Source organism: Paenibacillus sp. GD4, from assembly GCF_030846225.1.
GTDB classification, from domain to species: Bacteria; Bacillota; Bacilli; order Paenibacillales; family NBRC-103111; genus Paenibacillus_G; species Paenibacillus_G silviterrae.
The window spans coordinates 288,358-401,943 of record NZ_JAVCYK010000001.1 but is presented as its reverse complement, the minus strand read 5'-3'; the positions used below and the strand labels follow the sequence as shown (position 1 = coordinate 401,943).

Sequence of the window (113,586 nt, the reverse complement as noted above, 5' to 3'; positions counted from 1 at the left end):
GTGCTTCTGTTACGGATAAGCAGCCGCCGTCACTGACGTCACGCAACCTGCTGCGCAAGGCGTCTTCTGATGAGCAGCTGAGCTTCACCATCGAATAGACGTATAAAACCGCCTCATTATGGGAATCCAGTGGAAATGACTTTGCTTTTTTATATAAGCTGCATTTCTACTTAGATAATGGAGGAGGAACGCCCATGCCGGAGCTTCCGGAGATGGAGAACTATCGCAGCCTGCTGAGCGGACGTATCGCAGGCAGAACGATTACCGGCACGGAGGTGGAGCGGGAGAAGTCCATCAATGTGAACCCTGCCGACTTTCATCGGCTTGTAACGGGGCAATCGATCCGTTTCATCGAGCGGAGAGCCAAGCATTTGCTGTTTCATCTGACGAACAGGTATGTGCTTCTTCTGCATCTGATGCTGGGCGGTTCCATGTTCTTCGGCAGGCTTGAGGAGAAGCCGGAACGTTCCGTACAGGTACGGTTAAGCTTTGGAGAAGAGCATTTGTTCTTTATCGGCTTGCGCCTTGGTTATTTGCACCTGCACGAAGAGCATGCGGTAAGGGAGCTGCTGTCCAAGCTGGGACCTGAGCCCTTCGATCCCGCACTGACGGTGGAGCGCTTCACAAAGCTGCTGCGCAGCCGTAAGGGAACGCTCAAGAGCAATTTGGTGGACCAAAGCTTCCTATCGGGCATTGGGAACTGTTATTCCGACGAAATCTGCTTCAGTGCAGGACTGCTGCCGGCAAGACGGACTGCAGCACTTACCGAAGAGGAGAGCGGCAGGCTGTTCGCTTCCATACATCAGGTGCTGCGGGAAGCTACCGGCCATGGCGGTTACATGGATATGCCGTTGTTTGAAGGCGATCGGCTGACCGGAGGCTTTGACAGCCTATGCCGGGTGTATGATCGGGAAGATGAGCCCTGCGTCCGCTGCGGCCATCCGATCGTTCGCCAGGATGTCTCCTCCAAGAAATCGTACTGCTGTACGAATTGCCAGCATTGACGGGGGGAGGGAGTACTCTATGAAGATCGGCTGTCATATCAGCATTCGGCACGGTTATTATGAGGCGGCTCGTACGGCGGTGGCTATTGGGGCCACCGCATTTCAGTATTTTCCGAAAAATCCCCGCAGCCTTACCGTAAAGTCCTTCAACGAGCACGATGCCCGTAAATGTTCGGATTTTTGCAAAGAGCACGGCTTGGCGTCCATCGCCCATACGCCTTACCCGACCAATCTTGCCGCAGACGAGGGACCGCTCCGGCAGGCAACCGTTGCCTCGCTGAAAAACGATCTGGAGATAGCCGACGCATGCGGCTCTCTAGGGATTGTGGTGCATTTTGGCAAATATAAGGGGGCAGACCCGTTACAAGGCTATAAAAATATTATACAATGTATCAATGAGGTGCTGGATGGATATGCGGGTCAGGCTCTGCTGCTCATCGAGAACCAAGCGGGAGAAGGCTCCAGAATGGGGACGACGCTGGAGGAGCTGGTTCAGATTCGCAGTTTGTGCGTAAGGCCGGAGCAGGTCGGGTTCTGTCTGGATACGTGCCATGCGTTCGCTGCCGGGTTATGGTCCGATGCACCGGACGGCTGGCAGCGGCTCGAGCAGCAGGCGGTATCTCTTGGCTATATGCAGCAGCTTCGGGCGATCCATCTGAACGACTCCGTCTATCCGAACGGCGCAGGCAAAGACAGGCATGCCATGATCGGCCGAGGGGAGATCGGGGTGCAGCGGTTTCGTACCATGCTTCGTTCCGCTCATGTCGCCAGGCTGCCTATGGTGCTCGAAACATCCGTTCCGGAAGGCGGCACGCATGCCGGAGAAATAAGCTATGTGAAGGAGCTGGCCGGAATATGATTCATGTCTATTTGGACGATTACCGTCCTTGTCCCCAAGGTTTTACCCTTGCTACGAATGCAGAAGAGTGTACCTTACTGCTTCAGGAATGCGAGGTCGATATCTTGTCCTTGGACTATGATCTCGGCTGGGGACAGGAGACCGGGATGGACGTTGTCCGCAGACTGATCGCTTCCGGACGTTATCCGAGACGCATCTATTTACATACCTCGAGTGTGAGCGGCAGGCTTCGAATGTTTGAAGCTCTCTATATGAACAAGCCTCCGCAGGTGGAGCTGACGAACGGGCCGATGCCCGTGGAATTAATCATGGAAATAGCCAAATACATGGAATAGGTAGTGGTAGCTAATGTCGCAAGTTGTGTCCTTATCGCAAATTTCGTTTATTCGTGAAAACCGCAGCATTTTATCCGAAGTGGAATGGAACGTGAAGCCTGGAGAGCATTGGGTCATTCTTGGGAAGAACGGCTCCGGGAAAACAACGATTCTTGAATTGATTACCGGGTATCAATTTCCAAGCCGCGGACGCGTGGAGGTACTGGGCAATATTTTTGGCCAGTGCGACGTGCGCGAGGTGCGCAAGCGGATCGGCTACGTCAGCCAATCGCTGTTTGAGAAGCTTGGACCGTCGGATTCGGTCTGGGAAGTGGTTGCTACAGGAGAGTACAGCTTCCTGCGTTTCTATGAGGAAATTCCGGAAGAGGTGAAGGAAAAGGCGCTGACGATGCTGGAGCGGGTTCGGATCCGCCACCTCGCCGGCCAGCCGCTTATCTCCTTATCGCAGGGAGAGCGGAAGAAGGTGCTTTTGGCGCGCGCTTTGATGACGGACCCGTCGATTCTCATCATGGACGAGCCGTGTGCAGGGTTGGACTTGTTCGAAAGAGAGCGTCTGCTGCAGGATATTAACGAGCTGGGCAGGCAGCAGCTGACCGTAGTGTACGTGACGCATCATATTGAAGAGATAGTGCCGATGTTCACTCATGTGATGCTCCTGAGCGACGGGCAAGTGATTGCGCAAGGAGAGAAGCAGCAGGTGCTTACGGAGGAAAATTTAGTAAAGGCGTATCAGGTGCCGATCCAGCTGGAATGGTTCCGAGAGCGCCCTTGGATTAAGGTGCTGTAATGAGCGAAAACGGAGCTGTATTCATAGGCACATCAAATCACGGCTTTGCTCAACAGGCTCAAGAGGAAATTCGCCGTTTGTTCGGAGGAGCGGTGAAGTACCAATGGCTCGTCCCCGGAGAGGTATTTCTGGCACGGCTTGAGGAGGCTTCCTGGGAAGAAACGGTACGGGTCGTGACGGAAAGCGAGCCTGTATTCTTAAGACATCTGCACCCCGTAAACGGGCAAGAAGCGTGGAACGGGAGCTTGGAAAGCTTGGTAGAGGCGCTTCGGGAAAAGCTGGTGCGGCACTCGGCTATCGCAGCGGGAGGAGAGCGGGTGGCCGTTCAAGTCCGAAAAACGGAGCACGCGGCACCCGGGGTTTCGCCCTCGTCGGTGAAGCACGCCTTGGACGAGGTGCTGACGGTGAAGCCTGGGATCGTTCCCGTCGTTAGGGAAGCGGAATGGATTATCTCGCTTTTTCTTACGGAGGACTTGATCTACTGGGGCATCTCGCGGCCTTCCGATAACTTGTCCGATTGGCCGGGGGGAGCCGTTCGGTATCGCAAGGAGGAAGGGCAGGTATCTCGCGCCAAGTTTAAGCTGCTGGAGGCGGAGCAGACGTTCGGGCTTGATTTTACCCAATATCGCGCCGCACTTGATGTAGGAGCAGCGCCCGGCGGCTGGACCTCTCTCCTGCTCGAAAGAGGGCTCGACGTTACCGCAATTGACCCGGCAAAGCTGGATCCGGGCGTTCTAAAGCATCCGAAGCTGACGTATTATCAGAAAAACGCAGGCGATGTTAAGCTGAAGCCGGACTCGTTCGATTTACTCGTGTGCGACATGAGCTGGAGTCCGCGTCAGATGATGAAGCTGATCCAAGGCCTGCTTTATTCGCTCAAGCCGGGCGGGACGGCGATTATTACGCTTAAGCTGATGCACGGTAAGGCGCTGCAGTCGCTGCGTGAGGCGACGGAAGACTTCGAACCGCAGCTGTCGCTCCAGAAGGCGAAGCAGCTGTTCCACAATCGCGAGGAGCTGACGCTCTTTCTCGTGAAGAATGGGTAGGGATCCCCAGGTGAATAGGGAGCATCGACCGGATAAGCAATTTTGGAACGACATTTATGTTCGCAGCAGCGTTCGCGCAGCGGCCTATGATTCATGGCTGGATAAGTACAGCGGCGAGCTGGAGCATACCCGAACGACGCCTGTTTTGGATTTGGGCTGCGGTGCAGGGAATAACACGCTGTACTTGAGTGAGAGAGGCTTTCCTGTTATCGCATGTGACTTTTCGGAAGAGGCGCTGCGCTGTGTTCGCACGATCGTTCCGGCTGTGGATACACTGCTGCTGGATTTGAGGGAACCGCTGCCTTTTCCCGACGAATCGGCTCAGCTGGCGATAGCTGATCTAAGCCTGCATTACTTTCCTTGGGAGCAGACAAAGCAGATTGTCAGTGAGATACGCCGTGTGCTTAAGCCCCGTGGGGTATTACTGTGCAGGGTGAACTCTACGAAGGATGTGGAATACGGCGCGGGACAGGGTGAGCTGCTGGAGCCGGGTTATTTTTTATGGGAGGGTCAGCGCAAGCGATTCTTCGACGGCGCTACGCTCGAAGAGCTGTTTCAAGACTGGCAGGTAAGCCGGATGGAGGAGCAAGTGCTTCACCGCTACGGTAAACCCAAATGGGTCTGGGAGCTCTGTGCATATACGAAGAAGTAGGGGAGAGGTTCCGATGGAAGAGTTAATTCGTCATTATGGAGAAGGCTATACCCGTTTATCAGCAGCTCTGGAGGGGGTCGGCGAGGAGCTGCTGAATTTCAAGCCTGCGCCGGACAAATGGAGCATCAAGGAAGTGGTGCTTCACCTATGTGATGCGGAGATCAACGCCATTTACCGAATGAAGAAGGTCATCTCTGAGGACAATCCGTTGCTGTTCAAATTCGATCCTGACGCTTGGGCAGTGCGTTTAAATTACGAGGGCATGGACTTGAATCTATCGTTGCAGCTGTTTCAAGTATTCCGCTTAAGTATGATTCCTGTGCTGAAGCAGCTGAAGGAGGAGGACTGGAGCCGCACCGGGGTTCACAATGTGACGGGGAAGCTGACGCTCAAGGATCTGGTTCAGCAATTTAGCGGTCATGTAGACCGTCATGTTCAGCAGATCGAGCGAAATAAGCAAGCATTTCAGGCTCAGGGGTAAGTGATGCTGCTGCGCCGGCTGCTAGTACCGTTCGTTCTGTTCCTGCTCATCTTAGGGATGGCTGCTGTTTTTTTGCCGGCGAAGGAAACCAATCTGGGCGTTGATTACCTTGTTGCAACGGCGGCTGCCGAGGAAAGCTTGGCTGTGCCGGAGCCGATTCCGGAAATGCTTGCGCCACCGCAAGCAACGGTAATTATCGATTGCCGCCGACCTTCGGTTCACGAAACGGGGATGAAACAGATTGCGGTATCCGTGGCAACTCTCTGGGCCGAACCGGGCGTCGCTCGACCGAAGGACGAGCTTTCCCTGCAGAATCCCGTGCTCTTAAGGGACTGGCTGGAGCCGCTGAGCACGAAGGAGAAGCTGTGGTTTGTCGGTAAGCTGGAAACACAGGCTCTTCTTGGAACGAATGTTCTTGTTTTGGAGGAAGGTGATGAGTGGGTAAAAATTTCCATTCCTGAGCAAAATACGCCGAAACGGGAAGAGGGCTACCCAGGCTGGATGCCGAAATCCCAGCTGGCTGATGTCGAGTTTTCATACGAAGCATGTCCGAAAGCAGTGGTATCCCTGCCTACCGCTTTTCTTCACGAGGCGCCGGATCCGTCCAGTCCATCCGTTGAAATCAGCTTTAACACCCTGCTCCCGGTTCTCGGGGAAGAGGAGACCTGGCTGGTCGTTGATGCTCCGCAAGGAACGCGTTATGTAGAAAAGGCGTCCGTCTTGATGGAAACCGACATCGAAGCCTCAAGGGAAAAGCTGGTAGAGACAGCTCAGTCCTTCCTTGGATTGCCTTATATTTGGAGCGGAGCTTCAGGCTTTGGCTTTGATTGCTCGGGCTTTACCTATTCGCTGTATCGCTCTATAGGAATTGCCATCCCGCGGGATGCGAAGGACCAGGCTAAGGCGGGGGAGCAAATTCCAAGCAGCGAGCTGCTCCCGGGGGATCTGCTCTTTTATGCTTATGACAGAGGAAAAGGGAAGGTACACCATGTGGCGATGTACATCGGAGAGGGTATGATGATTCATTCTCCGAAGACGGAGCGCCCGCTCGAAATCATTCCAATGAACACACCTGCCTACGCAGCCGAGTTTGCCGGAGCAAGGAGATTTTTTCCATAAGGGTTGATTCTTCCGAAGATTTTGCTATAATACTAATAAATCCCATACTACATTAGCGGAAGCACCGCTGTTTGAAGAACCATTGTTCTTTTTACAGCGCGTGCTTTTTTTGTGTTTGGGCGATCATTGACGGGAGGAGGTGGAGTATGACGAAGCTGAAGCTCGTGCTGCTGGATGAGGACGCATATTTTAGCGATATGCTGGCGGTGTTCATCCGAACAACCGATTACAGTGAAAGGTTTGCCGTGCAGCGATTTACTTCCAGGGAGTCGGCGATGCACTATGTCGCGCGGGAAAGGGAACCGTTCCTGCTGCTGGTCCACGAAGCCTTCCTGCCCCTTCCAGATCATGTATTTGAACTAAGGGCAGGAAGCATGATGGTGCTTAGTGAGGCGAATGGCAGCGGCGGAATTGTGGAATACCCGGTTCTATTCAAATACCAGCCCCTGGATCAGATGTTGTCCACGGTAAGCGGACATTACAACGAATTATGCGAGGCTGCACCCTTGCATGGCCAAAGAGCTTCCCAAATCATCGGATTGTACTCGGCTGTCGGCGGCACCGGCAAGACGGTCGCGGCTTCCCATCTGGCAAGGCATTGGGTGCAGCAAGGGGAGAAGGTTATGTGCGTGTCCCTGGAGCAGCAGCCCTCCTATGCTTGGTATCCCCAAGAGATGCTTGCCGGAGGCCTGTCGGGAGAGGATCCCTTTGCCGAGCTGCTCTACTACATCAGAGCCCAGCCTAAGCAGGTGCCTGCTAAGCTGGAGCAGGTGAAACGCAGACATCCGCGAGGCAGGTACGATTATCTCATCCCTTCTTCAAGCTGGAGGGAGCTGTTGGAATGGCAAGCGGAGGATGTAAGCGTACTGCTGGAATCGTTAGCGATTTTAGGGGGATATGATCGCATTGTTCTCGATTTGGACTCTTCCTTCCACCCCTCGAACCTGGAAGCAATACGAAGATGCGATGCCTTGTATTGGCTTTTGCTGGACGATGTGGTGCATTTGGACAAGGCTGCGCTCTGCCTCGAACGCATGGGAGCGCAGCTTGGCATACGGGAAGGAGCTTCGCTAGGGGAAGACGTCATCTTTGTACTCAATAAGAGCAGGGGTGTTGTTTTGAACGTTGGCTCGGTCCAAGGCTTTCGCCTTAGGGGAGAGCTCCCCTATATTCCCGAATGGAAGTCGGTTGATCGGGTGGAGGAGTTGTTTTCCGTTGCCTTGGCGGAAGCATGGGGACGAATTGTTTCACGGAAGGAGGGAATGGTCAAGTCGTATGTGGTCAATGGAAACGAAGCAAGAGCTGAAGGCCAGAATCCAGGAGCAGCTGGATCTCGGGCAGTCATTGACGGATGAGCAGCTGCTGGGACGGATCGAGCAGGAGGTGTTCGCTTACTCCAGGCTAAGCTTCTTAACCGCGGGTGAAAAGGTGCAGGGCGTGCGGGAGCTGTTTCACTCCTTTCGCGGGCTTGATGTACTGCAGCCGCTGGTGGAGGACAAGACCGTGACCGAGATTATGATCAATGCCCATGACCGAATCTTTATCGAACGTGCCGGGCATGTCATGGAAACCTCCCTCCGTTTCGAGAGCAGAGAGAAGCTGGAGGATGTCATTCAATCCATCGTGGCTAAGGTAAACCGGGTTGTGAATGAGTCTACTCCCATTGTGGATGCCCGTCTGGCGGACGGTTCCCGCGTGAATATCGTGCTTCCGCCGATCGCTCTCAAGGGCCCTGCCATGACGATCCGTAAATTTCCGGAAAAGCCGTTGACGCTGGAGGATTTGATCCGCAAGGACGCGCTTTCCGAGGAAGCGGCCCAGCTGCTAAGCACCCTTGTTCGGGCCAAATACAACGTATTTATAAGCGGGGGAACCGGCTCGGGAAAAACGACCTTTCTCGGCGCGCTTTCCCAATGCATCCCTTCAGATGAGCGAATTATTACGATTGAGGATTCGGCTGAGCTGCAAATTACGGGCATACCGAACCTGGTCAGTCTCGAGACTCGGAATGCCAATACGGAGGGCCGGGGCGAAATCTCGATCCGAGAACTGATTCGTTCCTCGCTGCGGATGAGGCCGAATCGAATCATTGTCGGGGAAGTCCGGGGGGCCGAGGCGCTGGATATGCTGCAGGCTATGAATACGGGGCATGACGGCTCGTTGTCGACGGGCCACTCGAACTCTACTGCAGATATGCTCAGCCGTTTGGAATCGATGGTGCTGAGCGGAGCACCTCTGCCGATTGAGGTCGTTCGAAGTCAGATTGCCTCCGCATTAGACATCATGGTCCACCTGTCAAGGCTCCGTGATAAATCGCGACGTGTGACCGAAATCAGTGAGGTTATCGGTCTAAACCAGGGAGCGATTGTGCTTCGCCCTCTGTATCGATTCGTTGAATCAGGCGCAGCAGTGGATGGACGAGTTCAGGGAGAGCTGCAGTGTACCGGTCAGAAGCTATTTCACACGGATAAGCTGGTGATGGCCGGCCTGCAGCTTCCAGAGGAAGGAGGTCTATCATGAGCTTGCAGCTTCCAGCTCGAGCTTCCGCGAAACCGGCAGCCGATGCGGCAGCAAGAGGCTCGCTGCCCGACTATCGACAGTACGCTTTGTCCACCCGGCAGCGTTTCCTATCAATGTTAATCGGGTGGGCGTGCATGGGAGTTACGGCCTGGATTTTCTACAAAAGCATCTGGATGGTTCTGCTGTTCATTGCGGCGGGCTCGCTTTTTCCGGAGTGGAGACGCAGACAGCTGCTCAAGAACCGCAGGGCGCAGCTGCAGCTGCAATTCCAGCAGCTCATGGCTTCCTTATCCTCCTCGCTTGGTGCGGGCAAATCCATCGAATCCGCTTTTGCCGAAGCACTGACCGATTTGAGGCTGCTCTATACCGGTACGGAAGCGATAATCATTCGGGAGCTGGAGATCATCCTGCGCCGGATGGAGAACGGGGAAACGATTGAGCGTGCCTTGGCGAGCTTCAGCGAACGGGCGCAGCTTGACGATATCCGGCAGTTCACGGAGGTGTTCATTACCTGCAAACGGACAGGAGGCAACCTCGGCCAGGTCATGCGCCGCACCTCAAGCATTATCCAGGACAAGCTCGCCATCCAACAGGATATCCAAGTGCTGCTGTCCCAGAAAAGATTTGAGTCAAGGGTGCTCTCGCTGGCCCCTGTAGTTATGATCGCCGTGCTGGGGATGACGACGCCGGATTACATGGAGCCCATGTACAGCGGTGTGACCGGTAGGCTGATCATGTCGTTTGCTCTGCTCGTCTTCGCAGCCTGCTTCGTTCTTACGAACAAAATTATGGACATTAGGGTGTGAATGGCATGATGATGTATCTTTTGTTCGCTGTACAGGTTGCGGGAGCTGCGGTCGTCTACGCAGCTGCTTCGAAACGCTACACCGGGTGGATACGTGACCATCCTCCGCATCCGAACCGGATTTGGCTCGCGCCGATCGGCTTATGGCTGCTTGACCTGATTCGTCCTGGAGACCGGCTTCCGGAGCAGGTGGGACGCGTACACCAGATCATGGTAGGTCTTAACGGTGCTAAGGCTGCGCCAGCGCAAACACGCTGGTTTTTGGCCAAATCGGCCGAGGGGATGACCATTGGGGTTATGGCCGCTACGCTGCTTGCTGCAGCTGCCGATAATTACGAGCTGTTGGCTTACGGAGCCCTGCTCAGCTTACTGCTCCCGATCGTACAGTACCAGCAGTGCAGCCGGGAGCTGAAACGAAGAAAGCTCGATATTCTGATTTCTCTGCCGGAGCTGCTGAATCAATTGATGCTGCTGACAGGAGCAGGAGAAACCGTGCCCCAGGCGCTCATCCGCATTGTGGAGGGTAGGCAGCAGGACAAGGATCCGCTCCTGCAGGAGCTGCTTCCCGTAGTGCAGGTGCTTCGAATGAACGGTTCCTTTGCCAAAGGCATGGAGGACTTCAGTAAGCGGTGCGGACTGCAGGAGGTTTCTCTGTTTACGACGACGCTGCTCTTGAATTATAAACGGGGCGGCGACGATCTGGTCATGTCGCTGCGCGAGCTTTCCGTTACCCTTTGGGAGAAGCGCAAGGCGGTCGCAAAGACGCTTGGGGAGGAAGCCTCGTCGAAGATGGTGTTTCCGATGGTTTTGATTTTTTTCATGGTGATGGTGGTTGTGGCCGCGCCCGCTATGCTGATGATGAATTTGACTAGTCCTTAGAGGAGGAATACAAATGCAGTGGATGCAATTAAGCTGGAAAAGGTTTTGGAAGGAAGAAGACGGATTAGGCACGTTAGAAATATTACTTATCGTAGCTGTTCTACTGATTATAGCGATCGCGTTTAGAAAATGGATCATGAAATGGGTGAAGGCATTGTTTGATTCGGCGGACGCGCAAGTGACGAATCAAACCGGTACGGTCGGCACGGACGCTACGTCGATCAGCCCTGGCACAACACCGTAAATGCGTCTGTGGCGCGAGGTCAAAGGGAGTATCACGCTGGAGGCCTCTCTTGTTCTCCCCGTCATCCTGTTGTCTTCTTGTACGCTGCTGCTGCTCTCGCTTTTCGTATACAAGCAGGCAGCCCTGCAGCAAAGGGCGGAGCTCGCGGCTGAGCGTACGGCTTATGCCTGGGATAACAGCAGAAAGGAGCTTGCAACGGGAAGTGTCGCGGCAGGTCAGCATGATAGCCTCTACTGGCGTCTTACCCAGGACAATGTGTTGAATTTATTTCAGTTTCTGCTGCCGACAGGAGCGGTAAAAATAGCGCTCCCTTCTTCAGTGGAACAAGGCATCGGTCAAGAGCCGAAAGGGAAGCTGTTGAAAACGGCCGATAGTCTGGAGGGCCATTGGTCCGGGGAATTGTCTTACCGGAACCTGGGACTGCTCCGCTCGGCCCAGGCTGTGCTCCGTTCCGGCTTCCATGCCCCCTTGGCCGGACCGCCGCGGCAGTTGGAGGCACTGGCCACCTCCTATGTGATCGATCCCGTGGAGACGATCCGGCTGGTTGACCTAACGCGGACATTCGTCCAGGAGATACAAGGAAAAATGAAGCCGAGGCGGGCACTACAGCTGATGACGGATCCTAAATCGGTGCCCGACGAGCCGGTGCGAATAACAAGCCATGCCCAAGCGGCAGCACATCTTAGAACGTTGGTTGGGGGTCAAGCGACGACGCTTCAGGTGAATCCGACCACCAAGCGGGAGGTGGATGCGCTCGATGCGCAGAGGGTTGCTCATCAAGCGTTTTACACCTTCAACGAGGCGCAGCTGAGGCAGAGCCAGATGCCCAAGGATGTGGAGCTTTTGAAGAGCGGTCAACAGGTTCAGGGAGTCGTTTGGCATTTTTTCAAGCTGTCGAAGCAGCAGAAGGTGAAGCTTTCCCAGGGACTAAAGCAACAACTGGAAAGACAAGGCATTGTAGTCATGATTCATGAATGAAGGGGGGCTGTATTTGCTCCGTAGTGTGCAGCGCTTCTGGAAAGGGCAGCAAGGCTCGGTTTCGGTTTATTTGGTTCTGATCATTGTGCCGATTTTGCTCTTCTGCGGCGTCCTGATTGACGTCATAAGGTACAAGACGGCGGCAAAGGAGGGAGAACAGGCGGTAAAGGCGGGATTGCGATCGTCCATGTCCGCCTTCTCGCCTCAGCTTCAAAGCTACGGTCTGTACGGACTACCTTCGGAGGAGGAGGGGGAAGCGGTAATTTTTCCGCGTGTAGTAAGCGCCAATCTATCGGATGCCGTCGACTCCAGCCGCTTCCGTTTTATCGACCATAGGCTGGAGGAGGGGACGGCGAAGACGACGCCGGTATACTCGCTTGCCAATCATCAGGTTCTGAAGCGGCAAATTCTTGAGGAAATGAAATATCGTGCGCCCATGATATACACGCTGGAAATAAGCGATAAATTCAAAAAATCAAGCTTGCCCGTTCAGCTGAATCAAGCGTCCGGCTTCGGAGAGAATGCTGCCAAGATCGAAAAGCTGCTGGAGGAAAGGGACCAGGAGCTGTCTTCCGCTTGGGAAGTGCTGGAGCAGCTGCAGCATAAATCGTCGGACATGCATCCTTTTTATAAAACTCAGCTTAGGGATTTGAATGAGCTCAGCGGGCGAATCGGGATTCATACGATCGAGGACGTTCGCGCCACTCTACAAACCGCTAAGCAGCAGGTGTCTGCACTGCAGGAGCAAATTCGGGGCATCGATCTGTCACTGATGTCGCTTGCCCAAGCGGGTCCTGCGGCCGTTCAGTCCATCATTGCCCTGAATGAGTCTAAAAACGCGCTTATGCAGCAGCTTTCGGAAGCAACGCAGCTGGTATCGCAGTATGAGCAGCTTCTGAGCGATTTGCTCCAATATGCGAAGCTGCTGGCCATGCTGAAGCTAAAGGCGGCTCAAGATCAGAAGGATCTTGCGGGACTGCACGAAGCGTTCAAAGAAGCTATGGGGCGGGCTAAGCAGGCTAACGATCAGTTGAATACCGAGCTGCGGCGCATTCAAGGAACTGCTGCGGGCTCATCGTATCCGTCGAATGCGGCATTTCAGAGCATCATGCTTGTAGAACGCTCCGAGCTTGAGATGTATGAAACCGATGTAGGAGCAGCAGTTGCCTTATTCTCCGGTTTGGAGGTGCAAATCGGGGACGGACTCATGTTTACGCAAGCAAAGTACAGCTCTACCGATTCGGCGCTGGAGTCGTTTCGACTGAAGCTGCACGAGGTTTACACAAGGGAGCAGGTCAAGGAGAACGAGCGGGCGTCAAGAAGCTCTGCGAATCAAAGCGCCAAACGGGAGCAGCGGAGACAAACGCAAGCGGTGCTGGATCAAGTGAAACGAAGCATGGGCGTTTGCAGCTTAACGGACAGCGTCGATCCCTACGGATCCAGCTATCAGGAGCTTCAGGGCGATCCGAGTCGCGGGACAAAGGGCTATTACCAAGCCTATTTGGCTCTTAATGCCGCATCGGGCGCTTTGCAGCCGGTGCCCGAGGTAGAGCTAAGCCATCCGGACCGAGCCGGCTTGGGAGCGTTGAAGCTGTTTACCGGCCTGGAGGAATTTTTTACTGACGTGCGCGATGAGTTTTATATCGATGAATTTGCCGTCAGCAAATTCAGCTACCGCACCCTGGGACTAGAGAAGGATACTCAGGGGAAGGTGAAGATATCCAAGGAGCTGTCAGCTCCTGAGCAGCACGTGCTCGCCAATCAGGAGCTGGAATATTTGCTCTATGGAGGCGGCTCCTGTGCGTCGAATTATACGATGGCCTATGCAGAGATGTTCGCGATACGCCTGGCGATCGGCACCACAGAAGCGCTGCTGGAGCCGCGTAATGAAGCATTGGCGGCCGGATCCCCGCTGTTGGTTTTTCTAGCCGCCTTGGCTGAAGGAGCCGTCCGAGCACAGCAGGATATGTTTAAGCTTCTCCAAGGGGAGGAGGTTCCCTTGTCACGTAAGCTCAGCGGAGCTATTACACTCAGCTACAAGGACTACTTGAGATTGTTTTTGCTGCTCCACAGCAAGGACAAGGTGATGCTATCCAGGCTGCAGGCGCTGGTTCAACTCAATACGGGGCAGGATCTTTCGAAGGCTGCAACGTACTTATCCGGAAGAGCAACGACATCCATCCGCTTATGGTTTTTACCGGAAGTCATGAAGCTGATCTCACGGACAGGGTTCTCGGGCTGCGATATGGATAGGAACCGCTGTAAGCTAACCAGCACAGCTGATTTTACTTACTAAGGGGAAAAGCGTATGCAAAAGCGGCAAGCGGAGGAGGGAAGCATGGTCGTAGAGGCGGCGCTGGTGATGCCCTTCTTTCTGACCTTAATCATGCTGCTTGTATCCTTCATTCAAATTTCATTGGCGGAAATGGCGCTTCAATCCGCCGTGTCGGAAACCTCCAAGGTCATCGCCTCCAATATGTATCCGGTTCGCCACCTATATTTGCAGGGGCAAGCCCGATGGCAGCAGAGCGCCGCCGGTGTATGGCTGGAGCAGATCGTCTCGCAGGTGCAGACTGCGAGACAAACGGTGACCGATGCGGAGGCATTTGCGGAGGACTATGCCCAGTGGATCCCTGAGCCATTGCTCATGGCGGTCAAGTGGGAGAAGGACCGGAGAGAGAAGCTGGAAGCCCTAGGGCAGGACGCAGCTCAAACAGTGAAAGACCGCGTCAACGAGGGACTTCGGGACGCAGCGACTCCCATTGTGGCGTCCTTTGCCGACGATCGCAGACTCCGGCGCGAGAAACTGAAGGTAACGAAGCTGGTTTTTCCAAGCTTTGAGAATATGGGGGAGGCCTATCTGGTGATCGAAGCGCAATACGAGCTTACTTTGCACATTCCCTTTTACCGCAAGACGATCTTATTGAAAAAACAAGCCATGGAACGAGCTTGGATCGGAGGTGCCGGATGATCGCTTATGGCGTGGCTGGGGCCCTCATCTTAATTGCCTTTTACAGCGATATCCGTACCCGTAAAATATCGAATGGACTCACGGTGACATGTTTCGTCTTTGGGCTGCTGGTGCATCTTTACCTTAGCGGGTCTAACGGGTTGTTGTTTTCCTTGCTTGGCGCCGCCGCCGGGTTTGTTCCCATGCTCATGCTGTATATGAGCCGCGCGGTGGGGGCAGGCGATGTCAAGCTGTTTGCCGCACTCGGCGCGCTGATTGGGACGGAGGTGACGCTGCAGCTCGTTTTTGCATCACTGATGGCTGCAGGTATAGTAGCGCTGCTTATTCTCCTATGGAGGAAGGAACTGGTTGTTCGTGGTCAGCGGCTTCTGTTTTCCATGTTTCGCATCGGCGTTTTGCATGACAGGGAGGAGCTCAGAGGCGTGGTCCGTGCTGATGGGTATCTGCGGTTTCCGTTTATGTGGGCGGTGCTGCCCGCGTCAATAGGTCTATATTTTCATATGACAGGATGAGGAGGCTCATGCGTGAAGGAGCAGCTGTACGGCTTGCAGGTTGATTTTACCAACGAACACGGACAATTTATGGTCTTATCCGATCGGGACGGGTTAGTACAAGAGCAGCTGAATTCGTTTCAAGTCAAAATGCTCACATGGAATCGGCTTCCGAGGCTATTGCCGCTCCAGCTTGACTCCAGAGACGGAAACATTCATCTGTATTATTCGATCGAGGGCAAGAGGATGCTGTCCGCATGGTTGAGGCAGGAGAGCTTAACCTTAAAGCAATTTTATCAAGTGCTTTATACACTCGCTGAGGTGCTGGACGACAGCAGAGCCTGCATGCTTCAGCCGGGAAGATATATCTTAAAGGAGGACTACATTTTTTGCGGGCACGGGCTGGATGATCTTTATTTGACCTATATCCCCAAGGAGCAGCTTGAAAATAAAGGCTCGATTTCATCCGATTTGCAGCATCTGGCTTCTCGCCTTGTTTACAGGGTGAAGGAGCTTACGGGCAGCGGATTTCAAGAGCTTATGAGCTATTTGCAGGAGGAATCGTTTTCGGTATCGGAATTGAAGAAATTGCTGCACAAGCATATTGCCCAACTGGAGGAACCGCACAACATTGTAAATCCCAACCCAAAGCCCCGGACATTCACCTCTCCGCAGCCTATGTATGAAGAGGAGCTGCACCGCCAAACACCTATAACGGCTTCACCTATGGGCGCGGTGACAGCAGAATCGTTTCTGCAAGAGGAGCGTGCGGACGATTCAAAGAATAAGATTAAAAGACAATGGCTTACCGCAGCCATGTTTGTATTGCTCCTTGCACTCATCTGGCGCTTGTATGCCGAGAATCCGACGGAGCTTTACCTGTATCTATGCTCAGGTATAAGCCTGATTTGTGTAGGATTGGCGTATGTTCTATTCAAAAAACTCTCCTCCTCTGCCGTATCGACGTTGCCGGATGAGCCGTTCGAGCCCTTTTTCTTCGACGATTCACACTCAAAAGCTGCAGCAATAGGTCACACGCCATCGATCCCCTTGGCTCAGGATGGCGCTCCGGACAGCTCTCAGCATACCGTGCTGCTGGCGCATTCCCAAGCCACCGTATTGTTATCCCCGTCCGACATAATAGTAGAGAGCTTGTACCCTCGGTTGGAATACATAAAGAACGGGAAGCAAGAGCAGGTGGAGCTTCGAAAATCAAATTTCGTCATCGGTCGCGCCGGTGTCGAGGTAGACTTTGTGCATGAGGACAAGGGGGTGTCTCGAATCCATGCGGAAATCATCCGCGAGAACGGCGTATACGCGGTGAAGGACTTGGGATCCCGCAACGGAACGATGCTGAATGGCACAGCTTTGGTGCCATACAGGGTGTATTCTTTGCAGGATGGTGATATAGTTAAGATCATACGAACTGATTTTACGTTTCGAATGGGGTCTTAACACGTGAAAACCAAAATTGCGGTTCACTGGCAATATGGAGCGGCCACTCATTCCGGCTGGTTCCGCACGACGAATGAGGACCGCTCCTTGCTGCGGATGGGTACTACGGCTGCCGGCATGCCTTATGCCGCCGCTGCCCTCGCGGATGGCATCGGCGGCGTAGGGGATGGCAGGACAGCCAGTGAAACGGCCATGCTGGCCGTGAAGCAATGGCTGGATGAGCGGCTTCCGCAGCTTCTGGAGGACAAGCACCCGATAGAGCGGGTGGAGTCATCCCTGCAGGGACTGTTCCGGGCAATTCATCGGCTGCTGCTTGAACGGGGAACGGAGACGGGAACAACGCTCGGGACTACGTTAACCGTGCTATTTTTGATGGACGAAACCTTTCTTATTGCGCATGTTGGGGATTGCCGCATTTATTATATTCCTTGGCGCGGAGGACTTAAGCGGCTGACGAAGGATCATTCATGGGTATCGGAGCAGATGCGAAGAGGGAGAATGACCCGCAGTCAAGCACGTACGCATCCCAAAAGACACGTGCTGGTTCAGACGCTTGGCGTGCGTGTGGAGCCTAGTGTTTATATCCGCCGCGGAATGTACACCCCGCGCTCCGTCTTTTTGTTCAGCAGCGACGGCTTCCACGACCGCTTCACCGATTTGAAGCTGTCGGAGCTGCTGAAGTCTGCAAGGGAACCGGACCGTGATCTTCAAGAGCTTGCGGATGAGCTGCTAGATAAGGCACTGGACAGACAAGCGGAGGACAACATCAGCCTTATGCTCATCAGCCCTATGACACGGACCTGTACGGATTGGGTACGCTGGACACGCCGTTTGATGAACGTCCACCGTCAAGTGAAAAAGTTATTGGAGCTTATTCCGGTCTACCTTCGAAAGTGATATAATAGAATTTCATTTACGTTACTATTGGATAGCCAGGCTGCCACGCCCAATAAGAAAGCCGCTCCTACAGGAGCGGCTTCATGATCATAAGCCAAAGCATGATGAAAAGGACGAACAAATAAATGTACATCGAACGGCTTAGCTTGACTACAAGAGCACTACGGTCGTGATCCGGCTCGCGGAGCCGCCGCAGCGTGGGTGAGAAGGCCCGAGCAAGAAAGAACAGGGAAGCGAATAGGACGACGAACGTTCCGAAGATCCACGGTGTCGTCCAAGGCCATTGACCGATCCACATAAGCAGCAAACCGGAGAAGACGAGGACATGTCCGGTATGCTTGGACAGTCTGACGACATATTGAAACGAGTCCAAATAAATCGGCAGCTGGGTATCGTCCGCCGTTCGCAGCTTGCGAAGCATGGGGATCAGCACAAGGAACGGCCCTACGGCTGCAAGAGCGCTTAATACATGAATGAAGACGAGCAGGGAGTAGATCATTGTCATGGTTACAATTGCCTCCGGAGAAGTGGATAGAAAAAAACAGTGTAGCGGCGCTGGCAACTACACTGTTTTTTGTGTCATGTTAGATCGCGCGGAATTCGTGAACCCAAACCTTCATCTGCGGCATCCAAGGCATGCCGGCATGCATCGATAAGATATAGTTTTTGTACTCTTCGAGGGAGCTGTAGCCTTCGGATTTAATGTTCTCATCGTTAAGCTCGCCCAGGGATTGCTGATACACGCTGGTAACCTCGAATTTCTTTCCTTGAAGCTCCATAATTTCGCCGATATCGGCATAACGGCCGTTTCTGCGTGTAGCGGTTTTCTCGCCGCTCAGTACCTTTTGGATGTCGGCATCAACAGTAATCATACGCTCGATCGAGCATGTTTTTGGCGGCAATGTTGTTTCAGACACAGGACTCATCCTCCTAGAACTTAATCACAAGTAGCTTACACGAAAAATGTCGACTATGCAAATGCTGGAACAGGTGGAATCCAGCCGGAAAGGATGATCCAAATGAGAGCGTTTCAAGACCGAATCAACAAGCCCTACGTACGGCAGCTTCTTGCGCAGCTGCTGAATACACCAAGCCCTAGCGGTTACTGCAGACAGATCATGTCTATGCTGAAAGAAGAAGCCGCCAAGCTGGGGTACCCAATGACGTTTACGCCAAAGGGCAACGGCATCATCACGGTACCGGGGCAGCAGGATTCCCGAGCGATCGGGTTATCCGCTCATGTCGACACGCTGGGGGCGATGGTCCGCTCGATCAAGCCGGACGGAAGAATCCGGTTCACCTTGATCGGCGGATACATGATGGGCTCCGTGGAGAACGAGTATTGTATCGTGCATACCCGGAACGGGCATACGTACGACGGGACCATCATGACGACCAAGCCGTCAGTGCATGTATTTCCTGACGCCAGGGATTTCAAGAGGGATGAGGAAGCCATGGAGATCCGTCTGGACGAACGGGTGACCTCGGCGGCCGAGGTGAAAGCGCTTGGAATCAATGTCGGAGACATCATCTCCTTCGATCCGCGTACCCAATTTAAACCGAATGGGTACATCAAATCCCGCCATTTGGACGATAAAGCGGGAGTTGCCGCTCTTTTCGGTCTGCTGGAGCTATTCCAACGAGAAGATATAAAGCCCGCATATTCGCTTCAGCTGCTAATCAGCACCTATGAAGAAGTAGGACATGGAGCAGCTTGGATACCTCATGAAATCGAAGAAATGATCGCAATCGATATGGGCGCGATGGGTGCGGATCTCACTTGTACCGAATACGATGTGTCCATTTGCGCTAAGGATTCCTCGGGTCCCTACGATTACGCAATGACTTCGAAGCTGATCGAGCTGGCTAAGCGCGACGGTCTGAGCTATGCCGTCGATATATATCCGCAATACGGCTCCGACGCCTCTGCGGCGCTTCGCGGGGGAAGCAACATCCGGGCGGCTTTGATCGGTCCCGGAGTTCATGCCTCTCATGCCATGGAGCGTACCCATGAGGAGGGCATCATGAATACGATTGCTTTGCTTGCAGCCTATGTAACAGAGCCCGCGGAGCCATACAAGATCTAATCGAACAGCTTCAAGGTGTGACTGAAAGGAGTGTAATGAACGTTGAACATCGTTACGGTAGAAAATTTATATAAAAGCTATGGCGAAAAGGTGTTGTTCGACAACATCCATTTCCAAATTAACGAGAAGGAACGCATCGGTTTGGTTGGTGTGAACGGGACGGGTAAATCGTCCTTACTTAAGGTGATAGCCGGGCTGGATTCGATTGAGAAGGGGAAGCTGATCCACTCGAATCATTTTCGGGTGGAATATCTTCCACAGCAGCCTGATTTTGATCAAGAGTCTACCGTGCTAGAACAAGTGTTTCATGGGGATACGCCGCTCATGCAGGCACTGAGAGAGTACGAATGGGCACTTGCCGAGCTGCAGCTGAAGCCGGAGGATGAAAAGCTGCAGTCCAAGCTGTTCAGAGTCCAGCAGCAAATGGACAACCTCAATGCTTGGGAAGCCGGTACTGTCGCAAAGACCGTTTTGACGAAGCTGGGCATTACAGACTTTTCCCAAAAGGTAGGTCAATTGTCGGGCGGGCAGCGCAAGCGGGTAGCTATGGCCCGTGTACTTATCCAGCCGGCCGACCTGCTGATCCTGGACGAGCCGACGAACCATATCGATCACGAAACGGTGGAGTGGCTGGAGGATTTCCTTAGCAAATGGAAGGGAGCGCTGCTGCTCGTTACCCACGACCGATATTTTCTGGACAGAGTAACGAACCGCATCTTCGAGCTCGACCGGGGCAAGCTGTACAGCTATGAGGGCAACTATGCGGCCTTCCTGGAGAAAAAGGCGGACCGTCTTGAGCGGGAGGCTGCGGAGGAGGATAAGCGTCAGAATCTGCTGCGCCGGGAGCTTGCCTGGCTGCGCCGCGGCGCCAAGGCGCGGACGACGAAGCAGAAGGCAAGGATCGACCGCGTCGTCGAGCTGAGGGACCGCAAGGTGGACGGTCCTGGTGAGAAGCTGGATATGGCGCTCGGGGCAAGCCGGCTCGGCAAGAAGGTGATCGAGCTCGATCACATCAGCAAAAGCTTCGGCTCCCGGCAGCTTGTCCGGGACTTCAGTTATATTGTCATGCCGGAAGACCGAATCGGCATTATCGGACCGAACGGAACGGGGAAGTCGACATTCCTGAATCTGCTAGCCGGACGAATGCAGCCGGACGGCGGCACGATGGAAGTAGGCACTACGGTCAAGCTATCGTATTATACGCAAGAGAATGTGGAGATGGACGAGAAGCAGCGCGTCATCGAGTATATTAAGGAAGCGGCCGAGGTCATCCGAACGGCGAACGGCGAGTCCATTACCGCTGCGCAAATGCTGGAGCGCTTCCTCTTCTCCCCGTCGCTGCAGTGGACGCCGATCGGCAAGCTGTCGGGTGGCGAGAAGCGAAGGCTGTATCTCCTGCGGACGCTGATGGGCGAGCCGAACGTGCTGCTGCTTGACGAGCCGACCAACGATCTTGACATTCAGACATTGACCATTCTGGAGGAATATTTGGACGATTTCCCCGGAGCCGTTATCACCGTTTCCCATGACCGGTATTTCCTCGATCGTACGGCGGATCATCTATTCGTATTCGAAGGAGACGGCCGCATTCGTCGTTATCACGGAAACTATACGGAATATATGGAAGCTCAGCAGCTCGAGAAACAGGCGGAAGAACAGGAACGGCGGAAGGCTGCGCAGCAGCAGCCGGCTCCAGGCAAGCAGGAAGAGGCCTCTGAGCGACGCGAATCCAGTCGGCCGAAGAAGCTGTCCTTCAAAGATCAGAAGGAATGGGATGAAATCGAAGGGAAGATCGCCGGCTTGGAAGCGAAGCTGGAGCAGATCAAAAACGGCATAGAGAATGCGGGCAGTGACTTCGGCAAGGTCCAGACCTTGTACCGGGAGGAGCAGGAGGTTTCGGCACAGCTGGAGCAGGCGATGGACCGCTGGGCGGAGCTTTCGGAGCTGGTGGAGCAGATTGCGCAAAACAAATAATTTTGCCGAGGTTTGGGAAGCTGCCCTAAAGTATGCTATAATATACGTTTGGAAGAACTAAACAACGGGATATGGATAGAAAGTGGGTTATCAAATATGATTACAGTAACGGGTGTTACCCTGCGATACGGCAAGCGGGCGTTGTTTGAAGATGTGAACATCAAGTTTACTCCGGGCAACTGCTACGGCTTGATCGGCGCGAACGGGGCGGGCAAATCGACCTTTCTCAAAATTTTGTCCGGGGAGATGGAGCCGAACAAAGGAGAAGTCAGCATCAATCCGGGCGAGCGGATGGCTGTTCTGAAGCAGAACCATTTCGAGTACGATGAGGTGGAGGTGCTTAAGACCGTTATCAAAGGCCACGCGCGTCTGTTCCAAATCATGGAGGAGAAGGATGCGCTGTACGCGAAGCCGGATTTCTCCGAAGAGGACGGCATGAAGGCCGCGGAGCTGGAAGGCGAATTCCAGGAGCTGGACGGCTGGCAGGCGGAATCCGATGCGGCTGAGCTGTTGATCGGACTCGGCATTCCCAAGGACTTGCACGATCTGAAGATGAAGGACCTTGACGGCAGCCAAAAGGTACGCGTGCTCTTAGCTCAAGCGTTGTTCGGCAACCCGAACATTCTGCTGCTTGACGAGCCGACGAACCATTTGAACATCGAATCCATCAACTGGCTGGAAAATTTCCTTGCGAAATTTGAAGGAACCGTTATCGTGGTATCTCACGATCGCCATTTCTTGAATCAAGTATGTACACACATCGCGGACATCGACTTCGGTAAAATCCAGATGTATGTCGGTAACTACGACTTCTGGTACCAGTCCAGCCAATTGGCGCTGCAGCTGACCCGCGAATCCAATAAGAAGGTAGAAGAGAAACGCAAGGAGCTGGAGGAATTTATCCGCCGCTTTAGCGCGAACGCTTCTAAATCCAAGCAGGCAACCTCCCGGAAGAAGCAGCTCGAGAAGCTGACGCTGGAGGATATCAAGCCTTCCACACGGAAATATCCGTTCATCAAGTTCCAGCCGGAGCGGGAAGCAGGCAAGCAGCTGCTGACCGTAGACCGCCTTTCCAAGTCGATTGACGGCGAGCTGGTGCTGAACAACATCAGCTTCACTGTAAACAAGGGCGACAAGATTGCTCTGGTCGGGCCGAATGAGCTGGCAAAGACGACCTTGTTCCAAGTGCTGATGGGCGAGCTGGAAGCTGACTCGGGCGAATATACTTGGGGGGTTACGACTACGCAAGCGTATTTCCCGAAGGAAAACTCCCAGTACTTTAACTCGGACCTGAATCTGGTTGATTGGCTGAGACAATATTCCAAGGAACAGGATGAGTCGTATTTGCGCGGCTTCCTTGGACGGATGCTGTTCTCCGGAGAAGAAGCGCTCAAGAAAGCCAGTGTTCTGTCCGGGGGAGAAAAGGTTCGCTGCATGCTCTCCAAAATGATGATGAGCGGCGCCAATGTGCTGCTGCTTGACGAGCCGACGAACCACTTGGATCTGGAATCGATCACGGCGCTAAACAACGGCTTGATCGATTTCGACGGTACGTTGCTGTTCGTATCGCATGACCATCAGTTCGTGCAAACGATCGCGAACCGGATCATCGAGATTACGCCGAACGGCATCATCGATAAGATCATCACTTATGACGAGTACCTCGAAAGTGAAGAAATAAAGAAGCAGCGCGAGGCGTTGTACGCATAAGCTTGCATGAGAAAAAGGATGAGCCGCTAACCGTACCCTTAAGGGGACGTGCGCTCATCCTTCTTTTCTTCAAGCTTTGTACTTGTCTTAGCTTCCGCCGGTACGTCTACGCTGATTGTTCGGCTTCTTGTTGTTCTGGCTGCGCATCACAGCGCTGTTGCCGCCGCGCAGCTGCTGTCCGCCGCCGCTTTGCTGGGCTTGTTTCTTCTGAGCAAGCTTGTTCTTAATCGCGTCGGCCAAGCTGACCTTTTTGGGCTCGGACCCGGCCTGCTGCTCTTGATTCTCATGATTTTCCGTCATTCTCAATACACCTACCTTGCTTGTCTATGCTCTTATTGTATTGATTTATGACGCCGGAAGCAATACGCAATCGAAAGAGAAATGAGGTATCCGCATGAGCCTTTCGGAATGGACGGAATCGGATCTCTTGAATCGGCTTCTAGGCAATCCGGCACCGCTGCGAACGTGGCATGTGCTCTTCTATACACCCATGTGCGGGACGTGCAAGGTGGCAAACCGCATGCTGGAGATTGTCCAGGCGATGGACCCGACCCAGGACATCGGTCGCTGCAATATTAACTTCAGTCCTAGGATGACGCAGGAGTGGAAAATCGAAAGCGTTCCCTGTATAGTGAAAGTTCAGAGGGGTCAGCCGCCAGTGAAGCGTTATCGCATGCAAGCGGTTGATGAGCTGTACCGCTTTATTCAAGAAGACGAAGTAACAAACCTATAATGATTCGCGTAAAGAGAGGAGCCTGTGAAGCGAACATGAACGACAATATGGCTGTATATCCGATCGGATCCCTTGTGACGGCTTCGTATAAAACCGGACAATATATCGGGGAAATCGTCGAGCAATCATCTCCCATGAAGGCTGCCGTGAAAATATTGGCGGTAGTCAAACATCCGACGCAGGGGGATCTCCATAATCCGATGGACCCGGACGTACCCTTCTTCCATCAGAGACGTGCCTTGGCTTACCAGGAAATCGCTCTTATGCCGGTTCAAACCATTCGTCCATATGAAGGCTTTGTTCCCGAGTATGCCGAATCCCTGAGCCGAGCGCTTGCGCAGGAGCTGCAGCAGCTGGACCGGGCTATTCGTTTCGCACAGCGCTGCCGCGAGGAGCTGGAGCAGCTTCAGCAAGAATATAAGCTGTAAAGGATGAGGCCCGATGCTTTTTGTACTGGTCGGTCTTTGGACGATCGGCTTCTTACTGCTCGTTACCGACCCGAAGCGGGCTACGACCCGCTGGGTGAGCAGCATTGCGTTTACCGGCGGCTCCGGGGGGCTGTCGGCAGTCATCGCTGACAATGTGAGACCTCACTTCCTGCTTCGCGGTTGGTTGACCGATTCCGTCAGTAATTTCCTTCTTCACGCGGAATATATAAGCTCACTGGTATGTTATTACGGATTGCCTTATACCTTTCTCATGTTTACTCTGGTTTATCATCCGTCTTATCCTTTTTGGAGAGGCAAGCGATGGGCTCCTTGGATCCTGCTGGTTCCGGTGCTCATCTCCCTGTTTATGGAAACTAAGCCTGCGGATCCGATCCCTTACGGCTATGTCGCCTTCTGGGCGACACCTTATATTTTAGGCGGAATCGCACTTTTGTTTATCTCCGCATGGAGGGAGCGCAATTCCTTCCTCCGGCGAAGCCGGATGCTCGTGACGACCGCTGCAGCGCCAACTTTATTTTTTGCTCTATTTACCTTATACTTGCTTCCGCTCTTCTTTGGCTTGTACGAATGGTGGCGCTACAATGCTTACGTTATCGCCTTTACACTCGCCGTCATCCTTGTTTCCAGCTTTCGCTACGGCTTCTTGGGTCTGCAAATTTCGATTCAAAATCAAAAGCTGGATTATACGCTCCGTGCGATCACATCAGGAACCTCCATTTTGAATCATGCCATCAAAAATGACGTGGGCAAAATCCGGCTATTCGGAGAAAAGATCCAGTCGGATGTGCAGGAGGAGGGCCCTATCGACAAGGAGGCCCTGGTTGCAGATATCCAAGTGATCATGAATGCCTCTCAGCATATCTATGATATGATTTACAGGATTCAAGGCCAAACTCAGGAGGTAGAGCTGGTGACGGAGGAGCTGCGTCCGGCGGAGCTGCTGCAGCAGTGTGTCCGTATGCTGGCCCCCGGCCTGGCGAGAGTCGAAGTGATAGAGCAGCTGCTGTATCAGGGGACGCTCTGGGGAGACAGGGCGCAGCTTACGGAGGTCGTAACGAATGTGATAACAAACGCGCTTGAGGCGATGCCCCAAGGAGGAGTTCTCACGCTGCGATTGACTGAAACCAAGCGTAACATCGTAATGGAAATCAAAGACACCGGCACTGGAATGGATAAAAGGCAGCAAAAACGGGTATTCGATCCGTTCTATACAACGAAAACCGGAAAAAAAATGAACTTCGGTTTAGGCTTATCCTACTGTTATAATATTGTGCAGAAGCATAAAGGCTCGATGAGCATTCATAGTGTGCCGGGGCGAGGCACTAGCGTATTTCTGCAATTTCCCAAGAAAAAAGCTCCGATAACAAGGAGGGAGTCGGTCTAGTATGGAACCAAACACAGCAAACACAAAAATACGTGTTGTCATTGTGGAGGATGACATGGATTGGCTGCGGGGGCTGCAGAGCTATTTGAACAAGCAGCCGGATATAGAGATCATTGGCCATGCGTCCTCCGGCGAAGCCGCGGTAGAGCTGCTCGAGAAGCTTGATGCCGACGTCGTGCTGATGGATATCATGATGTCCGATAGTCCCGAAGGGCTATGGGCGGCGGCCGAAATCGTAAAGTGCAGCGGAGCCCGCGTCGTGATGCTGTCCTCTATGGAGGAAAAGGAATTTATTTTTGAGGCGTTTAAAGCCGGTGCGGTCGATTATATGGTCAAGTCCAATTATACGGAAATCCCGGACGTCATTCGAAGCGCTTACGTCAACCGTAGCGCCATTCATCCGAGTGTCGCGGCCCAGATGAGGGAAGAGTTTCGCCGGCTGAAGCAGCTTGAGCACGAGGTTAGAGTGAAGGAGCTGCGCAATTTGTTGACGCCGACGGAGCTGCAGGTGCTGGATCTGATCGAGAAGGGACATACGCAAACCCAGATTGCCGATACGTTCGTCGTATCCATTCGTACCATCAAGGTGCATGTAGGGAATATATTAAAAAAGCTCGGCGGCAAAAGCAGCAAGGAAGCCGCACAGAAGGCGAAGGATATGGGCCTTCTGTAAACCTTAGTAGGAAAGGAAAGCGACATGAAGGGGGAAAGACAAATTTCCCTGCGGATGTCGCTTTTTTTGATAACGAACTTCGGGAAATTATGGTATAGTAGGTACAGTTTACTTACATAGCGATTATCAACTTTTATCGTACAAGGAGAGAAGGAAAATGAGTGCAAACGACAAGCTTCAGATCGGCGTCATCGGGGCCGGCAATATTGGAAACGTGCACATGAAAGAGTTCATCAAGCTGAATGATGCAGCTATTGCCGCAGTAACGGACGCTTACGCCCCGCTGGCCGAGCAGCGCGCGAAGGAATATGGCATTCCGAAGGTCTATTCAAGCTATGAAGCGTTACTGGCCGATGCTGAAATCGATGCCGTAATCGTCTGCGTTCCGAATGAAATGCATGCACCGATCTCCATCGCCGCGCTGCAGGCCGGCAAACATGTGCTGCTGGAGAAGCCGATGGCGGTTAATGCGGCTTCAGCCAAAGCGATCGTTAGAGCTCACCGGGAGTCGAACAAGGTGCTGATGATGGCTCATCAGATGCGCTGGGAGCCTCTGAATCTGCAGGTGAAGGAACAGGTAGAGAAGGGGGCCCTCGGCAAAATCTATAACGTGAAGACCGGCTGGCTTCGCCGCAAGGGGATTCCAGGCTGGGGAACGTGGTTTACCCAGATGGACAAAGCGGGCGGAGGGCCTCTCATTGATATCGGCGTACATATGCTGGACCTCTCTTTACATCTCATGGGAAGCCCGAAGCCGGTGTCCGTGTTTGGTACGACCTACGCAGAGTTCGGACCGAAGAAAAAAGGGATTGGCACATGGGGCAAGCCGGATTGGAATGGATCCTACGATGTAGAAGATTTGGCAACCGCCTTGATCAAAATGGAAGACGGCAGCACCTTGTCGCTGGATGTAAGCTGGGCGGCACATACCAGCTTTGTTGATAATGGGCCCTACATCTATCTGATGGGCTCCGACGGCGGTGCATCTTTATCGGGAGGTAAAGGCAAGCTGCATACCGAGCTCTTCGACCGGACGGCGGATGTCGAGCTTACAACACCGGCGAACGATGAAGGAGCGCGTCAACGGTTAAGCCGGCATTTTATCGAGTGCATTAAGGAAGGAAAGGAACCGATCACTTCGGCCATGTCGGGACTGACCAACAGTCTTGTCCTGGAAGCCATCTACGAGTCCTCTCGCAGCGGCGAGGTCGTAAAGCTGGATTGGAGCTTGTAAGCATAACATCATGGACAGCATGCTAGAATTAAATTTACAGATTTTCAGCATTATCGGAACGATTGCATTTGCAACCTCCGGTGCCGTTGTGGCGATGGAGGAAGAATACGATATTCTCGGCGTCTTTGTATTAGGCTTTGTCACCGCCTTTGGCGGCGGGGTCGTCCGTAATGTATTGATCGGGATCCCTGTCCCTACCTTGTGGAACCAAGGCTTTTATCTCAAGACGGCGCTGATTGCCGCTTTTATTGTTTTTATTTTTCCCGTGAACTGGATTCGAAGGTGGAAGTCGTGGGAGATTATCTTCGACGCGATAGGATTATCCGCCTTTTCCATCCAAGGGGCGCTTTATGCAACACAGATGAATGTGCCTCTGAGCGCTGTTATTGTTGCGGCCATGATGACAGGAATCGGCGGAGGTATCATTCGCGATGTGCTGGCCGGACGCAAACCGCTGGTGCTTCGGGATGAAATTTATGCGGTTTGGGGTATGCTGGCAGGTCTTGTTATCGGGCTGGGATGGTTTCAGGGGTCCTGGCCCTTGCTCGGCCTGTTCGCTCTCATCGTCATTCTCCGGCTCATGTCCGTGTATTTCAAGTGGCGTTTGCCGCGGCGCACCTTGCGGCTGCATGAGGAGCCGACACCTAAGAGAAACTAAGTCCCGACAGGAGGCTCAATGCGACAATGAGCGATTCGTTTAAGGAAATGACACGAGTGCCGTCAGAGCTGCTTCAGCAGAGGATATCCACCGTTCATGAGCTTCGTCAGGACGAGCTGGAGCTTTATGAAATATCGAAAGATTCCGATACCGGCGAGCATTATTTGCATTACGCCTATGTTCACAGAAATCTGGCAGCTATTGGACCGGGCGCAGGGGAGGAGGAAGTGTTCCACCACCTGATGCCTTTGGACAGCGATGCCGTGCTCGGTATGATGTTCGGAGAGCAGTCGTACTCATATCCCGACTTCTGGGATCATGCTTTTCTGCGCAACGGTCCGGAGGGAGACTACGTCTGGTTCGACCCTACCTATGTAAACGACCAAGACGAGAGTGAAATGGTGGGGCGTTCGATCGTCGAAGAGCTGCAGCGGTTCAAGCAATCCGGCGAACGGTCGGAGGAAGCGCTGCGCAAGCTGCTGGAATCGTTTGATCCTCCCAAGAAAGAATAAGACTTTGCAATCTATGGGTTTGTCTTTTGGCCGTTGGGCCGAAGGCAAACCCTTTTTTGTTAAGGGTCCGCATGATTTCTTCGCCGGTGATTCATCCTAATGAAGAGATGTTCCATAAGCAGACAGGAGGAACTTGCAGCATGAACCAAACGAATGGAGCATGGCGTTGGATAAGGCTGAGCGTCATCGCAGGATGTGTAGCGGCTGTCACTGCTTGCGGTCACAGCCAACCGGGGGACACAAGTCCCGGGGGAGGAACGGAGGATCGGCGCACTCATGCGCTCTATGACCGAGATAGCCGAAATAACGAAGATAATTCACTGGGCGTGAAAGAAAAGTGGGTCAAGGATCAGCAAAGAGGGCAGGGCGAGGAATACCGCGGCTGGGCCGCACTCGACTATAATAACGTCCATTTGACGAAGAAATTACGCTTTGATCCCCAATTGGCGGCACGGTTGAACCAATTGCCCGGGATTCAATCCACGATCGTATTGCTAACCGAGACCAATGCGTATGTGGCGGCGGTATTGGACGGTCAAAACCCGGACCAGCAGGCCAACCCCGAGCTTATGTCCTATCAGGTAACGGATAAAGGAGGCGTCAGTCTCTTTGGTGCGGATGGGGCGCTGGGTACGCAGAAGATCAATTGGTATGACCCGAACGGGATGACCTATTCGCTGCAGGATCGCATCAAAATGGAGGTGCTTAAGGCAATGCCCGATCGCCAGCGTGTGTTTGCGACCTCCAATGCTAACTTTGTTCAGCGCCTCCGTTTTTACGCAAAGGAAGAGCAAGAACGCGGCACGTTCCAGAACTATGTGAATGAGTTTAATACGATGGTTCAATACGCTTTTCCTGAACGTTAAAAAAAACTCCCTTGGCCCTGCATGTACTTCACATAGGGGCTGAGGGAGTTTTCATCTCTTCCGATAGCTTATACCTCAAATTTATAACCGACGCCCCAAACGGTTTTGATATGTTTAGGCTCCTTCGGGTCGGCTTCCATTTTTTTTCGGAGGTTCGTAATATGCACGTCAACCGAGCGCTCCGTAACGAAGGAATCGATGCCTCGGATATTGTTCAATAGCTCCTCACGGGAGTAAACCTTGCCTGGATGGATCCAGAAGCTTTTCATAATTTCGAACTCGGAGAATGTCGTTTCCACCGGCTTGCCGTGAACGTAAATACAACGCTTCTCCAGGTCCAGCATAATATCCTTTGCTTTCTCGGGAGTCTCCGCGGCTTGTCCGCCGTACGGCTGTCTCATCGAAGAACGACGGAGAAGAGCGGTCGTCCTGGCTGCCAGCTCGCGCATGCTAAACGGCTTGCATAAATAATCGTCCGCTCCGACCATGAGGGCGTTTACCCTCTCGGATACTTCATTTTTGGCGGAAACGATCATGATCGGCACCTCTGAAACCAATCGAAATTCCTTGCATAGATCAATCCCATTGGCATCCGGAAGCATGATATCGAGGATAACCACATCCGGCTGGAGCTCCTGAAACAATCGTTTGCCCTGTTGTCCGTCGGCCGCACTGAAAACCAAAAATTGCTCTTCCGACAAATATATGGAAATTAAATCGACAACACTCTGATCATCCTCAATCAGCAGCACTTTAGACACCAAGACCACCTCAATTGTTAGGGAAATGTTAGGACCGTCGCAAAAAATTTAACGAAAATCCAATAAGCGGCTGAATGTTATTAAAAGATTATCCTTCATAATGAAAGCATCATAAGAGATCGGGCAGGACAAGCGTAACCCGGTACCGACCACAGGAGGAATTTATATGAAGCACATAACCCCCCAATTGCAGCAGCACATTCAGTCCTGCGTAGATGAACTGGATCAGCTTGTTAACGGTAAAGGCTGCTCCTTGGTCGATCCTGAGGTTGTCCGGAAGAGCATGGAGCTCGACGAGCTTATTCTTCTAGCGATGAAACGGCAGAAGGAAGAACGTAAAGCCGCTTCACGTTGTGCAAGCTAAAATAGAAATGCATGACATCTGATTGCTTGTGAATAAAACAGCGGCAGTCCGGGCATACCTAGTGGGCAGGACGGTTTACGGTTTTGAAGCCCCGTCCCAATGATGCCGGACAGGAGTGCATGCTTCCTATGAACAGCTGTTATAAAGTAAGAGCCTGCTGCAGTAGCCGGGAATGCGATTATGTATACCATAAGGATGTCATTCAGACGATTAATCATGAGTCGTCTTTTTCTTTTGCACTCATGTTGAATGACATGGAACGTCAAGGTTCAAGGATGAAATGCCCTACCTGCGGTGAACGTATGTATTATTACCCGGTAACGACGATAGCCGAACCAGTACACTATGAATAAGTGTATCCATGGCGCGGCTATCCATGTGCGGGTACTGCTTGCCTCATTATCTTTGAACCCACGATTCTCCCCATTGCTGTACAGCTTCCATTACAGGCTGGAGAGCCTTGCCTTTCTCCGTTAGCTCATATTCAATTCGTACCGGCGTTTCGGGGTATACGTGTCTGCTGATCAGTCCATACGCTTCCAACTCTTTGAATCGCTCCGCAAGCATTCGATCGCTCATGCCGGGGATCATCTCGGAAATATCTTTAAACCGCCGAGGGCCCTCCAGCAGGGCACGGATGATCAGACCGGTCCAGCGCTTGCCTAATATTTCGAAAGCGGCTTCGAACTTCGGGCACATTTGGTGATGGTGCGGTTGTTCTGCCATGGGTATCACCTCTTTTTTCTCCCTATATTTTATCATATTTTAATGATCTATGTTAGCTTTTTGTTTCTTCCCAAGGTAATCCGGGCAAAGAGGAAGGTTTTGGTTGAAATAATTGTCGGATTACAGTATAACAACCTTAGACACCCTTGGAAAGCAGGATCAAATGGCTAGCTATCATTACTATGGATTTGGAGGATTTCCTTATGTATGGATCTCCCTACTCGGGACAAGCAAAAACAATGATGTTACTCGGCTCAGGCGAGCTGGGCAAGGAGGTCATACTCGAGGCGCAGCGCCTGGGCGTAGAGACAATCGCCGTAGACCGCTATGCGAACGCTCCCGCCATGCAGGTGGCGCATCGTTCTTATGTTATTAATATGCTTGACGGCGCGGCTCTTCGCGAGCTCATTGAGAAGGAAAAGCCGGATTTAATCGTGCCGGAAATCGAGGCGATTGCAACGCCTACGCTGGTGGAGCTCGAGGCGGAAGGATACCGCGTCGTACCGACGGCGCAGGCAGCAAGGCTGACGATGGACCGCGAAGGCATCCGCCGCCTTGCCTCGGAAACGCTGGGCTTGCCCACGGCGCGCTATGCGTTCGCTGACAGTTTGGAGGAGCTGAGGGCAGCGGTTGCGGAGATCGGCACGCCCTGCGTCATTAAACCGATCATGAGTTCTTCGGGGAAAGGACAGAGCGTATGCCGTACTCCGGAGGATGTGGAGACCTCCTGGAACCTGGCCATGGAGGGCGGACGGGCAAAGAAGGCTCGTGTTATCGTAGAAGAATTCATTCGATTCGATTCCGAAATTACTCTGCTTACCGTCCGTTCCGTGTCCGGTACATCGTATTGTGCTCCGATCGGCCATATTCAGAAGGACGGCGATTACATCGAATCGTGGCAGCCTCACGAAATGAGTGAAGCACAAATTGCCGAAGCGCAGCATATCGCCAAGACGATTACCGATGCGCTGGGAGGCGCAGGCATTTATGGTGTGGAGCTCTTCTTGGCGCCTGACAAGGTATATTTCAGCGAAGTCAGCCCTCGGCCTCATGACACGGGAATGGTGACGATGGCGTCACAGGACTTATCGGAGTTTGCGCTTCATGTGCGTGCCATTTTAGGATTCCCAATCCCGTCCATTCGATTACTGACCCCGGGGGCATCCTTCACGCTGAAGGCGGACCGGGAAGCTCAGCAATTCCGGATCGGCGGAGTGGAAAAGGCGCTTGCGCTTCCTAACACACAGGTTCGTGTTTTCGGGAAGCCGGAGACGAAGGTGGGCCGCCGGATGGCCGTTGCGCTCAGCTCGGGCGAGACGGTAGATGAAGCTCGGCGGTTGGCTAAGGAAGCGGCCGGCCTGCTTCATATCGAATATTAAGGGGAGAGGAAGCATCCGATAATGAACGCACATGAAATCGATTATCAAATTAATGGTTCGGAGATGCAATATGTGGAGATCGAGCTCGATCCGGGCGAGAGCGTCATTGCGGAAGCGGGCAGCATGATGATGATGGACCAGAGCATCCAGATGGAGACGATCTTTGGCGACGGCAGCGATCAAGGCAAGGGACTCATGGGCAAGCTGTTTGGTGCCGGCAAGCGGCTGCTTACAGGGGAAAGCCTGTTCATGACCATCTTTACCAATCGCGGTTCCGGTAAGGAACGGGTAAACTTTGCTTCACCTTATCCGGGACGAATCCTGCCTATGGATTTATCCGTGCTTGGAGGTAAGCTGATCTGTCAGAAGGATTCCTTTCTTTGCGCAGCAAAAGGCGTATCGATCGGCATTGACTTCCAGCGCAAGCTCGGTGCGGGCTTCTTCGGCGGAGAAGGCTTCATCATGCAGAAAATCGAAGGCGACGGTCTTGCGTTCGTGCATGCCGGAGGTACAATCTGTGAGCGCGTTCTGAAGCCTGGGGAAATGATCCGGGTGGATACAGGCTGCTTGGTAGCGATGACCCAAGAGGTCGATTACGATATCGAATTCGTAAAGGGCGTCAAAACCGCGCTGTTCGGAGGCGAAGGACTCTTCTTCGCTACGCTACGCGGACCCGGTCGGGTATGGATTCAATCGCTTCCCTTCAGCAGGCTGGCAGATCGCGTGCTGAGCGCTGCAGGACCGGGCGGCCGCAAGGAAGAGGGCAGTATTCTGGGCGGACTCGGCAACTTGCTTGACGGAGACAGATAAAAAAGGCTATCATTCAGTTACAACCTTTCCCTGCAGGTTCTTGCGGGCAATTATTCGAAAGAGGTGCTGTTAGATGGCATATAATCCACAAGTCGTCGATGCCAAAATTGTGAGTCATAATCCGAAAAACGGATTGTTCGAGGTTGTTGCCGAATTAAAAGACCGTACCGTCTGCCGTCTTACTTTTGAAATCGGCTCGGAAGGACAGCCGCCAAGAGTAACGCACATTAACCGTATGGAGAAAGAGCCTTGCCCGATCTGCCGCAAGGATTTCCTGTGCAATTGCATGTCGAAATTCGTTGTGCCGATCTCGGATCAGGCGCTGAGCTTAACCGGAACACCGTAAGGAACAACGGAAACCCGCAGGCGCTGCTAAGCCTCGCGGGTTTTCTTCTATACTACCGTTCGAGGTCAGGGAGAGAGAGCCATTGTATCGCTTATTACTATATCTCGGACTTTCATTTCTCCTGCTCCTAACCGTTTCGACCGGCGCCGTCTACCTGCTGATGAGGTCGACTCACTTGCAGGATACTCGGCAAAGTCTTCAATCCTGGCAGAAGCAAACCAATGCACGTATTGAGCAAAAGGTAGGCGAGCTGGATCTCCTAGCCCGTCATCTCGCAGGCGAGACGGCGGTTCAGCGCTTTACCCTGAGCGGCGGCAGTACGGAGGACAAGCCGGCGAGGGAGCTACTGGACGCCTTGCTGCGCAGCTATGCAGGCGACGTCAGTTATGTGAACGAGCTTTGCTTGATTCGGGCACAAGACAGCGGAGTCTTCTGTACTCCCATTGATCCCGGAGGAGTCCAGCTAAGCTCACAACCGCTTCCCGCGATGACGAGAAACGAGCGACTTCTGTTTCCAGCCGTGCAGCAGCCAGGGGAGCAAAGCCGCGCGGCGGAGCTCATTCATGCAACACCGGTGTGGGATCGCGGCTCCGGCGTGGTGAAGGGGGTGCTGCTGCTCTCGGTGAACACGAGGAAGCTGCTGCAGGACATCTTCGAGGGTCCGGCGATTTCCAGTCTGCTGTTATATGATGAGAAGGGAACGCTGTTGTTTTCCCGTCATCCGGAGGACCGGGAGGATATCGGCTCCCGCATCATCACTCCAGCCGACTATGATACGGGTTTGGTACAGGAAGGAAGCAGGTATGCCTTTCGCGAAAGGCTCGATGTTCCGCAGGTGGCATGGTACACTAGAGTGGAAGCGGTTACGCAGTTTTCTTTTTACGAACGGAAGCTCCTCTATATGACTCTGACGATTTACGCTGCGGGTTTCATGCTGCTGCTCTTAATAAGCTGGTTTTTGTATAAAAAGCGGTTTGCCGGACCGCTGGAGCGATTGCGTATTCTCATGAAACGGGCTGAACTCGGAGATCTGAAGGCCTATTGGATCGGAAGACAGGCCGGCGAGCTGAACGAGCTCGGCGAAGGCTACAATCAGATGCTGAACCGTTTGGAGGAGCTGATCAAGCAGGTTAAGCGCGAGGAAGGCTTAAAGAAGGAAGCGGAGATGGAGGCGCTGAAATATCAGCTGAATCCGCATTTTTTATACAATACGTTAAATACGATAAAATGGGTTGCCAAAATGCACCGCACGCCGCAAATCGGCGAAGTCGTAACGGCACTCGTTCGCTTGCTGCAGGCAAGCCTCGGCAAGAAGGGCGATTTCATCACGGTTCGGGAAGAGGTCGAGCTGCTCCGTGATTATATGCATATACAAACCTTTCGTTATGGGGAAAAGATCAAGCTGAGTATCGAGGTAGATCCTCTATCGAGCGACTGTCTTCTGCCCTGCATGCTGCTTCAGCCTCTAGTGGAGAATGCGATTGTGCACGGGATTGAGCCGGCGAAGAAGGACGGCCTCATCTCCATTCGGGTGTGGGTGGAGCCGGAGAGGGACCTGCTGATCTGCGAGGTGGAGGATAACGGGATCGGCTTGAACGAGCCCAGGCAGGAGGAAGCGGCGGGAGGCAGGGCCGCAAGCGGGGTCCGCGAGCGAATGAGCGGCATCGGACTACAGCATATTCGTGAGAAAATCAAGCTGTACTATGGCAACGGGTACCATATGCATTTATTCGGTAAGCCGGGGGAGGGAACGCTTGTGCGTTTAACGCTTCCCGTACATCATAGCGGAGGGTAGCACGCATGAACGTATTGATTGTCGACGATGAGCCCATCATCCGGCAGGTGCTAAAGACAATGATGGATTGGGAAGCCCATGGCTTCTCCTGGCACGGTGAAGCGGAGGATGGCGCGGAAGCGCTCAAAGCGGTGAAGGAAGACGGCGTGGATATTGTCGTCACCGATATTTTGATGCCGCGGATGGACGGCCTTGAGCTGATCAAGCAGCTCCAGGAGGAGCGGTTTGACGGAGCGATGGTGGTGCTCAGCTGTCTTGATGACTTTCATTATGTCAAGCAGGCAATGAAGCTGGGCGCACACGATTACATTCTAAAGCCGACCATGGAGCCCGAGTCCTTGATGAAGGTGCTGCTGGAGGCGAAAGAGGCGCTGCTGGAAAAGCGCCGGGGAAGGCTTGAGCGCGAGCTGTGGCGTGAAAGCAGTGAACGCACCCGGGCGGTACAGCTCGGTCTATTACTTAGACCTTGTCTGGAAGGCAGTGCTTCTCAAGAAGCTATGGCGGAGCTTCAATCGGCGCTTTTCCCCGCCCAGTCGGCTCCTGCCTATGCTTCCATGCTTTTGCGTCATGCAGGAGACGATCAGCTTGGGACGGAACGTGCATGGCCGGAGGCGGAGGTATGGTGCCCTCTCGGAGAGCGGGAGGTATTGGTGTTATGTACCAGTCATTCAGAAGCTCCGGAAGGCTTGTTCCTGACTTATGCAAGGGAGTGCTGGGGTCTTGCCGCTAAGGAGTGTGAGATCAGCTCGGTGGGAGGCATTGCGACGCTGCGGGAGCTCATTCTTGCGTATCGTCGGCATCTGCAGATACACCGAAGCCGGTTTTACGGAATTAATTTCTCCGCGGATGAGCGGACGGAAGCATCTCTGCCGATGGAGGAGCGGCATAATCTGCTCCGTGCCGTAGCAGGTAATAATCAGGAGGCGGTGACGCATTGGACGGGAGAGCTTAGCCGCAAGCTTCAGGCGGAGCGGCCGATGCCGCGGCGAGCCGTTGCCTTTCTGAAGGAGACGGCGGCTTTGGCGGCAGCGATGACCCGTAGAGAGACTCCGGAGTTTGAAGAGCTGAACCAGTTGGCCTTAGGGGAGGCATTTCTGCATCTTGCCGGCGTGATGGCGTGGTTCGAAGAGGAGCTCTCCTTATTGATGCGCAGCTCAGCCCTCGATGGGAGCGGGAGCGGACAGCGAAATCCGTTTATCCGGAAAGCGACGGACTACATGCTGGCGCATTTCCACCTGCCGATCAGCACCTCCGATATTGCCGAGCATGTACGGCTTAGCCGCAGCTATTTAAGCGATCTCTACAGCAAGGAGACAGGAGAGCCGTTATCGGAGGCGTTAACCCGGATTCGCATGGAGGCGGCGAAGCGGATGCTGGAGGCGGGGAGCGGCAAAGTGTACGAAATCGCCGAGGCGGTCGGCTTCTCCGATGCCAAGGCCTTTACGAAGACGTTTAAACGTTACACCGGCTGCAGCCCGAAGGAGTACGCAGACCGGGCCTAGAGTAGGGACGATGTCCAACAAACAGACACCTTTTCCAACAAATTGGTGTCTGTTTTTTGTTTCGGAAAAAGTTTACAGTAAAGTAAGATAACGCTTACATGTATAAATGGGGAGGATCAGGCTTCTATGGATTATTCATACCCGGCAGCGGCGCAAGAGCCCATTATTGAAGCTGCCCATGTTACGCGCACCTTCGGCAAAGGCTCCTCCGCCGTGCATGCACTCCGCGGTGCCAATCTGTGCATCGCCCCCGGCCGGTTGGTGGCGCTGAGGGGACGCTCCGGCTCCGGCAAAACCACGCTGCTTAACATGCTCGGAGCTCTTGACCGCCCTACGGAAGGGGCGATCTACTACCGTGGGCAGGAAATGTCAGGTTGGCCGGATAAGAAGCGGAACGAATTTCGTCGCACACAGCTCGGACTCATATTTCAATCGTTTGCGCTGGTTCCCTTCATGTCGGCCTACGAGAATGTGGAGTTTGGACTTCGCATTGCCGGCATCGCGAGCGGCAAGCGCAGAGAATATGCTGAGCAGGCGCTTGAATTCGTAGGCTTAAAGGCCCGGATGAAGCACCGGCCTTACGAAATGTCCGGAGGAGAGCAGCAGCGCGTGGCAATTGCTAGAGCTATTGCTCACAGGCCCTCCTTGCTGCTCGCGGATGAGCCGACGGCAGAGCTTGACAGCAAGATGGGGCTGCAGGTCATGAAGGTGTTCAAGGATTTGGTGCATCAGGAAGGGATGACGATCATACTGACTACGCACGATCCGGCGATCATGGAGATTGTGGATCAGGTGTACGCATTGGAGGATGGACACATTGTGGAAGAATAAGAGGCTGCGGGCAGGCCGTCTGAAGATCGCAGTTCCTTTGCTGGTGTCGATAGCGCTCACCGGCTGCGGTTTGCTGCCGAAGGAGGAGCAGGCGCTAAAGCCGCCCTTGGTAAAGCCGGTCAAGGAAAATTTCGAGCTGTATGAGGTGAAGCGAGGCAGTATTAAGAAGCAGGTCAGCGGCGTGGCGACCTTTGCCTCGGATCGGCTGGAGTATTTATCGTTTTCAGAGTCGGGGGGGCGGCTGGCCGCCATGCATGTCAGTCTCGGCAGCACGGTGAAGGCGGGGGATGTCGTAGCTGAGCTGGACAAGGGCGACCTGCTGAACCGGGTAAGGCAGCAGGAAATTAATTTGGAAAAGGCCCAAATCGCGTTGGAGCAGGCGAAAGAAGAGAAGCGCGGCGACGCGATGGCCATTCGGCTTAAGGTGCTGGACGTAGAGAAGGAGCAGCTCGGTCTGGACTCTTTAAAAAAGCAGCTGGAGAAAACGAAGCTCGTCTCCAAGGTTGACGGAATTGTTACGTACATAGACCCTATTAAGCAGGGCGATGCCGTAACGGCATATAAACAGCTTATCACGGTTGCTGACCCGACGAAGATGAAGCTGGCCTATGAATTTTCAAATATGAACGATTTGACGGGAATCCAGGTCGGCATGCCCGCTACTGTAAAGTTCAAATCGAAGGAATACGAAGGGAAGGTCGTGCAAATTCCCGCTACGGCACCGCAGTCGGATATTAAGGCGATCTCCGATAAAAATGCGAAGACCGTCGTCCTTACCGTAAACGGGCTTCCAAGCGAGGTGCAGATCGGCAACAATGCGGATTTCACTATCGTCACGGAGCAGCGATCGGACGTGCTGATCATCCCTAAGGTCGGCTTGCGCTCCTATATGGGACGCGATTACGTACAGGTGCTTGAGGGGGAGAGCCGCAAGGAGATCGATGTGGAGAAAGGGATCGTATCGTCCACAGAAGTGGAAATCCGCAAAGGGCTGAAGGAAGGCCAAAAGGTAATTCTGAACAATTGAGGTGACACTTCGTGGCGTTACTGATCATGATCGTGCGCAAAATGGCCAAAAATAAATGGCTGGAGCTCAGTCTCCTGCTCGGGCTCGTCATCTCTGTCGGGCTGGCCAGCAGTATGCCCATCTATACGAGCGCTATTTTGCAGCGAATGCTGATTAAGGATTTGGAGCTGCAGCAGGAAATGCAGCAGGTTTACCCCGGCGTATTTTGGTCATCAGCCTATTTGACCGGGGAAATGACGTTAGAGCAGGGACTTGAACGAATCAAGGAAACGGACCGATATATGCGCGAGAGCGCGCTGCCGGGCTTTGATCTGCCGATCATCAGCTATGTGATTGAGCGCTCCACAGACCGGTATAAGCTGGCGCCCGCCGATCCGACAAGATTGGACCCTTCCGTTCAGCGTGTCGTCGATGTGGTGGCGCTGAGCGAAATGGAGAAGCACACTGTTTTGAAGGACGGCGCTTGGCCGAAGCCGGAGCCGGTGGATGGAGTCTATGAGGTGCTGGTCGTTGAGGAAAGCTTGACGGGTTTGAAGGCCGTCGTGGGCAATGAATTTGTCATTGAGGATTCGTCCGCACCGGCTGCATTAAAATTTCGCATTGTCGGCGTCGTCGATCGCAAGTCCTTTGACGACCTGTATTGGTATAACGTGCTTTCCTCTTACAAAAGCAGCTTCCTGGTTCCCTTCGAAACGTTCGAGAAGCATTTTACGGAGGACAAAATACTCCCTGTGCGTTCCAGCATCTGGTATGCTGCGGCGGACTACAGCCGGATGACGCTGGAATCCATTACCCGGTTTATCCAGGTGTACAACCGGACGGAAGCATTTTTGATAAATCGTTTCAGCAACGGTACGTCCATGAAGGCGCCTGCGCTTACCACGCTACAGGGCTATTATGCCAAGGAAGAGAAGCTGCGGATGATGCTCTGGTCGCTCAACGTCCCCGTTATGATCATGCTGGGGTATTACTTGTTCATGGTATCCAACCTGATCACGGAACGGCAGAAGACGGAAATTGCCGTACTGCGCAGCCGGGGAGCCAGTCGTGTACAGATCGTCATCGGTTATTTGTTGGAAGGGCTGCTGCTCGGTGCCGTAGCGTTGGCCATTGGCCCTTACCTTGGACTCATGCTGACCAAGGTGCTGGGAGCGTCCAACGGATTTCTGGAGTTTGTACAGCGGGCGGCGCTGCAGGTGAAGCTGAGCGGAGAGGCGTTTCAATACGGCTTCATAGCGGTAGCGGTCTCCGTACTGATGACGATTCTGCCGGTGCTGTTCGCCACGAGAGCAACCATTGTGGGACATAAGCAGCAAATGGCGAGAGGACAGAAGCTGTCCTTCTGGCATAAATATTTGGTGGACCTGATTCTCGTCGGTGTGTCGATCTACGGTCTCATCACGTTTCAGCGGCGTATGGCCGACATGAAAGCGCTTGGACTCGATGCCGCGGATCTTCAGATGGACCCGCTGCTGTTTCTGGTACCGGCCTTGTTCATTCTCGGCAGCTCATTCCTGATGCTTCGCATTTATCCATTGTTGATTCAGGCGATCTACACCGTCGGCCGGAAATGGTGGCCGCCGTCCCTCTATTCAACCTTGCTTCAGGTAGGGCGGTCAAGCACACAATACCAGGCCATTATGGTATTCCTTAGCGTAACGCTTGCAACGGGCATGTTCAGCGCCAGTGCGGCGCGCACCATCAACAAAAATGCAAGCGAGAAGATAATGTACAAGACGGGAGCGGATATCACGCTCAAGATCAAGTGGGAGAATGATGCCCCTCCGGAGCCGATAAGCGGCGGAGAAGCGTCCGAGGAAGAGGAGGCTGCCCCGGCTGAGCCGGTCGTGAAGAAAAAAGTGCAGTTCTCAGAACCGCCCTTCCTTCCTCTGACACAGCTTCCGGGAGTGGAGCATGCGGCGAAGGTGTTCCAGAAAAAGGACGTCGCCTTTACCGTCGGCAAGGATCGGGGCACCGCGCTGCTTATGGGCATAGATACCGACGATTTCGGACGGACGTCCTGGCTGCGGGACGGGCTGCTTGAGCATCATTTCTACGACTACTTGAATGTTCTTGCAGCAGAGCCTTCGGCAGTGTTGATTTCCAGAACGATGGCGGAAACCCACAACCTGAAGCCGGGAGATCGTATCTCGGCGGGCTGGGGAGGCGTGGAGGCCGCGAACTTTACCGTATACGGCATTGTCGATTACTGGCCGTCGTGGAATCCGAACCCTGCATTCGGTTCTCGGCCGTCCGCCACGACTACCGGCAATAACAAAAATGCGAAGGTGCAGTATCCGATGCTGATTGTCGGCCATCTTTCGTATATTCAGAACAATATGGCGCTTGAGCCTTATGAGGTATGGCTCAAGATGAAGGAAGGCAGCTCAAGCCAGACCTTGTATGATGCCTTGGAGCAGAAGAGCATACCGGTCGAGCAGCTGACGGATGCCAGGCAGCAGCTGATACTGGCTAAGAATGATCCGTTTCAATTGGCCATTAACGGCGTTATGACACTGGGCTTTCTCATCTCCATCATTATCAGCTTCTGCGGCTTCTTGCTGTATTGGATCCTGTCGTTGTCCTCACGCGTCCTTCAGCTCGGCATCCTTCGGGCGATGGGGATTTCGTTCCGGCAGCTGATGGTCATGCTGGTCGGCGAGCAGCTGATGACCTCCGGAGCGGCGCTTGGCATCGGGGTCATGCTCGGTATTGTAACGGGCCGCTTGTTCGTCCCGATGTTTCAGCTCTCGCTGCAATCCTCGGCCCAGGTGCCGCCGTTCGAGGTGACCTTTGATCCGCAGGATCAGCTGCAGCTGCTGATTATTGTTGTGATGATGCTGGCGATCGGCTTGACAATCCTTGGATCCATGCTGTCGCGAATTAAAATCCATCAAGCCGTTAAACTCGGTGAGGATTAGAAGGAGGGCTTCCATTCATGATCCACTGTGACAATCTGGTCAAAATTTATAAGGTGGCGGATCTCGAGGTCGTAGCCCTCCAAGGGCTGGATCTGCACGTTGAGCCCGGCGAGCTGATGGCGATTATCGGCAATAGCGGAAGCGGCAAGTCGACGTTATTGAATATGCTGGGCGGGCTCGACCGCCCGTCGGCAGGACAGCTGACGGTGGACGGAAAGGATTTGCTGAAATTCACCGAGAAGGATCTGGTGAAATATAAGCGGGAGACGGTGGGGTTCGTATGGCAGAACAATGCCCGAAATTTGATCCCCTATTTGACGGCTCAGGAGAATGTCGAGCTTCCCGTCCTGCTGAAGGGCAGACGGAAACGGGAACGCGCGTTGGAGCTGCTGGAGGCGGTCGGTCTAAGCCACCGGCGGGGGAATAAGCTGAATCAGCTGTCAGGAGGCGAGCAGCAGCGGGTAGCGATTGCCATTGCGCTCGCCAATCAGCCGAAGCTGCTGCTGGCGGATGAGCCGACGGGCTCCGTCGATACCCGAATGGCCAATCAGATTCTGGATCTGTTCCGCGAGCTGAATCGAAGCATGGGGCTTACCGTTGTCATCGTTACCCACGACCCCTTGCTAGCCAAGAAGGTGGACCGTGTCGTAGCGATTCGGGACGGCAAAACCTCGTCGGAGATCATCCGCCGAAGATCTTATGCCGACGAGCTGGCTGAGCTGGAAGCCGGCGCGTCCGCCGATAACGGGGAGGATACTCATGTGGAGTATGCCGTGATCGACAGGGCGGGACGGCTGCAAATTCCTGCCGACCTGCTTCAATCCATCGGGCTGAAGGAGTCAAACAAAGTGAGAGTGGAGCTGGAGGGCGGCCGGATCGTCTTGGTACCTCCGGATGTGAAGGAGGAGAAGGGAAAGTGAAGCGAAATAGGACATGGACGAAGGCGGTGTTCTCCATACTCATTGCAGCTGCCGCCGGAAGTAGCTGGACAGCCCTGCCGCTGCAAGCGGAGGCAGCGGCGTATCAGCGGGATCAGCTGGAGGAGGCAGCCCGTCTGCCTGCATTGGCGGTCGGGGCCGGAGCTGCCTTTGAGCTGAAGAATGCCGTCATCGTACCGACAGAAAACGGGAATATGCTGTTTTTTACGATCACCGTGGATAATAGCGGCTCACGTCGGGCTTTGTCGTTCCTGGACTACTGGGTGCGGCCGGAGACTGCAGCTGGACTGCAGTTCGAGGCGCAGCTGATTCCTCAGGATAAAGCGAAGAAGGAGATTCCCGCCGGGCAACGGGTCGATTTCTCTTTTTACGCCCCTGTGAACGAAGGGACCGCATTAAGCGAGCTGGGATTCCGCGTGACCCGCTGGAACTATGCCAGCAAGTCGCTGGAGGACACGGTTGGCATGATCTCTTTTCCGGAGGAGGCGCAGCCGATTCTAACCGAATCCGCCGCTTCGCGTACCTTGGCGTTCGGCAGCTTTGCCGTAGACGCTGAGGTCACGCGGTGGCATCTACAGCCCAGGGAGCAGTACGCTTCCGGTGTCATGACGCTGAAGCTGACTAACCGGGGGCAGGTGGGCTTGAAGCTGCCGGGGCTTCAGTTCTCGCTCAAGACGCCATCGGGGCTGTTGTATCCGCTCGAGCCGGTCATTCCGTCCGACAAACAGCTGCTGACCCCTCATGTGCCGGTCCAGCTGCAGCTGAAGGGAGCCATGCTGCCGGCGGACGCTATGCAGGGCGGCCTGGAGCTTCTGATTCAGCAGCCAACGGCGATTACGTCCGAGCAGAAGCTTAACGTTCCGGTGGCGGCATTATTCGTACCCGACGCTCAAGAGCAAACAGCCGCGCTGGGTGATCCGGTCACTTACACGAATTTGACGGGAACGTATTTCTTCCAGGTGGAGAAGCTGCAGCGCTTGCCTTGGGAGGATGTCGATATCTTGAGCGCGGAGGTAGCCCTCTCCCATCATGAAGGAGAAGCCTTACCGTTCCCGGCGATCAAGCCCTATTTTCTCTTGGACAACGGGGTGAAGGTAGAGGCCAAGGCGGTTATGGTTGACCGTGCCCTCGGCGTACCTGCGGAGAAGCAGGTGCACATGCAAATGGTCGCCAAAATTCCTTATACCTATCCGTTCAGCACGGCTCAGCTGGTACTTCAAGAGTCTGGAGACAGCGCGGTTTCTCAAGAAATCGGACGATTCCTCCTGCCTATAGAAGGACAGGCGATCCAGCAAATTCCGCTGGGCGTCAAGCAGCCGATTCTCGGCTCAGGAAGGCAAGCCCGGTATGCGCCCTATCATGTCAATACCTACGTCAACTCCAATTCCAAGCTGGTCGAGGTTCAGGTGGATGCCGAAAATATGGAGAAGCGCGCTGCGCCTGTACCTAAGCTTACCGCTTTCTTAAAGACGCCAAGCGATCAGCTCTTCCCCACGAAGGTCAAAGAGGTGAAGCAAAAGCTGAATCCGAGCGGCCATGCTCTGGTGGGATTTACGGCAGTGGTTCCTAGGGATATGGATACGACGAACCTAAGTCTCTTGATCGGCGAATCGGTGACGGATCAGCATTGGAGCGGTACGGAGGAGAAGCCGGAGCTCTATCTGAATGCGGTGGAAATGGCATTACCCCAGGAACCGGACGGTCCAAAGGACTCATTGAAGGCAATCCAATTTTACCCTTATACGCTAACGCTGAGCAATCTGACCACTTGGCTCGACAGCAAAGAGCTTAAGGTACAATTCAGGTACTTGCTGGAACGGGATTACTACTTCGAGAAGAATACGGACGGCAGCAAGCTGATCATTGAATTCGAGGATAACAAAGGACAGGTTTCCATAAGCGAGTCATTTTATCTGGAGACGGCTCCGGAGGATAAGGACCGCAAGATGACGGTTGGAGAATACGAGTACAAAATGGTCAAGCAGGACAATAATCTGATCTATCGCGTCAGTCAGTTGAAGCAGTATAAAATCAACGTATATCACGAGCTGGACGGCAAGAAGAAGCTGCTCGCAAGCAAAGCGATCGATTGGTTCACCATTATGGACTGATGCCTGTTGTCATGAAGGGCACCCCGCAGGGTGCTTTTTCTTTTTCACCGAAACTATGGTAAAATAGTACAACAATTGCACTGGGCTGGAGGTGGCGGCAATGAAGCTGGGAATCGTCTCGGATACGCATATGTACGGCAGGGCGAAGGCTTTGCCGGATGCGCTCGTGGCAGGATTACGCGGAGTCGACGCCATCCTGCATGCCGGCGATTGGATGGATGAATCGGTGATAGAGCTGTTCGCCGCGATCGCTCCCGTGGACGGGGTGGCGGGCAACAACGACGGTGAGAAGCTGGCCGCCCGCTTGGGACGGAAGAAGCTGCTGACCTTTGCCGGTTACCGCATCGGTATCGTTCACGGTGACGGGGGCCGTTCTACGCCGGATCAAGCGTTTGCGTCTTTTCGATCCGAGGCGGCAGACGTGATTGTTTTCGGCCATTCTCACATACCGTATCTGGAGAACCGCGCGGGTATCCTGCTCTTTAATCCCGGATCGCCCACAGACAAGAGGAGACAGCCCCGATATTCCTACGGGGTGCTGACCTTGGGTAATACAATCGAAGCCGAGCATTATTATTATGATGATAAATCGTCGACGGCCGGCGTATAACGTGACCAGGAGGGTGATCGATATGATCCAATGGAAGGAAATTACAACGAACGTGGAATGGGAACAGCTGCTTGAGGGATCCTCCGAGAAGCCCTTTGTTATTTTAAAGCACAGCACGGCGTGTCCTGTAAGCTTCAACGCGCTGGAGGAATATGAGAACTATTTGGGCAAATCGCCGAACGAGAGCGTGGATTACTTCCTTGTGAAGGTCATTGAATCGCGTCCGGTATCGAATCAAATTGCGGAGGATACCGGTGTGAAGCATGCATCGCCGCAAATTTTATATATTAAAAATAAAGAAACCATCTGGAACACGTCCCATTGGTCGATCACCAAGGCACATATGACTGCGGTTCTGGATTAAGATCTACCTCATGGGAGAGGAGAGATGTCGACGATGAGCGTTCAGACCGTACCTTTTTTCTCCGGCGCGCTTTATGCTCGTAAAACGTGTAACGTCTACTTGCCGCCAAGCTATGCAGCAAGTCTTGATCGACGCTATCCCGTCATTTATTTGCTCCATGGCCTGCACGGCTCGGAGTGGAGCTGGCTCCAGAACGGCAAGGCTCAGGAAACGCTGGACCGGATGATCGGAGAGGGGCAGCTGCGGGAATGCATCGTAGTGATGCCGAGTGACGGAGGCTACGGCACAGGCACATTCTACCTCAATTGGTATGACGGCACGGGTCGGTTTGAGGATTACCTGATCGAGGATGTCATCCCATTGGTGGATGACCAATTCCGTACGGTCGCGGAAGCCTCGCAGCGCTATGTTTGCGGTCTGTCCATGGGAGGCTATGGCGCCTTCATGCTGGCGCTCCGCCATCCGGAGCTGTTCGGAGCGGCGGCAAGCATCGCGGGAGCGATGATTTCTTCGAAGTTCCTTGCTCCGGAATTTCACCGTTCGGATGCGGGACGTATGATCGGTCCGGTCCACGGCGTTTACGCGAAGGAATACGATCTGCACGTGCTGGCGGAGCGTGCCGTAAGCTTGCCGAACCGGCCGGCGCTGCATTTCAACTGCGGCAAAAACGATTATTTATACCCTATGAATGTAGGGTTCCAGTATGTTCTGGAGGCACTGCAATACCCGTTCGAATATATGGAATTTGAAGGGGAGCATACCTGGGATTATTTCGGCGGCCATCTGCCTGAGGCGCTGCAGTTTCTGGAGCGGCAATGGGCCCTAACGGATTGCTAAGCAAGTCCGCATGCAGCTTTCATGCTGTTATGCGGATTTTTTGTTCCTATGGCTCATGCGCTATAATAGTTACATGAAGTGATTTCCTGAAGTGGGGGAATGCTTGTGAAGGTGGCCATCAGCGGAGGTACCGGTTTTGTCGGACAGCATTTGGTGAAGTATTTGCTCGATCAAAAGGCCGACGTCGTCCTGATTTCGCGGACAAAGCAAACGGCAGGCCCGTCGAAGGTTCCCGTGTTGACTTGGTCGGAGCTGGAGCGTGAGCCGCAGCTTCTGGAGGGAACGGATGCCATTGTCAACTTGGCCGGGGAATCCATCAATCAACGCTGGACGGATGAGGCGAAGGAACGAATTATGCATTCGCGTCTGGATGCGGCCCGAAGAATCGGCCTTGCGGTCGACCAGCTTCGCCAGAAGCCTGTGCTGGTCAACGCCTCCGGCATCTCGATCTACGGTGTGTCGGAGACAGCAACATTCTCCGAAGAAAGTGAGCCCCGGATCATCGATTTTCTTTCCGGCGTAGTGGATCAATGGGAGATTGCTGCCGAGCAGATCCCGGCGAGACGCATCGTGCTTCTGCGTGTGGGCATTGTTCTGGGGAACGATGGGGGGGCCTTTCCCAAAATGGCAATGCCATTCAAGCTTGGTGTGGGAGGACGAATCGGAAGCGGCAGGCAGGTGCTCTCCTGGATCCATGTAACCGATATTTGCCGGTTGATCGATTACTGCATTCGTCAGGACAGCTTGGAGGGGCCGGTCAATGCAACGGCTCCTCAGCCGGTAACGAACGATGAATTCGGGAGGACGCTGGCAAGAGTCATGGGGAGGCCTTATGTCTTTCCCGTCCCGGCATTTGCCATGAAGCTGCTGTTCGGCGAGCTGTCGACGCTGCTCCTGGAGGGACAACGCGTGCTGCCGAAGGCCGCATTGGAACACGGGTTTGAATACCGCTATCCGACTCTGGAGATGGCGCTAGAAGATTTGGTAAGAAAGTGATTATGGTTCGGAGGGGTTAGAAAATGATTCGTTATGGCGACCCAGTTGTCGAGGAGCTTATTTTTGAGCGCTTGAAGGCGCGTGTGGAGCCAAGAGATGAGCAGTGGGTGGATGTGGAAATCTCGTTTGCCCTGGCGGACGGCAAGCAGCCGGAGGATGTGGAGGACTTATCCGCATTGATCATATGCACCCGGCGGGGAGATGTGGTACAAATCGTGCCTCAGGACGAAGGCCGCGATTGTGAATTTCAGTTCACGGAAGGGGAGAAGGAGCAGCTGCGGCGGTTTTTTGACGAGCAGGTTCGCGGGCAGTTCCCCTTGTTAGGGTAGGGAAGGCTTCAACCTTCCCTTTTACGGTAATTATCGGTTAGCATACCGGCAAAGCCCCAGTTTTCTTCATCGATTTCTTGAATGACGATATGGGTATGCTCCGGCTTTTTGCCGAGAACCGTTACTAATGTTTCCGTAAACTGTTGTACGATTTGGGCTTTTTGCTCTCGGGTAGCGCCTTTCGTGATTTGAAGGTTAATATAGGGCATGACGATTCCTCCTATGCGGGATGTTTTGCTAAAAAAGAAGATTGGGGGACCAAGCCCTCAATCTTCTTTTTTGCCTTGCAAGGCCGCTTTCAGCGCATCCCCAAGGCTGCTGGTCAGCTCCACATTATCGCTGAACTGACGGGCGAGCTGGGCCTGCTGCCGTTTGGCGGCTTTGCCTCCGCCGCTGCTTTTCTCTCCGAGCATTTCAACGACATTGCACGGACGGCATTGTGCGTACTTGCCTGCTTTTCCGGTATGAATCTCCATTTTCTTACGGCACTGCGGACAGCGCTTATTCGAAAGCTGCGGCTCCGCCGCGCGTTTATATTCGCATTCCTTGCTGCTGCAGACGAGCAGCTTTCCTCGCTTGCTCTTGATCTCCTGAAGAGGGCTGCTGCAATCGGGACAGCGGGAGCTCGTCAGATTATGCGGCTTATATTCGGCCGCGCTGGTCTTCACTTCTTTGACGATCTGCTCCGTCATGGAGCGAATCCGGTCCATGAACGATTTGGCGTCGCCGCGTCCCTTGGCAATGCGCTCGAGCTCCTGCTCCCATTCGGCCGTCAGCTCCGGCGACCTAAGCTCCGGAACGACCAGCTCGATCAGCTGTGCTCCCTTGCCTGTAGGCTGGAGCACATTCATTTTGCGCTCGATCGTATCGGAAGAGAGCAGCTTCTCGATAATGTCCGCCCGGGTAGCCGGCGTGCCGAGGCCATGCTTCTCCATCACGGTAAGCAAGGAGGCTTCCGTGTATCGACCCGGCGGCTTCGTCGCCAGCTTCTGCAGTCCTAAGCGCACTTCCTTCAGCTCCGTGCCGACGGAAAGCGGAGGGAGAGTCTGACGTGGGCCGTTCTCTTCTTCCTGACGCTGCTCCTCCTCCTCATCAAGGCTCATGGCGGAGGCGTCCACGCCGTATACGCTTTTCCAGCCCTCGTCCTTGACGATTCGCCCCTTCGCATAGAAGCTCTCGCCGCCGATGTCGAGCGTAACCGAGGTTTCGTCATAACGGAAGACAGGGTAGAAGAGCGAGAGGAACCGTTTCACGATCAAGTCGTACAGGCGGCGCTCGTCGGCCGATAAGGCTTGCAGATGAGGGCGTTCCTCCGTCGGAATGATCGCGTGATGGTCGGTAACCTTGCTGTCATCCGCGATACGCTTCGTGATCGGCAGCGGTTTCCGCAGAAGCGGCTTGACCCATCCGGCATACGCGGGCACATGCAAGGCTTCGATTCTTCCCGCAAGCGTCGGAACCATATCCGTTGACAAATAACGCGAATCCGTTCGCGGATACGTAACCAGCTTATGCTGTTCGTATAGGCGCTGCAGCACATTCGAGGTTTGCTTCGCCGTAAAGCCGTAACGCTTGTTCGCATCTCGCTGAAGCTCCGTAAGATCATAGGCGAGCGGATGCGGCTCACTTTTTTCCGCTACCTGCAGCTTCGTTACTTTGGCTTGTCCGACCCGGTTCAGCTTCTCGAGCAGCCGGTCTGCCTCCGCCTTATCAAACAAACGGCCGTCCTGGGCTTCCTTGCCACGCCACATGGCCTGAAACGATCCAAGCTGCGCCCGCAGCATCCAATAGTCCTTTGACTGAAACGACTTGATCTGCCGTTCCCGCTCCATCAGGATGGACAGGGTAGGCGTCTGAACCCGTCCGGCCGAGAGCTGCGCATTGTGCTTACAGGTCAAAGCTCGGGTAATATTGAGTCCGATCAGCCAGTCGGCCTCCGCACGGCACACGGCGGAGCGGTACAATGGATCGTAGGCAGTGCCTGGCTTAAGCGAAGCGAACCCCTCGCGGATCGCCTTATCGGTTTGGGAGGAAATCCACAAACGGCTGTAAGGCTTTTTCCACCGGATCATCTCCATAATCCACCGGGCCACCAATTCTCCTTCACGGCCGGCATCGGTAGCGATAATGATCTGATCGAGGTCGGGACGTGCGGCAAGTCCTTGTATCGCTTTGAACTGCGGCGTCGTTTCCCGGATCAGCTTAAGCTTCATCCGGCCCGGAAGCAGAGGTAGATCCTCGAGATCCCAGGTTTTGAACTTCACGTCGTAATCCTCCGGCTCCGCTAGGGTTACAAGGTGCCCTAGCGCCCAGGTGACGACATGCTTCGGTCCTTCCATATAGTGCTTATGCTTCTGATTGCAGCCGAGCACGCGGGCAATTTCTTTGGCAACGCTCGGTTTTTCCGCAAGAACTAATGATTTCATACCTTCTCCTTCTCTTTCACTCAGCATTCCATTCATCGTACAACCATCATGCGCCTGCGTCAAATCCAGAGGAAGGCCTACTGTTTCCAGTACAGCTGCCGATATTCCGACGGGGTCATGCTTTCTTGCTCCAAAAACCGTTTGTTAAAATAGCTGATGCTGGGGTAACCCGCTTCCATGGCGATCTCGCGGATCGTCCATTCCTTCTTCTCGAGCAGCCATTGCTTCGCTTTCTGCAAGCGGCATAACGTAATGAACTCCATGGGAGTCATTTGGGTCGCCTTCTTAAACAGCTTGCAAAAATAAAAGGTGCTCACCTCCGCCTGCTGCGCCCAGTAAGGGAGATCGAACGGCTTGCAGGCTTCATTTTGCATGCGGGGCAGAAGCTGTAGAATACGATCCGTAGATTCCGGCAGCTTCACGGCGGATTGGGGAACCGCCTGGTTTACGAACTCGGCTAGAATGGCATAGGTTAATGTGGACATGCGGGACAGATGGTAAAACTCTTCCTTTTCCAGCTCGGTGAGAAGCTCCTCGAAGGCTTGCTCCAGCGGCTTGGTTTGCCGGAGCGTCCACAGATGGGAACGGTGAAAGCCGCGTTCAATCAGGAATTCGTTGATGGCCGTACCGTAAAAATGAATCCATAAAACGCTCCAGGGATCTTCCTGGTCGCTGTAATAGCGCTGTCTTTGCAGGGGGAAATACAAGAAGGCGTCGCCCCGCTCAAGCAGGTACGTTTCCTGAACCGTTTCAAGGTACCCTTTCCCGCTGACGATGTAATGGATGCTGAAGGTATTCCATGAATTTTCACGTCGATCCACCGTATGCTCCGGGTCGTCCCAGTACCAACCGACGGATTCCGGCAGGATGAAAAACGGCTGCTCCGCAATGGTGGGAAGAAAACGCTGTCTTTTCAAAAGACTCCACTCCCATAATGACAATATAATTGTATCTATCTGCAAAAAGCTTATATTTTCATTTTAAATTGGCATAAGTATAATGGCAATATCGTATTAATTTTCCTTCAAGGAGAGATGCTGATATGAGTTCGAAAAAGGTGCGATGGGGCGTCATCGGCTGCGCCGGAATTGCAAAGCGTGCGGTGATTCCGGGGATTCAGCAATCGGAAACGGGCGAAGTCGCAGCTATCGCAAGCCGAGAACTTAGCAATGCCCGGGAAACGGCAGACAAGCTAGGTATTCCGACGGCTTATGGCAGCTATGAGGCGCTGCTGGAAGACGACAGCATTGATGCCGTCTATATCCCATTGCCGAACCATTTACATAAGGAATGGACGATCCGCGCGGCGGAAGCCGGAAAGCATGTGTTATGCGAAAAGCCGATTGCCCTGAATGCAGAGGAAGCGCAAGAGATGGCGGATGCTTGTGCTAAGGCAGGAGTCGTCCTGGCGGAGGCGTTCATGTACCGCTATCATCCCCGCTATGCCATGATTCGCGACATCATTCAATCCGGAGAGATTGGCGCGATTCGCGGCATCCACGGTACGTTTACCTTTAATAATGCAAAAGCGACAAATAACGTTCGCTATAAGCAGGCTTGGGGCGGCGGCTCGGTATACGATGTAGGCTGCTACCCGTTAAGCGCCGCGCGATTGCTGCTTGAGCGCGAGCCGGAGGCTGTAACAGCGCATGCCTTCTTCTCGCCGGAGCACGACCATGTGGACATGATGACATCCGGGCTCGTGGAGTTTAGCGATCATGTGGCTCTGACATTCGACTGCGGCATGTGGGCAGCGGGCAGAAATACGCTTGAGGTCGTAGGTACGGACGGAATGATTGAGGTGCCGTCTGCCTTCGTCACGAGGGGGGATGCGAAGGATCATTTCTTTGTCACGGTAAAAGGTGAGCGAAGAGAGGTAGAGGTGCCCTATGTGAATCAGTATGCGCTGCAGGCGGACGCGATTGGACGCAGTATTCTTCATGGAGAGCCTCTTGCCTTTGCTCCTTCCGATGCCGTAGCGAACATGAAGGTCATTGATGCAACGTTGCAGTCCGCGCGGGAACGCATTCGCGTAACGCTGTAGTCCAAAAAAGGGAGGAACCCGTAATGGAAACGATTCAGCTTCCTGGAGTCCATAAGCCGATTTCCCGTCTGATTCAAGGATCGGATTTCTTTAGACACGAAGTGTATGATAAAGTGTGCGATGTACTGGATAATCTCCTCGCATCCGGCGGCACCACGATTGATACCGCCTTTGGTTATTGCGGGGGAGAGAGCGAAGCCACCATCGGCCGGTGGATGGAAGAGCGGGGCAACCGGGAGCAGGTAGTCGTCTGGACCAAGGGGGCTCACCCCAACAAGCAAGGCCCTCGAGTAAACCGGGATGTAATCGCGGAAGAGCTTCAGATCAGTCTGGAGCGGCTCCGAACGGATTATGTCGACCTGTACGCACTGCATCGCGATGATCCGAATGTCCCTGTGAGTCACATCATCGATGCACTGAATGAGCATATCGCTGCTGGCCGGATTCGTGCCATCGGGGGCTCGAATTGGTCCACAGCTAGACTGCAGGAGGCCAACGAGTATGCAGCGGCAAACGGGCTTGTCGGCTTCAGCTTCAGCAGTCCGAACTTGAGTCTGGCCAAGCCGAAAGAGCCGTTCTGGGCTGGCTGCGTTTCCGTAGATGCGGAGGACTGCGCTTGGCATGAGAGGCATCAGATGCCGCTACTTTCCTGGTCTTCTCAAGCAAGAGGGTTCTTCACAGGTCGCTTCAGCCCGGACGTGCTTGACAACGCGGATATGGTACGTGTCTTCTATAACGATGCCAATTGGGAACGGCTGCGTCGTGCTGAGCAGCTGGCCAAGGAGAAGAACGTAACCCCGATCCAGATTGCGCTGGCCTATGTCATTAATCAGCCGTTTCCTACCTGCGCATTGGTCGGAGCACAATCGAAGGAGGAGTTGGACTCCTGCATCGAAGGCTCTCGTATACGCTTAACTCCGGAGGAGCTGCACTGGCTGGAGCACGTAGAATAGGTTGCTACCCCTGTTATGGTACGGATCACGTATCAGGCAGGGGTATTTTTATTAGGGAGCTCATCTATGACAGAAATTGTCATAGTGCCATGCTATACTATAAACTATCCAAATAGCATGTTTGAGGAGCGAAAGGAATGTCCAAGTCCAAGCGGCTGATTGAGCTGATGATCGCTGTCAATAAGCGGAGGAAGTTTACGGTAAGGGAGCTCGCGGAGGAATTCTCCGTCTCAAACAGGACGATAATGCGCGATCTGCAGGCGCTGGAGGAGCTAGGATTGCCTCTCTACGCCGAATATGGACCGAACGGCGGGTACCGGCTGCTGAACGAGCGTCTGTTGCCGCCGATCGTCTTCTCGGAGCAGGAGGCTGTCGCGATTTTTTTCGCGTACCAGTCACTGCAGCATTACGGGTCGCTGCCCTTCGATGAGGAAGCCGTTACCGCATTAAATAAGTTTTACTACTACTTACCTGACGATACGAAACGTACGATCGACAAAATGAAGCAGCGCGTGATCTTCTGGTCTCCCAAGCGGAAGGCGCCTTCACCGCATTTGAGATTGCTGCTGGATGCCTCTTTGCAGATGAGGCCGGTACGAGTCTTGTATGATTCAAGAGAAGGAGCCAAATCCCGGACCATACAACCTATTGGCGTATACTCGCAGAACGGCTACTGGTACTGCCCGGCTTATTGCTTCCATCGAGAGAAGTATTTATTGTTTCGCGTCGATCGCGTGCTCCAAGCGGAACAAATGGAGGAAGGAGCCAAGACAGTCGATGTAAGCGGCTACCCGCTGCAGATGTGGCTTCTACCGCAAGGTCAACCTGTCTCGGCCGTATACGCCTCCGACCCTGAACGGATGCCGCTCATTGCCGAGCTAACGACAGAGGGAGTACGCCGCTGTCAATGGGAAGGCATCTTCCACGACGAGCTTCAGGTGAATGATGACGGCACCGGAACCTTACGTCTGCACATCAAACAGGATGATTTTGATTATTATACGGAGTATTTTTTAAGCATGGGTGCCGATGCCGTCATCCGGGAGCCGCAGGAGTTGCGGGAACAGCTTAGACAAGCGGCGGTCAAGCTGTTTGAGGCTTATCATGCTTCCAAGCCTTCCAGCTGAGCCACCGGCACATAAATATCAAACGCACTGTCCGGGCTGTCCGGAGAAATATAGCGATGATCATACAGCTCAAATTCCGGTGCGGCAGCCCTACGATACCCGCCATTTTCCTTTAGCCATTGCTCAATCGCGATGTAGGTTTCGTGAAGGGCTGCAATCGGTCCCTGGTGAGTGAATACGGCGTATTCCGCCGGCTCAAGACGCACAAGCTCCATGCCCAAGGGAATTGACGCCTTTGAATTCCGTAGGACTGCTCCCGTCACGTAGTCGAATGGACCTTCCTGAGGCATGCCGAGACAAATGCCGAGCGTAGCTTCATCACGGTTTGGAATTTCATGTACTCTTGCCATAAAGCGGCCCCATTGCGAGAGGATCGTCGGAATGCCGCCTTCTTCGGACATGACGTGCTCCTCTCGGATTCCGATAACATAGATCGTGGATTGGTGTTGTAAAGCTGGTTTCATGGTTAGCCTCCCGTGTGATATGATCGTTTACAAGGAAAGGATATCAGATAAGGGTGACAGAACCTGTCTTAGTTATTCGCGCTTGTTGCGATTTTTGAACATTATTACTGCATTCATGTATAAAAAAACGTCCTGACATTTGCTATGCTGAACTGTAAGCGATTGCATTTTGAGAGGGGATGCACAGGATGGAGCCGATTCGAGTACTGATTGTAGATGACGAGCTGCCGCTTCGGCAGGAGCTGCGCTCGCTTCCCTGGGAAGCGTTCGGGGCGGTGCTCGTCGGGGAGGCCGAGAATGGGGAGGAGGCTCTCGAGCTGTGCCGTCGATTGGAGCCGGATCTTGTGGTAACGGATATTACCATGCCCGTCATGGACGGTCTGGAGCTGTTTCGACGGGTAAGACAGCGGCAGCAGCTGACGCAATTCGTGCTTCTGACTTGCCACAGCGAGTTCGCCTATGCACGCGAAGCTCTTAGGCTGGGGGCGCTAAGCTATGTGATTAAGCTTTCCTTTGAGGAGAAGGAGATGGAGTACGCCGTAAGAAAAGCAAGGGAAGCGATCCAGCGGGAGAGAGATCATCTTCGTAGTGAGAGAGGACGGCTGCGGCAGGAGCTTATCCTTAGGATAGGTCCGCTGCTTAAGGGGGAGGCCGAGCTGAGTCCGGGGCACCAAGAGTTAGAGGAGGCGCTGCTAAGCTTGTTCCCCTGTTATCCTGTTCGATTAACCCCCATGGCGGGAGGCGCCGAAACCCAGTCTCTGCTTCAACGGCTGGAGGAATGGGAAGGCCGTTCCGACAAATCGTTCATATATATACCCTTAAGCGAGCAAATGTTTGTTCTGCTCCTCCGGTTCCCGGGAGAGCCGGCGTCAACCGATAAGTACCTAAACGATTTCCTTCAAACCATACAACACAGCTGCATTGACGACATAAGCAGCCCACTTCGCTGCAGTATTGACGCTACGGGTCCGGTTACAAGCAGGGAGGAGCTTGCAGCAGAACTCCGGGAGCTTCTTGCCGTTTCACCCCAATCCAGAAAGAAAATAAGAAGAGAAGTGCTTCAAGCGCAAGAGATCATTGCAGCCCGGCTCGCGGAGCCGCTGACGCTGACTACGGTCGCGGAGGAGGTGGGACTCAGCTCTTATTATTTAAGCAGACTGTTTCGGGAAGAGACGGGAGAGTCGTTCAACGATTACGTGACCCGGCAGCGAATGGAAAGGGCCGTCCAGCTATTGCAAAACACAACGCTTAAAATCTATGAGGTAGCCGAACGGGTGGGGATACCGAGCTACCGTTATTTCTCTCAATTGTTCCGCAGCTGGACCGGGGTTGCACCCACAGAATTTAAAAAGGGCTGATCGTATATGAGAAAAGTACTGGACTGGTTTGGCGGCCGCAGCATGGTTGCCAAACATTTTCTTTTTTTATCGATGGGTACGCTTCTGTTGTTCGGGGGTCTCGCCTGGATGAACCTGAGGGATGCGGAGGCTCTCTTTCGCAAGCAGGTGCTTACCGATTCTCAGGTCATCATTGACCGGACCAACTTATACATGAATGCCTATTTGGATAACGTTCAGAATTTGCTTCTGCTGATCTCCACCAGAGACGATCTGCTTAAGGAAGGAGAGGAGAGCGAGGCCTCGAAGGTACTGCGCGAGTATGCTGCTAAGAACAGCACTTTGTACAAAACGTTGTACCTCGTCCGTGCCGACGGTCAGGTCATGGTCAGCTCCCAAACTACCTTCGATATTATCGGTAACCCTCATATTCAACAGCTGCTGGAAAAAGCGAAAACGACCTACGGCATGTTCATTACCGAGCCCTATCAATCGCCGATGTCCGGGAAAACGGTTGCGTTCATTCTTCCCATAACGTCAGCCGATACGGAGGAGTTTCTGGGCATGGCCGTCGTGGAAATCGACCTAGTTCAGCTGACCAACATGCTGGCGCAATTCATGAACACGAAAAATCAGACGTTTGCCATCCTTACGAATAAGCGAAATGTGGTGCATTCCTTCGATTCGGCGCTGCCTTTGCATTTTTACCGGCTGCTTCCATACAACACCAGCGTGTTTCCGCCGGAGCTGAACACGGGCTTCGTTAACGAGGCGGCGGATTTGCCCATCGGCGTATCCGAGCTGAAAGGGCCGCAAGGTCAGCTGGTCGCGGTCAAATCGGGTATGAACAAGCTAGGCTGGTATTTTATAGCCTTTTACGAGGACGGCTACTTCTATCAAAATATTCGCAGTCTGTATCAAAACTTCAATACGGCAGCGGTGTTCTGGATTCTAATCGTTCTGGTCAGCACCTATATGATGAGCCGCTATGTGACGCATCCCGTACGTACGCTGGTCGCAAAGATGGACCGGGTTCGGGATATGGAGGTGCTGCCGAGTATCGCCGTGATCGGCAATGACGAGATCGGCCGGTTAACGCGAAGCTATAACGCCATGATGGAACGGATTCATCACTTGCTCCAAGAGACGAAGGAAGCGGAGCGACGAAAGAAACAGTTTGAGTTGAAGATGCTGCAGAGTCAAATTGCTCCGCATTTTCTCTATAATACGCTGGCCTGCATCAGCAGCTTGGCGAAGCAGCATAAGATTGATGCCGTTCGGGAGACGATCAAGTCGCTGGTAGGGCTGCTCTCGTTCAGCTTCGACAAAAGTACGGAATTCGTTACGCTGGAGGAGGAGCTGGAGGGACTTCGCATGTATGCCTACATCCAGCAGGTTCGATATGGGGATAAATTCGACATGACCATTGAGGCCGACCGGGAAGCAAGAAGCTGTACGATTCTTAAGCTTACCCTGCAGCCGCTCGTAGAGAACGCGATTTTTCACGGCCTCGCTCCTAGGAAGCAGGGCGGCGCCATAAAGATCCGGGCCAAGCTGGTCCGAGGCAGGCTGATCCTTACCGTACGCGACAATGGGCTCGGCATGGATTCGGGTCAGCTCCAGGATGTGTTCGCAGAACGGCGTAAGGCACCAAGCAAGGAGCGGTTTACGGGCATCGGAATCATGAACGTGCATGAGCGGATCAGGCTCCATTTCGGCCAAGAATACGGGCTCTCTATCTTCAGCCTGCCTGTAATCGGTACCCTCATCCGGATTGAGCTTCCTGCAATACAGTATACAGAAAAGCCCAATTGAAGCGTTTACAATAATTCGGACATTTTCGCAGGATCACTGTATATCTGATAAAGAAAGCGCTTGCTATACTGATATCAACCGGTGAGCAAATCTAAATCAGTATAAAAAAGAGGTGGTCCTATGGAGCAGGCAACGACTTCGCCGGCGGCAGCAACGAAGCTGAAAGTGAACAAATGGAAGCTGACGACAAAGCAGGTTTGGGCGTTTCGCGCATTTTATCTCATGCTGCTGCCCGGTGTTCTTTATTACATCTTATTCCGATATGTGCCGATGTACGGCGTGATTATCGCGTTCAAGGATTACCAGATGCTGGAGGGCATCATGAAGAGCCCTTGGGCGGACCCTTGGTACAAGCATTTTCAGATTTTTTTCCAATCTCCCTATTTCGGTCAGCTGATGGTCAATACTTTTGTAATCAGCATTTATAAGCTGATCTTCGGGATGGCGCCGCCTATCGTGATGGCTCTCCTGCTGAATGAGTGCCGGATGCGCTGGTTTAAAACCTTAGTGCAAACCTTAACGTATATGCCTCACTTCTTGTCCTGGGTCATCATTTACGGAATTCTGATTGCACTGCTGTCGCAAAGCTCCGGTTTGGTAAACCGCTGGATGGAGGAGGCGGGGGGGCAATCAATCGGATTTTTGACCTCTATCGATTATTTCCGGGCCATCCTCGTCGGCTCAGAGATCTGGAAGGATCTTGGGTGGGGGGCGATTATTTACCTGGCAGCCATGACGGCCATCGACCCGACCCTGTACGAAGCGGCGAGAGTCGACGGAGCCAGCCGTCTGCGGATGATCTGGCATATTACCCTTCCGGGAATTCGCAACGTTATCGTGTTGCTTCTGATCTTGAAGCTTGGCCACATTATGGATGCCGGCTTCGACCAAATTTACATTTTGTATAACATTCAGGTGTATCAGGTTGCCGACATTCTGGATACGTGGGTGTTCCGAACCGGGCTTCAGCAGCTGAACTTCAGCTTGGGCTCCGCCGTAGGTTTGTTTAAGTCGGTGATCGGGCTTGTGCTTGTGCTCGGCTCAAACCATCTCTCCAAGAAATGGGGTGAGGGCATATGGTAAGAGGCTGGGAGGACCGCATCGTCAACCTTGTCGTCGTTGTCATTCTCGGAATTGCCGCACTGGCCGCCATTTTCCCGCTGATGTACGTGGTGTCCGTATCGATAACCCCATTCTCCGAGGTGCTTAAGAACGGCGGCTTCATCCTGGTACCGAAGTCGATTACGTTCACAGCTTACCATAAGCTGTTTACCGAAACGGGTATTACTCGAGCGTTTTGGATTACCATTTTCATTACGGTAGTGGGTACGATCGTGAATTTGGTGCTGACTGCGTTAATGGCCTATCCGCTCAGCCGGCGCAATTTGCCTGGTCGCAGCCTATTTCTGCTGATGGTCGTCTTTACGATGCTCTTTAGCGGAGGCATTATCCCGACCTATCTGATTGTCAAGTCCTTGGGCCTGGTGGACTCCGTCTGGTCCATGATCTTGCCGAATGCCATCTGGAGCTTCAATGTCCTCATTATGAAAAGCTTCTTCGAAAACTTGCCCGAGGAGCTGTTCGAATCCGCTCGCATGGACGGGGCGAAGGAATTCCGCATCCTGCTGCAAATTGTGCTGCCCCTCTCCGTTCCGTCTATGCTGACCATCGGCTTGTTCTACATGGTCGGTCATTGGAATGAATTTTTTCAGGCGATTATGTATGTAACCGACCGCACCTTGTTTCCGCTTCAGGTGGTCATCCGCGAGATTCTTATGATGACGCAGCAGCCGCTCGAGAACGCCGAGAACATGCTGCCTACCGAAACGATGCAGATGGCTGCCGTAGTCTCGGCCAGTCTGCCGATCATCCTCGTATACCCATTCATCCAGAAGCACTTCACCAAAGGGATGCTGCTTGGCTCTGTGAAAGGTTGATTCCGGAAGCAGGGGCTTACGGACTGCAGCCGGGCGGCTCCTGAGGTCGGTGTCGATATATGAAATTCATTTAGAGGAAAGAAGGGGTATCTATGAAAAAGAGAGCTTACGTGCCGGTATTGTTAGCCATGACCTTTGCCGGAGGGACGCTGATTGCGGGCTGCGGTGGAGCCACGGCTCCATCGGATAAACCGGCTGGCGGGTCAGCTTCGGCGCCTGCATCGGATAAGCCGGTCAAGCTGGACATCATTGAAACCGGCAGCGGTCTGCCGTCACCCGATCAGGATATTATTAAACAAGAGCTGGACAAAGCGCTGAAGACGGAAATCAACCTGACGGTTTATGCTTCCGGGGATGACTACAAAAACCAGCTGAACGTACGCATGGCATCGGCGAATTTTCCGGATTTGTTCGCAGTGGACCGTCAGCAGCTGAAGCAATTCTCGGAGCAGGGCCTGCTGCTGGATTTGACGCCGTATCTCGATAAGCTGAAGCCGGTGCAGGACTTTATCGGCAAGGACAGCTTAAAGAAGGGAGCGCTGAACGGGAAAACGTTCGCTATCGCGAAGACGCCTCAGGTTCCGTATAATACGTACTGGGTCCGAAAGGACTGGCTGGATAAGCTGAATTTAAAAATACCTACGACCCCCGACGAGCTGCTGGCTGTTGCCAAGGCGTTCACGGAGCAGGACCCTGACGGCAACGGGAAGAAGGATACGTTCGGGCTGACCGGCGGCAAGCTGGGGGCATTCGAGCCTGTGTTCGGCGCCTATGGCGTAGGGCATACGGATGGGGTACCGAGCTTTTATGTGAAGAACAACAAGCTTGTTAACGGGCTTTATGATTCCGGCATGAAGGATGCGCTCGGCTTCATTCAGAAAATGGTTGCGGCAGGTGCAGTTGATCCGGAGCTGATGGCAAATTCGGGCTTGCAGCACCAGCAGAAGGCCATTAAAGGTCAGGCGGGCATCATCTACATCGACTGGCCGAACGTAACGAAGGAGCAGTTCGTAGAACAGATTAAAGCAGTGAATCCGAATGCCAATTGGGTACAGGTAGATGCCCTTAAAGGACCGGGCGGTCAATTCGCCGGAGCTTGGGACATCGGAAAGTCCGCAGGCATGTATGCGATCCCGAAGGCGCTGGAGAAGCAGCCCGAGAAGCTGCAAAAGGTGTTTGATCTGCTCAACTACGTTTCTTCCAAGGATGGGTCTCTCCTAGTGCAATACGGCGTGAAGGGCAAGCATTATAACCTCGATGGCTCGAAGGTGGTGCCTACGGAGCTTATGGGCAAGGAAGGCGGCTACTTCTGGCTGTACCAGTTCACCGGCCGGCCGGAGATGGAATACTTGACAGTGAAGTTCGCTCCGCAAGCCAAGTTCATGGAGTTTGCCAGCAAGCAGCCACGGATTGAAGCGCTGAACGGCTTCATCGATTACCCGAACGGTTATAATGCGGCGGATGCAAATCGCTATATCGAGGAAGAGCTGTCCAAGTTCGTATATGGCAAGCGCCCGCTGGGCGAGTATGACAGCTTCGTGAAAACACTGGAAGGCTCCATGAATTACAAAGCGTATTTGGATGCAGCGGAGAAGAGAATCAAAGAGCTCGGCTATGTGAAATAAACGCAGGCTAGGGGGAGGGCGGTAACCCTCCTCCGGATGCTGCCAATGGATAACAATGATCCCTTCTCAGAAAAAAGAAAATATTGTATAATAACAACGAGCAACAATTTACACGAGTAAATTTACTCGAGTAATATTTTCAAAGGGAGAGATGAAGCATGCCGCAAACAAGCCTGAATATTCCTGAATTAACGAAACAGTTTCAACAGGACGGTTATTTGATTTTACGGGGCGTACTGTCTCAAGAGAAGGTACAGCGTTTGAACAATGCCATCGATGAGATTATTGCACAGGAGCCGGAGTCACTAGCGTATAACATATATAACAGTGTGGAGCGTCATGAAGAGATCGCTTCGTTGATTGATGAGCCGACTCTGCTTCCGCTCATGGTCCAGCTGCTGGGCTACAACATTCAGCTGCATATCTCGCATCTGACGATTCGTAAGCCGAATCCAAACGATGAGAAAACGGCAACCCAGAGCTTCATCAACTGGCATCAGGACGGACCGCATCCTCAGTTTCCCAAGCAGAACGGCATCACCTCTACTTACTATATCAAAACCTGCTACATCTTAAGCGATATGTCGCAGCCGAACCGCGGGAATACGAAGATCATTCCCGGCTCTCATAACAAGCCGTTCCACCCGGAGACGCAGGATGTGCGCGGTATGGTAGAGGGTGAAGTGCAGGTGTGCGGGGAGCCCGGAGACGTGTTCATTTTTCCGCAAAATTTGTGGCACGCCGGCGCGCCGAACCATTCGGACTATACACGCCGCCAGCTGTTCCTGGGCTACAGTCCGATTTGGATGCGTCCGATCGATTATCGTACCGCCTCCGAAAAGCTACTGCAGAACGCTTCGCCATACCGGAAGCAGCTGCTCGGGGTCATCGATGAGAATCCTTTCAAATATTACGTTCCATCGGAAACTATGGTACCATTAAAGGAGCTAAATCGACAGAATACCGGAGAAAGCGTATACGAATAAGGAGGCTCCTTATGGGAAGCAAGCAAAGATTGGCAGGCAAGCTGGCCTTGGTAACCGGAGGATCCAGGGGGCTCGGCAGGCATATCGCGGCGTCGTTGGCGGAGGCCGGAGCCAGTGTGGCCGTTAATTATGCCAACAACGCGGCGAATGCGGAGGAAACGATACGTATGATCACCTCTGCCGGCGGGAATGCGACCGCTTTTCAAGCGGACATTACCCGGGAGCAGGAGGTGTCCGAGCTCGTTCATCGTGTAGAAGGCCATTACGGGCGCAGCATTGACGTTCTGGTTAACAATGCAACAGGTCCGCAGCCTATGCTCCCCTTGGAGGAGAGCACTTGGCAGACGTACTTGGATCAGCTGGAATTTTTCGTGAAAGCGCCTCTCCTGCTGACGAAGGAGGTGCTTCCCGGAATGAAGAGCAACGGCTCGGGAAGCTTGATTCATATCGGCAGTGAGGTCGTTCAGATCGGCAATGCCCGTTTCTCCAGCTATGTTACGGCTAAGGCGGCGATGATCGGCATGACGAGATCCTGGGCCAGTGAGCTGGGACCGCACGGGATTCGCGTCAATCTTATTGCTCCGGGCTGGATACCGGTGGAACGCCATGAAGGCGCCGATACTTCGGGCTATCAATCGGCCGTGCCTCTCGGAAGGATGGGGGAACCCTTGGATATTGCGAATGCGGTTGTGTTTCTCGCCTCGGATGAGTCGAGGTTCATCACGGGTCAGTGTCTCTCTGTCAACGGCGGCCGTACCTACGGAATATAGAATCCAATCTGGTAGCAGGGTGAGCTTATTATGGCAAGCAGAAAGGAAGTTGCCGACCGCGCGGGAGTATCCGTTGCGGTCGTCTCTTATGTACTCAATAATCGCAGCATCGTGAAGGAAGAAACAAGACAAAGGGTTCTAAAGGCAGTGAAGGAGCTGGGATATCAGCCCAACCAGCTGGCACGGGGGCTAAAGACCAAACGGTCGAATCAAATCGCCGTATTGGTCAATTATCTCGGCAACGCATTTGAAGCCGGTCTGCTGCTCACGATCGAGCATTATTTCCGTGCCCGGGGCTATTTCGTGTTTTTCCAGACGTACACCACTTTGGAGGAGCCTGAGCTGAAGAGCTTGTTTATGGGGCGCGTGGACGGCATATTGCTGCTCGGCCAATCCTTGCAGTCCGAAACCGTGGAGCAGTTCAAGTCAATGGGGCTGCCGGTGGTGTCCGTCATGCAGCCTCTGTCGGAACAAGGAAATATTCCTTATGTCGACATCAATTGGAGCCATGCCATGAGGAAGCTGGTTCTCCATATGCAGGAACAGGGCCACCGGCGGATCGGGTTTATGGGAGGCGGGCAGGCCGCCACTCATTATACAGTTAGAGCGCAAGCCTTTATCGAAGCGATTCGTTTGGAAGGACTGTCATGGCATGCGGAGGATCTGCTCGATGGCGGCGGTCGATTCGAGCAAGCCGCTCAAACGCTGAATAGGACGCTGGCGTCAAATTCCTGGTCCTTCACGGCTTTGGTTTGCGCGAGCGATCTTATGGCGGCAGGGTGCTTGTCCGCCTGCAGAGAGCATGGCTTGAAGGTTCCTTCCCAGCTTGCCGTTGCCGGCTGTGAGGATATTCTCATGTCCTCGCAGACGGATCCTCCTCTAACGGTGCTCCATTATCCGCGCCGGTCATTGGCTGAATCTGCGGCTCAGATGCTGCTTGATGAGCTTGAAGGAAAGCCGCGGCAGTCACTCACGGTGGATGCCGAGCTGGTGCCTCGGGCATCTACAATGCAGTGAATAGGAGTGAACACGACCTAAAAACAACCGGATTTAGCCCGCTCCAATGCAGCTGAAAAAAATTTACCTCTAAAACCGGTTTTGATGAAACATTTGGTAATCCGTCTCCGTCAAAGGATACGAAATCAATTATGATTTTTACTTTGAGGGGGAAGCGTTCACGTGAAAAGATTGTCCAAGCTTGGATTTGTTGGGGTTAGCGCCGCGATGCTGTTCAGCTCCGTTCCGGTTGCCGGTGCGATGACACCGATGGGTGAATCCATTCCCATGAATGGGCCGGCGGTTATGGGGAAGGCGGAAGCCATGATGGGCAGCGGTTCTACGGAAGCGCCTGTGGATACGAAGATTACCCGCGAAAAAGCAATCGAGCTTGCCAAACAATATGTTGAAGTGCCTTCGGACTATACTCTGCAGGGTGTAAGCTACCAGAATATGCAGCTACTATCGGGGCAAACCGGTGCGTGGAATATCCAATTCACAAAGCAGGACCAGAGAAGGCATTACGGAAGCGTGTCCGTCTCCATCGACTCGGATACAGGCAAGCTGAACTCCTTCTATTCGTATCAGGATGAAGGCGACAAGGCTGTCAGTTATCCGCCGAAGGTAGACCTGGAGAAGGCCAAGCAGATCGCCTTGGACAGCGTAGCTAAGCTGAGCCCGGAGCTGAAGGATCAGCTTCAATATTACGATGCCAAGGATTATCCGACACGGCAGCCGCTTACCGGCCGAATTGAGCATTCCATAAAGTTCGTTAGGGTCGTTAACGGTGTTGTTTTCCCGCAAAATTTTATTATGATAAGTGTAAACGGCGACGGCAAGGTGTTGTCTTACAATAAGCAATGGGATCCGGCTATTCTGTTTAAGAACGTAGAGAAGCCAATCAGTCAGCAGCAAGCGGAGGAAGCGTTCCAAACGAAGTCGGACCTGGAGCTGGTGTACGTGCTTCCCGGCAACGGCTTTGGCAAGGCCGATCCGCTGCTTACTTACCGTATGAAGCCCTTCCTGCTTGACGCAGAAAAAGGGGACATTCTTACGCTGGATGGAAGAAAGCAAAATCCGGACGCAAAGTGGGTGCCGGTTAGTGAGCAGCCTCTGAAGGAGGAAGTGAAGGAAGGCCTCAAGCTGACGAAGGAGCAGGCTGTAGAGCGTGTGCAGTCGTTGATCGGTGTTCCGAAGGATGCCAAGCTGGAGGATGCTTCTTATCGAGAGAACGTTGACCCGTGGACAGGAAAGTCCAGCGTTCAATGGGAGCTTCGCTGGTCTTTGGCTGAGGATGGCTCCGACCAAGGCGGCCGCAACCTGCATGCTACCGTGGACAGCAATACAGGCGCAATCCTTCAATACTCCAAGTACGATTACCGCATTATGGCGTCGGACTCGAAGCAGGAAGGGAAAAATAAGCTAAGCTATGACCAGCTCAAGGAAAAAGCCATTCAGCACATGAAGACTTTACTGCCGGCCTATGCCCATGAGCTCTTCCTTGAGCCGGCTCCCGAGCAGGATGCACTTCAAGAGAAGATTGCCTACACAGACGGCTACGCGTTCAATTTTAAACGGATTGTCGGGGGCGTGAATACGGAATATGATTCCGCTCATCTTCGTTTGGACCTGCAAACCGGGGAGATCAAGCAGTTTTATTCGAACATCATGAGAATCGATTATCCGTCCAGCCAGCCGAAAGTAATCACTTCCGCCGAAGCTACGGCTAAGCTGTTGGATCAATACCATGTCGAGCTTCAATACATGATGAATTCTTACATCGACGGCGGCCAGCCCATCCCGATGGAAAAGTATAACTTGCTTGTCGCTTCCGGCGTTGTCAAGCCGAGCGAGAATGGAAAAAAACAGGAAGCAAGACTTGTGTACCAGCTGGTTCCGAAATATCAATTCCTGCAGCCGGCAGTACTTGACGCCCAAACGGGCGAATGGAAAAATCGGGAAGACAGAAGCGTCGTAAAGCCGCCGTCCGCACCGCCTGCCGATATTAAAGGCCATTGGGCGGAAGCCGCCCTTTCCCTGATGATCGATTATCAAGCTCTGGATGTAGAGGACGGCATGGTGAAGCCGGATGAAGGCATCACTCGCGGTGAAATGGTCAAAATGCTGCTCGCTGCCGTAAATGGAGGATATCCTTACTTCCCTATGGCGATGTATGCCGAGCGTACGGCCAGCTTCAGCGACGTCGCGAAGGATAATAAATATTTTGCCTATATTGAGAATGCCATAGACCGCGGTCTGATTGATCGTACCTCTGGTGAGTTCAAGCCGGATGAAGTATTGACACGCAGCGAGCTGGCAAGCCTGCTCGTACGCGCCCTCGGCTACCAGAAGCTGGCCCAAATCGAGGGAATGTTCGCTTCCGAAGCTTCCGATCTGGACGGTATCAAGAATCCGGGTGAGATCGCTCTGATTACGAAGCTGTCGATCATGTCGCTCGATAACGGACAATTTAAGCCGGCGGGACAGGTTACACGCGCTCAAGCAGCGACAGCCTTCTTCAGCTTCCTGCAGGTTCGGAGCCAATTGCAGGATAAGCCGAACGCGATGTACTGAAAATAAAAACGAAGCTAGTCTCCTATTTCAAGGGGCTAGCTTTTTTCTTATAGGAAGGAATGGTATAATGTTACACACTGTAAACGGATTTGGAAAAGAAATGGATTAAAGGAGTGGCTTTCATGAAAATGCGGGTATCCGCGGTTCAATATCATTTGCATACGATCAGAAGCTTCGAGGAGTTTGCGCAACAGGTTACGCACTATGTGAAATCCGCTGCGGAGTTCGAATCGGACTTCATTCTGTTTCCCGAGCTGTTCACTACACAGCTGATGTCCATCGGACGCGGGGACGGCGGGGGCGAAGCATTGTCGATTGAGGAGCTTCCGAGCTTTACTTTACGGTATATACAGCTTTTTACAAGTCTTGCGGCAGAAACCAAGACCCATATCATAGGAGGCACCCATATCATCGAAGAAAACGGACGCCTCTACAATACTGCCTTCCTTTTCTATCCGGACGGCCGTATCGCGGAGCAGCGGAAGCTTCACATTACCCCGACGGAGGTCAAGGAGTGGAGCATGGCTGCGGGAGATAAGCTTCAAGTGTTCGACACGGACAAGGGCCGCATCGCCATTCTCATTTGTTACGATATCGAGTTCCCCGAGATCGTCCGTATGGCTCGTGCCCGCGGTGCGGACGTCATCTTCTGTCCTTCCTGTACGGATGATCGGCATGGATTTCACCGGGTGCGTTATACATGTCACGCGCGTACGATAGAAAATCAGGTCTATGTGGTGACTACGGGTACCGTAGGCTCTTTGCCGACGGTTGATTTTATGAGAGGGAACTATGGCCAGGCTGCCATAATAACTCCGAACGACGTGCCGTTCCCGCCGGGCGGGATTATGACGGCCGGAGAGATCAATGACGATATGATCATCACGGGCGATCTGGACCTGACGCTGCTGCATCAGGTGCGAGAGAAGGGATCCGTTACCACCTGGAGGGATCGCCGAGTCGATCTGTATACGGATTGGAGCTAAGGAGGAGGCGCGTATGTCCCGTTACCGTAAATCGCTCTATGTCTTTGATAAGGAGCGGCCTGTGCCTGCCGTGATTCGTTCCTACACGCAGGAGGATTTCCATGGCCTCATACAGATTCAGAGAGAATGTTTTCCTCCGCCGTTTCCTTCCGAGCTTTGGTGGAATGAGGAGCAGCTCACGAACCACGTCCGCCTGTTTCCGGAGGGAGCGCTCTGCGTGGAGATGGAAGGTCGTCCGGTTGCTTCGATGACCGGGCTGCGGGTTCATTTCGATCCCTCCCACGCCGATCATACATGGGAGGAAATCACGGACGGAGGGTACATCCGCAATCACCAACCGGACGGGAATACGCTGTATATCGTCGATATCAGCGTATCGCCTGCCTACCGCAAGCTGGGCCTCGGCCAATGTCTGATGCAGTCCATGTATGAGACGGTGGTTCAGCTGAAGCTGGAGCGGCTTCTCGGAGGAGGCCGGCTTCCGGGGTACCATAAGCACGCAGGAGAGATGTCTCCGGAGGCTTATGTGAATGCGGTTATGCAAGGGGAGCTCAAGGACCCGGTCATGACGTTCCTGCTTCACTGCGGCCGGACTCCCGTCAAGCTGGTAAGCGATTATTTGGAGGACGAGGAGTCTCTTAACTATGCAATGTTGATGGAATGGAAAAATCCGTTTCACGTTTAATCTTCCTTCCTTTGGTAACAATGGGTGGTGTAGTTTCGAAAGACTTACCATGCTGTTAGATATCAAAGGGAGGTTGACGGTATGAAAGGCTGGTTATGGAAGGCAGGATTGTGCGCGGCACTTCTCGCCGGGGTCGGCGGCTGCTTCGGCAACTCGACTTATAAGAATGCGCCGGGTGCGGAAATGGATCACAGCAACCACATCCAAACGAACACGACGACTAAGGATCAAAGTGTTCCCACGATGAGTGAAGCCTCAACGGGCTCGATTATGGTAAACATGATGAATGCCAAGGGGCAGGTCATCGGGAAGGCTGAGCTGACGGAGACGGCTGCCGGTGTGAAGGTAAAGGTAGAAGCGTCCTCTCTAACTCCGGGCAAGCACGGGCTTCACTTCCATCAAGTGGGCAAATGCGAGCCGCCTGAATTCAAAACGGCGGGAGATCATTTTAACCCGGCCGGCAAGAAGCACGGCACGGAGAATCCGGCGGGCCCTCATGCCGGTGATCTGCCGAACCTCGAGGTTGGCGCGGATGGTAAAGCGGCATTGGAGTTTACTACAACTCTTGTTACTTTAGCCAAGGGTAAACCGAACTCGCTGCTGAAGGAAGGCGGAACATCTCTCGTTATTCACGAGAAGGAAGACGATTACAAGACCGATCCGTCGGGCAATTCCGGCGCCCGCATTGCCTGCGGCGTCATCCAGTAGGAAGGCTGCACCCCGCATTGGTGAAGAATGCGGGGTGTTGTTCTGTATAGGGAGGACGGGAAAGGGGTATTTATGAGAAGCGAGCAAGAGATGATGAGCATGCTTCTGGATTTTGCCGGAAACGAGGATAGAATCCGCTTGGTAACGCTGGAAGGATCGCGGGCGAACCGTACAATTGCTCCCGACCGCTTCCAGGATTATGATATCTCCTATTTCGTTACTGATTTAGACTCTTTCAAGGAGAATGATGAGTGGCTCGATAGATTCGGGAACCGTCTGATGATGCAAAAGCCGGAGGATATGGAGCTTTTTCCTTCGGAATTAGGCAGCTGGTTTTCCTATCTCATCCTATTTGAGGATGGCACGAAGGTAGATTTGACGCTGATCCCGGTTGCAGAGGTTCAGGATTATTTTGCGGCAAGCGACGGGCTGGTTGAGGTGCTGCTGGATAAGGATGCACTCGTTACCCACGAAGTGCTTCCGAATGATCGCTGTTATTGGATTCAGCAGCCGACGGCACGAAGTTTTGATGATTGCTGTAATGAATTTTGGATGGTATCCACCTATGTCGTCAAAGGGCTTGCGAGAGAGGAAATCTTATTTGCGGTTGATCATTTGCATGAAATTGCTCGTCCTAACCTTTGCGAATGATGGCATGGTGGATCGGAACGGAGCACGGCTATTCCTTTAGCTTAGGGAAGAATTATAAGTTTATTGACCGATATTTACCGAAGGAAGATTGGGAGACGCTGCTGTCTACTTATTCCGGCAATGGCTATGATGCAATGTGGCACTCGTTATATACATGTTATGTTTTATTTAGAAAATATTCAAAAATCGTTGCGGCACGCCACGGATATTCGTACCCGGGTTACGATGACGCTATTACAAAGTACACTACGACGGTCTATCAATCGTTGAAGTCTTGATTTGACCGAGGGAGGCAAACCAATGAGCAAACGTTATCGAATTACAAGAGAATTTCAGGAATCGGGGAGCTTTCCGCGCGAGATCGCTTTGGAAGAGGCGAAGTCATATTTTGCTTCGAGATCCGATTTTTATTATACGCCGGTGTTTACCGTGCGAGGTGCCGCCACGATGTCCATCGAGGGAGATTTTTTCATGTGGAGGCATGGCGATATCGAGATTCCGTTCCGGCATTACCAAGGAGATATTTACGTATCGGGAGCGAACGAAGCCGTTATTCCTATGCTGATAGAAGTGGCCGGAGAACTGTGGGCGGACATCGCCGAAGGCTAAAATATGCCTATGAATCTTTCATGTTCCTATAGTATACTAGAGTTCGTTCTCCTGCGGGGGGGCGAAGCTGTATCACGGGACGTAAACAGATGAAGGAGACATAGAGCGATGAAGTTTGATGTGGATATGATATCCTTTTTCGTAATTCAGGTGGATGGGGAAGACGGGCAGGGCGGAAAGCGATATAAGCACTTTCAGACGCTGGACGGCGAGGATTATGCCGAAAGTGAACTGAGCGACTTCTTGGATGGGGAGCTCTCGAAGATCGCCAAGCGGAAGGCGGAAAGGAATCCGTCCGCCGAGCAGGTGCCAACCAAAATCGGCCGCTTCATTGCAGAGCCGGGCTATGATCTGGATAGTAACCCGAATTATAATTTGTTTGCCAGACTGCGCGCGGCCGAAACTCGGGAGCAATATATCGGGCATGCGGAGGAGCTGGTCAGCACGTATATGGATGCCAGCGCGATTCGCGGCGGCGCGATGTTCATCGGGCGTGCGAAGCTGAATCAGTATTTTGACGAGCCCTTCCTGTTCGTGATGAAATGTGATTTTGAGCAGAAGATTGCGCGGATTACGGATGAACGCAGTCTGTTGAATAAAGTGGAAATGGCTATCAGCGCCAAAAATATGAAGTCCATCATGTATCCTCATATGCCGGAGCCCGGCATGCTGGAGGCTTGGGAGCTGAAAATTCATCAGTCGTCGCATGCCCGGTACTTCGAAGATTTCTTAAAGTTTGTCGAGTATGAAAAATCGGTTCCGCAGCTGATGACGGATCAGGTTGTGGAGTTCGTGCATCAGTATATTGAACAGTCTTACGAGCATAGCGATAATGCGGAGGAAAAGGAGCGCGAGCTGGAAGCGGTGGAGCTCTGGGCGCATAGCGAGAAGCGCGAGCTGCAGGAGAAGTGGGAGCCGGAGCAGGTCATGGAGGCTGCTTCGATCATGATCGAGCAGAAGCCGGATATCGACCTGAAGCTGCGGATCGGCAGCATGTTCGTGAAGGCGCTGCTGGCCGACTTCGGCGACCGGCTGCATATCGCCAAGCTGGGCGACCGCTATGTGGTCGTGCTTGAGGGGGAGGCGCTCGAGTTTGATAAAGGCATCTCGCCCGTGGAGCTGCTCTTGCCGGAATCGCTGGACTCGCTCGTACGGCGCCTGCAGGAGAAGGTGCGGGAAGAAGAGCGGGAGCTGGCCGCGGTGCCGTTCTAGGATTGCGCCAGAGGAAACGGCATGAAATAGTGGCAAAAGTGCGATTGCAGGGCGGGTTTGAGAGGAAACGGGCGTCTGCAATGGCGAAAGTGCCACTAATCGGTACCGGTTGGCGCGAATCTGGTGGAAGCGGCGTGAATAGTGGCAAATGTGCGATAGTAGGTGGGTTTGAGAGGAAACGGGCGTCTACAGTGGCAGAAGTGCCATTAATCGGTAGCGGTTGGCGCGAATCTGGTGGAAGCGGCGTGAATAGTGGCAGAAGTGCGATTACAGGGTGGGTTAGAGCGGAAACGGGCGTCTGTAGTGGCAGAAGTGCCGCTAATCGGTACCGGTTGGCGCGAATCTGGTGGAAGCGGCGTGAATAGTGGCAAAAGTGCGATTGCAGGGTGGGCTTGAGCGGAAACCGGTGCCAGCAAGGGCAGAAATGCCACTACGGCCTCGTGCCGATAGGTCCCTAGCTATACAGAAAAAACAAAACCAGCCCCTCCCTATAGCTCAATAGGGATGGGGCTGTTTGGTTTAACGACGCCGGCTCATCACATCGAGCAGGAGCTCCTCCTTCGCTTCCTCCTGTGTTTCCCAGGTGGCGGCGAAGCGCACCTCGTGGGAAACGCCAAGGAGGTCATAGCGCTGCGCGAGGTGCTGCCGCGCCGTGCCGACAATGAGCGAGTGCAGGCGCACCTGCTTCGACTGGCCGAGCTCGGCCAGCTGCTGGCGGACGGCGGGAGACACCGCGCCGACGCCGTCGGTAACCATGACGAAATCGGCGTCATGGTAGCGAGCCTCGGCGGACACGAGCTCGATGCCGCGCTTCAGCGGGGCATCGAAGTGAGTGCCGCCGCCGAAGGCGAGCTGCGACAAGGCATAGAAGGCGGGCCAATCGGGCTTGCGCCAGTACAGCTGGCGCTCGATGAGCTCGCCGCGGGCGCCGAACAGGAGCAGCACGAAATCGCGCCGTTCCAGCAGGCTGAAGGCCGCGAACGTGGCGATGAACACTTGGGCGAGACGAAGCTTGGCGCCCCGCATGGAATGCGAGGTGTCGAGCATGCAAATGACCGGACCCCGCTGGGGTTCTTCCGTCCAGCCGGAAATGTTGTAGGTCAGCAGCTTGCGTTCCAGCCATTTGACGGTGAAATAAGCCTCGAAATCCGAATCCGCGAGCAGAATGGCTTCACTAGGAAGCATGTGCGAAATATCCCCGGATTGCCGCAAGTCGTCATAGCTCTCGGGGATGCGCGGCGTCTTCAGCTTCCTCCGGCGTGCCTTCAGATGCTGAAGATTGCGCCCGATCTCCTGCATGAAGGCCACGAGCTCGGGATGACGCTTCAGCTTGTCCAGCCACTGCAAATACGCCGCGAATTCCTGGCGATGCAGCCGGCCGAGGTCGCTGCCCCAGCGTCGATTCGCCACGCGCTGGCTGGCCTGCAGCAGCTCATACACGTCCAGGCTCTCCGTTTCCTCGCGGCTGAGCGATTCCCGCAGCGCCCGATTCAGCCAGGCGCCGAGCTGCTCCTCCAGCTGGCGAAGCTGCTCATCCTCGCGCTTCTTCATGCGTTCGAGCTGCTTCTCGCGCTGGGTCAATTCGCTTTCCAGCTTCGTCACCTTCGCTTTGAGCTTGTCGCGGCGCTGAAACTCCGTCCGCATCTCCTCCTGCAGCGAGCGGACCTGCTCCTTCAGCCGTCGGACCTCAGTCTCAACCAGAGGCCGGCTATCCAGAGCCGCTTGCTTCTCCTCAACATTTCGTTTCCCCTGCTGAAGAGTGTAACCGACAAGGCGCAGCTGCTCGATCTGCTTCTCCGATAAATGCTCGCTGACCAAGGCTTGATCCTGACCTTGCTGCTTGTTTTTCTCGCTGAGGCCGATGGTCACCAGCTGCTTTTCTTCCTTCTTTCGCTTCGATACTTCTTCCGCAAAGCTGTCGGTCAGCCACATCAGCGCCTTCAGTGCCGTCTTGAAGGAGGCATTCACTTCACCTCGGGTCCGTGGATGAAGCGTGCTATAAAAAAACTGCCTCCGAAGCTCCCCAACAAGCCAGCGGTGGAAGGGAGGGGCTTCCTGAGAACGGTCCGTCACCGGCTGCGGCAAATAAAAGCACATATAGAAATCGGCGAACAGCTCGATGGAGAACCACGGTGTCTTTGCTTCGGCTTCCCGAATCCATTCTTGAGCTGTACGAGAGGAGTGAACGTAACCGTCGAATACATAACGATCCACACGCGCGCAGCGAATGATCATGGTGCCACAGCCTCCTTACGTGCCCGCGGGCGAATTTCCATAACTAGCAAGACAGGCGCATGGCCTGCATGCTATAGCGTGTAGTCATAGGTAACCCCCGGGATCTCGCGGTCGTACAATGTCCGATACAGCCCCTGCAGCGTCTGCAAAATCCGTTCCCCCTGAATACGAAGGTGGGTATACTTGACGGCATACTGCGCGGTATTCAGCAGCAAGAAATTGCGATTCCGAATGTAGCCGGGTAAATCCTTCTCCCGCTGGACCCACTGCACAAGCTTCCCGCGCAGCTCCTTGGCCGTTTCCTCAAGCTCGATGCGGCACTCCTCAAGATTCAGGCGCATCCGCTCCTGTTCCTCTTTACTAAGCCGCGACAGCTCTTTCTTGAATTGAAACGAATGCAGCGCATCCTCCTGACCGGACCACTGCTTGGCGACCTGCTCGTATTTGCGGAGCGGCAGCTCGCGTTCGGTTTCCTTTTTGAGCGCGTCCTGGAATACTTTCTGGAACATGTCCTGCAGCAGATGCAGATCCTCCGGCAAATCCCATAGCATATGCGGAGTGTATACCGTATCCCACACATTGACCTCATCGCGGCCGTTCATGGCGGCGGATGTTTTCCATACTTGCCCGATTTTGCGCCAGCGGCGATCGGAAAGAACGAATTCCTTTGACTCCATCTCGGTCTTGAGCTGGTAGAGCATGTAAATCAGACTTTCTGGAATACGCACGGTTTCCGCCGCGCGCCTCACAGACTCCACCTCCCGAATGGACAACAGGGCGGGAAGCGGATCTGTGGGCAGCTGAAACATGAGCTCGTAGCTAGACATTTGCTTCAGCGGATTCACCTCATAACGGAGAAGAAACCGGTCATAGAGTGCGGCCAGCTGGTCGTTTTCCTCCGGAAGCTCATTGGAAGCCGCCATCAGGAAAAGAAGGGGAACCTCCACCTTCTGCTGACCGTTGAAAAACACGCGCTCGTTCAATATCGACAGAAGGGCATTCAGAATGGCGCTGTTCGCTTTGAAGATTTCATCGAGAAATGCGAAATCAGCCGTAGGCAAATACCCTTCGGTTTGGCGTACATATTGGTCCTGCTTAAGTTTTTGCAGAGAGACGGGACCGAACATTTCGTCCGGCGTCGTGAAACGTGTCAGCAAATAATCAAACCACGTTCCGCTCCCGAACAGCTGGGCGACAGCACGGGCCAGCTGCGATTTTGCCGTGCCCGGAGGTCCGACGAGCAGCGCATTCTCACCGCTCATGATCCCCAGAAACAGCAGGCGAATGAGCTCCTCCCTCTCGAGAAAACGGCTTTCGAGAAGCGAGACGGCTTGATCTATTTTTTCCCTAACGGACTGCATATCAGTAATCATAACGACCTCCATCATCCAAAAATGATATGGCAAACGATCCCTACTATTGTACCAAAACCATTGTCATTTCTCTAATCGACGATGGCGTTTGTTTCCAGCTGCATATTTGGTACAATACAGGAAGGTATGATTTTATTCTGGGGAAAAGGAAGTGCAGTAATGTCCATTTATTCGATCCCGGTCACAACGATCGACGGCAATGAAACGACTCTTGAAGCCTACAAAGGCAAGGTGCTGCTTATTGTGAATACAGCAAGCGCATGCGGTCTTACTCCCCATTACGAGGGCTTGCAGAAGCTTCAGGAGGCATATCAAGATCGCGGCTTCACGGTGCTTGGCTTTCCCTGCAATCAGTTTGCCGGACAGGAGCCCGGTACGGAGGAAGAGATCAAAGCCTTTTGCGAGACGAGATACAACATTACCTTCCCTCTATTCGCCAAAATCGATGTAAAAGGGGACAACGCCCATCCGCTGTATCGTTATCTTGTAGACCATGTGCCGGCTCCCTATCATACGGGGGATATCGAATGGAACTTTGTTAAATTTTTGGTCGACCCGAACGGCCGGGTGGTCAAGCAGTACAGTGCGCGTACCGAGCCAGCCGCCATTCAAGAGGATATTGAGCAGCTGCTAGGCTAAACGCTTCCGCTTTCCGGCTTCGTCCGGGAGGCGGTTTTTGTTTGTCTTCATGAAAACTCAACATTTCCCGGAAAGCATCTATGGTAAAATGTTGAAAGATGCAGAAGATCGTCACGTACTGACGGCTTGAGGAGAGAGTGGACATCATGCGATTCGCGGAAGTCTTAACGTCAGCGGCGGAGCAGCCTTTGTTTGCTATGAGCACGGATGCCATGCTGCTGTTGGATTCGAAAGGATGTATTCAAACGGTTAACCCGGCGGTTCCGGGAGTGACTGGGTACCGTCAGACTTCGCTGCTTCACAAAACATTTGTGTCGTTCCTTGAGCCTGAACATATATGTGCATTTTCCAAAGGGTTTCACGAGGCCATGCAGGGACAGGCTTCAACCCAGCAGGCGCAGTTCAGGCATGCGGACGGCCATATGCAGTTTTTTGAGCTGCGGATCATCCCATGGACTCACGATGCAGGCCGTTTGGTGTACATCGTGATGAAGGATATGACGGAATTGAAGCTCGCCTCTCAAATGATCCATCATATTGCGTATCATGACACCTTGACAGGCTTATCGAACCGGACGATGTTTCAGATTGAGCTGACGCGCCGAATCGCGGCCTTTGCCTCGAGCCGAAAGCCGTTTTCGGTTGTATTGATCCAGCTGGACCGGTTTCAAATTATTACGGACTCATTAGGTCATAATGCCGGGGATTTGTTGATCAAGATGGTCAGTGAACGGCTGGAAGGCTACCTTTCAGACGATGAGCACGTGAGCCGGATGGGGAGCAATGAATTCGCCATGCTGTATGCGACGCCGGAGGAGGCGCTTAGAGCTGTAGAGAAGCTGGATTCGATCTATGAGCGGCTGACCCGGCCATATCAGGTACATGGCGAGGCTATCTACCTGCAAGTTCGGATGGGCTCCGCCCAATACCCGCGTGACGGTGAGGACATGACGGGACTGTTAAGGAATGCGGCGATGACCCGATCGGTTGAATGTGCGTGGGACGTCGTGCAGGGAACGGAAGGAAGGCATCGGGCGGCGGACCGGCTGGCCTTGGAGAATGATCTTCGCAAAGCGCTGGACAGGGGGGAGTTTGAGGTATATTACCAGCCTCAGTATGAGATTCATACGAACCGGTTGACCGGAATGGAGGCGCTTGTACGCTGGAGGCATCCGGAAAGAGGATTGGTTACACCCGGGGAATTCATTCCGGCCGCCGAGGAGACCGGGCTGATCATTCCAATCGGCGAATGGGTGCTGCGCGAGGCCTGCGAACAGACCAAACGATGGCAGGATATGGGCTACGGCAAGCTTACGGTGTCCGTGAACCTTTCGATCCGGCAGTTCCGAAAAATGAATTTGATCGGCGATATTTATCGGATTGTAAGGGAGACCGGGATGGATCCGGCTTGCCTGGAGCTCGAAATTACGGAAAGCATGGCTATGGAGGATATGAATCGCGTCATCCGAAAGCTGGAGGAGCTTAAGCAGCTCGGGATCCGGATTTCCATGGATGACTTCGGGACAGGGTACAGCTCGCTCCATTATTTAAAGAAAATTCCGATCCATAAGCTGAAGATCGATCAGTCGTTCATCCGCGACATTGCAAGCGACAGAGACAGTGCGGCCATTGTAGCGACCATCATTGCCATGGCCCGGCACCTGAAGCTGGAGGTCGTTGCGGAGGGCGTGGAAACGGCGGAGGATTTGCTTTTTCTTAAAGAACAGCAATGCGGGAAAGCGCAGGGTTATTTCTTCAGCAAGCCGCTGCCAGTCAAGGAATTTGAGATGCTGCTTCAGGCGAGCCGTCCCGTTTTGGTATAAAAAAAGAGCTTCGTATGCGAGGGTGTTTTGCTGAAAGTTGGCAAGACACCTTTTTCTATGAGACAAAAGAGACTATAATAGTCATCAGTACCAATTTATTTTTATGCAAACGTGTGCGTAATGATATTGCTCGATGACCGGGAGGGAAAGCCATGGAAGTCATGGATATGAAGATAGAACAGAAATACGAAAGGCTCGGAGAGATCCTTCGTTCGATGGATCGCGTGGTGGTAGCTTTTTCGGGAGGTGTGGATAGCGCATTCCTGCTGAAGGCGGCGCTGGAGTTTTTGGGGAAGGACCGTGTGCTGGCGATTACAGCGGATTCCGAGACGTATCCCGAACGCGAGAAGCATGAGGCCATTACGCTTGCGGCGGAGCTCGGGGCGAATCATGAAGTCATTCATACGAGCGAGCTGAATATTCCGGGCTATGCGGAAAATCCGACGAACCGGTGTTATTTTTGCAAAAACTCGCTTTTCGATCATTTGATTCCGATCGCTAAGGAGCGAGGTTACCAGCATGTCATCTTCGGTGCCATCGCTGATGATCTGGGAGACCACCGCCCCGGTCTTCAGGCTGCTCACGAGCAAGGGGTTCGGGCTCCTCTGCTTGAGGCGGGTATCAAGAAATCGGAAATTCGCCATTTGTCCAGACAGTTCGGTCTTCGCACTTGGGATAAGCCGAGCTTTGCCTGCCTTTCCTCACGAATTCCGTACGGAGAGCAGATTACGGCTCTGAAGTTGTCGATGATCGATCAGGCGGAGGATTTCCTAATCCAGCTTGGCTTCCGCCAGGTCCGGGTAAGACAGCATGAGAACCTTGCGCGTATTGAGGTGCCCGCTCAGGAAATCGCGGAGGTTGTAGCCGTTGCGGAAACAATCCATGCGAAGCTGAAGGAAATCGGATATGCCTACGTTACGCTTGATCTGAAGGGTTACCGTTCCGGAAGCTTGAATGAAGTGCTGCCGACAGAGGCGCTTGCTCGTAACTAAAGCGGAAATCGGAGGTTGTCAGGATGAGTCAGGTAAAGAAAAAAATATATATCTCCAGGCAAATTCCGCAAGAGGTGCTGGCTTACCTTGAGCAGCACCTGGAATGCCGGATGTGGGACGGCAGCGGGGCTGCATCCCGGGCAGGATTGCTGGAGCAGCTTGGCGATGTGGATGGACTGATCACGTCGGGCGGACCGATTGATCGAGAGCTTTTGAACCGCGCGCCGAAGCTGAAGGTGGTAAGCAACATTTCCGTCGGTTATAACAACTTCGACATTGAAGCGATGAAGGAGCGCGGGGTAATCGGGACCCATACACCGTATGTGTTGGATAACACGGTAGCCGATCTGGTAATGGCTTTGATTTTATCTTCTGCGCGCCGGATTGCCGAACTGGATCGATTCGTCAAGGACGGTAAGTGGCAGCGTGGCATCGGGCTGAATGAGGAATCCTTGTTCGGGCTGGATGTCCATCATGCAACTATAGGAATTATAGGGATGGGCCGCATTGGCGAAGCGATCGCCAAGAGGGCCGTACATGGTTTTGACATGAAGCTTCTTTACCACAACCGCAGCCGTCAGCAGGAGGCGGAAACCCGCTACGGAGCCCAATATCGTTCCTTGGAGGACCTCCTGAAGGAATCCGATTTCGTCGTGCTGATGACGCCGCTCACACCGGAGACAGTACATTTTATCCGTAAGGAGCATTTTGAGCTGATGAAGCCTACAGCGTTCTTCATCAATGCTTCCCGCGGCCAAACCGTGGACGAAAAAGCGTTGATCGAGGCGCTGCAGACGGGAACGATTCGCGGAGCGGGTCTCGACGTCTTCGATCCGGAGCCGCCAAGTCCGGATAACCCGTTACTGTCGATGCCGAATGTCGTCACACTTCCACACATTGGCTCGGCAACTTCGAAAACTCGTGCGGATATGGCCATGGTGGCTGCAAAGAACATGGTTGCCGCCCTGAATGGAGAAACTCCGCCGAATGTAGTATCGGAATTGCGCGGCCTTCTGGGATGAACGGGATTCAGGTAGTAAGGGTGGGCGCTGCTTCGGATTCATTCGAGCTGCAGCATCTTGTGCGTGCAAGTACCTCCGAGGGCTACCGGCATATTCAGAGGCTTGCGGATGAGCTGGTCAGCGGTTTAAACCGGTTTGACGGTCCAGGGGAGGCGTTGTTTGCCGCTTACGCGGGCGATCAACCGGTCGGAGTGTGCGGATTAAATGCAGACCCTTACTCTGCGCAATCCGGAATCGGACGCGTTAGGAGAATGTATGTTCTTCCGGCCTACCGCCGTCAGGGTGTCGGTCGAATGCTGATGGAGGAGGTCCGGAGGGAAGCAGGTGCGCATTACCGTGTGCTGGTTCTTCGGACCGATACGAAGGCTGCGGCTGCCTTCTATGAGCGGCTGGGCTTTACGGCGGGAGATCGTTATGCGGGAGCTACGCATGATATGGAGTTAGGGTAACGGCAGTGGATTCTGCCATTATAGTGCGCTCACGCGTCCCATCAGCCGCTCAACACGCCATGCAGTGGCACTTTCGCCACTATTTCCGCGATTCCATGCACTCTCGCTGCTTGCAATCGCATTTCTGCCATTACTATGCGCTCACGCGTCCCATCAGCCGCTCAGCACGGTATACAGTGGCACTTTCGCCACTATTTCCGCGTTTATACGCACTCTCGCTGCTTGCAATCGCATTTCTGCCATTATTGGGCGCTCACACGTCCTATTAGCCGCTCAACACGGCATGCAGGGGCACACCGGGGCGTTACATTACGCCGGTACGTAACAAAATAAGGGCTGAACCGCGACGAAATGCCGCGGCTCAGCCCTTTTTATCATACTATCTTCTTACAAAATCGCCATCAATAGCGGCAATGAGAGGGGAAGGCTCCCCGGCGTAGTAGAGCGTAAGCTCATGCAGCGCCCGGGTGCAGCCGACATACAGCAGCTTGGCGTCCACCGGCTCTGCAGGATAATTCTCCGTGTCCACATCCACCAGCAGGACGGAATCGAATTCCAAGCCCTTGGACATATACACCGGCAGCACGGATACGCCGCCTTCATACTGCTGCTGACCGGGCAGGATGAGGTTCGTCGCGATGCCGAACTTTTCAAGCTGCTTATGCAGCTCTCGGCAGCGTGCTTCGCTGCGGGCGAGGATCGCCAAGGTGCCGGTTTCACTTGCCTGCCGGTGCGCTTCCACCTTGCTTTTCAGCTGGAGCAGCAGCTCCTTGCCGTCCGCTTGGACCATCGCCACCGGCTCGCCGCTCCGAAACACAGGCACGGCTAACGCAGGTGGCTCCGCCATGCCGTTTCGCAGCACCTCATTGGCGAAATAGATGATCTCCATCGTGGAGCGGTAGCTGCGGTTTAACGTGAAGTACGCCGCTTGCTCAGCAGGAAACAAGGAGAGAAACTCCTGCCAATCATGGATGCCCTGATAAGCGTGAATCCCTTGCGACAAATCGCCGAGTATGGAAAATGAGCCGTTCTTCGTATGCCGCGACAGCAGGGAGATTTGGAAAGGAGAGAAGTCCTGCGCCTCATCAATGACCGTGTGATCAAAGCGCTGATCGCTGCCGATCCCGTGAAACCGCTGGCGTATATACATGAGAGGAGCCAGATCCTCTGGCTGAACCTGCTTCTTTTTCAAGTTGGCCGCGGATTCTTCACGAATTGCTTCCGGAATACGTGCTGTAAGCTCGGACGTTAGGAAACCAGCCTTGCCGTCAAACAGCTCTTTGTAAAACGTAACCGGCGTATACTCCGTCCAGCTTTTGCCGTATTCCCTGAGCTTGGCGGAGGATTTTTTCTTATATTCCTTGGCCAAATGGGAGCCGCGAAGCTTATCCAGCCCCATCTCAAGCCAACGCTTGACGCGCGCCAATACCCGGTCGCGGCGCTTCATCAACGGTTCATGCTTATACTCCGTGTAATACCACTCTCGAATCGTAGCGGCGGTAAGTCGTACACCCTCCCACGGCTCGAAGTCGGCAGTCGGAACAGCCCGTAGCTCATAGGCAGCAAGCACCTCATCAAGCCAAGCCATAAAATGAACCGAGCCCTTAAAGCGGCCCGGTGCCGTATCATCCATAGGTGGGCGGTTCGTGCCCGAATCGAGCCAGTGGCGAAGCCGCTGCCCCGGATCGGCCAGCTTGACCTCATGCTCAAGAAGCTCCAGCGCCCAATCGGTAAAGGTCGTTTGCCGAATATGGCCGACACCCAGCTCCGGCAGAACGCCGGAAATGTAATCGAGGAACATTCGGTTCGGGGCGAATATTATCATGTTCTCCGCCTTCACCTGATCGCGGTACTGATAAAGAAGGAAGGCAAGCCGGTGCAGGGCGACGGTTGTTTTTCCGCTTCCCGCGACTCCTTGAATGACAAGGGAATGATTTTTGCCGGCACGAATGATCTGGTCCTGCTCGGCCTGGATGGTTGACACAATGTCCCGCAGCCGATTGTCCTTGTTCTCTCCGAGACGGTACAGCAGAAATTCGTCCGTTACCGCCATCGCATCCCCCGCACGATCGAACGTATCGACGACACGCTGCAGCAGCTGCTTGCGGATCACGAGGTTGCGCTTCAAATAGACAAGCCCCTCGATCACACCCTCGGGCGACTCATAGCCGGCCTTCTCCAACCCTCCGGTGAAGGAATAAAATAAGCTCGCCACCGGAGCGCGCCAATCGACGACCATGAGCTCCGGGCTGTCGGCCTTCTCCACACCGAATTTACCGATGTAGAGAGGGGTCGGCTCCGGTTTGCCCTCCTCCTGAAAGTCCAGCCTTCCGAAATAAGGCTCCGGCTTTGCGTGCTTCAAGTGATACCGCTTGTTCTCGCGAATCGACTCCAGCACCTGCTCCGTTGCGTCATGACCGGTGTATACCGGGATGTTCTCGAGATAAGCGAGCTGCTGCTCCATCTCCTGAATTGTTTGTGTAAGCCGTTCGTACTCTTGATCAAAGGTTGTTCGAGTGTCCGCTTCCAAGCTTATACCTCCGTTCGTAGGGAATATTACCCAATTTAGACAGGAGATATACTATAGCATAACTTTGCGCGCTCATGCAATCGTTTTCTTACGAAGGCTCCTTCTGAGTTTTTCCCACTGCTCTCAGCATGAAAAAAGAGAGCGCCATAATCGCGACGGTCCAGTAGGCGGCAGGGGGAAGCTGCCCGGATTCGACGGCTTGATAAATGGCGGTCGGCATGGTTTGGGTCTGGCCGGGGATGCTTCCGGCGACCATAAACGTTGCGCCGAATTCACCCAGGCTTCGGGCGAAGCCCATCAGGAAGGCGGAGGCCAGGGCGTTTTTGCATAAAGGAAGAGTAATATAGCGGAGCACCTGCCATTCGTTCGCGCCGATCGATCGCGCAGAGGCTTCCAGCTCTTGATCCACGGAGGCGAAGCCGGTTTTGGCCGTTTGATATACTAAAGGAAAAGACATGACCACGGCGGCGATGACGGCGGCCCACCAGGTGAACACTAGCGTATGACCCAGCGCCCATTCCGCGAACCGGCCGATTATGCTCTGCCGTCCCACAAGAAGCAGCAGAAGAAACCCGACCACCGTCGGAGGAAGCACCAAGGGGAGCAAGAAGAGCGTATCCAGGAGCGACTTCCCCCGTAAACGGGATCGGGTCATTCCCCAAGCGGCCAGGACGCCTAGAAGGAACACGAGAAGGGAAGCGACGGCGGATATTTTAACGGACAGCCAGACTGGGGACAACCAATCGTTCCAGGTTAATGATGACATCAGATTATGGGCGGGCAGGGATCGAAAAGCCGTATTTCACGAAAATGTCCTCCGACCGCTTCTCCTGTAAAAATTGATAAAAGCTTTCCGCTTCCTTCGGATGCTTCGTCGCTTTGACGATCCCGGCGGGATATTCGATGGGCCTATGGCTTTGTGAGCTGACGGTAAAGGCCGTCTTCACCTTGTTAGTGGTAAGGGCGTCCGTTTTGTAGACAATGCCGGCATCCACATTGCCGGATTCGACGTAAGTCAATACTTGGCGTACATCTTTGGCGGGTACGAGCTTCGACTGAACAGCCGTCCAGAGCTGATAGTAAGACAACGATTCCTTGGCATAGCTGCCTGCAGGGACGGTTTCCGGGTCAGCAATGGAAAACTTGGTGACGGAAGGGTTCGTTAGGTCCTGCAAGCCGGTTAGCGATGGGCTCGTCTTCGCAGCCGGTACGATAAGGACCAGCTCGTTCGAGAGCAAATGTTTCTGCTTCGCAGGCTCGATGAACTGCCGATCAACCAGCTCCTTCAGCTGCTTCGAGCCGGCGGAAAGAAACAGGTCTGCAGGAGCGCCCTGCTCTATCTGTTTCTGTAAAGCCCCGGAGGAGCCGAAATTGAACGTGAGCTTGACCGATGGGTTCTCGGCTTCATACAGCTTTTGAATTTCCTGCAGGCTGTCCGTCAAGCTGGCGGCGGCAGAAACGGTAAGCTGCACGGGCGTTCCGGAGGCAGAAGGTGCACAGGCGGAGACCAGTGCGGATAAGCTGAGAATAATGGAAAAAAGCATGTTTCTGCGACGCATGATAGGTTCCTCCAGCAATGGAATAAGGGTTATTTTACCACAGAATGAGTATGGTAGGATATATTTAATTATAATTAGTTATATTTAGATATAATCAAATAGGACAATACTCCAAAAAACGCTACTCTGCCAGCGAAAACAGATTATGCTATAATAGCTTAGCAAGCTTTGACCCGAGAGAAAGAAGGTATCGAACTTGAGCCAAGGGGAGTCATACACGACGGAGGAGCTGGCGAAGCTGCTTCGCATCTCCAAGCTGACGGTGTACGATCTGATTAAACGAGGCGAGCTGCCCGCTTATCGCGTAGGACGCCAAATGCGGGTGGATGCCGTCGATTTGGAGGCCTATAAGGCACGGGCCAAGGGAGGACGGAGTGCGGGAATCCCTGCTTCCGTACAGCAGGAGCAAAGCACCAGATCGATCGTCATTACCGGACAGGACATGAGCCTGGATTTGTTATGCCGTCAAATCGAGAAGAAGGACCGGCGGTTTAGGCCGCTGCGGTCCTATGCGAGCAGCATGGATAGCTTGATCTCCTTATATCAGGGACAGGCCGATATTGTAAGCTGCCATCTGCTGGACGGCGATACCGGGGAGTATAACCTTCCCTATGTACGGAGACTGCTGGTAGGGCATTCTTACGCGGTGATTCATATGCTTTCGCGTTATGCCGGGCTGTATGTAGCCAAGGGCAACCCCAAAGGCGTACGCTCATGGAAGGATCTCGGGCGTCAAGGGCTTCGGATCGTGAACCGGGAAAAGGGCTCCGGTGCCCGCGTATTGCTGGACGAGCAGTTTCGGCTGCATGGCATCCCTGCTTCCGATGTGCTCGGTTATGAATCGGAAGAGACGAACCATCTCGGCGTTGCCGGCCAGGTCGCTACAGGCCGTGCCGATGTCGGGGTAGGAATGGAGAAGGCCGCCGCGCTCGTGGGCGTTGATTTCGTCCCGCTTATCAAGGAGCGATACGATCTGGTTGTAATGAAGACGGAGACCGGGCGCGAGCTGATCGAGCTGGTTCGCGGCGTACTGCTTCAGGAGGATTGCCAAAGGGAGCTTCGGTCCGTACAGGGCTATGATTTGACCGATACCGGGAAGATCCTATATGAAACGTAGTTTGCGGGAGAGAAGGAACGGATGAAAACGTTAGTTATTGCCGAAAAGCCGGACATGGGACGCAACATCGCTGCGGCGATCGAGCCCCGTGCCAAGAACCATCGGACGTATATCGAAGGGGAGTCCTATATCATCACATGGGCGATCGGGCATCTGATCGGTCTTGCCGAGCCGGACGCATATGACCCCAAGTATAAAAAATGGAGCTTCGGCGATTTGCCGATTGTGCCCACGGAGTTTAAGCTGATCCCGAATGCGAGGACCAAGGATCAGCTGAAGGTGATCGGGGAGCTGGCGGGCCGGAGCTCGGCTTTGATTAACGCCTGCGATGCCGGGCGCGAGGGGCAGCATATTTTTGCGCTCATTCAGCGGTACTTGAAGCTTCGCCAGCCGGTGAAGCGGCTGTGGATTTCCGATCTGACGCCGGAAACGATCCGCAAGGGCTTCGCTGAGCTGCGGGAAGGCTCGGACTTTGACAATCTGACGCGGGCGGCAAGAGTTCGCAGTGAAGCGGATTGGCTGATCGGGATGAACGGGTCGAGGGCTTTTACGACCAAGCATAATGAGCTTCTGTCCGTCGGACGGGTGCAAACGCCTGTGCTTGCTTTGCTGTATGACCGGCAGCGGGAGATTGAAGCTTTCGACTCTGCGAAATACTACGAGGTGGAGGCGTGGTTCAGCCAAGGGGATACGCTTTATCGCGGGATGTGGCAGGGCGATCGGCTGAACGACGCGGAGAAGGCTAAAGCGATAGCGGCGAAGGTTTCCGGGAAGCCGGGGTGTATCGAGAGCTATGAGGTAAAGGATACGAAGGAGTATCCGTTCAAGCTCTATGACTTGACGCTGCTGCAGCGGGAGGCGAATGCCAAGTTCGGGTATTCCGCGAAGAAAACACTGGATTTGGCCCAAGCTTTATATGAGAAGCACAAGGTCATCAGCTACCCGAGAACGAACTCCAACTATGTGAATGAGCAGAACATCCCGGAAATGCACCGTGCTTTGGATCAGCTGGGGAAGACGGGATATGCGGAGCTTGTGCGGCAGGCCGACAAAAAGCTGGTACACAAAGGCAATAAGGCGGTCTGCAACCCCGCCAAGGTCGAGGATCACCATGCCATTCTGCCGACGCATAAAGTGGCGGGCGGCCTGAGTCCCGAGGAGCAAAAGCTGTATGATTTGATCGTGCGGCGGTTCTTGTCGCACTTTTACCCGGCGGCGCAGTATAAGGTACACACTGTATTGACTGAGGCTGAAGGCGAGCGCTTCAAGAGCACGGTGAAGCAGCTGCTGTCTTTGGGCTGGAAGGTCATCTATGCCGACCAGCAGAAGGAGAAGGCGACCAAGAGCAAAGCGAAGGCGGAGAAGGACGATGAGGACGACTCCGCGGAGGAGGAGATTCAGACGCCGTTCTCGCTGGATGCTTCACAGGGCGTGCTCTGTAAGGAAAGCACCGCTAAAGAGAAGGAGACGCAGCCGCCGAAGCCGTACACGGAAGGCACGCTGCTGAAGGCGATGGAGAGCGCGGGCAAGCAGATCGAGGACGAGGAGCTGCGCGACGCGATGAAGGATTCCGGGCTCGGCACTCCGGCGACGCGGGCTTCGATCATCGAGCGGCTGAAGCAGGTCGGCTACGTCGTCATGCAGGGCAAGCGGATCGCGATCACGCAGAAGGGCCGTACGGCCGTGGAGCTGATCCGCGGCGCCGGCGTCGAGCTGCTGACCTCGCCGGAGATGACCGGGCACTGGGAGCGCCGCTTGAACGAGATCGCCCGCGGCGCGGCCTCGGATGAGACGTTCATGCTGAACGTCAAGAAGTTCGCCGCCCTGATCGTAGAGAAGGTGCGGGTGCAGTCGCGCGCGGCGAAGACCGCGTTCGAGGCGCCGCCGGCGCCGGAGGGCCGCTCGAAGCGGAGCGCCGGCGGCAAGCGGGCAGCCGCAGCGGCGACCGAGAGCGCAGCGGCGGAAGCGCCGCCCAAGCGCAAGCGGGCAAGCGCCGAAGCAAAGCGCGAGGCCGCGGGCGGCGCGGCGGAGGCGGCTGCTGCAGCGGCGGTGCAGGCTGCGCCGCCGGCGCTGGAGCCTCTCGGCGCGTGCCCTAGGCCGGGCTGCCGCGGGCGCATCATCACCGGCAAGCGGGGCTATGGCTGCAGCGAGTATAAGAGCGGCTGCGGCTTCGTCATCTGGAAGGACAGCTTTGGCGCATCCTTAACGGTGACGGCTGTCCGCTACCTGCTGGAGCACGGCCGAACGGCCTCCATGCGGCTGACGAATGCAGACGGTCAGGCGGTGGACGCACGTATTGTGCTTAGCGATCCCAGCACCGGGAAGCTGACATTGGAGCCTGTATCAACTTAAATTGAAGGAGGTAGCTGCTGAAATGAAATTACAGCCGACGGAAATTCCGCTTCCTTATGTTCGCGCCAATCAGGCCGGTATGGTCATTATCATCCTCCTTGCGATAGCTTTACAGCAGCCTGTCTTGATCCTCGCGCTTTGGGCTATCCAGCTTATCAGTTTATGGCAGGGAATCCGCAGCAACTTGATCGTGCAATTGGCGGCTCCCTTCCTGCGCAACCGTATTGCCGGTGCGCCGACAGAAGCGCGAGAGCTTCAGCGCTTTAACGGGGCGATCGCGGTAATACTACTTACTATCGCCAATGTTTGCTTCTGGTACGAGGAAAGCAGCGTTTGGGGCTATGTTGCCGCGGGGATGGTGGCCTTGGCAGCGTTTATCGCGCTTTGCGGATTTTGTGTAGGCTGCTTCCTGTATTATCAGTTTAAGCGGCTGCGACGCCGATAAGGATATCCCGCGAACTACGCGGGAATTCCTCCATATTTAGCGCCCAGGTCTCCCCAGGGCGATCAAAAAAAGCGGACGAATCGCAATGACGCGATTCGTCCGCTTTTCCTTATTTACTCAGCTTGCGCATCCAGCGGTGCTTGAACCGCTTGCGGCTGCCCGGTTTGGCCCAGTCGCCGGGCTTGGACAGGGCGTCCATCATATGGCCGATCTCTATAGCGGACAGTCCGGCCTGCTGCTTTAGCTTCGTGCACAGGATGCGTCCGGGGACACTCGCCCCGACCAGCACCAGATCGATTCGGGACTTGTTCCGCTTCAGCTTCCGTATGACGGAGTTTACCTCCCCATACCCGTCCATGCCCACGGTTAGGACAACCTTCAGCCCGCGACGCTTCAGCTGTCTCGCGGCATCCGGAGAAGCCCGGCCTACCAGAGCTACGCGATTCTCCCGAATCAGGCGGTGCAGGTAACCTTTTTCATACAGCTGATCATTGAGGAAGGAATCGGCGATCCGCGGCGGCTTCCAGCCGGAGCGTGCCATAAAGGCACGTAAATAAGTAATGCTCACTTTATAATGGGAGACCCCAACTATATTCGCCCCTTTGACGGCCTGCTCGAGGTCGCGCTGGAGCTTCTTCGAGGGAGGGAGCTTAACGCCGAGAAATCGGGATACGTAATATAGCGACCGTACATTGCGGCGGGCCAGCAGCTTCGCCATTACATCGCCAAGACGAATAACGGAAACCGGATGCTTGCGGCGCACGGCGGCGGACACATAACGATACACATAACGCGGACCGACGGTTTTGCGACCATAACCGCGCTCGATGACTTTCACACGCTGTTTCGCGTTCAGCATCATTCAACACTCCTTCATAGCAGCATGCTCCATGCATACTATGAGAGGGCAGGCTCATGGGTACATCTAAACTCTTCAATTCTATGAAAATGGGCGATTGTTTTACTTATTTTGGTATAACATAGAAAAATATAGTGACGAAATGACAGACGCTGCCAGCTAAAACGAACGTATGCCAGATGGCGTGATGGTAGGGGACACGCCTCCATAAGTAGAATAGGGTTCCGAACGTATAGAGTACTCCTCCCATGACGAGCCAGAACAGACCGCCCTCCGGAAGCTCCTCATAGAGCGGACGTATGGCAAAGAGAATCATCCAGCCCATCGCTATGTAAAACAAGGTGGAAAGCACAGGAAACCTTTTGACATAAAATAGCTTAAAGATGACCCCAATGAGCGCAAGTCCCCAAATCACACCGAATAAACTCCAGCCTAGTGTGCCGTGCAGAGTAACTAGCAAGAACGGAGTATAGGTACCTGCTATAAGCAGATAGATCGCTGCATGATCCATAATTTCAAACAGATCGATCCACTTGTCGGTTCGCGCGCTGTGCAGCAGGGTAGAGGAGACATATAGCAAAATCAAAGTAACCCCGAAGATGGTACTGCTGACAATCCTCCACAGATCACCGATGTGCAGCGAGCTGATAAGCAGCGCAATCAGCGCGGCAACACTCAGCACAGCTCCAATTCCATGGCTGATGGCGTTTGCGCGTTCTTCCTTCCAAGCACGGTCCATTCATCATCATCCCCCTAGGTCGATTAAGCGGAATAGCTGGTGGTAGGTTTACCCATTGCCGACCCGAATATACAGGCCCCCATGCAGCATTTCCCTCCATTGTACGCCGACATTAGGGGGATGACCATTGATCAATATCACACCGAAGGGATGATAACTGTCACAAAGCCGGGGATCTCATGAGCCGGATAGCCCTTAAGCAGCCAATGCTCCGGCGTATCCCGAACTCCCTGTACCTGCAGCTTAAAACGGGAGGCAGGAAAGCTCTCGCAGAGCAGCTCAAGCCGGTTCCCGTCCACTTTCTCCACCTCGGCCATTCCTTCCGTAGTTTCCTCCTCCTCCGTAATTATGGAAATTTTCACCTTATTGGTATCGACAGCAATTCTTTTGCTGCATTCGATCGTAACACGGCTGCGGCCTCTGCGGGAGGCACGAAGCGGCAGCGGCGGATCCTCATACATGGATAGTCCGATGTGGTATTCATAGGCTGTCCAGAAGCGATAGCCTTCTTCGCAGGAAGCTTCAGCAAACCGGCGCAGCCACTCATTGCTTCGTCTCATCGGCTTCAAGGAACCGATATCGGTCTGCACGCCGATCGGGATCTCCTTGTGAAGCCTGCGAATTTGCTCGACAAACGGGCGATATCGCTTCACATAATCGGCCGGCAGCCGTGAACGCATCCAATCGGGCCAATGCGTTTGCAGCACGTGCAGATCCGGCCGGACAACAGAGATCATCTCCGCGGCATCGACTCCCTGCATTTCTTTCACGGCCGCGACGGGGTCGCGCCCCGCATCAACCGCCAAAGACCAAGTCGCGATTCGGATGCCCGGCCGTCCGCTGCGAACGCCGCCGGGCGCGTTGATCAGCTCATCCAGGAAATGATTGACGGCACGTACGCGAAAGGCGATCCATTGCTGGTATAAGGTCGGATCTTTCTTGTAATACCTGGGAGAAAGTCTGTTCACGAAATCGGGCGGCTCGGAGCCGGAATAGGCGCGGAAGGCCGCAATGGCCCAAGGGCCGATGTCCCCGTATACCCCGCTGGAGAATCCGTTCCACTCCGGGAAATACGGTTCGGCGATTTCCAGTCCGTCAAACGCATACTCTCGTACCATACGATGGAGCACTGTTTTTTTCCACTCCACATAAGATCTGCTGAAATGAGAGAAACGGTAAAAACCATCGTTCACCGGCTTCAAAAGCGTCATCTGCCATGACTCCCAGCCCTTGGGAAGATGCTCGGTTGTGTAAGCTCCGTTCCCAAGCACCGTAGCCCACACCTTCATCCCCCGTCGATGGAAGGCATCGAGCAGTCGACCGTCCACCGTCGTCTCTTTCGTCACAAAATACCGTACCGTCCGGTACCCGGCGAGCTCCAGCTCGGCCGCTACGCTTTGCGCGGATCTGCCTTGGTAATAGGAGAAGGCGGGATCGAATTGAATCGTCGGTTCACAACGCGGTTCCTCCTTCCATGCCATCAAACATCAAGCCTCCGTTCTCGTAAGCCGTATTACTAGCATCTATGTCGATTTCAATGAAATTAGAAGCAGATCGGGATGTGACAGTTCTATACAGTCATGATAAAATGGAAGGATACGATCCTTACCTTGTCAAAAGAAAGCGGTGCAGTTACGATGACCAAGGCAGTTCCCGTTCATATTTTAAGCGGATTCCTGGGAAGCGGCAAGACGACCTTGCTTACCCGGGCGCTGGATTATTATAAGCTGCAAGACTTGAAGCCTGCGGTATTGATGAATGAGCTGGGCGACGTGAATTTGGACGGTATGCTCGTCGGGGACGAGGTGCCGATGACCGAGATGCTGGGCGGCTGTATCTGCTGCACGATTCGCGGCGATCTTGGACTGGAGCTGAAGGAGCTCATCGAGGAGCACAAGCCGGACGTTGTTTTCGTAGAATGCACTGGCGCTGCGAATCCGATCGAGATTCTCGATGGGGTTACGGATGCCTCGTTGCTAACCCAGCTGGAATTGAAATCGGTGATCACCGTAGTCGATGCTGCGCAATTCGCCGAGCGGGCCGAACGATCCACCGGCAAAACCTTCCGTCTTATGCAGGATCAGATCCGCTGTGCAACCCATTTGATCTTGAACAAAAGTGATCTTGTCGAGCACGATACATTGCAGTCTGTGGAAAAGCAGCTCCGCGAGCTGAATCCAGTGGCGCCTATTGAGGTGACGGTCAAAGCAGAGATTGACCTTTCCTTATTTCAACAGCTGGAGGGTTCCGTGTCCAAGACACATCGCCATGCCGAGGGAGAAGCCTGCAGCTGCGGCAATCCGAGCCATCACGGGCATCACTCTCATACGGCTGCCCATCATTCCCATGAGCACGTGATGGTATATACTCATTATTTTGACCATCCGATTGACAGCGAGCGGTTTGAAGAGCTGATCGGACGATTGCCTCACGAAATTTATCGGGCCAAGGGCATTCTTCGCTTTACGGATACGGTAAGCCCGTTCATGTTCCAATATGCCTATCGCGAGATGGACTTTTTGAAAATTACACCGAAAGAGGAGCTCCCGAGCGTTGCGGTGTTCATCGGCGAGCATTTCAATAAAGAGCAGCTGGTTGCCGAGCTGTCCAAGCTGTAACAAAATCGTGAAAGAGATGGGGTACTTATGGCGAAGCACGAGCATGACATAGAAGAAACGGTTCAAGATATGTTACAAGCGATGGCCGCTAAGGGCTGGAGAATTACGGATCAGCGCAAAAGCTTGGCCAAGCTGTTTGCCGAATCGGCCGGATACTTGTCGCCCAAGGATGTATATGACTTCATGAAGGTAAAATATCCGGGCGTCAGCTTCGATACGGTCTACCGTAACCTTCGGCTGCTAAGCGAAATGGGTGTGCTGGAACAATTTTATTTGAACGAGGGACTGAAGTTCCGTGCGAGATGTTTGTCGCACCATCATCATCATATGATCTGTCTCGGCTGCGAGAAGACCGTTACGTTCGAATTTTGTCCGATGAAGCATATCCCGGATCTCCCTTCGGATTTTCAGATTCAAAATCATCGCTTTGAAATTTTCGGTTACTGCAGCGAATGCACACCGCCAACGCCTTAATATCAAGCGCCTTCCCAGCAGGGAAGGTTTTTTTTCATACCGAGCATTTTTTTCCAAAAAAACAATTGACACCATTTGCCTAACGATGCTAATATACTGACATAAAACAAAGTAAACGCATCGGAATTAAATGAATGTGACCGGACCGCCGGAATGTGAGTACCGAGAGTGCTTTGTTGATCTAAAACCAACTAGACCAATGTGAAAAGTTATTTAATAATCGGAGCGGCAACAACGATTTATAAGCAAACCTTATCGATTATTCAAATTTAGGTTAACTAAGGGGAGAGAAAAAGATGGGTATTCAAGCAGCGGGGTTTCAAGCATTCAAGAAATGGACTCTATTCGGCGCATTAACATTATCTTTGGTGGGACTGACCGCTTGCGGCGGTTCGGCCGCGAACAACGGTTCGGCACCGGCACCGACCGACAACAAATCGACCGCAGCGGCGAAGCCTTCCGTAGAACTGCTCAACGTATCGTACGACCCGACTCGTGAACTTTACCAGGAATTTAACAAAGCGTTCGCCGCTCACTGGAAAAGCAAAAACAATCAAACCGTAACCTTCAAGCAATCGCACGGCGGCTCCGGCAAGCAAGGACGCTCCGTCATCGACGGGCTGGAGGCTGATGTAGTAACCTTGGCGCTATCTTATGATATTGACGCCATTGCCGACGCAGGGGTACTGCAGAAGGATTGGCAGAAGAAGCTGAAGGATAACAGCTCGCCATACACATCGACCATCGTGTTCCTCGTCAAGAAAGGCAACCCGAAGGGAATCAAGGATTGGGATGATCTGGTGAAGCCGGGGGTGCAGGTGATTACTCCTAACCCGAAAACTTCAGGCGGCGCCCGCTGGAACTATGTTGCGGCTTGGGGCTACGCTTGGCAGAAGAACAACAAGGATGATGCGAAAGCGAAAGAATTCGTGCAGCAGCTCTTTAAGAACGTACCTGTGCTGGACTCCGGTGCCCGGGACTCTACAACCACCTTCGTGCAGCGCGGGATCGGCGATGTACTGATCGCTTGGGAGAATGAAGCGTTCCTGTCGATTAATGAATTCGGCAAAGACAAATTCGAGATTGTCGTGCCTTCCGTCAGTGTTCTTGCTGAGCCTCCGGTAGCTGTAGTCGATAAAATTGTAGATAAGAAAGGCACCCGCGAGGTAGCCCAAGGATACCTGGAATACCTGTACAGCGAGGAAGGCCAAAATATTGCGGCGAAAAACTACTACCGTCCGCGGCTGGAGTCGGTAGCGAAAAAATACGAAACTCAATTCCCTAAGCTGAATTTGTTTAAGATCGACGACGAGCCGTTTGGCGGATGGCAAAAAACACAAAAAACGCATTTCAGCGACGGCGGTGTGTTCGACCAAATTTATAAGCCTTAACTATCATCTGAGTGAGGAGATTCCGGCCGACCCGGGATCTCCGAACGTCTAGGAGAGAATGAGCAATGGGTAAAGCTTGGAAAGAGCGCAGTATTCTACCCGGATTCGGATTGTCGATGGGTTTTACTGTCATGTATTTAAGTTTGATAGTCCTTTTTCCATTGTCCGCCATTTTTATCAAAACGTCGGGCATGACGTGGTCCGCCTTTTGGAACACCATACTCGATCCGCGTGTCATTTCATCCTATAAAATAAGCTTCGGGGCTTCCATAGGAGCCGCACTCATAAATACCGTCTTCGGTTTCATTGTGGCATGGGTGCTTGTCCGCTACAGCTTTCCCGGCAAACGCATCGTAGACGCACTCGTGGATTTACCCTTTGCACTGCCTACGGCGGTAGCGGGGATTGCCTTAACGACCATTTACTCTCAGAACGGGTGGGTAGGCAGCCTGCTGGAGCCGCATGGAATTAAAATTGCTTTTACCCCTCTTGGCATTACATTGGCGTTAACGTTTATCGGGATCCCGTTTGTAGTACGCACGCTCCAGCCGGTGATTGAAGAGCTGGAGAAGGAAGTGGAGGAGGCCGCCGTGAGCTTAGGCGCAGGACGCTGGAACACGTTCCGCAAGGTGATTTTCCCGGAGCTGCTTCCGCCTCTGTTAACCGGCTTCACTCTTGCTTTCGCCAGAGCCGTCGGGGAATACGGATCGGTCGTATTTATTTCCGGCAATATGCCGATGAAGACCGAGATCGCACCGTTGATGATTATGACAAAGCTGGAGCAATACGATTACACAGGTGCTACGGCAATTGCACTGGTCATGCTGACGATCTCCTTCCTTATGCTGCTTGTCATCAATTATCTGCAATGGCGCACGAATCGCCATGCAACGCAGGCGTAGGGGGGATCATCATGGCAGGGTATGTTGCAACGACAGTCAAGAAAGGCTCTTCACTGGCCGAACGACCGAAACACATCACGGAGCCGGCGCTTGTCAAATGGCTGCTGATCACCATAGCGGGATTATTTCTCGGGTTTCTGCTGATCCTCCCGCTTGTTTCCGTTTTCGTCGAAGCCTTCCGCAAAGGGTACGAGGTATATTTGGCTGCCCTTGTCGATTCGGATGCGGCAGCGGCGATAAAGCTCACTTTAACGGTTGCAGCTATCGCGGTGCCGGCCAATCTGCTCTTCGGTCTGGCAGCGGCGTGGGCCATCACGAAATTTAAGTTCAAGGGAAAAAATTTACTCATCACGTTAATTGATCTGCCTTTCGCGGTTTCTCCGGTCATTTCAGGCTTGATTTATGTCCTATTATTTGGGGCTAAAGGCTGGTTCGGACCCTGGCTTCAGGCGCACGATATCAAAATCATTTTCGCCCTGCCCGGCATTGTGCTGGCGACTGTATTCGTCACTTTCCCGTTTGTTGCACGCGAATTAATTCCTTTGATGCAGGCGCAAGGCGTCCAAGAGGAGGAGGCGGCTGTCACGCTCGGCGCCAGCGGCTGGCGGATCTTCTGGAAGGTTACGCTTCCTAACATCAAATGGGGCTTGCTCTATGGCGTCATCTTGTGTAATGCCAGAGCCATGGGAGAGTTCGGAGCGGTTTCCGTCGTTTCGGGCCATATTCGGGGTTCAACCAATACGATGCCGCTGCACATTCAAATATTGTACAACGAGTATAACTTTGCAGGTTCGTTCGCGATGGCGTCTCTATTAGTCCTGCTGGCTGTCATTACTCTGGCAGTCAAGAGCTTCATCGAGTGGAGACACCAATCGCAGCTGAGCAGGAAAGGGGAATAAAGAGATATGCATATCGTGGCCAAACACTTGACCAAAAGCTTTGGCAGCTTCCAAGCGACGAAGGATGTCAGCTTTCAGATTGAGAAAGGCAAGCTGATCGGTCTGCTCGGACCCAGCGGCGGCGGCAAAACGACGATTCTCCGTATGCTGGCAGGCCTGGAGGAACCGGACGGCGGTGACATTCTGTTTCACGGCGAGAAGGTGAACAACAAGCCCCCCCGGGAGAGAGGTATCGGGTTTGTATTTCAGAACTATGCGTTATTTCGGCATATGAGCGTGTTTGATAATATCGCATTCGGGCTAACCGTACAGAAGCGCAGCAAGCAGCAAATCAAAGACCGCGTTACGGAGCTTATCGAGCTGACCGGCCTCAAGGGGCTGGAGAAGCGTCTGCCTCACCAGCTGTCCGGAGGGCAGCGCCAGAGGGTCGCATTCGCTCGAGCGATTGCTCCGGAGCCGCAGCTGCTGCTGCTCGATGAACCGTTCGCCGCTATCGACGCCAAGGTGCGCAAGGAGCTCCGAACTTGGCTCAAGGACATGATTGACCGTGTAGGCATCACAACGATCTTCGTTACACATGATCAGGAGGAAGCCGTTGAGGTAGCGGACCAGATCATGATTATTCATCAAGGCCGTCTTGAGCAGCAAGGCTCCCCGATCGATATTTATCAGAAGCCTAGCACGCCTTTTGTAGCAAGCTTCATCGGCGAGTCGACCCAGTTGAGCAATATTTCTCATTTGAAGGGGTTTGAAGCGGGGGATTTTGAGAATGGAAGAGCGATCATTAGGCCGGAGTTTATTGAAATCGGGCAGGGGAACGAGATTTCTTTCCCGTCCGCTGCGGAAACCGGCGTAGTGAAAAATACCTTTTTCCGCGGGAATCATTGGCAGATTGAGGTAGAATTGGGCAGAGACCGCCTGTTCGCTTATCGCTCCTTGGAGCTGCCGTTAATCGAACCCGGCGAGCAGGTACATGTTCTCATTCATCGATTGTATTTATTTAATGAAACGAGCAGCACGACACTAGAGAATAGCTTGAAGATTGATCCGCTGCCTGTTCATATCTAAAATGAGGGAAAGGAAGAGTTGTCTATGGAGCATCACATCACGATTCGAAGCGGAGGAGCAGATCTGGCGGCAACTCTTCATTATCCTTCCGCCGGGGTGACGGAAGATCAGGCGTCGCCGAATAACGGGCGGTACCCGGTCATTATTATCGCCCACGGCTTCGTGGGCAGCCGCGTCGGGGTGGACCGGCTGTTCGTGAACGCCGCCAGAGAGTTCAGCCGCGCCGGCTATATGGTGCTGCGGTTCGATTACGGAGGCTGCGGAGAGAGCACGGGAGACTACGGCTCGGGAGGCTTGGATCAGCTGATCGATCAAACCCGGTATGTCATCGATTACGCCTATGACATGGATTGCGTCGACCCGCAGCGGATCATTCTTCTCGGACATAGTCTAGGAGGTGCAGTCGCGATTCTGACAGCGGCGCGTGACAAGCGCGTGAAAACACTGGTTCTTTGGTCAGCGGTAGCCCATCCATTTACGGATATCGTGAACATTACCACCCGCGAAGTGTATGACGAGGCCATTCAGCACGGCTCGGCCGACTACTTAGGGTATCAATTGACACCGGACTTCTTCGAGTCGTTATCCAAGCACCAGCCTCTTGAGCAGACGCGCAAGTGCAGCGGCGACGTGCTGCTAGTGCACGGCACAAGCGACGAGACGATCCCGGTGGATTATTGCTTCTTATACCAGAAGCTGTTCTGGATGAGATCTCAAGGGACCTGCGATAAAGAGATCATCTTTCAGGCGAACCATACTTATTCAACGGCGAGAGCGAAGGAAGAGCTCTTCCGGACAACGAAGGATTGGCTGCTCTCGTTGGAGCGGCGCAAGAAGGAATGGAACGACTGGATCATTTAAGCCAAGGGCGTTATTTTTAAACATTAAAAACCAAGTAAACGCATGGGAAATAAGTGAAATATACAACCGGGAGGGTGTTCACGTATGGCAAAGCCGCTTGATATTGATGAGGTATGGAGCAAGCGCATCCTGCAAAGTGTTAACGGTTTGGAGTATGGAACCGTACAAATTATCGTTCATGACGGCAGAATCGTACAAATCGAGCGCACGGAGCGCAAGCGGTTTGACAGTGAGCATCAGGCTCGCCAGAACACAGTGGTACGTAATGTAACGGAAACGAAGCAGCAGCGTACCCATCCATAGTACAATCGCAGTCTACCGGATCACCGGAGACTTCCTTTACCTTGTGAGCAGGGCCAACATCGGAACTGATCCCGCGGGTAAGGGAGGTCTCTTTTTCTTCAAATCACAATAAAGGAGAGGTATCACTTTGGCAAAGGTTGCGATGATTTCGGGGAGCCCTTCGGAAACGTCTCGCTTGAACGGTGTATTGGAACTGGTATCGGAGGTCGTTGCCTCGAATGGTCACGAGATCGAGTGGGTGCATGTGAGACAGCTGCCTGCGGAGGACCTGATGTTTACCAAGCTCGACAGCCCGGCCATTCTTGCCGCGAACCGGATTGTGGAGCATGCGGATGCATTAGTCATAGCAACGCCGAACTACAAGGCCACCTATACCGGAGTGCTCAAAACGTATTTGGAACTCGTTCCGCCAAAGAGCCTGGAAGGGAAAACGATTCTTCCGGTTGCCATAGGCGGCATGGAAGCCCATTTGGTAGCAATCGACCGCACGCTTAAGCCGGTGCTATCCGCTCTTGGTGCCCGGTACCAATGGAACGGAGTTTATGCCCTTGATTCGCAGGTACAGCGTGTAGATAACGATAAGTTCGAGCTCGATGAGGAGCTGGTACAGCGGATCAAGGCAGCCTTACAGGAATATTTGCAGGAAGTGAAAGCAAGAGAGGGATTCACCGGTACAAAAGAAGCTGAACTTGCGATTGCAGGGGAGCAAAGCAGCAAATATGCCGATTTCGCCTGCCATACTGCGAGAAGGGACTAGCGGCTTCTTACTGTGAGAAGCAGATCTTGGATCGCACTTATTCGATAGAAGGAGATGATTCCATTGATCACACGGACACAGCTGCAGGCACATGAAGAGCTATGGCATTTGCCGGATTATCAATTCGTTACCCATTGCTTCGAGGTTTATGGCTTGAACCGGGGTATCTATAACACGATGGATGAATGGTTATACCGCTTCGGCATCCGGGAGGTTGTGCAAAGAAGACAAACCATTGCTGCCTTCCTGTCCTCACCGCATTTGCAGGAACGGGGGAATGGACGTTATTTGAAATTCGGGAAGGGGGGCTTAACCAAGCAGCTGTACGACTTTGTACAAAGCTCCCGATAAGAAAATGAGGCTGACCCTTAGTGACTTATCACTGCAAGGTCAGCCTTTTGCTTACTCTTGATTTACGGAAATATGCGAATTATCCAAATGTGTGTTCTCTTTGGCGTTAACTACGGTTTTCTCCTTGTTTCCGGATCCCGTATTTACGTTGACGTTCGGAACATCATTTCGGATACTTGCGTCCACCTCATTCAACTCTTGGAATTGCTGCTCGTTGCTCATACGATTTCACCTCGCTTTCCAAATTAACCGAGCCGACCCGGCTCCGGCTTAACCTCAAAATGGTTTTCATCCTGGTAGCTTACATGACTGCTTTCATAATTTGCCGGAATGCCTGCTTGCCGGTCCAGTCCCGGAGCTTCCGAATTACCGGCGGAAGCCTGATGAACGGCCTCGAACGGCACATCGTCGGGAAGCTCCCAGCTGGCTCTTTGTCCCGCCATTTTTTCCGCTTTCACTTTGTCATTTGATTGCTGCACTTCCGTTCGCCGCCTTTCTTTTGAAGCACTCACACCGCAGGTATTTTTCCCCGATGCACTTTCTTTTCATGCAAGGTTTCTTCTTCGTTATTTGAATCCGTCGGTCCTGCGGACTTCGGTCGAATTGCGAATAACGCAAGAAGAGCACCGACTACGCTCACACCCGTAAGGATGAAGTACAGCATAGAGTGGCCAAGCACAACCAACAAAGATACGGCGGGCGGACCGGCGGCAACCCCGATGAACCGCATGCTGCTGTACACCGAGCTTACCGTCCCTCGTTCTTTTTTACTGATCCCCTCTGTAATAAAGGCATCCAGACAAGGAAGGGCAACCCCAATACCGATCCCAGCCAGTCCGATCCATACAAATTGCAGCCATAATATGCTGATCCCGAATAGTGCCGTACAAACGAGCGCTCCCGATAGCAGCAGCATGCCGAGCACGGTAACCCATTTCATTCGTTTTTTATTTTCCCCGATCCACTTTCCCGTTATATAAGAAGAAAGACATAGGAGCGAAAGGGGGACGGCCAGCAAGCCGCCTTTCCAAATCCCGTCGATTTGATACTGCTCTTCAAGTACATTGGAAATTTGAAACAAGATTCCAAACAGGACGAACATGCAAATCGCCCCGATCGCGAATACGCCGGCAAGCCAACGGCCTTTCTCCCTTGCGATCTCTTTCAATGAATGTAGAAATTCTTGAACCGATTCCTTCTTCTCTTCGTTATCCTCCTTCTTTGGCGTTTTGACCAAAAAGGCAACGAGCAGGACGGAAATCAGACATAGCACAGGTATGGCCAGAAACGGAATGTACCAGATCCATAGTGCCAGGAGGGACCCGAGAACAGGGCTAAGAACCTTACCGAACGTATTCGAGGTTTCCACCAGTCCCAGCGCATGGCTGACCTCTTTTTCATTCTTGAACATATCTCCAACAAGAGGCAGCACGATAGGGAAAGCTCCTGCAGCCCCGATACCTTGAAGAAAACGGCCAGCCAAAATCGTCCAATATGCGGCCCCGTCGTTCATCCACCAAGCGGCCAGCCCGCAAATCAAGCCGCCAATCCCGGCCAATATAAGACTGGGAACAATGACGATTTTGCGGCCGAACCGGTCCGACAAGAAGCCGGCAATCGGAATCAGCAGAATGGCGATCACGGAATATACGGTAATGATCATACTGACTTGAAAAGACGTAATGTGCAGCTCCCTGGATATGGATGGAAGAATCGGAATCAACATTGAATTCCCTAGTGTCATGATCAAGGGAATGGAGGAGACGGCAACCAAATCCCATGTTTTCTTGGCTTCCATGAAACGGACCACCCTTCATTTTGGTATTGTCGAGATGTCCGGCATGTCCGGTAACTGTAAACCATATGGTAAATAATGACATGAACGTGGATTGAACCTATCACCAACAAACTTGTCGAATGGCAGAAGTTATTGTCAAACGAAGTGCCATATTATATAATGTTGAAGTTACTCAGAAAGGGGAATTGACCAATGACTAAAAAGAAAGCACTTTTGTTTTTGTTTCTATGTATGACACTGGTTATCGTTGCTTGCGGACAGAAGGCAGCTCCCGCAGCTCAGCCGGCGAACGGATCTGCTGCCCCGGCTGCGCAAAAGGAAACGAAGCTGGATCAAATTAAAAAGGCCGGTAAAATTGTTGTAGGCACTAGCGCCGATTACCCTCCTTACGAATTCCATAAGGAAGTCAACAAAAAGGACGAAATTGTCGGCTTTGATATTGAAATTGCGAGGGCGATTGCTAAGGACCTCGGTGTTGAGCTTGAAATGAAGGATATGAAATTCGACGGCTTGCTCGCAGCGCTGGAAGCAGGCAATGTAGATTTCGTCATTTCCGGCATGACGCCGACAGAAGAGCGTAAGAAGAGTGTTGACTTTACCAAGGTTTATTATACGGCTGTCCAGACGGTTGTTATCCGTGCGGAAGATAAAGATAAATTCAAATCCATCGATGACCTGAAAGGGAAAAAGGTGGGGGCACAGAAGGGTGCAACACAAGAAAAAATCGTAAAGGAACAAATGCCTAATTCGGAAGTGAAGCCGCTTGGTAAAATTTCCGATTTGATGCTGGAGCTGAAAAACAAGAAGGTCGATGCACTTGTTGTAGAGCTGCCGGTGGCAACGGCTTATTTGGCCAAAAATAAGGATCTGATGGTAGCGGAAAGCATCAAGCTGAATACGGAAGACAGCGGCTCCGCGATTGCTTTGAAAAAAGGAGCGCCTGAGCTCGTTGAGGCCATGAATAAAACGCTGGATCGTCTGATGAAGGATAAAACCATCGATAAGCTTGTTGCTGAAGCCAACGATATGGTGGAATAATATCTGGAGATTCATAGCCGCTTCTTGACAAAAACCTGTGCGGACCTGTCCGTCGGGTTTTTGTTGGTTATAAACAAATCCTACTTGGCAAAGGTGGTGGAGTTAGGTTGAATTTTGATTTTATGGACAAGTACTACATGTTTTTCCTTAACGGGGCTAAAGCCACATTAATCTTATCGATTCTTACCGTGCTTTTTGGGGTTGTACTCGGAATGGTTGTGGCGATGATGAGAATGTCCCGTTTTTCCGTCCTTCGCTACATTGCCGTTGCGTATATTGAGGTCATCCGGGGCACGCCGCTGCTGGTGCAGCTGTATATCATTTATTACGGTCTGCCGAAACTGGGCATTCAATTCCCGGAAATTCCGGCGATCAGCAGCTCCTTCCCCGATTTTATGGCAGGGGTGGTAGCCTTATCGATCAACAGCGCCGCTTATGTAGCCGAAACGTTCCGTGCGGGGATTCAAGCCATTGATAAAGGACAAATGGAAGCGGCGCGTTCGCTGGGTATGCCTCAAAGCATGGCCATGCGCTTCATCATTTGGCCGCAGGCTTTCCGCAATGTGCTGCCTGCACTAGGGAATGAATTTATCGTCATTATTAAGGAATCGTCCATCGTATCGGTTATCGGAATCAGCGAGCTGATGTATAGCGCCGATACGGTACGGGGCAACACGGCACAGCCTTTTGAGCCGCTGATCGTTGCCGCCGTCATTTATCTCATCATGACCTTAACGCTGTCGAAGCTGCTTGGGGTCGCCGAAAGGAGGATGAAGACCAGTGATTAACGTGACGGGGCTGCATAAATCGTTTGGGAGCAATCATGTGCTGACCGGGGTGGATATTGAAATCCGGAAGGGCGAGGTTGTGGTCGTTATCGGTCCGAGCGGCTCAGGGAAAAGCACATTCCTACGCTGCTTGAATTTGCTTGAGCAGCCGACAGGGGGCGATATCGTATTTGACGGAGTCTCCCTGCTCAAGGGCAAGCAAAATATTAATCAGCTGCGGATGCGGATGGGGATGGTATTTCAGCAGTTTAACCTGTTCCCGCACATGACTGTGCTGGACAATATTACGCTCGCCCCCCGCAAGCTGAAGAAGCTGAGCGAGTCGGAAGCCAACGGGATCGCCATGAACCTGCTGAAGCGGATCGGGCTTAGCGACAAGGCGAAGAGCTACCCGGGGCAGCTGTCCGGCGGACAAAAGCAGCGAATCGCCATTGCGCGGGCGTTAGCCATGTCTCCGGATGTGATGCTCTTCGACGAGCCGACGTCAGCGCTCGACCCGGAGATGGTAGGAGAAGTGCTTGACGTCATGAAGGAGCTCGCGGCGGAGGGGATGACAATGGTTGTCGTCACTCACGAGATGGGCTTCGCCAAGGAAGTGGGGAGCCGACTCATCTTCATGGACGGAGGCAACATCGTCGAGCAGGGGAAGCCTGAGAACGTATTTGCCAATCCTCAGCACCCGAGAACTCAAGAATTTTTACGCAAGGTTCTATAACGATTCAGAAAAAAAGACCCTGTTTACACCGCACGAGATCAGTGCGGTGCAGCAGGGTCTCTTTTCGTTTTTAAGCGTCTTGGTTAAGACTCCGCACGAATTCTTCCTTGATTGCGCGCAGCACGTCCGGATTGGCGGCCGCATCGTATGCTGTAAAGGCGAGAGACTTGGCTCCAAGCAGCATCCCTTCGAAGGCTCGGTCCTGCATCGCCAAGTCCCGGAATTCCTTCGTATGCAGCAGATGCTTCTCATCTATCACCTTGATATAAGGATGAATGGCAGGGCAGTGGCGCGACACATTGCCGAGGTCTAGTGAGCCGTGATCTTTACCGTACTCGATTTCCTCTTCCCGGATGCCCAGCTCCACCAAATTTTTGGTAAAAAGCTCCGACAGTGTCTCGTTCGTAATCAACTCGTCATAGGAGTATTCATAATGAGACCATTCCAGCCGGCAGCCCGTTTGAAGCGCAGCCCCTTCCGCACAGCGCAGCACCTTCTGCACAACTTCATCCGTATAAGGGCGATTGGCCGAACGGATATAAAATTGAGCGGATGCATAATCGGGAATAATGTTCGGTGCTTTTCCCCCGTCGTTGATAATCCCGTGAAGGCGGGCATGGCTCCTGAGCTGCTGCCGCAAGGCACCGATCGATTGAAACAGCAGGAGGACGGCATCCAGGGCATTGACGCCTTCATAAGGGCTTGCGGCAGCGTGAGCAGCCTTGCCGAAGTATTCGAACTGCACCGCATCCATCGCCAGGGATTGCCCGGAACGCTCGTATGTATAGAAGGGGTGAGCCATCAGAGCAACATCTACATCATCAAACAGGCCTTCCGCCGCCATGGTCACTTTCGCCCCTTTGGTTTCCTCCGCAGGCGTGCCGTAGACGCGAATGGTGCCGCCGAGCTCGTCAATAACAGACTTCAGCCCAATGGCCGCAGCAAGGCCCATCGTACAGATCAAGTGGTGACCGCAGGCATGGCCGAGCTCCGGCAGAGCGTCATATTCACATAGGAAAGCGAGAATCGGGCCCGGTTTGGGAGACTGATACTCTCCTAGAAAAGCTGTAGGGAGCCCATGGTAAGGGTTCTGTACCTGGAAGCCGTGCTGCCGTAACGCCTCCGTCAAACGGGCACAGGCTTGAAATTCTTCATGTCCCAGCTCCGGATGATTCCCGATATAGCGGGACAGCTCAATCAAGGAATCCGCATAGGTATCAATGGTACGGGCGATCTGTTGTTTCATGGCAGAGTTATGCGCTCCTTTCGGAATCTATAGCTTTCATTATATGAAATCGGCCGGGTAAATACAAAGAAGACTCCGCAGCTATCGCTTGCAGGAGTCTTCATCACCGTTTAGGCTCGGCGGGTTATGGTCATGTGTTATTGCAGGTTTCTTCGAGGATCAAGAATTTGCTCCTCCAATTGGCGCTTAATCTTCTGCACCGCTTCAACTTCCAGTTGATGATTCTCACGGAAACGGACACCGGTTAAGGCCAGCGCCTCATTCAAGGTAAGCTCGACGGAGATTTTCTTTTCTTGCGGCTGCTCAGCGTGTTGACTCATGGCTCATCGCTCCTTTGTGATGTTCTGCCTAGTCGACCAATAGTGTGAAAGCTGCTATTTAAGTAAGTGTTTACATTGCTGAAACCCTTGATTTTCCTTGGTTTTAATATAACATATCATGTTACATTTATCAAGCCGAAAAGAAAAAAAGAGACGCCTAATTTTGTACGGTTCGTACTTTTAGGGTCTCGTAGCTATTTGGCCTTATTTTTCATCCTGAGCTGCTGCATCGTGAGTACCAATCGGTCGATTTTTTGGCTGAGCTCTACAACCTTGGGATCAACGAAGCTGCCCTTTTGTTCGACCAAGTGATACAGCTGAAACTGCATGCGTTCCAGATCCTGCTTTAATTTCAATTCATCCATTTCAACTGTTCAACCCCGATTCATGCCCAAATAAGTTCCGCTAAGGAGCTATTATAAGGCTTGTCCGCCGGGAAAGTTGTAAAAACGTGTCGATAAAATTTAAATATTTTATGACAAACGGTCGAAAGGAGCATAATGTGACGGCTAAGGAGACAAAGTAACTGCAGTGGAGGTGACGAGAATGGACAGCGAAAAAGCAAATCATCCGAACAATCCGAACTTTAAAGAGCATAAGTTTACGGAGCCGGAGGCCATTATGCATGCGGATAAGGTGGCGAAACGCCCGCCTAGCCTGAATGAGGTGCCGAAGGAAACTAACCCTCAATAGCATTTCGGATTTCTTGGCCGTCATCATTATGGCGGCTTTTTTGTTTGGGCAAAAACCCCGGCTTTAGGGCCGGGGCTGCTGAACTTGATTATTATTGGTTCGGGTCCGCGTTGTCTTGATTGTGACCGGCTGCCAGGTTGCCCAGCTCATCGGCAAATTCAGCCGGGATGCGGGTTTTAAAGTAGCCGATCACCGTTTCGATCGCTTCATTAGCCTGACCTTCCGAAATATTCGCTCGTTCACATACCATTTTGACCAGTTGATGCTTCATGAGGAATCACTCCTTACCAATTCGATATAATGGGAAACACAACATAGGTTGTGCCCCGGCTGTGGTTTTTATGTGGGCCGTCATGTTATAGTAGTACCATAGAATGCCGGGATAAAGGAGACATCGGACGAATGATCATCGTACGCAATTTAAGCAAGAGCTATCCTCCCAATCATTTGATTCTTGATAAAATCAGCTTTCAGGCGGATGAAGGGGAGCTGGTCGCGCTTCTCGGATCCAGCGGAAGCGGTAAGACCACTTTCTTCAAATGCTTATCGCTGAAAGAAAAATGGGATGAAGGCCAGTATATTTATGACGGCAAGGACATCTCCAAGATCGGAACATGGGAGAAGCTTCAGCTGCGCAAGGAATGGTTTTTCCTCGAAGAAAAGCCGGCGCTGAATCCGAAAAAATCCGCATTGAAGAATGTGCTGAGCGCTCTTCTGTTCAAAAAGTCATGGTGGCGCTTTCTTACCAACAGTGTATCGGAGGACGATCACATGGAAGCCATGGATTATTTGGACCGAGTGGGACTTCTCGATAAAGCGCATGAACCGGTTGAGAAGCTGAGCGGCGGGGAGAAGCAGCGGGTGGCGGTTTGCAAGGCGCTGATCAAGGGGGCACGCGTCATCTTTGCGGACGAGCCGGTGTCCGGCTTGGATCCGGAAGCGGCCAGCCGGGTATTGGAAGACTTAAAGCGGCTATGTGAGAAAGAGAAGATGATTGTGCTCTGCAGTTTGCACCAAGTGGAGCTGGCGGAGAAGTACGGGAGCCGTATTTGGGGCTTGTCCGGAGGCAAGCTGGTAGTGGATATCGCCGGAAGACGATTGACGCAGAGGGAAAAGGATCTTATTTTTTAGATAACATCATAGTAGCAAGAAACGGTCGCCTGAGAAGCTCAGGACGACCGTTTTTGTTTCCGCTCGATGTCACGGGCAATCATTCCGCCATGCAGACGGCCTGTCTCGATGAACACTTCATTGGCGTTCTTGCCAGAGGCGGCAACTCCGGCAATATAAAGACCGGGAACGGTTGTTTCCATCGTTTCGGGATGAAAGATCGGGGATTCGCCGTTCTCGTTCAGTTCGGCGCCAGCCGCAGTAATCAGCTTCCTGTCGGGGCGAAAGCCCGTAAGGGCCAGCACAAAATCATTATCCAGCGTACGCTCGGCGCCCTCTTGCGTGATGGTTATGGTAGTTTCCTCGATGCGAATGACTTGGGATCGGAACAGCATACGAATGCGTCCTTTGTTCACCATGCTTTCGAAGATCGGTAAAACCCATGGCTTGATAACTCCGGAATAGCCTTCGCCACGATAGACGACCGTTACGTCGGCGCCGGCCTTCATAAGATCCATCGCCGCATCAATGGCGGAGTTACTTCCCCCGATAACAGCCACCTTCATTCCTGTATACGGATGTGCTTCCCGGTAATAATGCGTCACCTTGGGAAGCTCTTCGCCGGGAATCCCCAGCAGATTCGGATGGTCGAAATAGCCCGTGGCCACAATCACGTGCTTGGCCTCAGCCGTATAGCGTTCCCCGCTCCGGTTAGCAACGGTCAGCTCGAAATGGCCGTCCGGCTTTTTCTCAATGGCGGTCACCGTCCGATAGGATTCGATTCGCAGCTTGCTTCTCTCGGCAACCGTGCGGTAATAATGCAACGCCTCGATCCGATAGGGCTTCTCATGCGGGGTCGAGAACGGATAACCGCCGATTTCCAGCAGCTCCGGAGTACTGAAGAACTGCATATAGGTCGGGTATAAGTAAATGGAATGGACGACGCATTCCTTCTCTATGATTAGCGGATCGATCCCCGTCTTCCGGAGCTCCAAGCCGGCCGATAGTCCGCAGGGGCCCGCCCCGATGATGATAACGTCTTCCATAAACGCACCACGCTTTCCTAGTAGTAGAAAGTTAGCAGCTTTCCATACTATAGTAACGGATTTGCAGGAACAGCACAATTGTCTCGGGTTCACGGCTGGCAAGTGACATATCATAGCGTTATGTTTCGTAGAATAGAAACATAGAATGGTAAACTATCGGCGAATGAAAGAGGTGCTTTGAGAGATGATGAGCAGGGTGCTCACGCACGGCAAGGCTCGCGCTGTCAACTGGAAACGCCTGCAATTGTATTTCATAGGTTTCCTCGCAGGAAATCTGCTTGCTGTGTTAGGCTTCGGCTTGCCTGCGCGTGAGCCGCTCCCCGAGCCCTTGTTGTACAGCTATTATGAAACCAAGGCCGGTAACGGCGTGAAGCTGCATGCCGTCCGAACCTCGCCGGATGCTGTGACCTTGAAGGCTATCTCCGGCAATGTTACGAAGGAATCGGATTACGGGATCAATGGGGGCTTCTTCTGGCAAGGATATCTGCTCAGCATAGCCGTAATGAACAACTTGCCGGTCAAAGGTCAGGCCGAGGACTATGGCTCAGGCTGGCACAATATCGATCACCCGAAGGGAACGCTTGTCTGGGACGCAGCGGCGAGGCGATTTTCTACGCAGGTGGTCCTTGCTGCCGACGAGCTGCAGGTGACGGACAAGCAGCATTACTGGGCTCAAGGCGGAGTCAGCATGTCGCTGTCCGATCCGGGACGTTGGGCGGAGCAGGCCCGCAAGGAGGATATGCCGCTCATGGAGGAGCCGCGCCTTCGATCGGGCGCGGTCTACGACGCTCAGCAGCAGCTATGGTTGATTGTATCGGACAAGCCGTGCACGGCGGAGCAGTTCCGTACGGCCATCCTGGAGACGATCATGCCCGGGCGGCTGATCGACGGCATCTTTTTGGACGGGGACGGCTCCTCCCAGATGAAGCTGAAGGAAGTGCAATTGAAAGGAGATTCGCGGCCGGTCTATCAGATGATTGCACTGCGATCAACTTGAGGGAAGAAACTTGCTGATTTGGTGTATTGAAAAGACGAGCTCACGCATACAGATGAGTGAAGGACAAGCGGCGCAGGGGGAACAGAAGCCATATTCAGGTCCGGGGGAGCACTATGAGCGAAACGCTGCTATCACTCTTGAATCGAACATTGGAACGTTGGATTATTATTTTGCTGCCGATCCTGTTGTGGCTCGGGTACACCATGGAGGAGACGCTTCGAGACTATATATCTTATGTACCTTATTTGTTTATGTTTTTGACCTTCGTCTCCTCCATGAATGTTACGAAGGATCAGTTCATGGAGGTATGGCGTCGTCCGCTGCCCATGATTACGCTGCTGCTGATGTTCCATATCGTGCTGCCCGTGCTTACCTTTAAACTGTTAACGATGTTCTATGAGGGCTCGGGTGAGTTTCAGCTGGGAATCCTGTTAGCCATGATCATGCCCATTGGAGTAACTTCGATCGTTTGGGTCAGCTTAAGCAAGGGGAATGTCGGGATTGCCATTTCCATGGTGACCATTGATGCCTTGCTCAGTCCGCTTCTCATTCCATTTACTCTGATCAGTCTGCTGGGCGAATCCGTCCGCATGGACACGATCCCGCTTATTTGGGGGGTCGTCAGGCTTGTGGTCATTCCTTGTCTTGTCGGCATTGCCGTCGGAGCGGCGATCCGAAAGCTGAAGAGCCGGCAAAAGATCAGGGTGGTGATGTCGTTGTCCTCCAAGGTCACCCTGTACATTATCGTGATGCTGAACGCTGCAGCGATGGCTTCCTCCATGGGGGGATTTACGAAAGAGATCGTTTCGCTGATCATGGCGGTTGCCGGATTAATCGTGCTCGGCTATATCGGAAGCTGGGTTACGATGGCGTGGATGAGACTCGTTACCTCCTCGGAGATTGCCTTTACTTACAGCGGCGGGATTCGCAATTATACGGCGGGCATGGTCATCGCCCAGCTGTATTTTTCCCCCAAGGTCGCGGTGCCGATTATGCTGGCTGTGCTGGTACAGCATCCGATCGCGCTGTTTGTTCATACCGTGATGAAGAAACGGACAAGTCCTTAATTTCATGGAAAAAGTTACTATCTAAACTTTGGATAGTGTCAGCCTTTTCGCGCCATAATAGAGGATGTAACAACAAAAAACGATTTACAGGAGGTATAAACAATGGCAAACGGACAATCTCGCAGCAGCAACGTACTTGTAGTACCTCAGGCAAATCAAGCTTTGGAACAATTGAAATATGAAGTAGCTCAAGAGCTGGGCATCCAAATCCCGCAAGACGGGTACTACGGGTACATGGCTACTCGTGATACCGGTGCAATCGGGGGACATATTACCCGCCGTTTGGTGCAAATCGCTGAACAACAACTGGCAGGTAACAAATTCTAATCGTACTTACTGAGTAAAAATGACCAAGGCGCTTCGGCGCCTTGGTCATTTTGTTTTTTACGCAACTTCCTGACGGTTCGTTACGTATTACTTAGTATGTTATATGAATACGACGTAAGGAGGGTCGTTGGATGCTGGAGCTGTACTGGGGGCTTTTGATAACCGGTGTACTTTTCGCCTTGGTGACGGTCGTTTTTGGAGATCTGCTGAGCGGGGTGCTGGACGGAACTTTGGATTTTCTTTCCGGCGACCTGCTGGATAAGCTGCAGCCGATGGTGCTTTTCAGCAGTATGTCCGTTCTGGGCGGGGCAGGAATTCTGTTGACGAAGTATACGTCTATCGGAACGGCCGCGATTCTGATCCTTTCCTTCCTGATGGCGGTTCTATCGGCTATGGCCGTCTATTTCCTGTACGTCAAGCCCATGCGTAACAGCGAGAGCTCCATTGCCTTCTCCATGGAGGATTTGGTCGGAAGGATCAGTGAGGTCACCGTGCCGATTCCGGCAAGAGGATACGGCGAGGTCATGCTGCGAGCAGGAGGCGGGGTTACCAACCAGATAGCGGCCAGCTTCGACGGGAACGCAATCGAGGCGGGAGCCAGAGTGGTTACGGTTGAAGTGAAGGATCGTACCTTACTGGTTTCCCGCTTGGATGATAACACATTGTAAAGGAGTTTTGCGTACATGCCTGATGCATTCGTAGTCCCGATTCTGGTAGTGGGTGTCATTGTAGTTCTCGGTTTGGCCTTCTGGGCGCGTTACAAAACCGTAAGTCCGGATGAAGCGATGATCGTAACGGGGTCGTTCCTCGGCAGCAGCAATGTGCTGACGGATGAAACCGGCCGGAAAATCAAAATTGTGCGAGGCGGAGGATCCTTCATCCTTCCCGTATTCCAGCAGGCGGAGTTTCTGTCGCTGTTATCGCACAAGCTGGACGTCTCTACTCCGGAGGTATATACGGAGCAAGGCGTACCGGTAATGGCTGATGGGGTAGCAATTATTAAGATCGGCGGCGCGGTAGAGGATGTTGCCACGGCGGCGGAGCAATTTATGGGCAAGCCTACGGAAGCCTTGAAGGGCGAAGCGCAGGAGGTGCTCGAGGGACATCTGCGGGCGATCCTCGGTTCGATGACCGTAGAGGAGGTTTATCGTAACCGCGATAAATTTGCTCAGGAGGTCCAGGGCGTCGCCGCCAAGGATCTGAAGAAAATGGGGCTGCAGATCGTCTCCTTCACGATTAAGGACCTTCGAGACAAGCACGGCTATCTAGATGCTCTCGGTAAGCCGAGAATCGCAGCCGTGAAGCGCGATGCGGAAATCGCAGAGGCGGAAGCCGTCCGGGATGCGAGAATTCAGAAGGCGCGGGCGGAAGAGGAAGGGCAGAAGGCGGAGCTGCTGCGCGATACGAACATCGCTGAAGCATCGAAGGAGAACCAGCTGAAGGTTGCTTCCTTCAAACGGGAGCAGGACATGGCCAAGGCGGAAGCCGACCAAGCCTACCACGTGCAGGAAGCCCGCTCGAAGCAGACGGTAGTCGAGGAGCAAATGCGCGTCGAGCTCGTACGTAAGGAGCGCGAAATCGATCTTGAGGCGAAGGAAATCCTGCGCCGGGAGAAGCAGTATGACGCGGAGGTCAAGAAGAAGGCCGATGCGGACCGGTATGCGGTAGAGCAGGCAGCCGAAGCCGACAAGGCGAAGAAGCTGCGTGAAGCGGACGCGCTGCAGTACCGCATAGAAGCGGAAGCCAGAGCGCAGGCGGAGCAGAAGCGGCTTGCGGGTCTTGCCGAAGCCGACGCGGAGCGTGCGAAGGGTACCGCGGAGGCCGAGGTCATCCGGCTGCGAGGCTTGGCGGAGGCCGAGGCGAAGCAGAAGCTGGCCGAGGCGTTCGAGAAGTTCGGCGAAGCGGCGGTGCTGGACATCATCGTGAAGATGCTGCCTGAGCTCGCCGGACGCGTGGCGGAGCCGATCAAGGCCATCGACAAGCTGACCGTCGTCGATACGGGACATGGCGAAGGAGCGGCACGGGTCAGCAACTATGTCACCTCGCTCATGGCGACGGCTCCGGAGATGCTGAAGAGCGTAAGCGGAATCGACGTGGAGCAGCTGGTTAAGGGTCTTACAAGCCGCGTCGGGGCAGCGCATTCGGTTGCTCAGGCGCCGGCGCAAGCGAAAGCGGAAGCGGCTACGGCCCTGGAGACACCGAAAAACCCGTCATAATGTGTCAACGAAAAACACCTGCAATCGCTCGTTTTGAGCGGTTTGCAGGTGTTTTCTGTCGTTAATCATTTATGCCATTAAATACTTTTCCGTCAAGATGGTAAGCAGCTGG

The 113,586-nt window shown here is 53.4% G+C and carries 118 protein-coding genes and 2 pseudogenes (2 of these 120 cut by a window edge); 94 read left to right on the top strand and 26 right to left on the bottom strand.

Features of this window, described 5'->3' with window-relative positions; all coding sequences use genetic code 11:
- The 20 genes from RAC89_RS01805 to RAC89_RS01710 all read left to right on the top strand — a co-directional run.
- Positions 1-98, top strand: the final stretch of a protein-coding gene (locus tag RAC89_RS01805) for a ribonuclease H-like domain-containing protein (protein ID WP_306611378.1). It extends 1,399 nt beyond the left edge of the window; only the last 98 of its 1,497 coding nucleotides appear in the window; its start codon lies beyond the left edge, outside the window; the stop codon is at positions 96-98.
- A gap of 96 nt (positions 99-194) precedes the next feature.
- Positions 195-1,004, top strand: a complete 810-nt coding sequence (locus RAC89_RS01800) for an Fpg/Nei family DNA glycosylase (RefSeq protein WP_306611377.1) — start codon at positions 195-197, stop codon at positions 1,002-1,004.
- 19 nt (positions 1,005-1,023) lie between these two features.
- A complete protein-coding gene (locus RAC89_RS01795; protein WP_306611376.1) occupies positions 1,024-1,863 on the top strand; it encodes a deoxyribonuclease IV in 840 nt (279 codons plus the stop codon).
- Positions 1,860-2,198 (top strand): cyclic-phosphate processing receiver domain-containing protein, encoded by a 339-nt coding sequence (locus tag RAC89_RS01790; protein ID WP_306611375.1) that lies wholly within the window; start codon positions 1,860-1,862, stop codon positions 2,196-2,198. Before RAC89_RS01795 ends, RAC89_RS01790 begins: the two co-directional genes overlap by 4 nt.
- A 13-nt stretch (positions 2,199-2,211) precedes the next feature.
- Positions 2,212-2,985 (top strand): ABC transporter ATP-binding protein, encoded by a 774-nt coding sequence (locus RAC89_RS01785; protein ID WP_306611374.1) that lies wholly within the window; start codon positions 2,212-2,214, stop codon positions 2,983-2,985.
- Positions 2,985-4,031, top strand: a complete 1,047-nt coding sequence (locus tag RAC89_RS01780; protein WP_306611373.1) for an SAM-dependent methyltransferase — start codon at positions 2,985-2,987, stop codon at positions 4,029-4,031. The genes RAC89_RS01785 and RAC89_RS01780 overlap by 1 nt, the downstream gene beginning before the upstream one ends.
- On the top strand, positions 4,024-4,683 hold the full coding sequence (locus RAC89_RS01775) for a class I SAM-dependent methyltransferase (protein WP_306611371.1): 660 nt from the start codon (positions 4,024-4,026) through the stop codon (positions 4,681-4,683). Before RAC89_RS01780 ends, RAC89_RS01775 begins: the two co-directional genes overlap by 8 nt.
- A 13-nt stretch (positions 4,684-4,696) precedes the next feature.
- Entirely contained in the window at positions 4,697-5,164 is a 468-nt protein-coding gene (locus RAC89_RS01770; protein ID WP_306611370.1) for a DinB family protein, read from the top strand.
- A 3-nt stretch (positions 5,165-5,167) separates the two neighbouring features.
- Entirely contained in the window at positions 5,168-6,283 is a 1,116-nt protein-coding gene (locus tag RAC89_RS01765) for a C40 family peptidase (protein ID WP_306611369.1), read from the top strand.
- A gap of 146 nt (positions 6,284-6,429) precedes the next feature.
- Positions 6,430-7,638: a P-loop NTPase family protein gene (locus RAC89_RS01760; protein WP_306611368.1), complete on the top strand. Its 1,209-nt coding sequence runs from the start codon at positions 6,430-6,432 to the stop codon at positions 7,636-7,638.
- A complete protein-coding gene (locus tag RAC89_RS01755) occupies positions 7,559-8,803 on the top strand; it encodes a TadA family conjugal transfer-associated ATPase (RefSeq protein ID WP_306611367.1) in 1,245 nt (414 codons plus the stop codon). Before RAC89_RS01760 ends, RAC89_RS01755 begins: the two co-directional genes overlap by 80 nt.
- A complete protein-coding gene (locus RAC89_RS01750; RefSeq protein WP_306611366.1) occupies positions 8,800-9,609 on the top strand; it encodes a type II secretion system F family protein in 810 nt (269 codons plus the stop codon). Before RAC89_RS01755 ends, RAC89_RS01750 begins: the two co-directional genes overlap by 4 nt.
- A gap of 5 nt (positions 9,610-9,614) precedes the next feature.
- Complete coding sequence (locus RAC89_RS01745) at positions 9,615-10,487, top strand: type II secretion system F family protein (protein ID WP_306611365.1); 873 nt, start codon at positions 9,615-9,617, stop codon at positions 10,485-10,487.
- Positions 10,488-10,500: 13 nt separating this feature from the next.
- The gene (locus RAC89_RS01740) at positions 10,501-10,731 is read left to right on the top strand and encodes a Flp1 family type IVb pilin (protein WP_306611364.1); all 231 of its coding nucleotides are present in this window, start codon (positions 10,501-10,503) and stop codon (positions 10,729-10,731) included.
- Complete coding sequence (locus tag RAC89_RS01735; protein WP_306611363.1) at positions 10,732-11,709, top strand: hypothetical protein; 978 nt, start codon at positions 10,732-10,734, stop codon at positions 11,707-11,709.
- 13 nt (positions 11,710-11,722) lie between these two features.
- Entirely contained in the window at positions 11,723-14,005 is a 2,283-nt protein-coding gene (locus tag RAC89_RS01730; RefSeq protein WP_306611362.1) for a hypothetical protein, read from the top strand.
- Positions 14,006-14,017: 12 nt separating this feature from the next.
- Positions 14,018-14,680 carry a TadE/TadG family type IV pilus assembly protein gene (locus RAC89_RS01725; RefSeq protein WP_306611361.1) on the top strand — a complete coding sequence of 221 codons (663 nt, stop codon included), beginning with the start codon at positions 14,018-14,020 and terminating at the stop codon, positions 14,678-14,680.
- On the top strand, positions 14,677-15,192 hold the full coding sequence (locus tag RAC89_RS01720) for an A24 family peptidase (protein WP_306611359.1): 516 nt from the start codon (positions 14,677-14,679) through the stop codon (positions 15,190-15,192). Before RAC89_RS01725 ends, RAC89_RS01720 begins: the two co-directional genes overlap by 4 nt.
- 12 nt (positions 15,193-15,204) lie before the next feature.
- Complete coding sequence (locus RAC89_RS01715) at positions 15,205-16,626, top strand: DUF6382 and FHA domain-containing protein (protein WP_306611358.1); 1,422 nt, start codon at positions 15,205-15,207, stop codon at positions 16,624-16,626.
- Positions 16,627-16,629: 3 nt separating this feature from the next.
- Positions 16,630-17,523, top strand: a complete 894-nt coding sequence (locus RAC89_RS01710) for a PP2C family protein-serine/threonine phosphatase (RefSeq protein ID WP_306611356.1) — start codon at positions 16,630-16,632, stop codon at positions 17,521-17,523.
- 67 nt (positions 17,524-17,590) lie between these two features.
- Here RAC89_RS01710 and RAC89_RS01705 read toward each other — a convergent pair whose 3' ends face one another.
- Together RAC89_RS01705 and RAC89_RS01700 are read right to left on the bottom strand one after the other, a co-directional pair.
- Positions 17,591-18,028, bottom strand: a complete 438-nt coding sequence (locus tag RAC89_RS01705; protein WP_306611355.1) for a hypothetical protein — start codon at positions 18,026-18,028, stop codon at positions 17,591-17,593.
- A gap of 79 nt (positions 18,029-18,107) precedes the next feature.
- Positions 18,108-18,449: an ASCH domain-containing protein gene (locus tag RAC89_RS01700; RefSeq protein ID WP_284639878.1), complete on the bottom strand. Its 342-nt coding sequence runs from the start codon at positions 18,447-18,449 to the stop codon at positions 18,108-18,110.
- Between the two features lie 93 nt (positions 18,450-18,542).
- Here RAC89_RS01700 and RAC89_RS01695 point away from each other — a divergent pair, with 93 nt between their 5' ends.
- From RAC89_RS01695 to RAC89_RS01685, 3 genes are all read left to right on the top strand, one after another.
- Entirely contained in the window at positions 18,543-19,610 is a 1,068-nt protein-coding gene (locus tag RAC89_RS01695) for a M42 family metallopeptidase (protein WP_306611353.1), read from the top strand.
- 42 nt (positions 19,611-19,652) lie between these two features.
- The gene (locus RAC89_RS01690; RefSeq protein ID WP_306611351.1) at positions 19,653-21,584 is read left to right on the top strand and encodes an ABC transporter ATP-binding protein; all 1,932 of its coding nucleotides are present in this window, start codon (positions 19,653-19,655) and stop codon (positions 21,582-21,584) included.
- Positions 21,585-21,680: 96 nt separating this feature from the next.
- A complete protein-coding gene (locus RAC89_RS01685; RefSeq protein WP_306611350.1) occupies positions 21,681-23,294 on the top strand; it encodes an ABC-F family ATP-binding cassette domain-containing protein in 1,614 nt (537 codons plus the stop codon).
- 87 nt (positions 23,295-23,381) lie between these two features.
- Here RAC89_RS01685 and RAC89_RS01680 read toward each other — a convergent pair whose 3' ends face one another.
- Positions 23,382-23,594, bottom strand: a complete 213-nt coding sequence (locus RAC89_RS01680; protein ID WP_306611349.1) for a hypothetical protein — start codon at positions 23,592-23,594, stop codon at positions 23,382-23,384.
- A 94-nt stretch (positions 23,595-23,688) separates the two neighbouring features.
- Between RAC89_RS01680 and RAC89_RS01675 the strand changes: the two genes are divergently transcribed.
- The 8 genes from RAC89_RS01675 (at position 23,689) to RAC89_RS01640 (ending at position 29,803) form a co-directional block, all read left to right on the top strand.
- Complete coding sequence (locus RAC89_RS01675) at positions 23,689-24,027, top strand: thioredoxin family protein (protein ID WP_306611348.1); 339 nt, start codon at positions 23,689-23,691, stop codon at positions 24,025-24,027.
- Positions 24,028-24,062: 35 nt separating this feature from the next.
- Complete coding sequence (gene kapB, locus RAC89_RS01670) at positions 24,063-24,455, top strand: kinase-associated lipoprotein KapB (RefSeq protein ID WP_306611347.1); 393 nt, start codon at positions 24,063-24,065, stop codon at positions 24,453-24,455.
- Between the two features lie 13 nt (positions 24,456-24,468).
- Positions 24,469-25,860, top strand: coding sequence for a sensor histidine kinase (locus tag RAC89_RS01665; protein ID WP_306611346.1), 1,392 nt, complete (start codon positions 24,469-24,471; stop codon positions 25,858-25,860).
- 1 nt (position 25,861) lies between these two features.
- The gene (locus tag RAC89_RS01660) at positions 25,862-26,533 is read left to right on the top strand and encodes a response regulator transcription factor (RefSeq protein WP_306611345.1); all 672 of its coding nucleotides are present in this window, start codon (positions 25,862-25,864) and stop codon (positions 26,531-26,533) included.
- 157 nt (positions 26,534-26,690) lie between these two features.
- Positions 26,691-27,767 carry a Gfo/Idh/MocA family protein gene (locus RAC89_RS01655; protein WP_306611344.1) on the top strand — a complete coding sequence of 359 codons (1,077 nt, stop codon included), beginning with the start codon at positions 26,691-26,693 and terminating at the stop codon, positions 27,765-27,767.
- A gap of 10 nt (positions 27,768-27,777) precedes the next feature.
- Positions 27,778-28,425, top strand: coding sequence for a trimeric intracellular cation channel family protein (locus tag RAC89_RS01650; protein ID WP_306611343.1), 648 nt, complete (start codon positions 27,778-27,780; stop codon positions 28,423-28,425).
- A 26-nt stretch (positions 28,426-28,451) separates the two neighbouring features.
- Positions 28,452-28,937, top strand: a complete 486-nt coding sequence (locus RAC89_RS01645) for a hypothetical protein (RefSeq protein WP_306611341.1) — start codon at positions 28,452-28,454, stop codon at positions 28,935-28,937.
- 140 nt (positions 28,938-29,077) lie between these two features.
- Positions 29,078-29,803, top strand: a complete 726-nt coding sequence (locus RAC89_RS01640) for a hypothetical protein (protein ID WP_306611339.1) — start codon at positions 29,078-29,080, stop codon at positions 29,801-29,803.
- Between the two features lie 68 nt (positions 29,804-29,871).
- Here RAC89_RS01640 and RAC89_RS01635 read toward each other — a convergent pair whose 3' ends face one another.
- Positions 29,872-30,564, bottom strand: a complete 693-nt coding sequence (locus RAC89_RS01635; protein ID WP_284639855.1) for a response regulator transcription factor — start codon at positions 30,562-30,564, stop codon at positions 29,872-29,874.
- 166 nt (positions 30,565-30,730) lie between these two features.
- Between RAC89_RS01635 and RAC89_RS01630 the strand changes: the two genes are divergently transcribed.
- Positions 30,731-30,928: an aspartyl-phosphate phosphatase Spo0E family protein gene (locus tag RAC89_RS01630; RefSeq protein WP_306611338.1), complete on the top strand. Its 198-nt coding sequence runs from the start codon at positions 30,731-30,733 to the stop codon at positions 30,926-30,928.
- A gap of 399 nt (positions 30,929-31,327) precedes the next feature.
- On the opposite strand, the gene RAC89_RS01625 is transcribed toward RAC89_RS01630, so the two are convergent.
- A complete protein-coding gene (locus tag RAC89_RS01625) occupies positions 31,328-31,654 on the bottom strand; it encodes a winged helix-turn-helix transcriptional regulator (RefSeq protein ID WP_306611336.1) in 327 nt (108 codons plus the stop codon).
- A gap of 203 nt (positions 31,655-31,857) precedes the next feature.
- Here RAC89_RS01625 and purT point away from each other — a divergent pair, with 203 nt between their 5' ends.
- The 15 genes from purT (at position 31,858) to RAC89_RS01550 (ending at position 48,450) form a co-directional block, all read left to right on the top strand.
- A complete protein-coding gene (gene purT, locus RAC89_RS01620; protein WP_306611335.1) occupies positions 31,858-33,033 on the top strand; it encodes a formate-dependent phosphoribosylglycinamide formyltransferase in 1,176 nt (391 codons plus the stop codon).
- 21 nt (positions 33,034-33,054) lie between these two features.
- Positions 33,055-33,843, top strand: a complete 789-nt coding sequence (locus RAC89_RS01615; protein WP_306611333.1) for a TIGR00266 family protein — start codon at positions 33,055-33,057, stop codon at positions 33,841-33,843.
- Positions 33,844-33,916: 73 nt separating this feature from the next.
- Entirely contained in the window at positions 33,917-34,189 is a 273-nt protein-coding gene (locus RAC89_RS01610; protein WP_284639847.1) for a hypothetical protein, read from the top strand.
- Between the two features lie 82 nt (positions 34,190-34,271).
- On the top strand, positions 34,272-35,984 hold the full coding sequence (locus RAC89_RS01605; RefSeq protein WP_306611331.1) for a sensor histidine kinase: 1,713 nt from the start codon (positions 34,272-34,274) through the stop codon (positions 35,982-35,984).
- Between the two features lie 5 nt (positions 35,985-35,989).
- The gene (locus tag RAC89_RS01600; RefSeq protein ID WP_306611330.1) at positions 35,990-37,486 is read left to right on the top strand and encodes a response regulator transcription factor; all 1,497 of its coding nucleotides are present in this window, start codon (positions 35,990-35,992) and stop codon (positions 37,484-37,486) included.
- A gap of 126 nt (positions 37,487-37,612) precedes the next feature.
- Complete coding sequence (locus tag RAC89_RS01595) at positions 37,613-38,317, top strand: ABC transporter ATP-binding protein (RefSeq protein WP_306611329.1); 705 nt, start codon at positions 37,613-37,615, stop codon at positions 38,315-38,317.
- A complete protein-coding gene (locus RAC89_RS01590; protein ID WP_373429888.1) occupies positions 38,295-39,344 on the top strand; it encodes an efflux RND transporter periplasmic adaptor subunit in 1,050 nt (349 codons plus the stop codon). The genes RAC89_RS01595 and RAC89_RS01590 overlap by 23 nt, the downstream gene beginning before the upstream one ends.
- 11 nt (positions 39,345-39,355) lie before the next feature.
- The gene (locus RAC89_RS01585; RefSeq protein WP_306611325.1) at positions 39,356-42,265 is read left to right on the top strand and encodes an FtsX-like permease family protein; all 2,910 of its coding nucleotides are present in this window, start codon (positions 39,356-39,358) and stop codon (positions 42,263-42,265) included.
- Between the two features lie 17 nt (positions 42,266-42,282).
- Positions 42,283-43,185: an ATP-binding cassette domain-containing protein gene (locus RAC89_RS01580; protein WP_284639835.1), complete on the top strand. Its 903-nt coding sequence runs from the start codon at positions 42,283-42,285 to the stop codon at positions 43,183-43,185.
- Positions 43,182-45,314, top strand: a complete 2,133-nt coding sequence (locus RAC89_RS01575; RefSeq protein ID WP_306611322.1) for a hypothetical protein — start codon at positions 43,182-43,184, stop codon at positions 45,312-45,314. Before RAC89_RS01580 ends, RAC89_RS01575 begins: the two co-directional genes overlap by 4 nt.
- 100 nt (positions 45,315-45,414) lie before the next feature.
- Positions 45,415-45,924, top strand: coding sequence for a metallophosphoesterase family protein (locus RAC89_RS01570; protein ID WP_306611320.1), 510 nt, complete (start codon positions 45,415-45,417; stop codon positions 45,922-45,924).
- A 22-nt stretch (positions 45,925-45,946) separates the two neighbouring features.
- The gene (ytxJ, locus tag RAC89_RS01565; RefSeq protein ID WP_306611319.1) at positions 45,947-46,288 is read left to right on the top strand and encodes a bacillithiol system redox-active protein YtxJ; all 342 of its coding nucleotides are present in this window, start codon (positions 45,947-45,949) and stop codon (positions 46,286-46,288) included.
- Between the two features lie 33 nt (positions 46,289-46,321).
- Entirely contained in the window at positions 46,322-47,125 is an 804-nt protein-coding gene (locus tag RAC89_RS01560; protein WP_306611318.1) for an alpha/beta hydrolase, read from the top strand.
- Positions 47,126-47,230: 105 nt separating this feature from the next.
- Complete coding sequence (locus RAC89_RS01555; protein WP_306611317.1) at positions 47,231-48,121, top strand: TIGR01777 family oxidoreductase; 891 nt, start codon at positions 47,231-47,233, stop codon at positions 48,119-48,121.
- 23 nt (positions 48,122-48,144) lie between these two features.
- Complete coding sequence (locus RAC89_RS01550; RefSeq protein WP_306611316.1) at positions 48,145-48,450, top strand: hypothetical protein; 306 nt, start codon at positions 48,145-48,147, stop codon at positions 48,448-48,450.
- Between the two features lie 8 nt (positions 48,451-48,458).
- Here RAC89_RS01550 and RAC89_RS01545 read toward each other — a convergent pair whose 3' ends face one another.
- From RAC89_RS01545 to RAC89_RS01535, 3 genes are all read right to left on the bottom strand, one after another.
- Positions 48,459-48,659: a tautomerase family protein gene (locus RAC89_RS01545; RefSeq protein ID WP_306611315.1), complete on the bottom strand. Its 201-nt coding sequence runs from the start codon at positions 48,657-48,659 to the stop codon at positions 48,459-48,461.
- A gap of 57 nt (positions 48,660-48,716) precedes the next feature.
- A complete protein-coding gene (locus RAC89_RS01540) occupies positions 48,717-50,876 on the bottom strand; it encodes a DNA topoisomerase III (RefSeq protein ID WP_306611314.1) in 2,160 nt (719 codons plus the stop codon).
- Positions 50,877-50,953: 77 nt separating this feature from the next.
- Positions 50,954-51,793, bottom strand: a complete 840-nt coding sequence (locus RAC89_RS01535) for a helix-turn-helix transcriptional regulator (protein WP_306611313.1) — start codon at positions 51,791-51,793, stop codon at positions 50,954-50,956.
- Positions 51,794-51,918: 125 nt separating this feature from the next.
- Between RAC89_RS01535 and RAC89_RS01530 the strand changes: the two genes are divergently transcribed.
- The 3 genes from RAC89_RS01530 to RAC89_RS01520 all read left to right on the top strand — a co-directional run bounded on the left by RAC89_RS01530 (position 51,919) and on the right by RAC89_RS01520 (position 55,000).
- Positions 51,919-52,920, top strand: a complete 1,002-nt coding sequence (locus RAC89_RS01530; protein ID WP_306611312.1) for a Gfo/Idh/MocA family protein — start codon at positions 51,919-51,921, stop codon at positions 52,918-52,920.
- 23 nt (positions 52,921-52,943) lie between these two features.
- Complete coding sequence (locus RAC89_RS01525) at positions 52,944-53,873, top strand: aldo/keto reductase (RefSeq protein ID WP_306611311.1); 930 nt, start codon at positions 52,944-52,946, stop codon at positions 53,871-53,873.
- Between the two features lie 137 nt (positions 53,874-54,010).
- Positions 54,011-55,000 (top strand): helix-turn-helix transcriptional regulator, encoded by a 990-nt coding sequence (locus RAC89_RS01520; protein WP_306611310.1) that lies wholly within the window; start codon positions 54,011-54,013, stop codon positions 54,998-55,000.
- Here RAC89_RS01520 and RAC89_RS01515 read toward each other — a convergent pair.
- A complete protein-coding gene (locus tag RAC89_RS01515) occupies positions 54,976-55,464 on the bottom strand; it encodes a GyrI-like domain-containing protein (protein ID WP_306611309.1) in 489 nt (162 codons plus the stop codon). The two genes, RAC89_RS01520 and RAC89_RS01515, sit on opposite strands and share 25 nt — an antisense overlap.
- 188 nt (positions 55,465-55,652) lie before the next feature.
- Here RAC89_RS01515 and RAC89_RS01510 point away from each other — a divergent pair, with 188 nt between their 5' ends.
- From RAC89_RS01510 to RAC89_RS01440, 15 genes and pseudogenes are all read left to right on the top strand, one after another.
- Entirely contained in the window at positions 55,653-56,822 is a 1,170-nt protein-coding gene (locus RAC89_RS01510) for a response regulator transcription factor (RefSeq protein WP_306611307.1), read from the top strand.
- 6 nt (positions 56,823-56,828) lie between these two features.
- Positions 56,829-58,616, top strand: coding sequence for a cache domain-containing sensor histidine kinase (locus RAC89_RS01505; RefSeq protein ID WP_306611306.1), 1,788 nt, complete (start codon positions 56,829-56,831; stop codon positions 58,614-58,616).
- 222 nt (positions 58,617-58,838) lie between these two features.
- Positions 58,839-59,699 carry an ABC transporter permease gene (locus RAC89_RS01500; RefSeq protein ID WP_284644881.1) on the top strand — a complete coding sequence of 287 codons (861 nt, stop codon included), beginning with the start codon at positions 58,839-58,841 and terminating at the stop codon, positions 59,697-59,699.
- Positions 59,693-60,553 (top strand): carbohydrate ABC transporter permease, encoded by an 861-nt coding sequence (locus RAC89_RS01495; protein ID WP_306611304.1) that lies wholly within the window; start codon positions 59,693-59,695, stop codon positions 60,551-60,553. Before RAC89_RS01500 ends, RAC89_RS01495 begins: the two co-directional genes overlap by 7 nt.
- 92 nt (positions 60,554-60,645) lie before the next feature.
- The gene (locus tag RAC89_RS01490; protein ID WP_306611302.1) at positions 60,646-62,178 is read left to right on the top strand and encodes an extracellular solute-binding protein; all 1,533 of its coding nucleotides are present in this window, start codon (positions 60,646-60,648) and stop codon (positions 62,176-62,178) included.
- Between the two features lie 158 nt (positions 62,179-62,336).
- A complete protein-coding gene (locus RAC89_RS01485) occupies positions 62,337-63,164 on the top strand; it encodes a phytanoyl-CoA dioxygenase family protein (protein ID WP_306611300.1) in 828 nt (275 codons plus the stop codon).
- A gap of 11 nt (positions 63,165-63,175) precedes the next feature.
- Positions 63,176-63,934 (top strand): SDR family oxidoreductase, encoded by a 759-nt coding sequence (locus tag RAC89_RS01480; RefSeq protein WP_306611298.1) that lies wholly within the window; start codon positions 63,176-63,178, stop codon positions 63,932-63,934.
- A 30-nt stretch (positions 63,935-63,964) separates the two neighbouring features.
- Positions 63,965-64,951 (top strand): LacI family DNA-binding transcriptional regulator, encoded by a 987-nt coding sequence (locus RAC89_RS01475; RefSeq protein WP_306611297.1) that lies wholly within the window; start codon positions 63,965-63,967, stop codon positions 64,949-64,951.
- A 162-nt stretch (positions 64,952-65,113) separates the two neighbouring features.
- Complete coding sequence (locus RAC89_RS01470; RefSeq protein ID WP_306611295.1) at positions 65,114-67,504, top strand: S-layer homology domain-containing protein; 2,391 nt, start codon at positions 65,114-65,116, stop codon at positions 67,502-67,504.
- 122 nt (positions 67,505-67,626) lie between these two features.
- Entirely contained in the window at positions 67,627-68,490 is an 864-nt protein-coding gene (locus RAC89_RS01465; protein ID WP_306611293.1) for a carbon-nitrogen hydrolase family protein, read from the top strand.
- 13 nt (positions 68,491-68,503) lie between these two features.
- Positions 68,504-69,175: a GNAT family N-acetyltransferase gene (locus RAC89_RS01460; protein ID WP_306611291.1), complete on the top strand. Its 672-nt coding sequence runs from the start codon at positions 68,504-68,506 to the stop codon at positions 69,173-69,175.
- An 81-nt stretch (positions 69,176-69,256) separates the two neighbouring features.
- Complete coding sequence (locus RAC89_RS01455; RefSeq protein ID WP_306611290.1) at positions 69,257-69,883, top strand: superoxide dismutase family protein; 627 nt, start codon at positions 69,257-69,259, stop codon at positions 69,881-69,883.
- 72 nt (positions 69,884-69,955) lie between these two features.
- Positions 69,956-70,812: pseudogene (gene ant(6) / locus RAC89_RS01450) on the top strand (aminoglycoside 6-adenylyltransferase).
- A gap of 22 nt (positions 70,813-70,834) precedes the next feature.
- Entirely contained in the window at positions 70,835-71,143 is a 309-nt protein-coding gene (locus RAC89_RS01445; RefSeq protein WP_306611289.1) for a hypothetical protein, read from the top strand.
- 108 nt (positions 71,144-71,251) lie between these two features.
- Positions 71,252-72,355, top strand: a complete 1,104-nt coding sequence (locus tag RAC89_RS01440) for a DUF3900 domain-containing protein (protein ID WP_306611288.1) — start codon at positions 71,252-71,254, stop codon at positions 72,353-72,355.
- A gap of 519 nt (positions 72,356-72,874) precedes the next feature.
- Here the strand turns inward: RAC89_RS01440 and RAC89_RS01435 are convergent.
- Both RAC89_RS01435 and RAC89_RS01430 read right to left on the bottom strand, forming a co-directional pair.
- Positions 72,875-74,590, bottom strand: coding sequence for a vWA domain-containing protein (locus tag RAC89_RS01435; protein WP_306611287.1), 1,716 nt, complete (start codon positions 74,588-74,590; stop codon positions 72,875-72,877).
- A 71-nt stretch (positions 74,591-74,661) separates the two neighbouring features.
- Positions 74,662-75,963, bottom strand: coding sequence for an AAA family ATPase (locus RAC89_RS01430; protein ID WP_306611286.1), 1,302 nt, complete (start codon positions 75,961-75,963; stop codon positions 74,662-74,664).
- Positions 75,964-76,122: 159 nt separating this feature from the next.
- On the opposite strand from RAC89_RS01430, the gene RAC89_RS01425 reads away from it, so the two are divergent.
- The 5 genes from RAC89_RS01425 to RAC89_RS01405 all read left to right on the top strand — a co-directional run bounded on the left by RAC89_RS01425 (position 76,123) and on the right by RAC89_RS01405 (position 80,888).
- Complete coding sequence (locus RAC89_RS01425; protein ID WP_306611285.1) at positions 76,123-76,602, top strand: glutathione peroxidase; 480 nt, start codon at positions 76,123-76,125, stop codon at positions 76,600-76,602.
- Positions 76,603-76,748: 146 nt separating this feature from the next.
- A complete protein-coding gene (locus RAC89_RS01420; RefSeq protein ID WP_306611284.1) occupies positions 76,749-78,425 on the top strand; it encodes a bifunctional diguanylate cyclase/phosphodiesterase in 1,677 nt (558 codons plus the stop codon).
- Between the two features lie 152 nt (positions 78,426-78,577).
- Positions 78,578-79,417, top strand: coding sequence for an ATP-dependent sacrificial sulfur transferase LarE (gene larE, locus RAC89_RS01415; protein WP_284639747.1), 840 nt, complete (start codon positions 78,578-78,580; stop codon positions 79,415-79,417).
- 23 nt (positions 79,418-79,440) lie between these two features.
- Positions 79,441-80,439 (top strand): 2-hydroxyacid dehydrogenase, encoded by a 999-nt coding sequence (locus tag RAC89_RS01410; protein WP_306611282.1) that lies wholly within the window; start codon positions 79,441-79,443, stop codon positions 80,437-80,439.
- The gene (locus RAC89_RS01405; protein ID WP_306611281.1) at positions 80,436-80,888 is read left to right on the top strand and encodes a GNAT family N-acetyltransferase; all 453 of its coding nucleotides are present in this window, start codon (positions 80,436-80,438) and stop codon (positions 80,886-80,888) included. Before RAC89_RS01410 ends, RAC89_RS01405 begins: the two co-directional genes overlap by 4 nt.
- Before the next feature lie 379 nt (positions 80,889-81,267).
- Here the strand turns inward: RAC89_RS01405 and RAC89_RS01400 are convergent, their stop codons facing one another.
- From RAC89_RS01400 to modA, 3 genes are all read right to left on the bottom strand, one after another.
- On the bottom strand, positions 81,268-83,418 hold the full coding sequence (locus RAC89_RS01400) for a HelD family protein (protein WP_306611279.1): 2,151 nt from the start codon (positions 83,416-83,418) through the stop codon (positions 81,268-81,270).
- An 88-nt stretch (positions 83,419-83,506) separates the two neighbouring features.
- The gene (gene modB, locus RAC89_RS01395) at positions 83,507-84,184 is read right to left on the bottom strand and encodes a molybdate ABC transporter permease subunit (RefSeq protein WP_306611277.1); all 678 of its coding nucleotides are present in this window, start codon (positions 84,182-84,184) and stop codon (positions 83,507-83,509) included.
- A gap of 4 nt (positions 84,185-84,188) precedes the next feature.
- Positions 84,189-84,977 carry a molybdate ABC transporter substrate-binding protein gene (modA, locus tag RAC89_RS01390; RefSeq protein WP_306611276.1) on the bottom strand — a complete coding sequence of 263 codons (789 nt, stop codon included), beginning with the start codon at positions 84,975-84,977 and terminating at the stop codon, positions 84,189-84,191.
- A gap of 196 nt (positions 84,978-85,173) precedes the next feature.
- Here modA and RAC89_RS01385 point away from each other — a divergent pair, with 196 nt between their 5' ends.
- From RAC89_RS01385 to RAC89_RS01375, 3 genes are read left to right on the top strand one after another with little or no spacing between them, the layout of a single operon-like run.
- Positions 85,174-86,094, top strand: coding sequence for a helix-turn-helix transcriptional regulator (locus tag RAC89_RS01385; RefSeq protein WP_306611275.1), 921 nt, complete (start codon positions 85,174-85,176; stop codon positions 86,092-86,094).
- A gap of 21 nt (positions 86,095-86,115) precedes the next feature.
- The gene (locus tag RAC89_RS01380) at positions 86,116-88,446 is read left to right on the top strand and encodes a DNA topoisomerase 3 (RefSeq protein ID WP_306611274.1); all 2,331 of its coding nucleotides are present in this window, start codon (positions 86,116-86,118) and stop codon (positions 88,444-88,446) included.
- A gap of 22 nt (positions 88,447-88,468) precedes the next feature.
- On the top strand, positions 88,469-88,891 hold the full coding sequence (locus tag RAC89_RS01375; protein WP_306611272.1) for a DUF4395 domain-containing protein: 423 nt from the start codon (positions 88,469-88,471) through the stop codon (positions 88,889-88,891).
- 109 nt (positions 88,892-89,000) lie between these two features.
- On the opposite strand, the gene RAC89_RS01370 is transcribed toward RAC89_RS01375, so the two are convergent.
- The 3 genes from RAC89_RS01370 to RAC89_RS01360 all read right to left on the bottom strand — a co-directional run bounded on the left by RAC89_RS01370 (position 89,001) and on the right by RAC89_RS01360 (position 91,970).
- Positions 89,001-89,750 (bottom strand): GT-D fold domain-containing protein, encoded by a 750-nt coding sequence (locus RAC89_RS01370; RefSeq protein ID WP_306611271.1) that lies wholly within the window; start codon positions 89,748-89,750, stop codon positions 89,001-89,003.
- A 106-nt stretch (positions 89,751-89,856) separates the two neighbouring features.
- The gene (trhA, locus tag RAC89_RS01365; RefSeq protein ID WP_306611270.1) at positions 89,857-90,489 is read right to left on the bottom strand and encodes a PAQR family membrane homeostasis protein TrhA; all 633 of its coding nucleotides are present in this window, start codon (positions 90,487-90,489) and stop codon (positions 89,857-89,859) included.
- A gap of 137 nt (positions 90,490-90,626) precedes the next feature.
- Positions 90,627-91,970, bottom strand: coding sequence for an N-acyl-D-glucosamine 2-epimerase (locus tag RAC89_RS01360; RefSeq protein WP_306616018.1), 1,344 nt, complete (start codon positions 91,968-91,970; stop codon positions 90,627-90,629).
- 156 nt (positions 91,971-92,126) lie between these two features.
- On the opposite strand from RAC89_RS01360, the gene RAC89_RS01355 reads away from it, so the two are divergent.
- From RAC89_RS01355 to RAC89_RS01310, 10 genes are all read left to right on the top strand, one after another.
- On the top strand, positions 92,127-93,107 hold the full coding sequence (locus tag RAC89_RS01355; protein WP_373429999.1) for a CobW family GTP-binding protein: 981 nt from the start codon (positions 92,127-92,129) through the stop codon (positions 93,105-93,107).
- A gap of 27 nt (positions 93,108-93,134) precedes the next feature.
- On the top strand, positions 93,135-93,581 hold the full coding sequence (locus RAC89_RS01350; RefSeq protein ID WP_284639726.1) for a Fur family transcriptional regulator: 447 nt from the start codon (positions 93,135-93,137) through the stop codon (positions 93,579-93,581).
- Positions 93,582-93,877: 296 nt separating this feature from the next.
- The gene (locus RAC89_RS01345; protein ID WP_306611268.1) at positions 93,878-94,972 is read left to right on the top strand and encodes a sulfate ABC transporter substrate-binding protein; all 1,095 of its coding nucleotides are present in this window, start codon (positions 93,878-93,880) and stop codon (positions 94,970-94,972) included.
- A gap of 65 nt (positions 94,973-95,037) precedes the next feature.
- Positions 95,038-95,874 carry a sulfate ABC transporter permease subunit CysT gene (gene cysT / locus RAC89_RS01340; RefSeq protein ID WP_306611267.1) on the top strand — a complete coding sequence of 279 codons (837 nt, stop codon included), beginning with the start codon at positions 95,038-95,040 and terminating at the stop codon, positions 95,872-95,874.
- An 11-nt stretch (positions 95,875-95,885) separates the two neighbouring features.
- Positions 95,886-96,773, top strand: a complete 888-nt coding sequence (gene cysW, locus RAC89_RS01335; protein WP_306611266.1) for a sulfate ABC transporter permease subunit CysW — start codon at positions 95,886-95,888, stop codon at positions 96,771-96,773.
- A gap of 6 nt (positions 96,774-96,779) precedes the next feature.
- Positions 96,780-97,841, top strand: a complete 1,062-nt coding sequence (locus RAC89_RS01330; protein WP_306611265.1) for a sulfate/molybdate ABC transporter ATP-binding protein — start codon at positions 96,780-96,782, stop codon at positions 97,839-97,841.
- Between the two features lie 24 nt (positions 97,842-97,865).
- The gene (locus RAC89_RS01325; protein WP_306611264.1) at positions 97,866-98,702 is read left to right on the top strand and encodes an alpha/beta hydrolase family protein; all 837 of its coding nucleotides are present in this window, start codon (positions 97,866-97,868) and stop codon (positions 98,700-98,702) included.
- Between the two features lie 84 nt (positions 98,703-98,786).
- Complete coding sequence (locus tag RAC89_RS01320; protein ID WP_306611262.1) at positions 98,787-99,005, top strand: YezD family protein; 219 nt, start codon at positions 98,787-98,789, stop codon at positions 99,003-99,005.
- 142 nt (positions 99,006-99,147) lie between these two features.
- On the top strand, positions 99,148-99,762 hold the full coding sequence (gene ssuE, locus RAC89_RS01315) for an NADPH-dependent FMN reductase (RefSeq protein WP_306616017.1): 615 nt from the start codon (positions 99,148-99,150) through the stop codon (positions 99,760-99,762).
- 63 nt (positions 99,763-99,825) lie between these two features.
- Positions 99,826-100,113, top strand: coding sequence for an RNA-binding protein (locus RAC89_RS01310; protein WP_306611261.1), 288 nt, complete (start codon positions 99,826-99,828; stop codon positions 100,111-100,113).
- Between the two features lie 51 nt (positions 100,114-100,164).
- Here the strand turns inward: RAC89_RS01310 and RAC89_RS01305 are convergent, their stop codons facing one another.
- The 3 genes from RAC89_RS01305 to bcbE are packed head-to-tail and all read right to left on the bottom strand — an operon-like array spanning position 100,165 to position 101,911.
- A complete protein-coding gene (locus RAC89_RS01305) occupies positions 100,165-100,335 on the bottom strand; it encodes a hypothetical protein (RefSeq protein ID WP_306611260.1) in 171 nt (56 codons plus the stop codon).
- Positions 100,336-100,358: 23 nt separating this feature from the next.
- On the bottom strand, positions 100,359-100,592 hold the full coding sequence (locus tag RAC89_RS01300) for a hypothetical protein (protein WP_306611259.1): 234 nt from the start codon (positions 100,590-100,592) through the stop codon (positions 100,359-100,361).
- A gap of 29 nt (positions 100,593-100,621) precedes the next feature.
- Positions 100,622-101,911 carry a bacillibactin exporter BcbE gene (bcbE, locus tag RAC89_RS01295; protein WP_306611257.1) on the bottom strand — a complete coding sequence of 430 codons (1,290 nt, stop codon included), beginning with the start codon at positions 101,909-101,911 and terminating at the stop codon, positions 100,622-100,624.
- A gap of 192 nt (positions 101,912-102,103) precedes the next feature.
- Between bcbE and RAC89_RS01290 the strand changes: the two genes are divergently transcribed.
- From RAC89_RS01290 to RAC89_RS01280, 3 genes are all read left to right on the top strand, one after another.
- Entirely contained in the window at positions 102,104-102,949 is an 846-nt protein-coding gene (locus tag RAC89_RS01290) for an ABC transporter substrate-binding protein (protein ID WP_284639706.1), read from the top strand.
- Positions 102,950-103,071: 122 nt separating this feature from the next.
- Positions 103,072-103,737 (top strand): amino acid ABC transporter permease, encoded by a 666-nt coding sequence (locus RAC89_RS01285; protein ID WP_373429998.1) that lies wholly within the window; start codon positions 103,072-103,074, stop codon positions 103,735-103,737.
- Positions 103,730-104,452, top strand: coding sequence for an amino acid ABC transporter ATP-binding protein (locus RAC89_RS01280; RefSeq protein ID WP_306611254.1), 723 nt, complete (start codon positions 103,730-103,732; stop codon positions 104,450-104,452). Before RAC89_RS01285 ends, RAC89_RS01280 begins: the two co-directional genes overlap by 8 nt.
- 70 nt (positions 104,453-104,522) lie before the next feature.
- On the opposite strand, the gene RAC89_RS01275 is transcribed toward RAC89_RS01280, so the two are convergent.
- The 3 genes from RAC89_RS01275 to RAC89_RS01265 form a co-directional block, all read right to left on the bottom strand.
- Positions 104,523-105,698, bottom strand: coding sequence for a M20 family metallopeptidase (locus RAC89_RS01275; RefSeq protein ID WP_306611253.1), 1,176 nt, complete (start codon positions 105,696-105,698; stop codon positions 104,523-104,525).
- Between the two features lie 137 nt (positions 105,699-105,835).
- Entirely contained in the window at positions 105,836-106,018 is a 183-nt protein-coding gene (locus tag RAC89_RS01270) for a hypothetical protein (RefSeq protein ID WP_284639698.1), read from the bottom strand.
- 194 nt (positions 106,019-106,212) lie between these two features.
- Positions 106,213-106,383, bottom strand: coding sequence for an aspartyl-phosphate phosphatase Spo0E family protein (locus RAC89_RS01265; RefSeq protein ID WP_284639696.1), 171 nt, complete (start codon positions 106,381-106,383; stop codon positions 106,213-106,215).
- A gap of 181 nt (positions 106,384-106,564) precedes the next feature.
- Between RAC89_RS01265 and RAC89_RS01260 the strand changes: the two genes are divergently transcribed.
- Entirely contained in the window at positions 106,565-106,711 is a 147-nt protein-coding gene (locus RAC89_RS01260; RefSeq protein WP_284639695.1) for a hypothetical protein, read from the top strand.
- A gap of 91 nt (positions 106,712-106,802) precedes the next feature.
- Here the strand turns inward: RAC89_RS01260 and RAC89_RS01255 are convergent, their stop codons facing one another.
- Positions 106,803-106,982 carry a hypothetical protein gene (locus tag RAC89_RS01255; RefSeq protein WP_284639693.1) on the bottom strand — a complete coding sequence of 60 codons (180 nt, stop codon included), beginning with the start codon at positions 106,980-106,982 and terminating at the stop codon, positions 106,803-106,805.
- Between the two features lie 36 nt (positions 106,983-107,018).
- Between RAC89_RS01255 and RAC89_RS31630 the strand changes: the two are divergent.
- Together RAC89_RS31630 and RAC89_RS01250 are read left to right on the top strand one after the other, a co-directional pair.
- Positions 107,019-107,084, top strand: a pseudogene (locus RAC89_RS31630) (50S ribosomal protein L32); the annotation flags it as partial.
- A 29-nt stretch (positions 107,085-107,113) separates the two neighbouring features.
- Entirely contained in the window at positions 107,114-107,842 is a 729-nt protein-coding gene (locus tag RAC89_RS01250) for a phosphonate ABC transporter ATP-binding protein (RefSeq protein WP_306611252.1), read from the top strand.
- A 38-nt stretch (positions 107,843-107,880) separates the two neighbouring features.
- On the opposite strand, the gene RAC89_RS01245 is transcribed toward RAC89_RS01250, so the two are convergent.
- Positions 107,881-108,867 carry a YpdA family putative bacillithiol disulfide reductase gene (locus RAC89_RS01245; RefSeq protein WP_306611250.1) on the bottom strand — a complete coding sequence of 329 codons (987 nt, stop codon included), beginning with the start codon at positions 108,865-108,867 and terminating at the stop codon, positions 107,881-107,883.
- 184 nt (positions 108,868-109,051) lie between these two features.
- Here RAC89_RS01245 and RAC89_RS01240 point away from each other — a divergent pair, with 184 nt between their 5' ends.
- The 5 genes from RAC89_RS01240 to RAC89_RS01220 all read left to right on the top strand — a co-directional run bounded on the left by RAC89_RS01240 (position 109,052) and on the right by RAC89_RS01220 (position 113,474).
- Positions 109,052-109,864 carry a hypothetical protein gene (locus RAC89_RS01240; RefSeq protein ID WP_306611249.1) on the top strand — a complete coding sequence of 271 codons (813 nt, stop codon included), beginning with the start codon at positions 109,052-109,054 and terminating at the stop codon, positions 109,862-109,864.
- A gap of 137 nt (positions 109,865-110,001) precedes the next feature.
- Positions 110,002-110,931, top strand: a complete 930-nt coding sequence (locus RAC89_RS01235) for a bile acid:sodium symporter family protein (RefSeq protein ID WP_306611248.1) — start codon at positions 110,002-110,004, stop codon at positions 110,929-110,931.
- Positions 110,932-111,033: 102 nt separating this feature from the next.
- A complete protein-coding gene (locus RAC89_RS01230; protein WP_284639683.1) occupies positions 111,034-111,258 on the top strand; it encodes an alpha/beta-type small acid-soluble spore protein in 225 nt (74 codons plus the stop codon).
- A gap of 131 nt (positions 111,259-111,389) precedes the next feature.
- On the top strand, positions 111,390-111,926 hold the full coding sequence (locus RAC89_RS01225) for an NfeD family protein (protein WP_306611247.1): 537 nt from the start codon (positions 111,390-111,392) through the stop codon (positions 111,924-111,926).
- Positions 111,927-111,941: 15 nt separating this feature from the next.
- Positions 111,942-113,474 carry a flotillin lipid rafts scaffold protein FloT gene (locus RAC89_RS01220; protein WP_306611246.1) on the top strand — a complete coding sequence of 511 codons (1,533 nt, stop codon included), beginning with the start codon at positions 111,942-111,944 and terminating at the stop codon, positions 113,472-113,474.
- A 69-nt stretch (positions 113,475-113,543) separates the two neighbouring features.
- Here the strand turns inward: RAC89_RS01220 and udk are convergent, their stop codons facing one another.
- Positions 113,544-113,586, bottom strand: the final stretch of a protein-coding gene (gene udk, locus RAC89_RS01215; RefSeq protein WP_306611245.1) for a uridine kinase. It continues 572 nt past the right edge of the window; 43 of the gene's 615 nt are visible here — the last part of the coding sequence; the start codon falls outside the window, past its right edge — the gene reads right to left on this strand; it ends in the stop codon at positions 113,544-113,546.

Excerpts from the sequence above, each read along its gene's own strand:
- RAC89_RS01440 (WP_306611288.1), top strand. The coding sequence starts at position 71,252 with ATGAAGTTTGATGTGGATATGATATCCTTTTTCGTAATTCAGGTGGAT.
- RAC89_RS01515 (WP_306611309.1), bottom strand. The coding sequence starts at position 55,464 with ATGAAACCAGCTTTACAACACCAATCCACGATCTATGTTATCGGAATC.
- cysT (WP_306611267.1), top strand. The coding sequence starts at position 95,038 with ATGGGTAAAGCTTGGAAAGAGCGCAGTATTCTACCCGGATTCGGATTG.
- RAC89_RS01520 (WP_306611310.1), top strand. The coding sequence starts at position 54,011 with ATGTCCAAGTCCAAGCGGCTGATTGAGCTGATGATCGCTGTCAATAAG.
- RAC89_RS01725 (WP_306611361.1), top strand. The coding sequence starts at position 14,018 with ATGCAAAAGCGGCAAGCGGAGGAGGGAAGCATGGTCGTAGAGGCGGCG.
- RAC89_RS01510 (WP_306611307.1), top strand. The coding sequence starts at position 55,653 with ATGGAGCCGATTCGAGTACTGATTGTAGATGACGAGCTGCCGCTTCGG.
- RAC89_RS01375 (WP_306611272.1), top strand. The coding sequence starts at position 88,469 with ATGAAATTACAGCCGACGGAAATTCCGCTTCCTTATGTTCGCGCCAAT.
- RAC89_RS01230 (WP_284639683.1), top strand. The coding sequence starts at position 111,034 with ATGGCAAACGGACAATCTCGCAGCAGCAACGTACTTGTAGTACCTCAG.
- RAC89_RS01650 (WP_306611343.1), top strand. The coding sequence starts at position 27,778 with ATGGACAGCATGCTAGAATTAAATTTACAGATTTTCAGCATTATCGGA.
- bcbE (WP_306611257.1), bottom strand. The coding sequence starts at position 101,911 with ATGGAAGCCAAGAAAACATGGGATTTGGTTGCCGTCTCCTCCATTCCC.
- RAC89_RS01685 (WP_306611350.1), top strand. The coding sequence starts at position 21,681 with ATGATTACAGTAACGGGTGTTACCCTGCGATACGGCAAGCGGGCGTTG.
- RAC89_RS01255 (WP_284639693.1), bottom strand. The coding sequence starts at position 106,982 with ATGAAGCATCAACTGGTCAAAATGGTATGTGAACGAGCGAATATTTCG.
- RAC89_RS01355 (WP_373429999.1), top strand. The coding sequence starts at position 92,127 with ATGACCAAGGCAGTTCCCGTTCATATTTTAAGCGGATTCCTGGGAAGC.
- RAC89_RS01610 (WP_284639847.1), top strand. The coding sequence starts at position 33,917 with ATGGCATATAATCCACAAGTCGTCGATGCCAAAATTGTGAGTCATAAT.
- RAC89_RS01775 (WP_306611371.1), top strand. The coding sequence starts at position 4,024 with ATGGGTAGGGATCCCCAGGTGAATAGGGAGCATCGACCGGATAAGCAA.
- larE (WP_284639747.1), top strand. The coding sequence starts at position 78,578 with ATGGAAGTCATGGATATGAAGATAGAACAGAAATACGAAAGGCTCGGA.
- RAC89_RS01380 (WP_306611274.1), top strand. The coding sequence starts at position 86,116 with ATGAAAACGTTAGTTATTGCCGAAAAGCCGGACATGGGACGCAACATC.
- RAC89_RS01630 (WP_306611338.1), top strand. The coding sequence starts at position 30,731 with ATGAAGCACATAACCCCCCAATTGCAGCAGCACATTCAGTCCTGCGTA.
- ytxJ (WP_306611319.1), top strand. The coding sequence starts at position 45,947 with ATGATCCAATGGAAGGAAATTACAACGAACGTGGAATGGGAACAGCTG.
- RAC89_RS01260 (WP_284639695.1), top strand. The coding sequence starts at position 106,565 with ATGGACAGCGAAAAAGCAAATCATCCGAACAATCCGAACTTTAAAGAG.
- RAC89_RS01800 (WP_306611377.1), top strand. The coding sequence starts at position 195 with ATGCCGGAGCTTCCGGAGATGGAGAACTATCGCAGCCTGCTGAGCGGA.
- RAC89_RS01790 (WP_306611375.1), top strand. The coding sequence starts at position 1,860 with ATGATTCATGTCTATTTGGACGATTACCGTCCTTGTCCCCAAGGTTTT.
- RAC89_RS01410 (WP_306611282.1), top strand. The coding sequence starts at position 79,441 with ATGAGTCAGGTAAAGAAAAAAATATATATCTCCAGGCAAATTCCGCAA.
- RAC89_RS01580 (WP_284639835.1), top strand. The coding sequence starts at position 42,283 with ATGATCCACTGTGACAATCTGGTCAAAATTTATAAGGTGGCGGATCTC.
- RAC89_RS01750 (WP_306611366.1), top strand. The coding sequence starts at position 8,800 with ATGAGCTTGCAGCTTCCAGCTCGAGCTTCCGCGAAACCGGCAGCCGAT.
- RAC89_RS01225 (WP_306611247.1), top strand. The coding sequence starts at position 111,390 with ATGCTGGAGCTGTACTGGGGGCTTTTGATAACCGGTGTACTTTTCGCC.
- purT (WP_306611335.1), top strand. The coding sequence starts at position 31,858 with ATGTATGGATCTCCCTACTCGGGACAAGCAAAAACAATGATGTTACTC.
- RAC89_RS01350 (WP_284639726.1), top strand. The coding sequence starts at position 93,135 with ATGGCGAAGCACGAGCATGACATAGAAGAAACGGTTCAAGATATGTTA.
- RAC89_RS01320 (WP_306611262.1), top strand. The coding sequence starts at position 98,787 with ATGGCAAAGCCGCTTGATATTGATGAGGTATGGAGCAAGCGCATCCTG.
- RAC89_RS01480 (WP_306611298.1), top strand. The coding sequence starts at position 63,176 with ATGGGAAGCAAGCAAAGATTGGCAGGCAAGCTGGCCTTGGTAACCGGA.
- RAC89_RS01330 (WP_306611265.1), top strand. The coding sequence starts at position 96,780 with ATGCATATCGTGGCCAAACACTTGACCAAAAGCTTTGGCAGCTTCCAA.
- RAC89_RS01345 (WP_306611268.1), top strand. The coding sequence starts at position 93,878 with ATGGGTATTCAAGCAGCGGGGTTTCAAGCATTCAAGAAATGGACTCTA.
- RAC89_RS01760 (WP_306611368.1), top strand. The coding sequence starts at position 6,430 with ATGACGAAGCTGAAGCTCGTGCTGCTGGATGAGGACGCATATTTTAGC.
- RAC89_RS01240 (WP_306611249.1), top strand. The coding sequence starts at position 109,052 with ATGATGAGCAGGGTGCTCACGCACGGCAAGGCTCGCGCTGTCAACTGG.
- RAC89_RS01305 (WP_306611260.1), bottom strand. The coding sequence starts at position 100,335 with ATGAGCAACGAGCAGCAATTCCAAGAGTTGAATGAGGTGGACGCAAGT.
- RAC89_RS01370 (WP_306611271.1), bottom strand. The coding sequence starts at position 89,750 with ATGCTGAACGCGAAACAGCGTGTGAAAGTCATCGAGCGCGGTTATGGT.
- RAC89_RS01590 (WP_373429888.1), top strand. The coding sequence starts at position 38,295 with ATGGACACATTGTGGAAGAATAAGAGGCTGCGGGCAGGCCGTCTGAAG.
- RAC89_RS01430 (WP_306611286.1), bottom strand. The coding sequence starts at position 75,963 with ATGATTACTGATATGCAGTCCGTTAGGGAAAAAATAGATCAAGCCGTC.
- RAC89_RS01455 (WP_306611290.1), top strand. The coding sequence starts at position 69,257 with ATGAAAGGCTGGTTATGGAAGGCAGGATTGTGCGCGGCACTTCTCGCC.
- RAC89_RS01540 (WP_306611314.1), bottom strand. The coding sequence starts at position 50,876 with ATGAAATCATTAGTTCTTGCGGAAAAACCGAGCGTTGCCAAAGAAATT.
- RAC89_RS01770 (WP_306611370.1), top strand. The coding sequence starts at position 4,697 with ATGGAAGAGTTAATTCGTCATTATGGAGAAGGCTATACCCGTTTATCA.
- RAC89_RS01220 (WP_306611246.1), top strand. The coding sequence starts at position 111,942 with ATGCCTGATGCATTCGTAGTCCCGATTCTGGTAGTGGGTGTCATTGTA.
- RAC89_RS01465 (WP_306611293.1), top strand. The coding sequence starts at position 67,627 with ATGAAAATGCGGGTATCCGCGGTTCAATATCATTTGCATACGATCAGA.
- RAC89_RS01360 (WP_306616018.1), bottom strand. The coding sequence starts at position 91,970 with ATGGCATGGAAGGAGGAACCGCGTTGTGAACCGACGATTCAATTCGAT.
- RAC89_RS01595 (WP_306611329.1), top strand. The coding sequence starts at position 37,613 with ATGGATTATTCATACCCGGCAGCGGCGCAAGAGCCCATTATTGAAGCT.
- RAC89_RS01615 (WP_306611333.1), top strand. The coding sequence starts at position 33,055 with ATGAACGCACATGAAATCGATTATCAAATTAATGGTTCGGAGATGCAA.
- RAC89_RS01270 (WP_284639698.1), bottom strand. The coding sequence starts at position 106,018 with ATGAGTCAACACGCTGAGCAGCCGCAAGAAAAGAAAATCTCCGTCGAG.
- RAC89_RS01435 (WP_306611287.1), bottom strand. The coding sequence starts at position 74,590 with ATGATCATTCGCTGCGCGCGTGTGGATCGTTATGTATTCGACGGTTAC.
- RAC89_RS01290 (WP_284639706.1), top strand. The coding sequence starts at position 102,104 with ATGACTAAAAAGAAAGCACTTTTGTTTTTGTTTCTATGTATGACACTG.
- RAC89_RS01445 (WP_306611289.1), top strand. The coding sequence starts at position 70,835 with ATGAGCAAACGTTATCGAATTACAAGAGAATTTCAGGAATCGGGGAGC.
- ssuE (WP_306616017.1), top strand. The coding sequence starts at position 99,148 with ATGATTTCGGGGAGCCCTTCGGAAACGTCTCGCTTGAACGGTGTATTG.
- modA (WP_306611276.1), bottom strand. The coding sequence starts at position 84,977 with ATGCGTCGCAGAAACATGCTTTTTTCCATTATTCTCAGCTTATCCGCA.
- RAC89_RS01645 (WP_306611341.1), top strand. The coding sequence starts at position 28,452 with ATGAGCGATTCGTTTAAGGAAATGACACGAGTGCCGTCAGAGCTGCTT.
- RAC89_RS01525 (WP_306611311.1), top strand. The coding sequence starts at position 52,944 with ATGGAAACGATTCAGCTTCCTGGAGTCCATAAGCCGATTTCCCGTCTG.
- trhA (WP_306611270.1), bottom strand. The coding sequence starts at position 90,489 with ATGGACCGTGCTTGGAAGGAAGAACGCGCAAACGCCATCAGCCATGGA.
- RAC89_RS01700 (WP_284639878.1), bottom strand. The coding sequence starts at position 18,449 with ATGAGTCCTGTGTCTGAAACAACATTGCCGCCAAAAACATGCTCGATC.
- RAC89_RS01705 (WP_306611355.1), bottom strand. The coding sequence starts at position 18,028 with ATGACAATGATCTACTCCCTGCTCGTCTTCATTCATGTATTAAGCGCT.
- modB (WP_306611277.1), bottom strand. The coding sequence starts at position 84,184 with ATGTCATCATTAACCTGGAACGATTGGTTGTCCCCAGTCTGGCTGTCC.
- RAC89_RS01475 (WP_306611297.1), top strand. The coding sequence starts at position 63,965 with ATGGCAAGCAGAAAGGAAGTTGCCGACCGCGCGGGAGTATCCGTTGCG.
- RAC89_RS01600 (WP_306611330.1), top strand. The coding sequence starts at position 35,990 with ATGAACGTATTGATTGTCGACGATGAGCCCATCATCCGGCAGGTGCTA.
- RAC89_RS01570 (WP_306611320.1), top strand. The coding sequence starts at position 45,415 with ATGAAGCTGGGAATCGTCTCGGATACGCATATGTACGGCAGGGCGAAG.
- RAC89_RS01785 (WP_306611374.1), top strand. The coding sequence starts at position 2,212 with ATGTCGCAAGTTGTGTCCTTATCGCAAATTTCGTTTATTCGTGAAAAC.
- RAC89_RS01325 (WP_306611264.1), top strand. The coding sequence starts at position 97,866 with ATGGAGCATCACATCACGATTCGAAGCGGAGGAGCAGATCTGGCGGCA.
- RAC89_RS01735 (WP_306611363.1), top strand. The coding sequence starts at position 10,732 with ATGCGTCTGTGGCGCGAGGTCAAAGGGAGTATCACGCTGGAGGCCTCT.
- RAC89_RS01490 (WP_306611302.1), top strand. The coding sequence starts at position 60,646 with ATGAAAAAGAGAGCTTACGTGCCGGTATTGTTAGCCATGACCTTTGCC.
- RAC89_RS01680 (WP_306611349.1), bottom strand. The coding sequence starts at position 23,594 with ATGACGGAAAATCATGAGAATCAAGAGCAGCAGGCCGGGTCCGAGCCC.
- RAC89_RS01755 (WP_306611367.1), top strand. The coding sequence starts at position 7,559 with ATGTGGTCAATGGAAACGAAGCAAGAGCTGAAGGCCAGAATCCAGGAG.
- cysW (WP_306611266.1), top strand. The coding sequence starts at position 95,886 with ATGGCAGGGTATGTTGCAACGACAGTCAAGAAAGGCTCTTCACTGGCC.
- RAC89_RS01665 (WP_306611346.1), top strand. The coding sequence starts at position 24,469 with ATGCTTTTTGTACTGGTCGGTCTTTGGACGATCGGCTTCTTACTGCTC.
- RAC89_RS01250 (WP_306611252.1), top strand. The coding sequence starts at position 107,114 with ATGATCATCGTACGCAATTTAAGCAAGAGCTATCCTCCCAATCATTTG.
- RAC89_RS01780 (WP_306611373.1), top strand. The coding sequence starts at position 2,985 with ATGAGCGAAAACGGAGCTGTATTCATAGGCACATCAAATCACGGCTTT.
- RAC89_RS01740 (WP_306611364.1), top strand. The coding sequence starts at position 10,501 with ATGCAGTGGATGCAATTAAGCTGGAAAAGGTTTTGGAAGGAAGAAGAC.
- RAC89_RS01505 (WP_306611306.1), top strand. The coding sequence starts at position 56,829 with ATGAGAAAAGTACTGGACTGGTTTGGCGGCCGCAGCATGGTTGCCAAA.
- RAC89_RS01245 (WP_306611250.1), bottom strand. The coding sequence starts at position 108,867 with ATGGAAGACGTTATCATCATCGGGGCGGGCCCCTGCGGACTATCGGCC.
- RAC89_RS01285 (WP_373429998.1), top strand. The coding sequence starts at position 103,072 with ATGGACAAGTACTACATGTTTTTCCTTAACGGGGCTAAAGCCACATTA.
- RAC89_RS01460 (WP_306611291.1), top strand. The coding sequence starts at position 68,504 with ATGTCCCGTTACCGTAAATCGCTCTATGTCTTTGATAAGGAGCGGCCT.
- kapB (WP_306611347.1), top strand. The coding sequence starts at position 24,063 with ATGAACGACAATATGGCTGTATATCCGATCGGATCCCTTGTGACGGCT.
- RAC89_RS01795 (WP_306611376.1), top strand. The coding sequence starts at position 1,024 with ATGAAGATCGGCTGTCATATCAGCATTCGGCACGGTTATTATGAGGCG.
- RAC89_RS01765 (WP_306611369.1), top strand. The coding sequence starts at position 5,168 with ATGCTGCTGCGCCGGCTGCTAGTACCGTTCGTTCTGTTCCTGCTCATC.
- RAC89_RS01745 (WP_306611365.1), top strand. The coding sequence starts at position 9,615 with ATGATGATGTATCTTTTGTTCGCTGTACAGGTTGCGGGAGCTGCGGTC.
- RAC89_RS01485 (WP_306611300.1), top strand. The coding sequence starts at position 62,337 with ATGCCGCAAACAAGCCTGAATATTCCTGAATTAACGAAACAGTTTCAA.
- RAC89_RS01495 (WP_306611304.1), top strand. The coding sequence starts at position 59,693 with ATGGTAAGAGGCTGGGAGGACCGCATCGTCAACCTTGTCGTCGTTGTC.
- RAC89_RS01265 (WP_284639696.1), bottom strand. The coding sequence starts at position 106,383 with ATGGATGAATTGAAATTAAAGCAGGATCTGGAACGCATGCAGTTTCAG.
- RAC89_RS01530 (WP_306611312.1), top strand. The coding sequence starts at position 51,919 with ATGAGTTCGAAAAAGGTGCGATGGGGCGTCATCGGCTGCGCCGGAATT.
- RAC89_RS01660 (WP_306611345.1), top strand. The coding sequence starts at position 25,862 with ATGGAACCAAACACAGCAAACACAAAAATACGTGTTGTCATTGTGGAG.
- RAC89_RS01640 (WP_306611339.1), top strand. The coding sequence starts at position 29,078 with ATGAACCAAACGAATGGAGCATGGCGTTGGATAAGGCTGAGCGTCATC.
- RAC89_RS01655 (WP_306611344.1), top strand. The coding sequence starts at position 26,691 with ATGAGTGCAAACGACAAGCTTCAGATCGGCGTCATCGGGGCCGGCAAT.
- RAC89_RS01625 (WP_306611336.1), bottom strand. The coding sequence starts at position 31,654 with ATGGCAGAACAACCGCACCATCACCAAATGTGCCCGAAGTTCGAAGCC.
- RAC89_RS01695 (WP_306611353.1), top strand. The coding sequence starts at position 18,543 with ATGAGAGCGTTTCAAGACCGAATCAACAAGCCCTACGTACGGCAGCTT.
- RAC89_RS01275 (WP_306611253.1), bottom strand. The coding sequence starts at position 105,698 with ATGAAACAACAGATCGCCCGTACCATTGATACCTATGCGGATTCCTTG.
- RAC89_RS01720 (WP_306611359.1), top strand. The coding sequence starts at position 14,677 with ATGATCGCTTATGGCGTGGCTGGGGCCCTCATCTTAATTGCCTTTTAC.
- RAC89_RS01560 (WP_306611318.1), top strand. The coding sequence starts at position 46,322 with ATGAGCGTTCAGACCGTACCTTTTTTCTCCGGCGCGCTTTATGCTCGT.
- RAC89_RS01425 (WP_306611285.1), top strand. The coding sequence starts at position 76,123 with ATGTCCATTTATTCGATCCCGGTCACAACGATCGACGGCAATGAAACG.
- RAC89_RS01420 (WP_306611284.1), top strand. The coding sequence starts at position 76,749 with ATGCGATTCGCGGAAGTCTTAACGTCAGCGGCGGAGCAGCCTTTGTTT.
- RAC89_RS01545 (WP_306611315.1), bottom strand. The coding sequence starts at position 48,659 with ATGCCCTATATTAACCTTCAAATCACGAAAGGCGCTACCCGAGAGCAA.
- RAC89_RS01675 (WP_306611348.1), top strand. The coding sequence starts at position 23,689 with ATGAGCCTTTCGGAATGGACGGAATCGGATCTCTTGAATCGGCTTCTA.
- RAC89_RS01405 (WP_306611281.1), top strand. The coding sequence starts at position 80,436 with ATGAACGGGATTCAGGTAGTAAGGGTGGGCGCTGCTTCGGATTCATTC.
- RAC89_RS01500 (WP_284644881.1), top strand. The coding sequence starts at position 58,839 with ATGCTGCTGCCCGGTGTTCTTTATTACATCTTATTCCGATATGTGCCG.
- RAC89_RS01550 (WP_306611316.1), top strand. The coding sequence starts at position 48,145 with ATGATTCGTTATGGCGACCCAGTTGTCGAGGAGCTTATTTTTGAGCGC.